This window comes from Micromonospora sp. DT31, assembly GCF_049841795.1.
In the GTDB taxonomy this organism is placed as follows: domain Bacteria; phylum Actinomycetota; class Actinomycetes; order Mycobacteriales; family Micromonosporaceae; genus Micromonospora.
This window is the reverse complement of record NZ_JBNCKZ010000001.1, coordinates 230,686-338,626: the sequence shown is the minus strand read 5'-3', so window position 1 is coordinate 338,626 and position 107,941 is coordinate 230,686. Positions and strand designations below refer to the sequence as shown.

Sequence of the window (107,941 nt, the reverse complement as noted above, 5' to 3'; positions counted from 1 at the left end):
ACTGTGGAGCGACCCAGGGGCAGGGTGCGCCGCCGGCCGCTGATGTCGCGGGTGCCGCCGTGGGGGGGCCCCCCCCCCCCGGCCGCCCCCGGGGCCGCCGGCCCCCCCGGGGCGGGGCGCCGGCCCCCCGGGCCCCGGCCGTCCGGCGACACGGTGATCTCAGGCGGTCGGCACCGCCTCCGCCGGCGGGGCGGTCGGCGGCTCGGTGAACTCGGTGACCGCACCGTCGCCGTCGTCGGTGGTGTACGCCGGGCCGAAGTACTCCTGCACGCCGCGGCTCACCTTGGTCAGCCGCACCCCGCCGTAACCGGCGTGCACTCCGTCGGCGTACCGGAAGGGGACGAGGCCGGGCCCGCGGAAGCCGCCCTTGCGCACGGCCTCGACCAGCTTCTCCCGGGTCGGGTCCGGCCCGGCGGCGAGCATCGCCTGCACGAACGTGTACGCCATCGAGTAGCCGTAGATGGCGTTGCCGTCGATCGGGTTGCCCGCGTTGTAGCGCTGGTGGATCTTGGTGTATTCCTGGATCCACGGGTTGGCGGTGTCGCTGATGTTCGGCAGGTAGTTGTCGGCGACCATGCCTTCGAGGATGACCTTCTTGTCGCCGAGCTGCGCGGCCAGCGTGGTGTAGTCGGCGCCCACGTTGGACACCACCCACTGCGCCTTGAAGCCCTGCCCGGCGGCCTGGCCCATGGCCAGCGCGGTGAAGCCGGGGATGGTCGCCGAGATCACCACCTGGCAGCCGGCCGCCCGCAGCGCACCGATGGCCGGTCCGACCTGCTGGTTGGTGGTGGTGTAGGTCTGCTTGGCCGCGACCGGGCCGAGGACCTGCTCCACCCCGACCAGCGAGTCCCGCCCGAAGTCGTCGTTCTGCCCGAAGTGGCAGACCTTCTTGCCGGCGAACTCCCGCTTGACGTAACTGGCGAGGATCTTGCCCTCGACCGTGTAGTCGGGCTGCCAGCCGAACGTGGTCGGGTACTTGTCCGGCTGGTTCCAGTTGCGGCTGCCGGAGGCGACGAACAGGTCCGGCACCTTCTGCGCCTTGACGAACTCCAGCACGTTCGTGTGCGTCGGCGTGCCCAGACCGCCGAGCAGCGCGAAGACCTTGTCGTCGAGCACCAGCTTGCGGACCACGTTCTCGGTGTTGGCCGGGTTGTAGCCGTCGTCCATGACCTTGTAGACGATCTTCCGGCCGTGCACCCCGCCCTTGCTGTTGACGTGCTCGAAGTACGCCTTGGTGGCGGCGGATATCTTCGCGTAGCCGGGCGCGGCCGGCCCGGTGAGCGGTTGGTGGGTGCCGATGACGACCTCGGCGTCGGTGACGCCGGGGACGTTCTCGGCGGCCTGTTTCTCGTCGTCGGCGCAGGCCGGCAACGTGGCCAGCAGGGCCAGGCCGGCGACGGCCGCGAGAACGCGGCGGGTGGTGGGGCGCATGGTTCTCCAATCCGGTGCGACAGTGCGAACGGTGGGTGGAACCGGTGAGGTCAGCGGTCCGGCGAGCGGCGCCCGGCGCCGGAGCGGCGGCGGGCGAGCGCGCGGGCCCGGGCAGCGACGGCGCGCACGCCGCCCTGCACCCCGCCCGGCGCGGCGAGCATGACGACGATGAGGACCAGGCCGAACACGGCGAGCGCGAGGTTGCCCTCCAGCCGCTGGGCCAGCCCCGCGGAGAGGCTGAGGTGCTCGGTGAGCAGGCCCGGCAGGTCCTGGAGCGCGACCAGCAGCAACGCGCCCCAGACCGCCCCGGCCAGGCTCCCCAGGCCACCGATCACGATCGCCATGAGCAGGAACAGCGACAGGTCCAGCGGGAACTTGCCCGGCGCGACGGTCGCGGTGAGCACCGCGTACACCCCGCCGCCGAGGCCGGCGCAGCCGGCGCTGACCACGAACGCGAGCACCTGGGTGCGGGCCACCGGGATGCCGGCGAGCCGGGCGGCGACCTCGTCGTCGCGGACCGCCCGCAGTGACCGGCCGAAGCGGCTGCGGACCAGGTTGGCCAGCAGCAGCATGGTGAGCAGGGCGGCGGCCAACGCGATCCAGGCCAGCCAGCGTTCCGGCTGGAAGTAGGCGCCGAGCCCGGCCGGCGGGAGCTGCGTCGGGAAGCGCAGCCCCTGCTCGCCGTTGAACACGCTGGTGAAGATCGTGGTGACCGCCGGGACCAGCGTCGCCACCGCCAGGGTGACACCGGCCAGGTAGGGCCCGCGCAGCCGGGCCGCGGCCAGCCCGACCACCAGTCCGGCAAGCGCGGTCACCGCCACGGCGGCCAGCAGCGACACCGGCAGGGTCCACCAGCCGCGTACCGCCCGCTCGTCGAACCCCTGCAACGTCAGGGCCACGGTGTACGCCCCGGTGGCCATCAGCGCCCCGTGCCCGAGCGAGAGCTGACCGTTGAGCCCGACCAGCACGGTGTGTCCCGCGGTGACGCAGAGGAACGCGCACACCCGGGCCACCTGGAGGTTCTGGTACGGCGGGAGCTGGTTGGTCAGCAGCACGACGAGCGTGCCGACGACCACCGCCACGGCCAGGTGCCGCAGCAGCGTCGAGGAGCGCGGCCCGCCGCCGGCCGGTGCGCCGGGCAGCAGCCGGCGCAGCGTGGACGGCGGGGCCGGTTCGGTGCGGATGGTGGTCACACGTGCCTCGCTCTCGCCGCGGAGAAGAGCCCGCCGGGGCGGACCAGCAGGACGGCCAGCAGCAGCACCAGCACGGCCAGCGGGGTGGTGTCCGGGCCCAGGTAGCCGGTGACGTAGGACAGGATCAGCCCGACCAGCAGCCCGCCGACCACCGCGCCGACCGGGCTGTCCAGACCGCCGACGACGGCGGCGGTGAACGCCACCACGAAGACCAGGTCCATGGCGTGCGGGTGCAGGCCCAGGCCGGTGGGGACGACGAGCATCCCGGCGAGCGCGCCGACCCCGGCGGCAAGCGCCCAACCCAGCGTGAGCATCCGGCCGACGCTGACGCCGAGCAGCCGGGACACCTCCGGGGCGAACGCGGCGGCCCGCATCCGCAGCCCCACCGGGGTGCGGGTGAACAGCAGCGCCAGCAGGACAACCACGGTCAGCGCCGCGCCGAGCACCCACAGGTCGTACGGGGACAGCGCCGCCACCCCGCCGATGGTGAGCGCGTCGGTGTCGAACGGTGTTTCGGCCGGCCGGTAACCGTTGCCGAAGATCATGCCGAGCACCGCCTGGATCACCAGCACGAGGCCGAGCGCCACAATCACCTGGTTGAGTGGCCCGCCGGGGCCGGCGAAGCGCATCAGCACCCGTTCCACGAGCGCGCCCAGGGCCAGCCCGGACAGCACCGCCGCGGCCAGTCCCAGCCAGTACGAGCCGGTGGCGCCGACCACCGCGTAGCCGACGTAGGCGGTGGCCACGGCCATCGCGCCCTGGGCGAAGTTGACCACCCGGGCGGCCCGCCAGATGAGCACCAGCGCGAGCGCGAACGCGGCGTAGACCGCCCCGGCGGCGAGCCCGTCGAAGGTGAGGAACCAGAACCGCTGCATCCGCGACCTCTCCGTCCGCCGTCAGAATCCGAGGTACACGTGTCGGAGCTGGTCGTCGTCGCGCAGCCGGGCGGCCGGCGCGGCGATCACCACGCGGCCCAGCGACATGACGATGCCCTGGTCGGCGACGGACAGGGCGCTACGCACGTTCTGCTCGACCAGCAGCACGGTCATCCCCCGCTCGTCGCGCAGCCGGCGCAGCAGCGCCATGATCTGCGCGGTCACCTTCGGGGCCAACCCGAGCGACGGCTCGTCCAACAGCAGCAGCCGGGGCCGGGCGATCAGCGCGCGGCCGATGGCCAGCATCTGCCGTTCCCCGCCGGAGAGCTGGTGGCCGGCGTGGTCGCGGCGGCGGGCCAGCGCCGGGAACAACTCGTACACCTCGTCCTGGGCGCGTCGCGCATCGGCCCGGTCGCGCCGCCACAGCCCGCCCAGGCGCAGGTTCTCCGCCACGGTCAGCTCGGTCACCACGCCGCGCCCCTCCGGCACGTGCGCCAGGCCGCGCCGGACCAGGTGTTCCACCCGGACACCGCGCAGGTCCTCCCCCGCGTACCGGATCCGGCCGCCGGTGGGCCGCAGCAGACCCGACAGCGTACGCAGCAGCGTCGTCTTCCCGGCGCCGTTGGCGCCGAGCACGGCGGTGACGGTGCCGGCCGGCACCGCGAACGCGACCTCCCGCAGCACCGGCACCGGGCCGTAGCCGCAGCTGAGCGCCTCGACCTCCAGCACGGCGGTCACGACGCGCTCCCGGCGGTCGGCACGTCGGCGCCGAGGTATGCCTCGGTCACCAGGGGGTCGTCGCGCACCTGGTCCGGGGTGCCGGCGGCGATGACCTTGCCGAAGTCGAGCACCACCAGCTCGTGGCAGACCGCCATGACCAGGTCCATGTGGTGCTCGACGAGCAGCACGGCGCAGCCGTCGCCCCGCTGCGGCAGCGACCGGACCAGGTCGGCGAGTTCGTCGACGTCGTCGGCGCCGAGCCCGCCGGCCGGCTCGTCGAGCAGCAGCAGGCGGGGCCGGGCGATCAGGGCGCGGGCCAGGGCGACCCGCTTGCTCACCGCGTAGGGCAGGGTGGTCGGGGCGGCGTCGGCGTACCTGTCGATGCCCAGCTCGGTGAGCAGGTCGCGGGCCTGGGCGCGCAGCCGCCGTTCGTCGCGGTCACCGGAGGGCAGGCCGAACAGCGCGGTGGCGAACCCGGCCCGGGCGGCGTGGCTGGCGCCGGCCACCACGTTCTCCAGCACGGTCAGCCCGCCGAACAGGCCGACGCCCTGCAGGGTGCGGGCGATGCCGAGGCCGGTGAGCCGGTGCGGTTGGGGGCGGAACGGCCGACCGTCGAGGGTGAGCGAGCCGTCGGTCGGCCGGACGAACCCGCAGACCACGTTGAACAGGGTGGTCTTGCCGGCGCCGTTGGGGCCGATCACGCCGACCACGCGGCCGGGTGGGACCCGCAGCGACACGTCGTCGAGGGCGACCAGGCCGCCGAAGCGGACGCCGACATGGTGCAGCGCCAGGCCGGTGTCGCCGGCGGGGGTGGCCGGTGGGCTCATCGTCACCTCGGACGGTCGCCGGAGCAGGGAAAACTAATTACACCGGGAGTGTAGTTTTTTCTGCCGCCCCGTCAATGCCCACCGGTCCACCATGTTCGGTCATCCCGGCAACCGGTCCCGGGCACGGCCGAGGAATGCCTGCTCCGCGACGTTGCCGGTGCCGGCGATCGCCGCGTCGTAGGCGGCGCGCGCCGCCCCCGGCCGGTCGAGGCGGCGCAGCAGGTCGGCCCGGACCGCGTGCCACACGTGGTAGCCGGCCAGCCCGAGACGGTCCACCTCGGCCAGTGCCACCGCCGGTCCGCGTACCTCGGCCAGCGCGACCGCCCGGTTCAGCGCGACCACCGGGCCCGGCACGCGCACCGCCAACTGGTCGTAGAGGGCGAGGATCTGCCGCCAGTCGGTGTCGGCGGCGGTAGGCGCGTCGGCGTGCACCGCGCCGATCGCGGCCTGGATCTGGTACGGGCCGGGCCGGCCGCGACGCAGGCACCGGCGGACCAGCTCCTGCCCCTCGGCGACCAACGCCCGGTCCCACCGGCCACGGTCCTGCTCGGCCAGCGACACCGGCACCCCGTCCGGGCCGGTGCGGGCGTCCCGCCGCGCCTCGGTGAGCAGCATCAACGCGAGCAGTCCGCACGCCTCCGGCTCGTCCGGCATCAGCGCCACCAGCAGCCGGCCCAGCCGGATCGCCTCGCCGCCCAACTCCGCGCGGCCCAGCTGCCGTCCCGCGCTCGCCGTGTGCCCCTCGTTGAAGATCAGATAGGCCACCGCCAGCACACCGTCGAGCCGGTCCGGCAGGTCCGCGTCGCGTGGCACCCGGTACGGGATGCCGGCATCGCGGATCTTGGCCTTGGCCCGGACCAGGCGTTGCGCCATCGTCGGCTCGGGCACCAGAAAGGCCCGGGCGATCTCGGCGGTGCTCAGCCCGCCGAGCAGCCGCAGGGTCAACGCCACCCGGGCGCCGACGCCGAGCGCCGGGTGGCAGCAGGTGAAGATCAGACGCAGGCGGTCGTCGGGCACGGGCCCCTCCTCGGCGGGCGGGTCGGCGGCGTGCACCAGGGCGGCCTCGGCGTGCCGGGCGGCCCGGGTCGACTCGCGGCGCAGCCGGTCGATCGCCCGGTTGCGGGCGGTGGTGATGATCCAGCCGGCCGGGCTGGGCGGCGCTCCCTCGACCGCCCAGCGCCGCACCGCGACCGCGAACGCCTCCTGGACCGCCTCCTCGGCGAGGTCGATGTCGCCGAGGAGACGGACCAGGACGGCCACCGCACGGCCGTACTCGGCCCGGAAGACCCGTTCGACCTCGATCATCCCTCGCCCTGGAACGGGCGGACCTCGATCGGCAGGGTGGTGGCCCGGGCGTAGCGGCGGCCCCAGTCCAGCGCGGCGTCCAGGTCGGGCACCCGGATGACGGTGACGCCGCCGAGGTACTCCTTGCCCTCGGCGAACGGCCCGTCGGTGACCAGGACGTCGTCGCCGCGGGCGCGCAGCACGGTGGCGGTCCCCGGGTCGTGCAGGCCGTCGCCGAAGACCCAGGACCCCGACTCGCGCAGCTCCCGGCCGATCGCCTCGACCTCGCGCATCACCCCGGCCAGGAACTCCGGCTCCGGTCGGGGGGCGTCGGTCGGCTGGAACATGCTGATCAGGTACTGCTTCACGGGCTTCTCCTCACCACGGCGGGCGACCCGGCGCCGCCCTCCTCACCCTTTACACGAACGGCGGTCGCCGGTTTCGACACCGGGCCGAAGCACCTCCATACAAAGAAAATCTTCGATGCCTGTATTGAAAACTTTCTCCGCTATGTGACCTAATGTGGATAGTTCCTTTCGTCGCACTCCCGCCGCCGGTCTGGCGGCAACCCCCAGGGAGGAAAGATGCACCGCTCGATGCGATCGGCGCTGCGCGCGGCCGGAGCCGCACTGCTCGCCGCCGCCACCGCCACCGCCGCGGCACTGTTCGGGGCGGCACCCGCCACCGCCGCCCCGGCCGGACTGCCCGGCATGGACGTTTCCAGCTACCAGGGCAACGTCAACTGGTCCGGCGCCTGGGCCAACGGCGCCCGGTTCGCCTACGTCAAGGCCACCGAGGGCACCTACTACACCAACCCGTACTTCGCCCAGCAGTACAACGGGTCGTACAACGTCGGGATGATCCGCGGCTCGTACCACTTCGCCCGCCCGGACACCACGAGCGGCGCCACCCAGGCCAACTACTTCGTCGACCACGGCGGCGGCTGGTCCAGGGACGGCAGGACACTGCCCGGCGCGCTGGACATCGAGTACAACCCGTACGGCGCCACCTGCTACGGACTGAGCCAGGCGTCCATGCGCGGTTGGATCGCCTCGTTCGTCAACCAGTACTACGCCCGCACCGGCCGGTGGGCCACCATCTACACCACCACCGACTGGTGGAGCACCTGCACCGGCAACACGTCGCAGTTCGCCGCGAACAACCCACTGTGGATCGCCCGGTACGCCAGCACCGTCGGCGCGCTGCCGGCCGGCTGGGGCACGTACTCGTTCTGGCAGTGGTCCTCCTCCGGCGTCTTCCCCGGCGACCAGAACGTCTGGAACGGCTCCCTGGACCGACTCCGGGTGCTGGCCTGCAACGGCCCCTGCTGACCCGCCACCGACGAGGAGGCTCCGATGTCTGTTCCTGTCCCCCGCCGGGCCGTGCTGCGCGGCGCGGTCCTGCTCGGCGCCGCCGCCGGCGCCGGCGCGCTGACCCAGCTCGACCGCGGCCCCGGGGCGCGGGCCGCCGCGACCCGCGTCGACCAGCCGACCATCGCCAACTGCGCGACCTGGAGCGCCCGCCCGCCCTCCTCGCCGGTGAGCGTGGTGGCGAGCCGCCCCAACAAGATCATCGTGCATCACACGGCGTTCCCCAACACCACCGACTACAGCCTCGCGCAGGCGTACCGGAACTCCCGCACCATCCAGAACCTGCACATGGACACCAACGGCTGGCTCGACTCCGGCCAGCACTTCACCAACAGCCGGGGCGGCTACCTCACCGAAGGCCGGCACGGCAGCCTCTACGGGCTGCTGCACGGGCAGAGCATGGTGCAGGGCGCGCACTGCGTGGGGCAGAACAGCCAGGCCATCGGCATCGAGAACGACGGCATCTACCTGGACGTGCAGCCGCCGCAGGCGCTCTGGAACAGCCTCATCTGGTTCTGCGCGTTCACCTGCCAGCAGTACGGCATTCCGGCCACCGAGATCTACGGGCACAAGGACTTCAACAACACCCAGTGCCCGGGGCTGCTGCACGACCGGCTGCCCGAGCTGCGCCGCGCCGTCGCCACCCGTCTCGGCGGCTGACGCGACGATCCCACTCGTCACCATCCCTCGCTTATATAAGCTCGTCCTGATATAACTGGGTCGTGCACGCCTTCGACGTCCTCGGCGACCCGGTGCGCCGCCGCCTGCTGGAACTGCTCGCCACCGGCGAGCAGCCGGCCGGCGCGCTCACCGAAACCGTCCGGCGCGAGTTCGGCATCAGCCAACCCGCCGTCTCACAGCACCTCAGGGTGCTGCGCGACCACGGCTTCACCACCGTGCGCGCCGAAGGCACCCGCCGGCTCTACGCGGTAGACCCCGGCCCGCTGCGCGAGATCGACGCGTGGCTGGCCGGGTTCCGCCGCTTCTGGACGCCGCCACTGGCGGCGCTCGGCACCGAGCTGGCCCGGGGCCGCCGTGAACGGCGGCTGCGCGAGGACGACCCCGACGACGAGAGGACCCACAGATGATCGACGTGACCGGGCAGATCAGCGGCGTCGAGCGCCGCATCGGCGACCGTACGCTCCCCGCCGGCCAGGCGCGGGTGCTCACCATCGCCCAGACCTACGACGCCCCGGTGGCGGACGTCTTCGACGCCTGCACCAACCCGCAACGGATTCCCCGCTGGTTCCTGCCGGTCTCCGGGGACCTGACCCTCGGCGGCCGCTACCAGTTGGAGGGCAACGCCGGCGGCACCGTCGAGCGCTGCGACCCGCCGCACGGCTTCGCCGCCACCTGGGAGATGGGCGACGAGGTCAGCTGGATCGAGGTGCGGCTGAGCGAGGCCGGCCCCGACCGCACCCGCTTCGAGTTGGACCACGTCGCGCACGTCGACGACAATCGCTGGGCGGAATACGGCCCGGGCGCGGTCGGCATCGGCTGGGACCTCGCGCTGCTCGGCCTGGCCTCCCACTTCGCCGCCGACGGCGTCGGGTTGGAGCCGTCGGCGGCGGCCGAATGGCTGGCATCGCCGCAGGCCCGCCAGTTCATCACCGACTCCGGCGAGCGGTGGACGGCCGCCAGCGTCGCCGCCGGCACCCCGGCCGACGAGGCGCACGCCGCCGGCGAACGGGTCATCGCCTTCTACACCGGCACACCGGCCTCCTGACCCCGCCGCCCGGGTCGCGGCCGTCGCACGCGGCGCGGACGGCTCGTCGCGTGAGCGCCGACGCCGAGCACAGGACCATGCACTTCGGCGACCGGGCTGGGCGGGATGAACGCCGACCGGCTGGTGCGGGTAACGTGCTGCGGCGTGACCGCGTACTCGCACTGCTCCTTCTGCGGCGCGGCCTACCCGGCCGACGCCGGGTGGCCCCGGGTCTGCACGGCCTGCGGGGAGACGGTGTGGCGCAACCCGCTGCCGGTGGCGGTGGCGGTGCTGCCGGTCCGCACCCCCCGGGGCGTGGGGGTGGTCGTCGTCCGCCGCGACATCGAACCGGCCCGCGGGCAGCTCGCACTGCCCGGCGGCTTCGTCGAGCACGGCGAGGAGTGGTCCGAGGCGCTGGTCCGCGAGTTGCGTGAGGAGACCGGGCTGGTGGCCGAGGCCGACCAGGCGCGGCTGTTCGCGGTGCACGGAGCACCGGCCGGCGGCACCATGATGGTCTTCGGGGTGCTGCCCGAGCGGTCGGCCGCCGACCTGCCGCCGTCGGCGCCGACCGAGGAGGCCACCGAGTGGCTGGTGCTCACCGACCCGGTGGAGTTGGCCTTCTCCACGCACACCCGGGTGCTCGCCGACTTCCTCGCCGGCCGACGCTGACCGGCCGGGCAGCGCGACCCCGTCCGGTCAGCGGCCGGCGGGGACCGGCTGGGGTGAGAACGGCACGCTCGCCGGAGCCCCGGCGACCGGCTCGCCGGCCGGGTGCCGCCACAGGCCACGGCGGCGCAGGATCGGCAGGACCCCCTCGCCGAACCAGTAGGCCTCCTCCAGGTGCGGGTGCCCGGAGAGGATGAACTCGTCGAGCCCGAGCGCGTGGTATTCGGCGATCCGGTCGGCGACCTCGGTGTGGCTGCCGACCAGCGCGGTGCCCGCGCCGCCGCGGACCAGCCCGAAGCCGGCCCACAGGTTGGGTGCGATCTCCAGCCGGTCCCGGGAGCCACCGTGCAGGTCCAGCATCCGCCGCTGCCCCTCGGACTCGCTTCGCCGCAGCCCTTCCTGCACGGCCCGCACGTCGGCCTCGGGAATGCCGTCGAGCAACCTGCGGGCCTGCGCCCACGCCTCCTCGGCGGTGTCCCGGCTGATCACGTGCAACCGGATGCCGTAGCGCAGCTGCCGGCCGGCCTCGGCGGCCAGCCCACGGATCCGGTCCAGCTTGTCGGCCACCTGCGCGGGCGGCTCGCCCCAGGTGAGGTACACGTCGCTGTGCCGTGCCGCCACCGGACCGGCGGCGCCGGAGGACCCGCCGAAGTAGATCGGCGGCACCGGGTCGGGCACCCGGGCGAGTCGGGCCCCCTCGACCCGCACGTGCGCGCCGTCGTGGTCGACCGTCTCGCCGCGCCACAGCGCCCGCACCACGTGCAGGAACTCGTCGGTGCGCGCGTACCGGGCGTCCTTGTCGAGGAAGTCGCCGTACGCGCGCTGCTCGGTGGACTCACCGCCGGTGACCACGTTGAGCAGCAACCGCCCGCCGGACAGGCGCTGGAACGTGGACGCCATCTGCGCGGCGAGGGTGGGTGAGAGCAGGCCGGGCCGGAACGCCACCAGGAACGTCAGCCGCTCGGTCACCTCGGCGAGCATGGCGGTGGTCAGCCAGGCGTCCTCGCACCAGGCGCCGGTGGGGGTGAGCGCGCCGGCGAATCCGAGCTGTTCGGCGCTGCGGGCGATCTGTCCCAGGTAGGCCACACTGGCCGGTCGGGCTCCCCCGGCTGTTCCGACCGGTACGCCGTGGCCGCCGCCCACGATGTCGCGGCTGTCGCCGTAGGTCGGCAGGAACCAGTGGAACGTGAGGGACATGGTGGCCTCCGGTGCGGGTTCGACGGGCCGCCTCCTGAGTGGTGGGACGGCCGCGTCGACAGACTACCCACAAAACCTATCGGGTTGGTAGGTTGCTGCCCACCGACGACCCGGCACATCCCCTCCCCGAGGAGCCGCCATGCGTACCCCGTCACGACCGCGCCGCCGGACGGCCGCGCTGCTCACCACCCTCGCGCTGCTCGCCGCGACCACACTGACCGGCTGCGGCGGCGAGGCCGCCGGCGACGGGCCACTGCGCATCGGCTACCAGCGATTCGGTGGCCTCAGCCTGGTCAAGGCGCGCGGCGACGCGAAGAACGTCACCTGGTCGCTGTTCGAGAGCGGCCCGGCGCTCACCGAGGCACTCAAGGCCGGATCGATCGACATCGGGCAGGTCGGTGAGGCGCCGCCGGTGTTCGCCGCCGCCGGGAAGATCTCCTTCTCCGTGATCGGCACGTCGCAGCCGATCCCCCAGGGCGAGGCGGTGCTGGTCAAGGCGGACAGCCCCTACCGCGGCTTCGCCGACCTGCGCGGGCGGACCGTCGCGCTGAACAAGGGCTCCAACGTGCACTGGCTACTGGTGAAGCTGCTGGAGGCCAACAAGATGACGCTCGCCGACATCAACGTCAAATACCTGAAGCCGGCCGAGGGCCGGCCCGCGTTCGACAACGGGCAGGTCGACGCGTGGATCATCTGGGATCCGTACTTCGCGCTGGCCGAGCGGCCCGGCGTGCGGGTACTCGCCGACGCCACCGGACTGGCCGGCAACCGCGAGTACGTGCTGGCCGCGCCGGACACGGTGCGCGACCGCACCGACGACGTACGCGCCTTCCTGGAAACCTACCGGCAGACCACCGACTGGGGCATCGCCCACCCCACCGAGCGGGCCGCCACCCTCGCCCCGGAGCTGAAGATCCCGCTCGACGTGACCACTCGGGCACTGGCCCGCAGCGCCACGCCGCTCGCCCCGGTCACCCCGGAGATCGGTGCCGAGTTGCAGGCCATCGCGGACAGCTTCGTGACGTTGAAACTGGTCCCCGGGCCGGTCGACATCGCCGGCCGGGTCGACGGCCGGTTCAGCGAGGCGTTCCGGTGAGCGGCCCGGCACTGGCCGAGGCGACCGCGCCCGTCGTACCGGACCGGGCGACACCCCGACCGCGTCGGGCCCGCACACCCCGACGGTGGCTGCGGCTGATCAGCCCGGTCGTGCTGGTGCTGGCCTGGGAGACCGCCGCGCGGGTCGGGCTGCTCGCCCCGGAGAAGCTGCCCGCGCCGAGCACGGTGCTGGCCACCGGCGCCCGGCTGGCCGGCGACGGCACCCTCGGCGTCCACCTGCTCGACTCGCTGACCCGGGCGGCGCTCGGCCTGCTCATCGGCGGCGGGCTGGCCCTGGTGCTCGGCGCGACCGCCGGACTGCTGCGCCTCGGCGACGAGCTGGTCGACCCGCCGGTGCAGATGGCCCGGATGCTGCCGCACCTGGGCCTGGTGCCGCTGCTGATCATCTGGGTCGGCATCGGCGAGTCGCTGAAGATCACGCTGGTCGCGCTGGGCGCGTTCTTCCCGATCTACTTCAACACGTACGCCGGCATCCGCGACATCGACGAACGGCTGGTGGAGACGGCCCGGACCTGCGCCCTCGGCCCGGCGGCCCGGCTGCGGCACGTGGTGCTGCCCGGCGCGCTGCCGGCGCTGTTCCTCGGGCTGCGGCTGGCCATCGGCGCGGCCTGGCTCAGCCTGGTCGTCGGCGAGCAGGTGAACGCACAGACCGGCATCGGCTTCCTGATGATGGAGGCGCGCGAGTTCAGCCAGACCGACGTGGTCGTGCTCGGACTGCTCATCTACGCGCTACTGGGCCTGCTGTCCGACCTCGCCCTGCGATACGTGGAGAGGAGGACGTTGACGTGGCGACGCGGACTGCGCGCGACCTGACCGGCCCGGTGCTCACCGCGCACGGGGTCACCCGCGCCTTCGGCCCGACCGTGGTGCTGGCCGGGGTCGACCTGACCATCGCCGCCGGGGAGACGGTCGCGCTGCTGGGCGGCAGCGGCTCCGGCAAGAGCACGCTGCTGCGGGTCCTCGCCGGGCTCGACGACGACGCCGGTGGCACGCACGTGCCGCACGGCACCGCGGCCGTGGTGTTCCAGGAACACCGGCTGCTGCCGTGGAAGCGGGTGGCCGGCAACGTCGCGCTGGGCCTGTCCGGCCCGGACGTCGCCGGCCGGGTCGAGCGCGCGCTGGCCGAGGTCGGGCTCGCCGACCGGGGCCGGGCCTGGCCCGCCGAGCTGTCCGGCGGGCAGGCACAGCGGGTGGCGGTGGCCCGCGCGCTGGTACGCGAACCGGACCTGCTCCTGCTCGACGAGCCGTTCGGCGCGCTCGACGCGCTGACCCGGCTGCGGATGCAGGGACTACTGCGCCGGCTGCGCGCCCAGCACGGCTTCGCCGCGCTGCTGGTCACCCACGACGTGGAGGAGGCGCTGCTGCTCGCCGACCGGGTCCTGCTGCTCGACGACGGGATCATCGCCGAGGAGCTCCCGGTGCGCCTCGGCCCCGCGCCCAGCCCCGACGACCCGGCGCTGGGTGCGCTGCGCCGACGGCTGCTCGACCGCCTCGGCGTACCCACCGCCTGACCGTTACCTGGGTAAACCCTCCGGAAAGTCCCACTGGTTGAATAGGAAAGGCAGCGTCGCCCAGCCCGGAGGTCACCCGTGCGTCAGTCCCCGTCCACCACCGAAGCCGCCCACGACGCCGGCCGGAGCCGCCAGTGGCTCACCGGTCAGGCCCACGGGCCGGGCGTCGACCGCGACCGGCTGCTGGAGGTCGGCGCGGCGATGGCCGCGGTGACCGCCGCCGCCGCCGAACGCGAACCGGTCGCCGTGTCGTCCGCGCCGGTCGGCGTCGACCCGGGCACCCCGATCGTCAAGCCGCTGCCCCCGGCGCTGCTGCGCCCCCTGGACACCAACGCCGAGATGCACTGGTCGGCGATGGCCGGGCAGGGGCACGTCGTGCCGAACGACCGCTTCTTCGTCCGCAACCACACGGTCACCCCGCACCTCGACGCGACCACGTGGCGACTACGCCTGTTCGGCGACGGGCTGCGCGGCGCGCCCACCCGGGACAACCCGGTCGAGTTCGACCTGCAGGAGCTGCGCCGGCTGCCCGCCGAGGAGCACACCGCGCTGCTGGAGTGCGCCGGCAACGGGCGACGCTACTTCGCCGAGCAGCAGGGCGAGCCGACCCCGGGCGTGGACTGGGGGCTGGGCAGCGTGGGTGTGGCCCGGTGGCGGGGTGTGCCGCTGGGCACGGTGCTGCGGCTGGCCGGGCTGCGCGACGACGCGGTCGACGTGATGCCCGAAGGGCTCGACCCGGACTACGTCACCGGCGGGGTCAACCTCGGCCGGGTACGCCGTCCGCTGCCCGTGGCCAAGGCGCTCGACGACGTGCTGCTGGCGTACGAGATGAACGGCGAGCCGCTGCCCGCCGACCACGGCTTCCCGGTGCGGGTGGTGGTGCCCGGCTGGGTCGGCATCTCCTCGATCAAGTGGGTGGGCCCGATCGAGGTCGCCACCACCGCGCTGTTCTCGCCGTGGAACACCCGGTTCTACCGGATGTTCGGCCCCGGCCACCCGGCCGACGGCACGGTGCTGACCACCCAGCCGGTGCGCAGCGCGTTCGAACTGGCCTGGGACGCCCGGGTGCCGGCCGGTGCGGAGGTGCTGCTGACCGGCCGTTCCTGGTCCGGCAACGGCCCGATCGAGCGGGTCGAGGTGGACACCGGCGACGGGTGGCGCCCCGCCGACCTGGTCGCCGAGGACCGGGGCGGCGCCTGGCAGCGGTGGACCGTCCGTTGGCGTCCGCCGACCACCGGCCGGCACACGCTGCGCGCCCGCGCCACCGACCGTACCGGCGCCGGCCAACCCGACCGGGCCGCCCCGAACGATCTCGCGTACCTGTTCGACGCCGTGGTGGCGCATCCGGTGACCGCCTGCTGACGTCGCTCAGGTGGTGGTCAGATATTGCGGTGGCACGGTGTCGGTGAGCCACACCCCGTTGGCCGAGCAGTAGAACAGGTGTCCGGCCTGCGTCATCGCCGCCGCGTCGACAGTCAACACCACCACCGCGCCGCCCCGGCGCGCGCCGACCCGCCGGGCGGTCGCCACGTCCGGCGACAGGTGTACGTGGTGCCGGCCGCCCCGGCGCAGCCCTTCGGCCAGGATCGCGGCGAGGGCGTCCCGGCCGGTGCCGTGGAACAGCCGGGGCGGCGGGTCGGCCGGGGTCAGGCCGAGGTCGACGGGGACCGAGTGCCCCTGGTTGGCCCGGATGCGGTCGACCCCGTCCGGCCCGTGTTCGACGGCGAAACGTTGCTTGTCGTTGCCCGCGACCACGGCGTCCATCTCGGCGCGGCTGATCCGCAGACCGGCCAGCAGGTCGTCGACCGGCACCCAGCCGGCCCCGTCGAGCCGCAGCCCGAACGCCCCGGGCCGGTGCCGCAACGCCAGCGACAGGCGCTTGCTCACCCGCACCAGGTCCCGGTTCTCCACCCGCACAGTGTGAATCCGCACCACTCCCTTGTCGACGCGGTTTCCCACCCCGCCCCGCCCTTGCCCGCGCCCTCGCTCGCCGATCTTGCAGTTTCCGGTCCCGTGATGCCCCATTCGCACGCTTGCCGGGGCGGAAACTGCAAGATCGACGGGGCTGGGGGAACGGGGAGGGGGTGGGGGGTCATACGGCGGCTCGTTCCGGAAGAGGGCGGCGGCGCCGGGCCGGGTCGGTCAGGGCGGGCGGGGACCAGGCGCCGTCGGGCTGGTAGAGGTTCGTGCCGGGCGGGACGATCTCGTCGATCCGGTCCAGCGCCGCGTCGTCAAGCGTCAGCGCCGCCCCCGCGAGCAGCGCGTCCAACTGCGTCATGGTGCGCGGGCCGATGATCGTCGAGGTGACCGCGGGGTGCGCCGCGGTGAACGCCACGGCGAGCTGCGGCAGCGTGCACCCCATCTCGTCGGCGAGCGCCACCAGGTCCTCGACGGCGGCGTACTTCGCGGCGTTGCCGGGCCGCGCCGGGTCGAACCGGGCCGGGGTGAGCGCCGGCCGCCCGCCGGTGAGGTCGACCGGGCGGCCCTGCCGGTACCGGCCGGACAGGAACCCGGAGGCCAGTGGGCTCCACACCAGCACGCCCATCCGGTAGCGCTGGCACACCGGCAGCACCGACGTCTCGATCCCGCGCGCCAGGATCGAGTACGGCGGCTGCTCGGTACGGAACCGGCCGAGCGCGCGCCGCTCGGCGACGTGCTGCGCCTCCACGATCTCCTCGGCCGGGAACGTCGAGCAGCCGAACGCCCGGATCTTGCCGGCACGGACCAGGTCGGTGAGCGCGCCGAGCGTCTCCTCGACGTCTGTGGTGTGGTCGGGGCGGTGCACCTGGTAGAGGTCGATCCAGTCGGTGCCCAGCCGGCGCAGGCTGTCCTCCACCGCCCGGACGATCCAGCGCCGCGAGTTGCCGCCCCGGTTCGGCCCCTCCCCCATCGGGAAGTGCACCTTGGTGGCGAGCACCACGTCGTCGCGCCGACCGCGCAGCGCCTTGCCGACGATCACCTCCGACTCGCCGGCCGAGTACATGTCGGCGGTGTCCACGACGTTGATCCCGCGGTCCAGGGCGGCGTGCACGATCCGTACACAGTCGTCGTGGTCCGGGTTGCCGACCGCGCCGAACATCATGGTGCCGAGGCAGTGGACGCTGGCCTCGATGCCGGTGCCGCCGAGGACGCGATGACGCATGTGCACTCCATGGGGTGACGCCGCGCTGACCGGGCGGCGGCCGGTCAGGTGACGGTAGGAGTTCGAGCGCGCTGGAGGTCAACCCCGGCAGCCGCCCGCCGTAAGGCGGGTCGCGGCCGGGTCGCGTCGCGCGGACCCCGTCCGGGTGGCAGGCTGGTGGGGTCACCGGCGCAGGCCGGCCGACCGCCCGTCGCGAAGGAGAAGATCGACCCGATGGCTGTGGACGTCACCACCACCGACGAATGGCAGGCACTGCGCAGGCACGCCGAGGCGATGCGCGGCACGCACCTGCGCGAACTCTTCGTCGCCGACGGGCAGCGGGGCGAACGGCTCGTCGGCGACGTCGGCGACCTGCACGTGGACTACAGCAAGAACCTCGTCACCGACGAGACCGTCGCGCTGCTCGGCGCCCTCGCGGAGCGGGTCGGGCTGACCGACCGGATCGCGGCCATGTTCGCCGGACGGCGCATCAACGTCACCGAGGACCGCGCCGTGCTACACACCGCGCTGCGCCTGCCCCGGGACGCCTCGCTGACCGTGGACGGCCAGGACGTGGTCGCCGACGTGCACACGGTGCTGGACCGCATGTCGGCGTTCGCGCAGCGGGTGCGCTCCGGCTCGTGGCGCGGCCACACCGGCGAGCGGATCACCACCGTGGTCAACATCGGCATCGGCGGTTCGGACCTCGGGCCGGTGATGGCGTACGAGGCGTTGAAGGCGTACCGGGACGCGGGGATCAGTTGCCGGTTCGTGTCCAACATCGACCCCACCGACATCCACGACAAGACCGCCGACCTGGACCCGGCGCGCACCCTGTTCGTGGTGGTGTCCAAGACGTTCTCCACGCAGGAGACGCTGGCCAACGCCGACCAGGCGCGCCGCTGGCTGCTGGCCGGGCTGGACGCCGACGACGACGCGGTGGCCCGGCACTTCGTCGCGGTCAGCACCAACGAGCAACGGGTCCGCGACTTCGGCATCGACCCGGAGAACATGTTCGGCTTCTGGGACTGGGTGGGCGGGCGCTACTCGCTGCCGTCCGCGGTCGGCCTGTCGGTGATGCTGGCGATCGGGCCGGACCGGTTCCGCGAGATGCTGGCCGGCTACCACGCGGTCGACGAGCACTTCCGCTCCACGCCTGTCGAGCGCAACGTGCCGGCGCTGCTGGGCCTGCTCAACGTCTGGTACACCGACTTCCTCGGCGCGCAGACCCACGCGGTGCTGCCGTACGCGCAGTATCTGCACCGGTTCCCCGCCTACCTGCAACAGCTCACCATGGAGAGCAACGGCAAGGCGGTACGCGCCGACGGCTCGCCGGTGACGTACCCGACCGGGGAGATCTTCTGGGGTGAGCCGGGCACCAACGGCCAGCACGCGTTCTACCAGCTCATCCACCAGGGCACCCGGCTGATCCCGGCCGACTTCATCGGGTTCAGCGAGCCGAACCACGACCTGGGCGACATGCACGACCTGTTCATGTCGAACTTCTTCGCCCAGACCGCCGCGCTGGCCTTCGGGCGGACCCGCGAGCAGGTGCTGGCCGAGGGCGGCGCGCCCGACGTGGTGGCGCACCGGGTGATGGTGGGCAACCACCCGACCACCACGATCCTCGCGCCGAAGCTCACCCCGGCGACGCTGGGGCAGCTGGTCGCGCTCTACGAACACATCGTGTTCACCGAGGCCGCGGTGTGGGACATCAACGCCTTCGACCAGTGGGGTGTGGAACTGGGCAAGGTGATGGCCAACCAGCTCGCGCCGAAGCTCACCGGAACGGGGGCGGACCTGGCTGACCTGGACACGTCGACCGCCGAGCTGATCCGGCGCTACCGGGCCGAACGCGGCCGCGACTGAACACGGCCCGCCCGACGCGGATGGCCGCGGCCGGGCACGGCGGCGGAAGTTGAGCGCGCCCGTGGCGTCCCGACCATCAGGGACGCCACGGGTCAGCGACGCATCAGGTCGGTGTGCGCGGCGCGCAGCCGGGCCAGCGCCGGATCACCGGCCGGGGCGCGGCGGTCCAGCTCGGCCCACGCCTCGGCCAGCGCGTCGGTCAGGGAACGCAACTCGGCGGCGTGCCGAAGGCCGGACTGCCTGTGCAACTCCTCCAGGCGGCGGGCCCAACCGGCGCTGATCGCGGCGATCCGGTCGGCGTCGGCACGGGCCTGGGCCGCGGTGCGGGCGGCCGGTGCGGGCACGATCGCGGCGATCGGGCGGGGATCGCCGTCGCGGGTGACGAGGGTGACGGTGTCGGTCAGCTCGGCCAGGGAGACGAGCTGGGTGAGCCGGGTGCGGACCTCGCGCAGCGGCAGGGCGCGCGGCTGCGGGGACCGGTCGGCCAATGCGGGGACAGCCATGGACACATGTTGACCCAAGGGTGTGACAGTTTCGCGTATCAGGCCGTCCACTCCGGCGCCAGCACCGACCAGACCTCCATGTCGGCGCGGCCGTCCGGGGTCGGGGCGGCCCCGCGCAGGACGCCGTCGCGGCGCATGCCCAGCCGCCGCGCCACCGCGATGCTCCGGTCGTTGCCGGCCTTCGTGATCCACTCCACCCGGTGGATGCCGCGCTCCCGCACCGCCCAGTCGATGATCACCCGGGCGGCCCGGGTCACCAGGCCCTGCCCTTCGGCGGCCGGTTCCAGCCAGCAGCCCGCCTCGCACACACCACGCGCGGTGCTCAGGGACACGAACAACACGCCGCCGACGAGCGTGCCGCGCTGCCAGATGCCCCAGAGCCCGCCGTCGTCGCGCGCCCACCGGTCGGCGTACGCCTGGAGGACCTTGCGGGCCGACTCGGGGTCGGTGGCGACGAAGGACGCGCCGACCCAGGGGGCGATGTGCTCCCGGCAGCGGTCGAGGTTGGCCAGGAACTCGTCGGCGTGCCAGGGCGACAATGGACGCAGCTCGGCGTCATCGGTGAGGGCGAGGGCGAACATGCACGGACGCTAGCAGCAGGAACGTGTTCCTGTCGGCCGGTGGATCTACGGTGTGCCCCGTGAACGCCGTCCAGACGTACCGCTATCTCCAGCCCTCCGCGTTGCGCCCCGCCGGTCTCGACCTGCAGACCTGCGGCGGCCCGGCGGCCAACCCGCGCTTCTTCGCCGGCTTCCTCACCGCGCCCGTCGCCGCGGCGGCCGGGCTGCTCGCCGTCGCCGAGGTGGCCCGCACCCGTTACCACCGGCCGGTCGACCGGGCCAGCCTGGACCCGGTGGTGACCGGCAGCCGGGGCCGCCTGCGTTTCGAGTCGTTCTCCGGATGCTGCGGGGTGTACGCGCGGATGGACGTGCTGCCGTCCGGCCTGGACGGTGAGGTCGGCGGGCACGGCACGACGAACGTGGACGTCAACCCGCCGCTGCGGGAGGCGCTGGCCCGGGTCGGTGGCATCGAGCCGTTGCACGTGGCGGTCGGGCCGGACGACCTGACCGTCTCCACCCTGGACGGTGCGGTGGTCGAGCGGAAGGTCCCGCTGCCCGATCGCTGGCTGCGCGGCTTCGCCGAGGTGCACGTGCTCACCGCCGGTTTCGAACCCCGCGCGGAGATCCCGGCGACGGAGGCGGCGGCGTTCCTGCGTAGGCTGCCCGCCGCCGGTGACCGCACGGTGCTCTGGGCGGTGCCCGCCGGGCGTACGCTGCGGTTGACGTCCCGGCCGGCGCCCGGCGCGGTCTGCCTGGCCGGCGCGGGCCGGCTGGCGGCCCTGCGGGGCCTGCTGCGGCACGCGCGCACACTGCGGGTGTACGGCCCGACGGTGCGGGCCGGTTCCCCCGCCGTGCCGAGCACCTGGGAGCTGGACACCGGTGCGCTCCGGCTGTCGCTGACCCTCTCCCCCGAGCCCTACCGCGGGTTCTCCGGCGAGGGAGCCGCGCTCGCGGCCCTGGCCGGCGACGACGTGGTCGACGACGCCGAGTTGGTCGGCGCGCTGCTCGACTGGGAGCCGACGATCGACGTGGCCGCGCTCGCCGACGCGACCGCGCTGCCCGACGACCGGGTCCGGGCCGCCCTCGCCCAGCTCGGCACCGCCGGGCGGGTCGGCTACGACGCGGCGGACGGGGGTTACTTCCACCGGGCGATGCCCTACGACGCGGGCCGGGCGGAACGGGACAACCCGCGGCTGGTCGGGGCGCGGGCCCTGGTCGAGCACGGCGCGGTCGAGCGCGACGGCGAGCACGCGACCGTACACGGTGACGCCGGCGTCTACCGGGTCCGGCGGCACCCGGACGGCACCTACTCCTGCACCTGCCGGTGGTGGGCACGGCACCGGGGGCAGCGGGGGCCGTGCCGGCACGCGCTGGCCGTGTCGATGGTCCCGGCGCCGGTGGCGGTCCGGCCGTGACCGACATCGTCGAGGCGGTGGGCCGCGGGCAGGTGTCCGAGGTCCGGTCGGCGCTGGCCGGGCTGGACGAGCCGGCCCGCCGGGCGCTCGGCGACGACCTGCTCGCCGAGGTACGCCGCCGGCAGGGCGCCTGGTGGTCGCGACGCGAGGCGGGGGCGCTGGCGGTGGCCGCGGTGGGCACGCTGAGCACCCCGACGAAGGTGGCGGCGCTGCTCGGCCGCCGCGGGGTCTGGCTGTCCGCCGTGGACGCCGCGCCGGTGGTCGGGGCGGCCCGGGATCGCGGGGTGACCTGGCTGGCCGAGGTGGCGTACAAGCTGACCGACCGGCTGCCCCGGGACCGGATGGTCGCGGGCTGGCGGTTCGTCGCCGGCCTGTTGCTGGCGGAGAAGGCGCCGCCACCGACCGGGGACGACTTCGTGCGTGGCTGGGCCGCGTCGCAGGGTTGGCCGGACCGGCATGGGGCACACCCGTCGGTGGTCGACCGGCTGCGCGCCGACCCGTTCCTGGACGATCTGTTGCCCCGCCTGTTCGAGGTGGACGGCGTGGGCATCGAGCTGTCCCGCGGCGCGGACGCGTTGCCCCGGGCGCTGGCCGGGTTGGTGGCGGAGGGCCGGCTGGACCGGGCGGCGGTGCTCGACGGCGTCGTGGCCCGGCTGCTGCGCGGCGACCGTCCGGTCGCGTTGCGGCCGTTCCTGGCCCTGCACGACCTGCTGGCGCCGACCCGGGACGAGGTGGCCGCCCGGTCCGGCGCCTACCTACGGCTGCTCGCGGACGGGCCGGGGTCGGTGGCCCGCGTCGCACAGCGGACGCTGCGCGAGGCCGGCGACGCCGTCGAACCGGAGGCGCTGTGTGAGGCCGCCCGGACGGTGCTGACCCGACCGGAGAAGGCGCTGGTCCGCGCGCAGCTGTCCTGGCTCGACCGGCTGGCGCGGCAGCAACCGCAGCGGGCCGCGCAGATCGGCGCCGTGCTCGCGGTCGCCGCCGACCATCCCGCCGCCGAGTTGGGTGACCGCGCGCTGGCGCTGGCCCGACGACACGGTCACCACCCCGTTGCGGCCGTCGCGACGGTGGCCGAGCCCGGCGACGACCTGCCGCCCCCGTCGCCGGTCCCGGCCGCGCCGCCGCCGATCGACGACGTGGACGAGATGGTGGAGGAGGTGGCCGCGGCGCTGCGCGACGGCTGGCCCACGGCGGTTCTCGAACGCGTGGTGGACGCCCTGGTGCGCCTGGGCACCCGTCACCGTGACCGGCTCGCGGCGGCGTTGGCGCCGGTGCTGCGCCGGGAGGGGGTGGGCGAGCACGACCACATCTGGGCCAACTTCGACCCCCCGACCCAGGTGAACCGGCTGTTGCTGGCCGGTGCCGGCATCGGGGACGCCACCCGCCGCCGCGACGAGTGGGCCTCGGCGTTGACGGCCGGCCACAGTGGACCGGCGCCGACGGCTTCCGGGCGTCCCGCACCGATGTGGCTCTACCGCCTGCGGCTGGCCGAGATCGGGCAACGGTTGGACGGCCGCGACGATCCCGGGCTGTTGTCCGCGCCGACGTCGAGCACGGGCGCGATCGAACCGGTGGCGCTCTACGAGCGGCTGGTCGCGCTCGGCGACCGCCCGTACTGGCAGTGGGACTACGGCCAGGCGCTGTTGCGCCTGCCGCACGTCGTCGACGAGCCGTTGGCGGCCCGCGCCGAGGCGCTCGGCACGCCGGCCGGGGTGGAGTTGGCGGCCTGGCTGCGCGACGGCATCCTGCCGACACCTTCGCAGGAGGTGGTGACCGTGGGCCGGGACCAGGGGTACGCCCGGTGCAGCTGGTTGCCGGAGCGACGCCGGCTGGTCGCGCTCACCCCGCCGGCCGACGTCGACGACCGGTTCGGGCTGTTCACCGTGACGCCCCCGGCGATCGGTCGCCACATGTTCCCGTGCGCCGACCTGTGGCCCGCCGTCCTGCCCGGGCGTCGGGGCGTGGTCGCCGCGCACGTCCTGCCCGCGCTCGCCGAGGCCACCCAGCAGGACATCGCGGGGCGTGGCGTGGTGCTGCCAGCGTTGGCCGAGTGCACCGGCGCTGGCGGCCCCGCACTGGATCTGGCGCTGGCCTACGGGCTGTGCGCCCGGCACGAGGCCGACCGGGTGGCCGCGCTCGACGCGCTGCTGATCCTGGCCGCCGCCGGTGACCTGGACGCCCCCGGGGTCGGTGGGCACCTGGGCGTGCTGGGGGCGCAGGGGCAGGTGATCCTGACCCGGGCGGTCACCCCGCTGCGGGACGCGATCGCGGCGGGCGCCCGGCTCAGCGTCTGGCGGCTGCTCGCCTCGGCGTTGCCGCCGCTGCTGGCCGCGCCGACGCCGCCGCGGGGCACTCCGGACCTGCTCACGCTGGCGGCGGAGACCGCGACCGGTGTCCGGCTCGACGTGCCCGGCCTGGCCGACGTGGTGGCCCGGGGCGGCGGCAGCCGCCTGGTCACCGAGGCCCGGCGCCTCGCCGGTGCGCTGGGGCGCGCCTGAGCCGGCCCGCACCTCATCCGCGGGGGTGAGGTGCGGGCAGGTGTTCGCCCAGCGCGGTGAACTGCGCCACGGTCAGGTAGGACGGGTTCGCCGCCTGCGGCTGCCGGAACACCTCGGCGTCGGCCAGCCGCGGGTCGGCGCGCAGCAGCTCGCGGCGTACCCGCAGCGGCTCGTCGAGGATCGTCAGGTCCAGCGGCGCGGTCCACGCCTCGCCGGGCGCTCCGGGCTCGGGGGCGGCGGCGATCCGGCCCACACCCCAGACACCGTACGGCGCCCGGCCCTTGCTGCCGCTGGCCCAGAACACCACCGGCTGGCCGGCGCGCATCAGCCGCACCCGGTAGCCGGGGCGGACGCACCATCCGGTCACGCGCGGATCGGCGGCGAACCGGGCCGTCAGGTCCACCGCGTCCGCGTTGCCCTTGACCACCCAGGCGCCGAGGTCGTCGAGGGTCACCCGCCGGTCGCTCATCCGCCCATTCTGCGGCCGGTCCGGCCGGCGCGCCGGACGAGGGGGCCGGTCAGATGATCAGGTGGGTCCAGTAGGTGAGCCAAGCCGCGAACAACGCGCCCTGCAGCAGCGCCAGCCCGGCGGTGAGCCAGCCGTCCAGGCTGGGCCGGCCGGCCCAGCGGGCCAGCACCAGCGCGACCGGGAAGGCGGCCAGCAGGTAGCGCAGCAGGCTCTTGTACACCGGCGGCCCCATCGACAGCGGCACCAGCACCATGACGAGCGTGTAGGCCAGGTACGGCCAGTCGGCCCGACGGCGCAGCCCGACGACCGCCACCGCGAGCGTGGCCACGGCGAGCCAGACCCGCAACGCGTCGGCGGAGTTGCCGCCGGTCAACGCGGACGTGGCGGTCGCGAGCGGGTTCTGCAGCCGGATGCCCCAGCCGGTCTCCTGGGCGCGCTGGTAGGCGAACCAGTCGCCGCTCTGCCAGCGGCAGAACGCCATGAACGTCAACCAACCCGCCGGGACCAGCACCAGCGGCCAGCCCTGCCGCAGCAGGCGCGGCCAGGTGCGCGGGCCGACGCGCCAGCCGTGCTCGCGCAGCAGCACCAACGCCAGCGGGACGACCACGAGGAAGCCGACCGAGCGGCTCATCGCCAGGAAGTAGCCGAGGACGCCGACGAGCAGCCAGCGGCCTCGCTCGGCGTACCAGAAGGCGGCCAGTGCGAGGCAGACGAACAGCGACTCGGTCAGCGCCGCCTGGAACAGGAACGCCGTCGGCAGGAGCAGCAGGTACCGGACCGCGCGCCGGCCGTCGTCCGGTCCGCCGCCACCGAGCAACCGGCCCCCTAGCCGGTACGCGTAGTAGAGCTGGAACACCAGCGCCACGTTGCTGACCAGCAGCAGGGCCCATGCGGTGTGCCCACCGAGCAGCGGCGCGAGCGGCCGGGCCAGGAACGGGTAGAGCAGCGGGAAGCCGAAGTCCGGCCAGGGCCGGTCCAGCGGCAGTCGGGCCAGGTGCTCGTAGAGGAACGAGTCCCAGGCGAACCAGAGCGAGAACCAGCGGTGCGGCGAGATCGCGTCCTGCTGGGCCCGCGTCCCGGTCTCGCCGGGCGGCGGCGCGCCGGGCACCCCGTCCCAGGCGGCCAGCACCAGCACACCGACCAGGCTGAGCACGAGCTTCGAGCCGACGAAGACGGCGAGCACGAACCCCCACGGCTCCGGCAGCCGGCGGGCGACCGCCGCTCCCCGCGACCGCCATCGGGTACGTCCGGCGCGTGTCCCGCCGTCGGTGCCGGGCGTGCGGTCGGGCTCGACGCCGGAACGTGCCCTGACGCCGGGCTCGCGCGCGCCGCCGGGCTCGGCCGTGCCGCCGGGGTCAGCCCGCCGCTCGTCCGCCATCGCGCTCCCACCGTTCGGTCGTCGACCGAACTCGTCCCGGCCGCAAACCCGGTGCGCGTTCCCCGTCCGGGCGGGCTCACACCCGCCGGGCCGGCGGAAAGCGACAGGTGAGGACGCGGCCAGGGCGGGTAAGCGCGCTGCCGCATCGGCAGGCGGGGGGCGCGAAGGCATGGGTGACGGCGACGGAACCGTGATCATCGGGGCGGGGCCGGCAGGGCTGACCGCAGCGTACGAGCTGCTGCGGCACGGCGAGCCGGCGCGGGTCTACGAGGCCGACGACGTGGTCGGCGGGATCAGCCGCACGGTGGAGCGTGACGGCTGGCGGTTCGACATCGGCGGGCACCGGTTCTTCACCAAGGTCTCCCGCGTCGAGGACTTCTGGCACGAGATCCTGCCGGACGAGGACTTCCTGCTGCGGCCCCGGATGAGCCGCATCTACTACCGGGGCGCGCTGTTCGACTACCCGCTCAGCGCCGGCAACGCGCTGCGCAATCTGGGCGTGCGGGAGGCGGTGCGGTGCCTCGGCTCGTACGGTCGGGCCCGGTTGCGCCCGCCGAAGGACCAGTCGCACTTCGAGGGATGGGTGTCGGCCCGCTTCGGCTGGCGGCTGTACTCGATCTTCTTCAAGACGTACACCGAAAAGGTGTGGGGGATGCCGGCGGACCAGTTGCAGGCAGACTGGGCAGCCCAGCGGATCAAGAACCTGTCGCTGGCGACGGCGATCCGCAACGCGTTGCTGCCCCGGCGCAACCGCACGGATGTGACCAGCCTGATCGAGGAGTTCCAGTACCCGAAGCACGGCCCGGGGATGATGTGGGAGCGCTGCGCCGAGCAGGTCGTCGCGCGTGGCGGCACGGTACGCACCGGTGCCTGGGTGACCGAGGTGCACCGGGACCCTGCCGCCCGGCGGGCGACCGGCGTGAGCGTGACCGACGCCGCCGGGGAGCGCACCGAAGCCGCCGACCACGTGATCTCCTCGATGCCGATCTCCGCGCTGGTGCGGGCGATGCGGCCGGAAGCGCCACCCGAGGTGCGGGCCGCCGCCGACGACCTGCGGTACCGGGACTTCCTGACCGTCGCGCTCGTGGTGCCGGAGGAGTTCTCCTTCCCGGACAACTGGATCTACGTGCACGATCCGACGGCCCGGGTGGGCCGCATCCAGAACTTCGGTTCCTGGTCGCCGTACCTGGTCAAGGACGGGCGGACCTGCCTGGGGCTGGAGTACTTCGTCTTCGAGGGCGACGAGATGTGGCGGATGCCCGACCCGGACCTGGTCACGTTCGCCACCGCCGAGCTGGAACGGCTGGGACTGGTCCGGTCGGGGTGTGTGGAGGCGGGGCACGTGGTGCGGATGCCCAAGGCGTATCCGGTCTACGACGAGCGCTACCAGCACAACGTGGACGTGATCCGGCGTTGGCTGGCCGAGGCGGTGCCGAACGTGCACCCGGTCGGGCGCAACGGCATGCACCGGTACAACAACGCCGACCACTCGATGCTCACCGCGATGCTGACCGCGGAGAACATCGCGCACGACGCCGATCACGACGTGTGGACGGTCAACGTCGAACAGGACTACCACGAGCAGCGCAGTCCGTCGCGGCACGGCACCGGCCGGGACGCGCCGGTCGTGCCCGCCCGGCGGTGACGCCCGGCGCGTGACCGTGGTCATAACCACTGGACGGGCCGCGGAGCAGGGCTGCTAGCCTCCTGGGCAGGTCATGAGCGCCAGCGTCAAGCCCCGGCTCGCTGGCCGGCAACCCTCCTCCGCGGTGGGGTGCCCCGGGTGAGGACCAGGCACCGGCAGCCGCCGGTGCAAGCGTGGCCTGGCACCCAGGTCAGCACCAAGACCAGGGAGACCCATGTTCGCACCACCTTCCGCCCCCTCCGGTGACATCGCCGCGTACCCGACCGGCCTCGCGCTGATCAGGCGCCGCCACGTCGACCTGATGCGGGTGTGCAGCGACGGCTGTCGCATCCCCCGCTGAGCGGGCGCCACCGCCCTCCCCGATCCACCTTTCTCCGCTTCACCTTTTCTCCGCTTCACCTTTTCTCCGCTCCGCCCTCCTCCGGCCCGGCCGTCCGCGGCGGGCCTGCGCCGACGCGCCCCGCGCGTCCATCCACTATGGAGAGACATCGTGCGTATCCGTACCGCCCTGACCCGCCTCGTCGCCGTCGGCGCCGCCGCCCTGCTCGCCGCGACCGCGCTGACCGCCTGCGGCGGCGACGACACCACCGCCGCCGACAACCCGTACGGCCTGCTCCAGCCCGGCGTGCTCCGGGCCGGCACGCTCACCGACGCCCCGCCGAACGTCTACCTGAAGGACGGCACGTTCACCGGCTTCGACAACGAACTGCTGCGCGCCGTCGCCGGCCGGATCGGCCTGAAGGTGGAGTTCGTCGGCACCGACTTCTCCGCCCTCCTCGCCCAGGTCAACAGCGGCAAGTTCGACGTCGGCAGCTCCTCGATCACGATCACCGAGGCGCGGAAGAAGACAGTGGACTTCGGCAACGGCTACGACTTCGGCTACTTCGGCCTGGACGTACCCGCCGGCTCCCCGATCACCGACTTCGCGCAGCTGCCCGGCAAGCGGGTCGTGGTCGTCCAGGGCACCGTGCAGGACGACTTCGCCAGCAGGCAGAACCTGAACCCGGTGCGGGTGCCCGACTACAACAGCGCGGTCAACCAGCTCAAGGCCGGCACCGCCGACGCCTGGATCGCTCCGGCCGAGATCGGCGACAAGTCCGCCGCGGACAGCAAGGGCAAGATCAAGGTCGCGGCGAAGCAGCTCAGCCCCACCCCGACCGCGTACGCGGTGGCCAAGGGCAACGACCGGCTGCGCGAGGCGCTGAACAAGGGCCTCGACGAGGTGATCGCCGACGGCACGTGGAGCCGACTGCAGGCCGAGTACTACCCGGGACGGCCGGTGCCGGCGGACTTCGCGCCGGGCAGCGGCTCGGTCGCGGCGCCGTCGCCGTCCGCGGCCTCCTGACCCGGTGACCGAGGACGAGCAGGGCGGACGGAGCTGACATGGAGCCACTGAGCACCCTCTGGGAGACGTTCTTCGACGGCGAGTCGATGCGCGAGGCGCTGCCCGAGATGCTGACCGTCGGGCTGCCCAACACGCTGCTCCTGGCGGTCTCCGCCGCCCTGCTCGGCTCGGTGCTGGGGATGCTGCTGGCGGTCGCCGGCATCTCGCGTACCCGATGGTTGCGCTGGCCGGCCCGGGTCTACACCGACGTGTTCCGGGGCCTGCCGGCGGCGGCGACCATTCTGCTGATCGGCGTCGGCCTGGCGCCGCTCGGGATGCAGGTGTGGGGCCCCAACCCATATCCGCTGGGCGTGCTGGCGTTGTCCCTGATCGCGTCGGCCTACCTCGGCGAGATCTTCCGGGCCGGCATCCTGAGCGTGGAGGCCGCCCAGCTGGAGGGGGCGCGGGCGCTCGGCTTCTCCTGGGGCGAGTCGATGCGACTGGTGATCATTCCGCAGGGTGTGCGCCGGGTGCTGCCCGCCTGGGTCAACCAGCTCATCGCGCTGATCAAGGACTCCAGCCTGGTCTACTTCCTCGGCCTGCTGGCCAGCCAGCGGGAGCTGTTCCGGATCGGGCAGGACTACGCGGCGAACACCGGCAACCAGTCCGCGCTGCTGCTGGCCGGGTTGTTCTACCTGGCGCTGACCGTGCCGCTCACCCACGCGGTCAACCGGCTGGACCGGCGCCTGCGGCAGGGCCGCCCGGCCGCGCCGCCCGACGCCGACCCCGAACCCGATCCGGCGCCCGTCGGCGTCACCCCGTCCGGAAGGGACCCCCGATGACCACGACCACCGCCACCTCGGTCAGCCTCGCCGTACGCGACGTGCACCTGGCCTTCGGCGCGCACCGGGTGTTGCGCGGCGCGGACCTGGACGTGGCCCGGGGCCGCGCGGCCTGCGTGATCGGTCCGTCCGGCTCGGGCAAGTCGACGCTGCTGCGCACCATCAACCGGTTGATCGAGCCGGACCGGGGTGACGTGCTGCTGGACGGGCGCAGCGTGCTGCGCGACGACCCGGACGCGCTGCGCCAACGCATCGGCATGGTCTTCCAGCAGTTCAACCTGTTCCCGCACCTGAGCGTGCTGCGCAACATCACGCTCGCGCTGCGGAAGTTGAAGAAGCTCGACCAGGACGAGGCGGTGGCGCTCGCCCGCGCCCAGCTCGAACTGGTCGGGCTGGCCGGGCGGGCCGACGCCCGGCCGGCTCAGCTCTCCGGCGGCCAACAGCAACGCGTCGCGATCGCCCGGGCGCTGGCGCTGCGCCCACAGGTGATGCTCTTCGACGAGGCCACCAGCGCACTGGACCCGGAGTTGGTCAAGGGCGTGCTGGCGGTGATGGCCGACCTCGCCGCCGGCGGCATGACGATGGTGGTGGTGACGCACGAGATGGGGTTCGCCCGCAGCGTCGCCGACACGGTGGCGTTCATGGACGCCGGCGTGGTGTTGGAGGCCGGGCCGCCGGAGGCGGTATTCGAGGCGCCCGAGCACCCCAGGCTGCGGCGTTTCCTGTCCCAGGTGCTCTGAGCCGGTCAGCCCTTCACCGCGCCGATCAGCACCCCGTTGACGAAGTGCCGCTGGATGAACGGGTAGATCGCGACGATCGGGGCGACGGTCAGCACCACCACCGCCATCTTGATCGACTCGGTGGGTGGCATGGTGACGCCGGAGCTGCCGCCGGAGGTGTGCGGGGCCTGCCCGGCCAGCAGGTAACTCTGCAGAACGCGCTGGATCGGGTACATGTCGTTGCGGTCGATGAACAGCAGCGCGTCGAACCAGACGTTCCAGTAGCTGACCGCGTAGAACAGCCCGACCACGGCGATCACCGCGCGGGACAGCGGCAGCACGATGCGCGCCAGGGTACGGAAGTCACCGGCGCCGTCGATGCGGGCGCTGTCCAGCAGCTCCGACGGGATGCCCTGGAAGAAGCCGCGCACCACGACCAGGTTGAACACGCTTATCGCGGGCGGCAGGACCAGCGCCCAGATGGTGTCCTTCAGCCCGAGCCCGGTGACCACCAGGTAGCGCGGCACCAGCGGTGGGTAGACCAGGAACGGGATCAGGAAGTACGCCAGCAGCCAGCGGTAGCCCAGCGAGCCCGGCCGGGACAGGCCGTACGCGGCCAGCACGGTCACCGTCAACGCGATCGCGGTGCCGAAGACGGTCACCAGCGTGCTGATCCACAGCGCCCGGGTGACCGCGCCACCGGCGAAGATCGTCTCGTAGGCGGAGGTGTCGATGCCCTTGGGCACCACCACCAGCCCGCCGGCTTCGCCGATGGTCTCCCGGGAGGAGAGGCTGGTCACCAGCACCACCCAGAGCGGGAAGAGCACGCCGGCCATCAGCAGGGCGAGCGCGACGGCCTTGAGCCCCTGACCGACCGGGGTGGGCGGTTCCTGCCACACCGGTCGGCGGGGGCGTGCGCCGGACGGCCGGCGGAGGCTCGTGGTCATGACTTGGAATAGATCCCTCGCTCGCCGAGCATGTGCGCCACCCGGTTCGCGGCCAGGATCAGCACGAGGCCGATGGCGGCCTTGAACAGCCCGGCCGCCGCCCCGTAGCCGTAGTTGCCGGTGGCGATGGAGAAGTGGTAGACGAAGGTGTCCAGCACCTCGGCGGCCTGCCGGCCGACGGCGTCGCGTTGCAGCAGGAACTGCTCGAAGCCGACCGAGAGCGCGTCGCCGAGGCGCAGGATGAGCAGCAGCACGATCACCGGGCGCAGGCCGGGCAGGGTGATGTGCCACAGCCGCCGCCACCGGCCGGCGCCGTCGGCGGCGGCGGCCTCGTAGAGGTTCTGGTCGATCGTGGACAGGGCAGCCAGGAAGACGATCGTGCCCCAGCCGACGTCCTTCCACACCGCCTCGACGGTGACCAGGACGATGAACGTGTCCGGGTTCGTCATCACGTTCCACGGTTGCATCCCGGCCTCGCGCATGGTCTGCGCGAGCAGCCCGGCGCCACCCAGCATCGCCACGAAGAACGTGACCACCAGCACCCAGCTGAAGAAGTGCGGCAGGTAGACGATGGTCTGGATGAGACCGCGCAGCCGGGTGGAGAGCAGGTTGTGCAGCGCGACCGCCAGCAGGATCGGCAGCGGGAAGAAGAAGACGAGCTGGAACGCGGTGATCGCCAGCGTGTTGCGGAACGCGTCCCAGAACGCCGGGTCGGAGAAGAGGAGCTGGAACTGCCCGAAGCCGATCCAGTCGCTGTGCACGAACGCCTGCCACGGGTTGTCGCCCAGGTACGGGTTGTAGTCCTGGAACGCGATGATGTTGCCGGCGATCGGCAGATAGCTGAAGATCAGCAGCACCACGAAGCCGGGTGCCACCATGGCCAGCAGTTGCCAGTCCCGGCGCAGCCGGCTGCGCAGCGGCACCCGGCGGCGGGACGGGCGACGGCGGCGGGGCGGGGGCGCGTCCGGCCGGGCCCGCTCGGGCCCGGCCAGGACGGCCGGCTCGTTCACCGGCCCTCCTTGGGCAGCGAGTCGGCGAGCAGCTTGCGGGCCTCCTCGCCGCCGTTCGCCTTCCACTCCCCGACGATGGCGTCGACATCGCTCAGCGGGCGTCGACCGCGCAGCACGTCGGTGAACTTGTCCTCGGTGGGCACCTGGTTGGCCTTGTACGCGGCCGGCATCTCCAGCTTCACCCCCGCCCACGGGTTGGGCTCGATGTGCTTCACCATCTCGTTGGAGTAGGTGAGCACGTCCGGCACGAAGCGCGGGGTGTCCGGGAACGGCCCGATGGTGGGGTTGCGGCCGCTGATGAAGAAGTACTGGTTGGCGATCTCCTTGAACGCCAGCTCGGTCTTCACCGGGCCGTTCGGCGACGGGGTGTGGTGCTTGCCCGCGACGCCGAAGTCCCGCAGCTGCGCCTCCTGGCTGCCGAGCGGGGCGGAGCACCAGTTGATGATCCGCAGCAGCTCCTGGACCCGGTCCTTGCCGAGGCCCTTCTTGACGAACGTGTAGGAGATCGGCTCGTCCTCGCCCCAGACCAGCGGGTCACCGCCGGTGGCGGAGAAGATCGGCACCGGCTGGATGTTCAGCCTGGGATTGGTCTTCTGGTGCTCGGCCTGGGCGCCCTGCCAGAACCCGACGCCGTCCTGGTGGAACACGATCGCGCCGTCCTTGGCGAACAGCTGCTTGGCGTCCGCGCCCTTGCTGGCCACGACGTCCGGGTGGACCAGGCCGTCGGCGTAGATCTTGGCCATGACCTCCAGCGCGCGGCGGAACTCCGGGGTCTCGTACTTGAACTCGGGCGTGCCGTCGGCGGCGACCCGCCACCCGCCCTTGGCGCCCGGCACCCGGTGGAACATCTGGATCATGGCGAACACGTCGTTGAACGCCCACACCTTGCGCGCCGGGTCGGTGACCTGCTTGGCCACGGCGAGCAGGTCGTCCAGATTCGCCGGCACGGCCAGGCCGCGCGCGTCGAGCAGGTCCTTGCGGGTGAACAGCGCCCAGGGGAACGGCCCGTCGGTGGGGTTGGGCACGGACATGACCCGCTCGTTCCAGACCGCGCGCCGCCAGGCCCCGGAGGGGAAGCTCGCCAGCATCGGGTACGCCGCGGCGGCGTCGCCCTTCAGGTGGTCGGTCAGGTCCTCGAACAGCACCTTGATCGCCTCGGCGAAGCGCGGGATCTTCTCCACCTCCCACCCCGGCACGCACAGCAGGTCCGGCACGTCCCGCGCGCCGAGCATCGCGTTGAGCTTGTCGGCGTAGGTGTTGCCGTCCTGGATGGTGAAGTTGACCGGCGTGCCCAGTTCGGCGTTGACGGCCTGGAGGTAGGCGCTCTGCGCCACTCCGGGCGGCGCCGGGCCCCAGGCGGGGGTCATCGCGGTGACCTGCTTGCCGCTGGTGCCGGGCTTGCCGGTGATGGCGTCGACGAGGTTCGACGGGTAGCGGGTGTAGCCGTCGGGCACCGGACGGGTGCCGACGATGTCGGGCTTGACGGCGCCGGGCAGGTCCTTGCGGGTGGGGAGCAGGTCGGAGACGGCGTCGAGGCTTTGGGCGCCACCGGAGGCGGCGGGCTTCTCGGAGCAGCCAGCGACCAGCGGACCGGTGGCGGTGGCGGCCACGCCGAGGCCCACCAGGCTGAGGAAACGACGGCGGGAGGAGCCAGGGGTGGGGTGGTACGCGGTCATCGGTCCCCCTTCGGGACGGGATGCGCGGTGGTTAGTTCGTATGGATGGTCAACAAACTAATCACGACCGTGAGCTTGCACAAGGGCAGACCGGAAGGGACGGTCAGGCCGGGCAGCGGTCGGACAGCGCGTACCGGGTGAGCACCACGTCGCCGATCTGGCGCACCTCCACCACCCGGGCCCGCCGACCCGGGTGCCACGGGAAGTGGCCGTCACCCACGAACCGGGGGGCCCGCCGGTCCCCCACGAAGAACGGCGCCACCACCAGGTGCAGCTCATCGGCGAGACCGGCGGTCAGGAACTGGCGGTGCATCGTGCCACCGCCCTCCACCATCAGCCGGCCGACCCCGCGCCCGGCCAGGTCGGCCACCACCCCCTCCGGGGTCGCCGGATCACCCGCGTCGACCACGGTGGCCACCCCGCCCAGTTGCTCGCGTGCCTTGTCCACCACCCCGCTCGGGCAGTAGACCAGCTTGGCCCCGTCGCCCGTGGTGAAGAACCGCGCGCCGGGATCGAGGTCACCACTGCCGGTCACCGTCACCTTCACCGGCGACGGCGGCAAGCCGCGGGACACCCGCTCGGCCCGCCGCCGCTCGCTGCGCACCATCAGCCGGGGATCGTCACGGCGCACCGTGGCCGCGCCCACCAGGATCGCGTCGCACCCCGCCCGGGTCGCGTCCACCCGGTCCAGGTCGTCGTCGTTCGACAACAACAGCCGCTGCCCGGTCGCGTCGTCGATGTAACCGTCGATCGACATCGCACAGCTCAGCAGCACGTACGGGCGGCTGCTCACGGCACGAACGGCAGGTCGAGGGCGTGGTCGGCGCGGGCCACCTTGGCCGCCAGGTAGTTCGCGTTGGCCGGGGACAGGTGCACACCTGTGGACACCCGGTCGGTCACCGTCACACCCAACCGTTCCAACTGGCTCGCCTTGTCCGGGTTGTTGCTCAGCAGCGCCACCCGGTCCACGCCCAACGCGGTCAGCATCTGCGCGGCCACGGTGTAGTCCCGTTCGTCCGCGCCCCGGCCCAGCGCCAGGTTCGCCTCGTAGGTGTCCAGGCCGTCGTCCTGCAGGGCGTACGCGTCGAGCTTGGCGTACAGGCCGATGCCCCGGCCCTCCTGTCGCAGGTAGAGCAGGTAGCCACCGGCCTCCGCGATGCGCTGCACCGCCTCGCGCAACTGCGGCCCGCAGTCGCAGCGCTGGCTGCCGAAGACGTCACCGGTCAGGCACTCGCTGTGCGGACGAACCAGCGGCGTCTCAGCCGTGCCGTATGCGCCGAGGCCGAACGCCAGGTGCTCCCGGCCGTCGGCCAGACCGTGGAAGGTGTGCACCCGGGCGGTGGTGGTGTACCCGTCAGGAAACCGGAGCGGCACCGTCACCCGGGTCCGGACCGTCGCGGTGGGCAGGGTTTGTTCCATGGTTCTCCTGTCGTCCGGTCGCCGGGCGGAACCCGGCGACGCACACCTCGCACCCGTCAACCGTAGGCGGGATCACCGACAGTTGCCGGTCGGCGGCCTGGGCAGGCGCCGCGCGAGCAGCACCGCGGCCCCGGGCAGGCTGGCCACCAGCACCAGCGCGCCGTACACCGTGCCGGTCGCCACACCCTGCGCGGCGGTCAGCCCGGCCGCCGCGAACGCCCACGCGGCCACCCCCTCGCGGGGGCCGAAACCGCCCACGTTCAGCGGCACCGCCATGGCCAACAGGGCGAGTAACGTCAGCGGCAGCAGACGCGACAGCGGCGCGTCGATGCCGGCGGTGCGGGCGGCCACCACGAAGGTGGCCAGGTGACCGGCGAACACCACTGTCGAGGCGACCACCACGCCGGCCCAGGTGCCCCGGCCCAGCACCCCCGCGCGGACGTCGGCGAGCGCGGCCCGGGCCGCCCGCGCCCAGCGGGACGCCCCGGAACGCGGCACCGCCCGGGCGGCCAGCACCACCGCCAGCGCGGCCACGACCAGGGCGGCGACAAGCGCCGGCAGGTAGGGACGCACCGGCGACGGGAACGCGGCCAGCACCGCCACCGCGATGACCACCTGCACCACCTGCCCGGCCGTGCGCTCCCAGATCACCGCCCGGACACCCCGGGCCACGTCCCCGGCGTCGCGGCCGTGCTGCACCGCCCGGTGCACGTCGCCGAGCACCCCGCCGGGGAGGGTGGAGTTGAGGAACACCGCCCGGTAGCAGTGCGCCACCGCGTCCCGCATCGGCAGCCGCACACCCAGCCCACCGGCGACAAGCGACCAGCGCCAGGCGCAGCAGACGGTGGTGAGCACGCCGATGCCCAGAGCGGCGGCCAGCGCCGGCACGTCGACCAGCCGCAGTCCGGTCAGGAACGGCCCGGTGCCCACGGAGACGACGAGCACGACGAGCACCGCCACCCCGACCAGCGGACGTACCCAGGATCGGCGAGGTCGGACCGGAGCGACCGCCGGTACGGGCCCGGCGACGGCGACGTGTGACAAGCGGTCCTCCCTCGTTCCCCACCGCATGTCACGCAGCGGCGCGCCGAACGGTTCAGCCGGCGAGCAGGTCGGCGTGGTGCAGCACCACCTCGAGCCGGCCGGCGGCGGCCTCGTCGAGGCGCCGTTCGTGATACGTCCCGGCGGCCCTCGCCAGATGCGGTTGTTGCGCAACAGCCGCCTCGATCCATCCGGTCAGCCACTGCACCGCCAGCGGGGCCTGCTCCGGCCCGAGCCGCCACGGGCTGCACCGCACGGCCACCTCGACGCCGTGGCGGCTGAACGCGGCCACGGTCGCGGCCACCGCATCCGGTCCGAGCAGGGTCCGGCCGTGCACGGTGCGCCGCTGGTGGGCGTTGAACGCGGCGGCGAACTCGGCGTCCAGCGGGTCGGCCGGAGTCAGCTCCGCCGCGCCGGACACGGTGAGCGCGAACAGCGTGCGGCGGCCGGTGCAGGCCGCCACCACCCGCTCGACCTCCTCGGCGGTGAGCATGTCCAGCAGCGCCGACGCGGTGACCAGATGGGCGTCGGCCAGGTCGGCGCCGGTCAGCCGGGTCACGTCCGAGTCCAACGCGGTCAGCGTGACGTCGGCGCCGTCGGCGGCGGTGAGCCGGCCGGCCCGGGCCAGCGCCAGCAGTTCCCGGTCCCGCTCGTGCAGCACCCAGTGCTGCGGGCCGGGCAGCCGGGGAGCCAGCCAGCGGGCCATCGAACCGGTGCCGCTGCCCAGGTCGTGCACGACAAGCGGGCGGTCGGCGGGCAGCCCGTCGCGGACCGTGTCGACCAGTTCGACGCGGCGGGCGGCGGCGTCGGCCGGTTCGCGCAGCCGCAGCCAGTCCGCGAAGCCGGGTGGCAGTGAGGTGGTCATGCCGGGGTTGCCTCCTTCAGCGCCGACGCCAGCCGGTGCACCGTGTCCGACCAGCGGGTGAGGGTGGGTCGCCGGTGCCGGGCGGCGCGGCGAAGCCGCTCCCGCAGGCCCGGGTCGGTCAGCCAGCGGCGCAGCGCGGCGGCGGTGGCGCCCGGGTCGTCGGTCGGCACCAGCAGGCCGGGACGGTCGCCGTCGGGAGCCCGGCCCAGGGTGGCCGGCAGGCCGCCGGTGTCGCCGGCCAGCACCGGCACGCCCCGGGCCAACGCCTCGGTCACCACCATGCCGTACGTTTCCCGCCGCGACGGCAGAACCAGCAGGTCGGCGGCGGCGTACGTGGTGGCCAGGTCGGGCCCGACGCGCGGGCCGGTGAGCCGGACCCGGTCGGCGAGGCCGGTCGCGGTCAGCCGCCCGCGCAGCCGTCCGACGAACGCGCGGTCCCGGTCCAGCGGGCCGACCCAGTCGCAGGTCCAGTCCAGGTCGGCGACCTCGGCGAGCGCGGCGGCGAGCACGTCGTGGCCCTTGACCGGGGTGACCGCCGCGACGCACAGCAGCCGGCCCCCGCCGGGCGTGCCGGAGGCGACCGGCGCCGGGTCCACGCCGGGCGGCGCGACGCGCACCCGATCCGGGTCAAGCCGGTAACGGTCGAGCAGCCGGCGGCGGGTCCACTCGCTGGTGGCGACCACCGCGGTCGCCGCCGCCAGCGCACGCGCCTCCGCCTCGCCCTCGATCGGCAGGTGCACCAGCACCACGAGACGCAGCCGCGCGGCGTGCGGGGCGAGCACGTCCGGCACGGTCGAGGCGACCAGGCCGTCGAGCAGCACGGTCGCGTCGTCGGGCAGGCCGGCGAGCAGCGCGGCCACCGCGGCCCGCTCCCCCGCACCCGGGTGCGGCCAGCCGCCCGGCACCGGGTGTTCCCGGACGGTCCAGCCGAGCCCGCCCAGGCCGCGGCAGACCTGCCTGTCGTAGGCGTTGCCGCCGCTGGGCTCCGCCGGGTCGTCGATGTCGCCCGGCAGGACCACGTGGACGGCTGTCATCCGGTCACAGCGACCGCTCGTAGCTCGCCCACGCCACGTGCGACTCGTGCAGGGTGACCGTGATCCCGGCCAGACCCCGCGCGCCCTCCCCCAGCCGGCCGGCGTGCGCCGCGTCGGCGAGCCGGTCGGCGATCGTGCGGGCCAGCACCTCGGTGGTGGTGTTCACCCCGGCGAAGGCCGGCTCGTCGTCCAGGTTGCGGTAGGTCAGCTCGCCGAGGACGGCCTTGAGCTGCTCGGTGGCCAGGCCGATGTCGACCACGATCCCGTCGTCGTCCACGTCCGGCCGGCGGAACGTGGCGTCGACGACGAAGGTGGCGCCGTGCAGCCGCTGGGCCGGGCCGAACACCTCGCCGCGGAAGCTGTGGGCGACCATGATGTGGTCCCGGACGGTCACGCTGAACACGTTCACTCCTCGCCGTAGGTGATGAGATGACAGAGCGCCGGCAGCCGGCCCGAGGCCAGCCGGTCCAGCACGTCGGGCAGGTCCACGAAGGGGGACCGGCCGGTGAGCAACGCGTCGAAAGCCGGGTCGGCCAGCAGGTCCAGGGCGAGCGCCAGCCGGTCGGCGTAGCTGCGGTTCGCCCGCCGCGGCGACACGGTGCCGACCTGGCTGCTGCGGATGCCCAACCGCCGGGAGTGGAACGCGCCGCCGAGCGACAGCGTCACCGGCCGGTCGCCGTACCAGCTCAACTCCAGCACGGTGCCTTCCGGGCGCAGCAGTTCCAGGCCCCGTTGCAAGCCGTCGGCGGTGGCGCTGGCGTGCACCACCAGGTCGCGGTCGCCGCTCGCGTCGGCCGGGGTGGCGAAGTCGACGCCGAGCGCGGCGGCCACCCCGGCGCGGGCCGGGTCGGCGTCGACGAGTTCCACGCGTACGCCTGGGAAACGGGCCAGCAGCGCGGCCACGCCGCAGCCGACCATCCCGCCGCCGATCACGGAGACCCGGTCGCCGACCAGCGGCGCGGCGTCCCAGAGCGCGTTCACCGCGGTCTCCACGGTGCCGGCCAGCACCGCGCGGGCCGCCGGCACCGAGTCCGGCACGACAAGCACCGAGTCGGCCGGGACCACGTACGCCGTCTGGTGCGGATGCAGGCAGAACACGGTGCGGCCGACCAGCTGCGGCACGCCGGCCTCGACGGTGCCGACGCTGAGGTAGCCGTACTTGACCGGTGCCGGGAAGTCGCCCTCCTGGAACGGGGCGCGCATGGTGTCGTACTGGTCGGCGGGGACGCGACCGGTGAACACGAGCGTCTCGGTGCCCCGGCTGACCCCGGAGAAGCGGGTGCGGACCAGCACCTCGCCGGGGCCGGGTGGGGCGAGGCGGACCGGCCGGATCTCGCCCTCGCCGGGGGCGCGCAGCCAGAAGGCGTGGGCGTCGACCGTCACGAACCCTCCTCAATTCCGCATTGCCGACCGAGTTGTCGATCATAGACACGGAGGCGGGGCGTCCGCGGTTCGAACCGCCCGGCGACCGGCTCAGGCGGCGCGACGGCGCTGCGCCCTCACCTGGTCGGCGTTCTCGCCGGTGCGGCGGTCGGCGTCCCCGGCCAGTCGCATGGCCCGGCGGGCGGCGGTGAGCGCCGGGCACGGGGTGGGCTCGCCGTCACAGAGCAGGCTGACGCACCTGCCGTCGGCGTCGCCGTGGTGCGCGGCGGCCACGTCGTACGCGGCGCGCCACAGTAGCGGATCGGTGACTCCCCGTGGCAGTTCGGCGTCCTGACTGGACCTGGTCCGGATCGTGTCGGGCACCGGTGTCCCCCCTTCGCGTCCTCGCTACCGTCCCAGTGACCGCAGGAGCGCTCGTCAAACCTCTCACCTGCACACATGCCACCGCCAGCGGTATGCGTCACGCCTGGTACGCGCGCGTCTCGGCCGCCTTCACCGCAGCCCAGACCGGCTGCCCGGGAGTCAACCCCAGGCGCGCCGCGGCGGCGGGGGTGACGTCGGCGGCGACCTCCACCGGACCGGCCAGCTGCACCCGCAGGTTGTCACCGTGTCGTTGCACTCCCGTGACGGTGGCCGGCCAGACGTTGCGAGGGCTGCCGCCGGGCCGGCTCGGGTGCAGCGCGACGGCGGCCGGCCGGAACGCCACGAACGCCTCGCCGTGCACGCGATCGGCGGCGGTGAGGGTCAGCTCACCGACGGTGACGGCATGCCCGTCGGCCCGACCCCGGTAGAGGTTGAGCCCGACCAGGCGGGCCACGTAGTCGGTGCGCGGACGGGCCGTCACGGTGGCCGCGTCGCCCTCCTGCACCACCTCGCCGTGTTCCACGATGACCAGCCGATCGGCCAGCACCAGCGCGTCCAGCGGGTCATGGGTGACCAGCAGCGTCGCCCCGGGGTGCGCGCCGAGGTGGCGTTGCAGCTCCGCGCGGGTGTCCAGCCGGGTCCGCGCGTCCAGGGCGGCCAGCGGCTCGTCGAGCAGCAACAGGGTCGGCTCGACGGCGAGCGCGCGGGCCAGCGCCACCCGCTGGGCCTGCCCGCCGGAGAGCTGCCGGGGCCGTCGCCGGGCCTGGTCGCCGAGGCCGACCCGCTCCAGCCAGCCCTGCGCCCGGCGGCGGGCCGACCGCCGGTCGGCGCCCCGGTGACGCGGACCGAACGCCACGTTGTCCACGGCGCTCAGGTGCGGGAACAGCAGGTAGTCCTGGAACACCACGCCGACCGGCCGGCGATCCGGCGGGATCCACACCCGCCGGTCGGGCCGGTCGAGGTCGACGCCGTCGAGCGCGAGGTGCCCGGCGGTCAGCGGGTGCAGCCCGGCCAGCACCCGCAGCGCGGTGCTCTTGCCGGCGCCGTTCGGGCCGAGCAGCGCCACCACCTCACCGGCGGCGATGCGCAGCCGCACGTCCAGGTGGAACGCGTCCCGATCGGCGAGCAGGTGCGCGTCGAGCAACGGCGCCGCGCTCACGTGACGCCTACCCAACGGTCACGCAGCGCGGCGAGGATGGCCACGGAGACGACGAGCAGGATCAGGCTGAGCACGATCGCGGCCTGCGGGTCGGTCTCCAGGGCCAGGTAGACGGCCAGCGGCATGGTCTGGGTACGGCCGGGATAGTTGCCGGCGAAGGTGATGGTGGCCCCGAACTCGCCGAGCGCGCGGGCCCAGCAGAGCACCGCCCCGGCCGCCACGCCCGGGGCGACCAACGGCAGGGTGACCCGGGCGAAGGTGGCGAAGCGCCCGGCACCGAGCGTCGCTGCGGCCTCCTCGTAGCGGGGGTCTGCGCCGCGCAGCGCCCCCTCGACCGCGACGACCAGGAACGGCATCGCGACGAACGCCTGGGCCAGCACCACCCCGGCGGTGGTGAACGGCAGCGTCACCCCGAACGTCTCGTCGAGCCACGAGCCGACCAGGCCGCGTCGGCCGAAGACCATCAGCAACGCCACGCCGCCGACCACCGGCGGCAGCACCAGCGGCACCGTGACCAGCGCCCGGACCAGCCGCCGGCCGGGGAACCGGACCCGGGCCAGGAGCCAGGCCAGGGGCACGCCGAGCGCGACGCAGAGCAGCGTGGCGGCGGTGGCGGTCACCAACGACAGCCGCAGCGCGGTGAGCACGCCCGGTTCGGTGAGCCGCCCGGGCAGCGTGGTCCACGGCGCGCGGGCCAGCAGGCCGACAAGCGGCAGGACGAGGAAGGCCAACCCGAGGCCGGCGGGCACGAGCAGGGCCACCGGCACCCGCTGCCGGCGGGCGGCACGGCTCATCGGCCGGCGGGCGGCACGGCTCATCGGCCGGCGGGCGGCTGGAAGCCGGCGGCGGTGAGCACCGCCAGCCCGGCGTCGGAGCGGACGAAGTCGACGAACGCGCGGGCGCCGGCCGGGTTGCCGGCGGTGCGCAGCACCACGATCGGGTAGTCGTTGACCGCGCGGGCGGACTCACCGAACTCGACCGCCGCCAGGCCGGTGGCGGCCCGGACGTCGGTGCGGTAGACCAGCGCGGCGTCGACCTCGCCCAGGCGCAGCTTGGCCAGTGCGCCCCGGACGTCCTGTTCCAGGGTGGCCGGGGTGAGCCGGACGCCGGCCGCGTCCAGCGCGGTGCGCGCGGCGGCGCCGCACGGCACCTGCTCGGCGCAGAGCGCCACCGTCACGCCGGGGCGGGCGAGGTCGGCCAGGCCGGTGATCCGGGCCGGGTTGCCCCGGGGCACGGCGACGACGAGTTGGTTGCGGACCAGCACGGTGGACGGTCCGGCCGCCTCACCGGCGTCGGTGACCGTCTTCATGGTGGCCGGGGACGCGGCGGCGAACACGTCGGCGGGCGCACCCTGGATGATCTGGGCGGCGAGCCCGGAACTGCCACCGAAGTTGAACCGGACCGTACGCCCCGGGTGGGCGGCCGCGTAGTCCTCGCCGAGCCGGGTGAAGGGCTCGGTCAGCGACGCGGCCGCGAACACCGTCACCGGGCCGGCGCCGTCGGGACCGACCGGCTCGGCCGGGCCGCCGCAGCCGGTCGCGCCGAGCGCCACCACGAGCATTCCGGCCAGCGCGGCGCGGACCCGGCGTACGGTCACGGGTTGCTCCTCGCCCGGGGCGCGGCGGCGCGCTCCACCACCACGGTCGTCGACTTGATCACGGCGACGGCGACCGAGCCGACCTGCAGGTCGAGGTCGTCGACCGCCTCGCGGCTCATCAGCGACACCACCCGGAACGGTCCGGCCTGGATGTCGACCTGGGCCATCACGGTGTCCTTGACGACGGCGGTGACGATGCCGCGTAGCCGGTTGCGGGCCGAGGACAGCTCGGGATGGCCGGGGGCGCGGACGAACGCGGCCAGGTCGGCGCCGTCGAGCAGCCGGTGGCCGTGCTCGTCGCGGGTGGCCGGCAGCCGCCCGGCGTCGATCCAGCGGCGGACCGTGTCCGCGCTGACCCCGAGCAGTTCGGCGGCCTCGCCGATCCGGAACACCGTCACCGGCTTACCGTAGCTGGGCGCAGGTGCGGGCGGGAAGGGGCATATCCACTCGCACCCGCGAGGCGCCTGACGGATCGAGCCCCGGAAGTGCGGATCAGTCCGGGCCGAGCCGGACCCGGCGCAGCAGTTGGGCGTTGAGCGCCACCACGATGGTCGAGGCGGACATCAGCACCGCGCCCACGGCCGGGCTGAGCGCGACGCCCGCCCCGGCCAGCACCCCGGCGGCGAGCGGGATCGCGACCACGTTGTAGCCGGCCGCCCAGGCCAGGTTCTGCCGCATCTTCCGGTACGACGCCCGGGACAGCCGGATCACCCCGCCGACCCCGCGCGGGTCCGAGCCGGCCAGCACCACCCCGGCGGACTCGATCGCCACGTCGGTGCCGGCGCCGATGGCCAGCCCCACGTCGGCGCGGGCCAGCGCCGGGGCGTCGTTCACGCCGTCGCCGACCATCGCCACGGTCAGCCCGCGTGCGCGCAGGTCGGTCACCGCCTGGTCCTTGTCGGCCGGCAGCACCTCGGCGAGGACCTCGTCGACGCCGGGGCGGAAACCGAGGTCGGCGGCGACCGCCTCGGCGACCGGCCGGGCGTCCCCGGTGATCATCACGATCTTGCGTACTCCCAGGTCGCGCAGCTCGGCCACCGCGGCCCGGGCCTCCGGGCGGACCTGGTCCTCCAGTGCGAAGGCGGCCGTCACCCCGGGCTCACCGTCCTCGGGCAGCCGCACCAGGTGCAGCACCGCGGCGCCCCGGCCCGACCACTGCCCGGTCGTGCGGAGCAGGTCGTCGGGCACCTGGGCGTCGAGCTCGCGTAGCAGGGCCGGGCCGCCCACCGCCCAGTCGACGCCGTCCACCGTGGCACGCACACCCCGGCCGGCCAGCGCCCGGAATCCGTTCGCGGCCGGACGCCCCGGGTCGCCGCCGCGACCCACCGGACGCTCCGGGTCGGGGACCGGCGCGTCCGGGTCGGCCCGCCGGGCGGCGGCTGCGGCGACGAGCGCCCGGGCCAGCGGGTGTTCGCTGTCGGCCTCCACGGCGCCGGCCAGGGCCAGCGCGGTGGCAGAGTCCGTCGCACCCGTGGTGGCCACCCCGGTCAGGGTGTGCCGGCCGGTGGTGAGGGTGCCGGTCTTGTCGAACAGGACGGTGTCGACGGTGCGCATCCGCTCCAGCGCGAGCCGGTCCTTGACCAGGATGCCGGCCCGGGCGGACAGCGCGGTGGACAGCGCCACCACCAGCGGGATGGCCAGGCCCAGGGCGTGCGGGCAGGCGATCACCAGCACGGTCACCGTTCGCACCACGGCCTGGTCCGGGTCGCCGAGCAGCGTCCAGGCCACGAAGGTGACCAGGCCGGCGGACGCGGCCAGGTAGAACAGCAGCGCGGCGAACCGGTCGGCCAGTGCCTGGGCGCGCCCGCCGGAGGACTGCGCCTGCGCGACGAGCCGCCCGATGCCGGCCAGGGCGGTGTCGGCGCCGACCGCCTCGACGCGTACCCGCAGGGTGGAGTCGGTGGCCACGGTGCCGGCGACCACCTGGTCCCCGGCGGCGCGGGACACCGGTCGCGACTCGCCGGTGATCATCGACTCGTCCACCTCGGCGGCACCCTCGACGATCCGCCCGTCGGCCGGCACCCGGCCACCGGGGCGGACCAGCACCAGGTCGCCCACCCGCAGCTCGGCCACCGGCGTCCGGTGCGGCTGCCCGGCGTCGTCCAGCCGTTCGGCGTCGTCGGGCAGCAGCGCGGCCAGCGCGCCGAGCGCACCCCGCGCCTGCCCCACCGCCCGCATCTCCTGCCAGTGGCCGAACAGCATGATCGTGACCAGCGCGGCCAGCTCCCACCAGAAGTCCAGGTCGAACAGGCCGAGGCTGGTGGCGGCCGAGGCGAGATAGGCGACCACGATCGCCATCGAGATCAGCAGCATCATGCCGGGGGCGCGTTCGCGCACCTCCCGCAGCCCGCCGGTGAGGAACGGCCAGCCGCCGTAGGCGAACACCACCGTGCCGAGCACCGGGCCGACCGCGCGCACGCCGGGAAGGTCGATCGAGTAGCCGAACCAGTCCATCACCATCTGACTGGTGGCGACGATCGGCACGGTCAGGGCCAGGCTCAGCCAGAACCGACGGCGGAACTGCTCCGGGTCGTGACCGGCGTGACCACCGGCGTGCTGGCCGTGACCGGGTCCGTGCTCCATCCGGCCATCATACCCCCTGGGGGTAACGGTCGGCGCCACCTCGGCGAAGGTCAGGACCGGTCGTAGACGGTCACCGAAATCCCGCGCTCACACAACGCCCGCCGAATCAGCGGCTCGATCCGCTGCCACGAGCCCCCGGCCAGCCCGCAGCCGATGCGGGGCATGTGCACCGACGCGGCCCGCTCCTCGGCGTGCACCGCCAAGGCGTCCAGGCACCGCTGCACCGCGTCGTAGCGGATCGGCGGCCCGGAACTGCCCCGGCGCATCCCGCGTTGGCCGACCATGTTGGCCACCCACACCTCCGGCGCGACCCGCACCAGCCGGGTGGCGCCCAGCCCGAAGTCGTTGCCGGCCCGCTGCCGGTGCCACTGCCGGTAGTCGCGTTCCGGCTCCGGCCACCGCCGTGAGACGGCGAGGACGAAGCCCTTGCCCCAGCCGCCCAGGTCGTTGCAGACATGGGCGATGATCTTCGGCCCTTTCGCCTGTGGACTGGTGGCGTCACCGCGCACGATCCGGAAGTCCCCCATGCCGACATCCTGCCGGCCGGGTACGACGACTCAGCCCCGCGGTTGGGCCCCCACCGCCGGCTCCGACGACGACCGGCTCTGCCAGGGCCACCGGCCGTCCAGTTCCACCTCCAGCGAGAAGCTCAGGAACGTGCGGACCAGCACGATGAGCGCCAGCACCCCGACGCTGGTGAAGGTGGGCGACACCGCGACCGTCCGGATGATGTCCCCACCGACGAGGAACTCCAGGCCGAGCAGGATGGCCCGCCCGACCCCCTGCCGGTACGCCCGGTAGTGCGCCACCACCGCCCGGGTCCGGGCGCAGCGCACCGCGAACACCGCCGTGGCGACCAGGACGCCGACCGCGATGACCAGCACCCCGGCCAGGTCCAACAGCGTCCCGACGTGCTGGACGATCTGATTGGTCGCCACCCGCGCACCCCCGGAACCAGCCTGGCGCACCCCTTGCCACGGGAGGCGGTTTCCGCTCTCCCGCCACCCGGGCGGGAGCGCGCCGATCGCCTCAGTCCCGGGCCTGCCAGCGGTAGAAGACGGTGGCCAGCGAGTCCTGCGGCCCGTGCCACTTCTCCGGCCGGTACGGCTCGATGTACGGCCCCAGGTCCTGCATCACCTTGCCGAAGGCCGGCTCCTCGCCGTGCCGGTCCCGGGTGGCCTCGGCCGCCGACGCCTCCTGCTCCAGCAGGTGGACGTAGACGTCGTCGATCGAGTAGAGCCAGCGCCCGGTGACCCCCAGGTCGCGCGGCAGCGACCCGGCGTCGGACTCGGCGAACACGCGGGCCACGTCCGGCTCGGCGCCCGGCTTGATCCGCCCGACGATGACGGTGAGCGTGGTGTCGGCGGGCGGCTCGCCCTCGGGCGCCCAGTGGTAGAACTCCTTGGCCACCGAGTCCGACGGGTTCTTCCAGTAGCGCGGGTACGGCGTCACGTACGGGCCGATCTCCTCGGCGATCTTCTGGAAGGCGGGCAGCCCCCGGGTCTGCCCGGAGATCCTCGGATCCTGCTCGCGCTCGATCACGTGCAGGTACAGGTCGTGGTGCGACAGCAGGATCCGGCCGATGACACCCAGGTCCTGGGGTCGGGTGGCCTGGTCGTAGTGGCCGAAGACGTCGCCGACGACCTGCTCGCTGCCGGGGACCATGTGACAGACGATCACGTTGCGGAAGACCATGACTGCTCCTTCGTGGGTGGGGTTCGGACGGACGACGCCTCAGGCGGCTCAGGCGGCTCAGGCGGAGAAGGCCACCGGCAGTTCCAGCAGGCCGCGGAACGGCGAGGCGGCGGGCAGCCGGCGCACCTCGGTGACCGGGACACCGAGACGCAGCCCGGGCAGGCGGCGCAGCAGCGCGCCGAGCGCGAGTTCGGCCTCCATCCGGGCCAGCGAGACACCCAGGCAGTAGTGCACCCCGTGGCCGAAACCGAGGTGCGGCCCGCGGACCCGGCGCAGGTCCAGCCGGTCCGGGTCGGTGAAGTGGGCCGGGTCGTGGTTCGCCGCGTTGATCGCCACCCCGACGATGGCACCGCTCGGGATGCGTACCCCCTGGTAGTCGACGTCCTCGGTGGCCACGCGCGGGCTGGCCACCGGCAGCGGACCGTCGAAGCGCAGCAGTTCCTCGATCGCCGCCGGCAGCAGCCGGGGCGTGGCCCGCAGCAGGTCGAGCTGGTCGGGGTGGGTGAGCAGGGCCAGTACGGCGTTGCCCAGGAAGTCGGCGGTGGTCTGGTGACCGGCGAACAGCAGCAGGAACGTGGTGGTGACCAGTTCCGCCTCGGACAGCGTGCCATCGGTGTCGACGGCCCGGATCAGCGCGCCGATCAGGTCGTCGGCGGCGTCACCGCGCTTGGCCCGGACCAGGTCGGCCAGGTAGTGGTGCAGCCGCAGCTGGGCCTCCTGCACCGCGGCCCGTTCCTCGGCCGGCGGCCGGCTCGTCGAGCCGGAGGTGCGGATGACCTGGGTCCAGTCGAGCACCCGGTCGTGATCGGCCGGGGGCACGCCGAGCAGCTCGCAGATGACGGTCATCGGCAGCGGGATGGCGAAGTCGTGCATGAGGTCCGCCTCGCCGCGCGGAATCATCTTGTCGACGAGTTGGTCGACGATCACGGCCACCCGGGGGCGCAGCGCCTCGACCCGCCGGGGCGCGAACGCCTGCGACACGACCCGGCGCAGCCGGGTGTGCTCGGGCGGGTCGGAGTTGAGCATGTTGCGGTTCAACCCCTCCGAGTTCGGGCCGAAGATCCGCAGGTAGTGCTGACCGGGGCCGTACAGGTCCTTGGACAGCCGCGGGTCCGTCAGCGCGGTGCGGGCGTCGTCGAAGCGGGTGATCAGCCAGGAGTCGAAGCGCGGCGACCCGACCGGGCAGACCGGCCGCTGCGCCCGCAGCCGGGCCAGGGCCGGGTACGGGTCGGCCGCGAACGCGTCGGTGTACAGCTCGCTCGCCGGCACCACGTCCCCGGTCATCGCCCCTCCCCCGGCTCGCCGGCCACGCTGTGCAGCACCTGGTAGGTGTGCCGGTCGGCGGATTCCCGCAGCTCTCGGACGACGCTCAGCAGGCGGTCCCGGTGGCTGCTGCGACCGAACGCGTCCAGCCGTTCCCGGTCCACCCAGTCGCTTATGACCAGATAGCTGCGCGGGTCGTCGGCGTCGCGCACCAGGTCCTGGTGCAGGCAGCCGTCGAGGGTGCGGATCTCCTCGGCGGCGGTGAGCCACTCGGCCTCGAAACGCTCCTCGCAGCCCTCCCGGGTCCGCATCGCCAGCACCGTCCGGACCCGGCTCACCGGGCACCGCCGAACACCAGGTGCAGGTGCTTGCGCAGCGCGTCGGCGTCGACAGGCGCGCCCCGGAACCCGACGTGCCCGTCGGGGCGGATCAGGTACAGCCCGGTGCCGGCCAGCCCGTACCCGGCCCGGAACCGCCGGTCGGCGTCGCGCACCACAGGCGGGTCGGACAGTCGCGGCTCGTCGACGTCCGGATCGAGGAGCAGGTACGCGTCGAGTTCCCCGCCGGCCAGCCGGCGCGCGTCGGCGCACAGGCCGGTGAACGCGGCCAGCTGCGCCGGGTCGGCCGCGGCGTCGGCGTAGAGCAGGAGCGTGTGGCGGGTGCCCCGGGTCAGGTCGCGCAGTCGCAGCCGGTGGCCCACCCCACGCCGGCGCAGACCGTCGACGTCGGGGGCGAGGTCACCGGGGCGGGGCGCGTCGCCGAGCGCGGCCGGGTCGGCGACCGTCTCGCCGACGAGCGGGCTGTCGGCGTAACTGAGCAGCATGCCCATCTCCTGACGGAACTGCCGTTCCAGGTCGGCGCGGTCCAGTTCCTCGGTGCCCGCCATCCGCACCGCGCGGCCGACGATCTCCTCGCCCTCCGGGCGCCGCTCGGTCTCGTAGCTGTCCAGCAGCCCGGGCGCGGCGAACCCGCGTACCGCCAGGGCCAGCTTCCAGGCCAGGTTCCAGGCGTCCTGGATGCCGGTGTTCATGCCCTGCCCGCCGGCCGGCGGGTGCAGGTGGGCGGCGTCCCCGGCCACGAACACCCGGCCGTCGCGGTAGCGATCGACGATGCCGTGGCTGATCCGGAACACCGAGGACCAGCGCAGGTTGGTGGCCCGGGTGCCGGGCGGCGCGAGACGGTCAAGCGCGGCCTGCACGTCGTCGAGCGTCGGTTCGGCCAGTTCCTCGCTGAACCCCGGTGGCGCGTCCTGCCCGCCGGTCTGGGCGAAGAACCGGGGCGGGGCCAGGGTGGCGATGCGGTAGCGGTGCTCGCCGCGCAGCGGGACGCAGACCAGCATCCCGTCCATCTTCCCGTCGGTGGTGTGCAGGAACCGCAGCAGGTGTCCGTCGGGCATGTCCCAGTCCACGTCGACGTCGACGAGCATGAACAGTTGCGGGAAGCGGCCCAGCCCGCCGGTGAAGGTGAGACCGAGGGCCTGCCGCACCCGGCTGTGCGCGCCGTCGCAGCCGACCAGGTAGGCGGCGCGTACCGTCTCGGTGCCGCCGTCGGCGGTGCGGACGGTGGCGGTGACGCCGTCGGCGTCCTGGGTCAGGTCGGTCAGCTCGGCGCCGCGCCGCGGGCGCACCCCGAGGGTGGCCAGGCGGGCGGTGAGGATGCGTTCGGTCTCGTACTGGGGCAGCCCGAGGTGGGCGTAGGGCAGGTCGGGCAGTTCCCAGCTCATCCGGTGGGTCTGCGCGCCGTTGACGAAGACCGTGTTGCCGGTGAGCCAGATGCCGGCGTCCATCGCCTCCCGGACGACGCCCTGCTCCTCCCAGAGTTCCATGGTGCGGCAGTGCACCCCGATCGCCTTGTCGGCGTGGCCGGGCGGGGTGGCCAGCCGGTCGACGACGAGGCAATCGACACCCCGCCGGGCCAGTTCGACGGCGGCGGTCAGCCCGGTGGGTCCCGCTCCGACCACGAGTACGTCGGTTGTCCTGTGCACGTCGGCCTCCCTGCCGGTGGTGGGGTCTCGGCGGCCGTCCGGGTGGAGCACGACGTGGAACAGGCGGCGCCGGATGTCGAGAAGGAACGGTGCGATCGGCCCGGCCTGCGCCGAGGCGTGGGCCGGGTCGCCGATCCAGGCGAGGAACTGCGCGGCCCCGTCCCACTCGGCGAAGATGTGGTGGGTGTCCGAGCCGGGTTCGCGCAGCAGCTGCTCGCGGCGGTAGCCGGGTATCGCGGCCATCCGGCGCACCACCTCCGGGTAGCCGCGGTGGAACTCGGCGAGCCGGGCCGGCGGTACGGTCAGTTCCACGTCCACGTAGACCGGACCCTCGCCGTCGTCGTGCTCGCGCAGCAGCGGATAGCCGCCGTCGGCGTCGGGTTCGGTCAACGGCTGGAGCAGGTCGGCCAGGCGCGCCGCCACCGCGGAGTCCCGGTAGGCACGCAGCGCCGCCTCGTCGGCCCACTCGGTGACCACGATGAAGCCGCGCGGGTCGAGGGCGTCGCGCAGCAGTTCGTGCCGGAGGTTTCCGGCCAGTGCGCCGAGTTGGCCGGCAACCGTCTCGAAGGCGGGCCCGACGGCGGGTTCGCACCCCGGACGCGCGCGCAGCCGGAGCATCGTCCTGATCATGCCGCCCCCTCGGACCGTGCCGTCGTCGTGCCGCGACCCTGCCGCAGCGCGCGTCACCCGGTCGTCACCGTGGACCCGCCGCGCGTCCGCCCCCGGTGACGCCGGCGGGACGGACACTTATTGCAAAAGGTTGGCAACAAGCCTCGACAGGCTCCCCCGCGGTAACTATCGTCAGCCGTATGACTCCTTACGATCTGGATGCGCGCGCCTGGCAGGAGAGCTGGGACCGGCAGCAGGAGACATTCATGCCGGACCGGGAGCACCGCTTCGACGCGATGCTCGACGCCGTCGAGGCGGTCGTCGGTGACCGGCCGCCACGGGTGCTCGACCTGGCCGGCGGCACCGGCTCGATCAGCCTGCGGACGCTGGCCCGCCGGCCCGACGCCGAGGTCACCGTGCTGGACCTCGATCCGGTGCTGCTCACCCTCGCCACGGCCACGCTGGCCGGACGGGCCACAGTGGTGACCGCCGACTTCAACCGGTCCGACTGGGCGGCCGTGCTGCCGCACCGGGACTACGACGCGGTGCTCACCGCCACCGCCCTGCACTGGGTGGACGGTCCGCGTCTGACCGAGCTGTATCGCGAGATCCGCGACGTGCTGCGGCCCGGCGGCGTCTTCGTCAACGCCGACCACATGCCCGACGACACGACGCCGGCGCTCACCACCCTTCTCGGCGCACGGGCGAAGGCGCGGCGCGACGCCCGGCAGCGGGCCGGCGCGGCGCTGTCCTGGCCGGACTGGTGGGCGCAGGCGGCCGACGACCCGCTGCTCGGGCCGCTTGTGGAGAAGCGGCGGCAGATCTACCCGACCGGGCACAGCCCGGAGTGGAGCCCGCCCGCGGCGTGGCACCTGGACGCGTTGCGCGCGGCGGGGTTCACCGAGGCCGGCATGCTCTGGCGGGGCGGGGCGGGGCGGCGCGGACGCCGCGGTGGCCGCACTGCGCTGACGTCGGCGTGCCGCGCCCGGCCGCGGCCGATGCCACGGGCCGGTGCCCGGCGGTCAGGCCAGCAGGCGGGCCAGTTCGGTACGCGAGCGCACGCCCAGCCGGTGGAAGACGTTGCGCAGGTGGTGGTCGACGGTCCGGGTGGACAGGGACATCCGGGTGGCGATCTCCCGGTTGGTCGCCCCCTGCGCGACGAGCCGGGCGATGTGCAACTGCTGGCCGGTGAGCAACTGCTCCGGCCCACCCCGTACCGGCTCCACCGACTCCCCCGCCGCGCGCAGCTCCTCACCCGCCCGGTCGGCCCAGACGGTCGCGCCGAGCAGGGTGAACGCCTCCCGGGCCCGGTGCAGGTGGGCCCGGGCGTCGCGGGGGCGACGGCGGCGGCGCAGCTCCCGGCCGAACAGCAGCTCGGTGCGGGCCCGCTCGAACCGGTCGGTGTCGGCGGGGTGCAGCCGCAGCGCGATGTGGAACTCCCGTTCGGCCTCCGCGCCACCCCGGGGCGCGAGCAGGGCGCGGCAGCGGGCGGCCAGCGCCCGCCGGGCCGGGCTGGCCGTGCTGGCGGCCCAGTGGTCGAAGACGGCGAGCGCGGCGGTGGGCCGGCCGTCGTCCTGGACGGCGGCCTCCACCAGGTGCGGCGTGGCCATCACCTGCACCAGCACCTGCCCCCGGCCGGTGCCGGTACGGGCCAGCGCGGACAGCCGGGCGGTGGCGTCGGCGTACCGGCCGTCGATCAGGTCCAGCACGCCGAGCGCCCACCTGGCGTACGCGTCCGGACGGCTGCCCGGCGGCGCGTCGTCGCCGATCTCGGCGATCCGGGCCAGCGCCCCGGCCCGGTCGGCGCGCACCGCGGCCAGCACCGCGAGGATGCCGAGGTGCACCTGGGCGCAGGCGTGCTGGCCGGTGGCGCGCGCGGTCCGCACACCCTCCCGGGCGGTCCGGGCCGCCGCCTCGTGCCGGCCCAGCCAGTACTCGGCGACGGCGCGCAACTCCAGCGCCCTCGGCAACAAGGGCAGTTCACCGCGCGCCCGGGCGGCCTCCACGGCCTGGCCGGCGAGCCGGTGCGCGGGCCCGTCCACGGCCACCAGCAGCGCGGCGGCTGCGGCACACACGAGCGCGGCCGGGGTGAGCGCGGGTCCGGTCAGCCGGCCGCCGAGGACGACGACCCGGCGCAGCGCCGGGCCTCCGCGCGCGTGGTCGCCGCGCAGGGTCGCTCCGACACCCACCGCGAACGTGGCCAGCAGGTCGACCTCGGGCGGGTCGTCGGGGCGGCGCAACACCTCAGCCCGACGGGCCACCTCGGCATAGCGGTAGTGGTCGCCGCTGACGCAGATCGCCTCGCCGGCCCGGGCCAGCGCGAGCAGGGCGGTACGCCGGTCGGCGGGGGCGAGCGCGTCGGCGGCGGCCAGCAGGGTGGACACCGCCGCGGCCGGCGCGTCGCAGCGCAGCTGGATGTCGCCGCGCAGCAGTTCGGCCGGGCCGGACCCGGCGGGCAGCCGGTGCAGCAGCGCGCGGGCCTGTCCCGGGTCCCCGGCGGTCCACGCGCAGCGGGCGGCCGTGACGGTCAGTTCAGCCGCGCGTGCCGGGTCGACCGTCAACTCGGCGGCCCGGCGCAGGGCCACTGCCGCGGCGGCGCGGTCCGGCGCCCCGTCCACCGCCACCACGTCGGTGGCGGGCCCGCCGGTGGGGCAGTCGACCGCGGTGTGGCGCAGCGGGTCGCCGCCGAGCGTGCCGGCCAGCAGCAGATGCGCGGCGCGCAGGTCGGCGAGTGGCGCGACCGCCTCGATCATCGTGCGGGCGAGCGGGTCGGGGAAGGTGACCCCGCCGGGACCGGTCCGCAGCAGGCCGGCGGCCTCGGCGGGGGCGAGCGCCTCGACGGTCAGCCCGGCGGCCCATCCCGCCCGGACCAGGGTGCCCGGCTCGTCGGTGGGGTCGAGCGCGGCGAGCAGCACCATCCGCCGGGTGGGGGCGGGCAGCCGGTCGAGGCGGGCCCGGTAGGCCGCGGCGAGCGCCCCGTCGACCGGCAGGATGCGGGGCAGCGGCTCCTCGCCCCGCCACTGCGCCGGGGTGAGCGCGTCGGCCAGGTCGGCGAGCGCCGCCGGGCTGCCGCGGCTGAGCGCGGCCAGGCCGACGGCCACCGGTTCCGGCGGCGCGGTCCGCCGGTCGGCGAGCGCCGCGCGGCACTCGGGCGGGTCCAGCGGGCGCAGCCGGTGGGCGGGGATGCCGTCGACGCTCGCCGGTGAGGTCGCGGTGAGCAGCATCGCCACCGGCAGCCGGCGCAGCCGGCGGGCCACCACGGCCAGGGTCCAGGCGCTCTGCCGGTCGCCGAGGTCGAGGTCGTCCACGGTGCACAACAGCGGCCGCGCGGTGGCGACGGCGGCGAGCAGGGAGCGTACCGCCGCGGCCAGGGCCAGCCGCTGGTCGGTCGGGCAGCCGCCGCCGGTGAGCGTGCGTCGTAGCAGTCGCCGCTGCCGGGCCGGCAACGCGGCATCGGCGTCCAGCACCGGGTCGAGCAGGCGGTGCAGCCCGGCGTACGGCAGGGTCGCCTCGTCGGCCAGGCCGCCGCCGCTGAGCAGGGCGCGTTGCGGTGCCTGCCGGTGGGCGTACGCCAACAGGGCGCTGCGCCCGGAGCCGGGTGGGCCGTGCAGCAGCAGTGCGCCCCCCTCGACCCGGTCCAGCAGCCGGCGGACGGCGCCGCACTCCTCGTCCCGGCCCCACAGGTTTATATGCACTGGTGATGCAGAAACCATGTGTGCAGTGTCACTCATCCGCAACCGGTCGGCAACGACGAGAACACACCGGTGGGGTGGCCGACAGCTCGGCCACCCCACCGGTGTCGCCCTCAGGCGCTGGGACAGGTGTTGCGGTACTCGTCGATCGCCGACCCGCTCGGGCCGGGGCAGAGGAACTGCTCGTAGCGGGTGTCGTCATCGACGAACCGCTTCAACCAGGCCACCATCTGCTTCGCCGTGGGCGTGTTCACGGTCTGCGGGAAGAAGTGGCTGGCGCCGTTCAGCTCCAGGTAGGCCTTCTCCGACGATGCCGGGATGCTCGTGTAGAACGGGATCGAGTGGCTCGACACCGGGGCGACGCTGTCGCTCTCACCGCCGATGATGAGCGTCGGCACCCGCACCTCCGACCAGCTCTTGTCCAGGTTCCACGGCGCGAGCGGGACGGCGGCCTGCAGTGACGGCCGGGCCGCGGCGGCCTCCAGGCTGCCACCGCCACCCATCGAGTGCCCGGCCACGGCGAGCCGGGAGGCGTCGATGCGGCCCCGGACCGAGCTGCGCTGCGTGAGGTAGTCCAGCGCGGCCAGGAGCTGCCGGCCGCGACTGTCCGGCTGGTCCAGCCGCGTGTTGGTCTCGATGCCGATCACCACGAAGCCGTGCGAGGCGATCCTCGGCCCGAGCCAGCTCAGGCTGGACCAGGCGGCGGTGTAGCCGGGCGAGATGGCGATCGCCCCGAAGGTGCCCTCGGCGGTGCTGGTCGGGTAGTAGACGACGCCGCCGCCGAAGCCGGTGACGCTCAGCGACGAGACGTCGAACGACGTGGTGGCGAACGGGCCGCGGCTGGCCTCCAGGATGGCGCTGGTCGGCGCCGGGCCGCGCTCGTAGGGACTGGCGGCGCTGGCCGCGGTCGGCACAGCCAGGGCGCCGCCCGCGGCGAGCACGGCCGCCACGGCGAGCCGGGCCAGGCCACGGAGGGGGGTACGGGAACGGAGGGTGGTGGGCACGTCGGTCACTCCTTGCCAGAGGCGGAATTACATCGACATGCGTCAGCATCGGCGGCTTGTCCGGTCCGCGCATCGGTGAAATCACCGGTCCCCGCCGTGACCGGGCCGGGCAGCGCGCCCCGCGACCGGGTCAGACCCCGGTGCGCGGTCGCATCGACGGCGACCAGGTCACCTCGTAGCGCTCGTCGGCGACCGACTCGGCGAACGCCGCCGCCGCGGCGGGCGTGTCGGTGATCCGCCAGTCCTTCTCCTTGTCCACCTCGAACCAGATCAGCCCGATCAGGTCCGGGTAACGGGGCAGCGAGCGGAACGCCTGACGGATCCAATTCGGCTTGTCCGCGCCGGTGTCACCGGCCACCCCGGTCTCGGTCACCACGAGCGGCTTGCGGCTGACCGCGCGGATCTCGGCGATGGTCGGGCCGAAGATCTGGTCGAAGGACGTGTACCTGGTCCAGGCGCCGTGACCGAAGTAGCCGGTGATGCCAACCCAGTCGACATAGTCGTCACCCGGGTAGAGCGTGGCCAGGCCGGTGCTCTTGTTCCACCTGGCGTTCGGACTCCAGACCCAGACCGCGTTGGTGACCCCGGCGGCCGAGAACACGTCGTGCACGTGCCGCCAGGCCCGCACGTACTCCCCGGGCCGGTTGCCGTTGGCTTTCTCCCCCCACGGGTACCACCCACCGTTCATCTCGTGGGCGAACCGGATGGCGACCGGGTAGTCCAGTGACTTCACCCCCTCGGCCCACGACCGCAGGTAGCCGTCGAAGTCACCGGCGATGATCCGGGCCAGCCGGTACTGCGGCTGGCCCGACCGGACCTTGTCGATCTGGCGGGGGGTGAGTCCGCTGCGCCGGGCTGCCCGGTCCACCGCGTGGTCCCACGGCTCCCAGCCGAGCATCGGCATCATGCCCCGGTCGGCGATCCGGTCGAACAGGCTCCGGTCGAACGCGGCGGACGCCCAGTCCGCGCCGAAGAGCATCACCTGCGGTGCCCGTCCCGCGGCCGCGGTGAACCGGTCGACGGGCGCGAAGTCGTACGGCCCCGCGTCGGTCATCAGACCCACGAACGCCCGGCCGGCCGGCGGGAACGGGACCGCCGGGCCGGTGGTGGGCGTCGCCGAGGCGCCGGGTGTCGCCGACGCCTGCGGGCCGCGTGCCGCGACCTCGGTGCCCGGGTCCCGCCCCACGCCCGGCGCCACCACGAAGGCGTACCCGAGCAGCAGCACGCCGGCCAACGCCAGGCCGACCCGGGGAACGGTCGGCCTCAGCACGGCACACCGCCGTCGGCCACCGCCCGCGCGGCGGACGGTCGGTCCGCCACCGGCACGACCTGCCGCCGGCGTCGGGTCCGTAGGTTGTCCAGCGCGGCGATCAGCGGGGGCGTGAGCCCGGTGAGCAACGTCAGCACCGGCCAGACCCGCAGCAGCGGGTGGTCGGTGCCCACCGCGAAGCTCACGCCGAGCAGGCCGGCGGCGGCCACCGCCCAGCACAGGTGCAGCCGGAAGGTGCGCAGCGACTCCACCGTGCGCAACGCGCCCTTGGCGGTGACCACGAAGCCGAGCCGGCGGCGCAGCAGCGCGCCCGCCGCCGCGGCCACGTAGACCGGGCCGGCGAACAGGGCGAGCGCCATGCCGGCCAGGCCCACCTCCTCCCGCTCGTGCGGGGCGATGTTGAAGCGGCGCAGCCACAGCCAGAGCAGGAACCAGGTGCCGATGGTGGTGGCCCACAGCGTGGCCCAGACGCGCGGGTCGAGTCGCCCCGCCTCGACGCCGGTGAGCAGGTAGAGCGCGGTGGCGGCGTTGCCCAGCAGCAGGCTCACCGCGACGCTCGGGTAGTAGAACTGGAGCAGGCGGTACTGCCAGCGGCGGCGGGCCGGCAGCGTACGCGGGGTGCGTAGCTCCGGCCGGAGCAGGATCTCGCAGATGCCGGCCGCCCAGCGCCGCTGCTGGTTGAAGTAGTCCGCCCAGGAGGTCGGGCCCTCGCCCAGCGCCACCACGTCGGGGGTGTAGACGCCCTTCCAGTGGCGGCCGGTGGCCGGGTTGACGGCGGCGTGGATCCGGATGCTGGTCAGGTGGTCCTCGATGATCGAGTCCTGGTAGCCACCGATGGCCTGCCAGGCGGCCGGCCGGTAGAGGTGCCCGGTGCCGGTGAGCAGTGGCGCGTCCAGGCCGTTGCCACCGCGGGCGATCAGGCCGTTGTAGAGGTACTGCTGCACCGAGGCGCCGTGGGCCACGAAGTTCTGGTGCATGTTGCCGTAGACCTGGGGGGTCACCACGAACGCGACGTCCGGGTCGCGGAAGTAGCCGAGCGTGCGTTCCAGGAGGTTGGGCAGCGGCACGTGGTCCGGGTCGACGTTGGCCACCACGTCGTAACGGTGCTCGTGCTCGGCCCGCCAGGCGTTGTGGTTGCCGGATTTGGTGCGGGCGCGGAACTGCCCGCCGGGCTGGTTGTACTCCGGCCGTCCCTTGCGGGTGAAGTGGCGTACGCCCAGCCGCGCCGCCATGGCCCGCACCGCCGGGTCGTCGCCCTCGTCGAGGATCCACACGTCGACCTGTCCGCAGTAGACGATCTCGCGCAGCCGGCGCAGGGTCCGCTCCGCGACATCGAGTGGTTCCTTGCTCGGCACGATCGTGGTGAGCAGGGCGACCCGCATTCCGACCGGCGGGTCGACCGGCACGGGGTCCTTGGCGTGGAAGGCGAAGACCCACACCACCGCGTTCTGGGCCAGGCGGATCAGCTCGACGCCGACCACCACGCAGAACGCCAGCCGCGCGGCGGTGGTCTGCCAGCCGCCGAGCCCGACGACGCCGGGGCCGGGCACGTGCCGGGGCAGCAGCAGCCAGCCGACGAAGAGCAGCCCGGCCGCGCTGTTGACCAGCACGAGCAGCGTCAGCACCAGCCGCGCGGGAACCGAGGCTGCGGGGCGGAACCGGACCGTCGCGTCCGGGCCGCGCGGCGGGCGCAGCGGCCCGGCGGTGGCCCCGCACCTGGCGTACGCCAGGCGGGCCCGGACGTTGCGCTGCCGCCGGTCCGCGTCGGCGCCGGTGGGCGGGCCGGTCGGCGGGACGGCCGCCGGACGGCGGTCGCCCGGTCGGGTCACCGGTTCGGCGCGGGACAGGCGTGTATCGGCGGCGACGGCCACGTTTCCCCCAGGGTCTGCATCCGGCTCACCCGGACGACGGAATGCTAATCCGGTTATTACTCGCAAAAGGTGCGAATGAGGCAGATATCCACCAGTCGACTGGCCGTCGGCGCCACCTCGCCGGAGATCCCCAGCAGGGCGACCAGGACCAGCCCCGCCACCGCCCACGGCGGGCGGGCCCGGGACAGCGCCGCCGCGCCGAGCACCGCCCAGGCCGGCAGGGTGAACACCAGCGCCGCCGGGGACCAGACCGCGGCGACCTGCGCCACGGCCAGCAACCCCAGCGCCGGCACCAGCGCCCAGGCGGTGCAGACCGCGGCGGCGTACCGCAGGGGAAGGCTGAACAGGGCCAACCCGAGCAGGACCGCGCCGATCGCGGCGACCCCGAACAGCTCCCGGGGCGTGGCCGCCAGCACCGCCGGGTCGGCGCGCACGCCGGGGGCCACGCGTCCGCCACCGCGCACTCCGGCACCGAGCAGCGCGGCGAGCGCGAACACGCCCGGCGCCACCGCGGCCAGCCACCGCACGGCGACCCGGCGCCGGAAGGCGAGCACCACCCAGCCGTGGGCGGCGAGCAGCAGGAGCGCCACCGGTTGGCAGAGGCCGAGCAGGAGCACCGCGCCGGCGTACGGCACGAGCCGGCGGGCGCGCGGCCGGTCCAGGGCCGGCACCAGCAGCCAGGTGGCGAGCACGGCGGCGAACACGGCCAGCGCGTACGGCTGGGCCTGCTGCGCGTACCCGGTGGTGGTGGGCAGCGCGGCGAACAGCGCGCCGGCCAGCACCCCCGTGCCGGGGGTGAACATCCGGGCGGCCAGCGCCCCGACCAGTGCCGCGGCCCCGACCATCGCCAGCAGGGACAGCACGCGCAGGGCCGGCGCCCCCGCGCCGAACAGTTCGGCCCAGCCGCGGGCAAGCAGGTGGTACGGCCCGAGCGTGACCTCGGCACCGCTCAGCGCGGACCCGGGGCCGGACCAGGGCGACCCGGCGGCGCGCACGGTGGGCAGCTCACCGGCCCGCAGGCCGGCGCCGATCCCGACAACGCCGAGCGCGCCGGTCAGCAGCGCCGGTAGCAACCAGGCGGCGATCCGCCACCGGGTGGCATCGGCCACCGGGCGGGCGGGGCCGCGGCGCGGCCGATCCTCGCCCCACGGATCCTCGACGCCGACGTCCGCCGGCCCGAGCCGGGGCAGGACCATGGTGTCCGCGTCCATCATCGTGACTCACGCATCCCTGTGGGTGCCGGCGACGGGGGGTCCAGCCGACCGGATCACGGCCGGACGACACCCCGGAGCCTACTGAGTCAAAAAGGGCAAAGACGCTGATATGGGACTAAACGGTCCACCGGTCGCCCCCGAGGGCGACCGGTGGACAGCTCAGCTGATCGCGGTCGTCGTCCAGCGCGGCGCCGCGGCGGTGACCTCGACGGTCGAGCCGGTCAACGTGGTCCGTGCCTGGGCGTCGCGGCGCGCGCTCGCGCCGACCCACACCTCGACGTCCCCGGGCTCCACCACCCGGGTCAGCGTCCGGTCGGTGAACGCCAGACGGGTGGTGGGCACGGTGAACTCGACAGTCGCCGACGCGCCCGGCTCCAGGCGCACCCGCCGGTAGCCGAGCAACTGCGCCACCGGCCGGGTCACCGAGGCCACCAGGTCACGGCCGTAGAGCTGCACCACCTCGGCACCGGCCACCGGGCCGGTGTTCGTCACCCGCACCGAGACGCGCAGCGCCCCGTCCGTAGCCACCGCCACCGGCACCGTCAGGTCCGCGTACCCGAACGTGGTGTAGGACAGCCCGTGCCCGAACGGCGCCACCGGCGTCGCCGGCAGGTTGGTGCCGTTCATCCCCTCCCCCAGCTCCGGGTGCAGGTACGAGTACGGCTGCGCGCCGGCCGAGGCGGGCAGGGTGACCGGCAGCCGGCCGGACGGGTTGACCCGCCCGGAGAGCACACCCGCGATCGCCCCGGCGCCCTCCTCACCCGGGAAGAACGTCTGCACCACCGCGGCGCACCGGGACAGCGCCCAGCCCAGCGCGTACGGGCGGCCGGTGAGCAGCACCAGGACGACCGGGGTGCCGGTGTCCAGCACCGCCTCGACGAGCTGGCGCTGCACGCCGGGCAGCTCCAGGTCGTCCCGGTCGCAGCCCTCGCCCACGGTGCCGCGGCCGAACAGGCTGGCGTGGTCGCCTACCACGAGGACGGCCACGTCGGCGGCGGACGCGGCGGCGACCGCCTCGTCGAACCCGGACCGGTCCGCGGAGTCCACCTCGCAGCCGGCAGCGAAGGTGACCCGGTCGGCGCCGAACTCGGCGCGCACCGCTTCGAGGACGGTCGGCACCTCGATGCCGGTCTCCACGCCCGGGTGGTGGGCCAGCACGTGGTTGAGGAACGAGTAGCAGCCGAACAGCGCGCCCTGCCGGTCGGCGTTCGGGCCGACCACCGCCACCCGGCGGCCCGCCGGCAGCGGGAGCACGCCCTCGTTGGCGACCAGGACGACCGACTCCTCGGCGAGCCGGCGCGCGATCGACCGGTGCTCCGGCGAGTCGAGGTCGACAGCGCCCGGCGGCTCGTCGTCGAACGTGGCGTCGAGCAGTCCGAGTTCCTGCTTCTGGCGCAGGACGCGCAGCACCGCCCGGTCGACCAGCGCCTCGTCGACAGTGCCGGCCCGCACCGACTCGGTCAGGGTCAGGAAGGCGTCGCCGGTGGGCAGTTCGATGTCCAGGCCCGCGGCCAGCGCCTGCGCCGCCGCGTCCGCGTTGTCGGCCGCGACGTGGTGCAGCAGGTTGAGGAAGGCGACGCCGTAGTAGTCGGCCACCACGGTGCCGTCGAAGCCCCACCGCTCCCGCAGCAGGTCGGTGAGCATGGTCGGGTCGGCGGCGACCGGCACGCCGTCGATCTCGGCGTACGAGTGCATGACGCTGCGTGCGTCGCCGTCGCGGATCGCCATCTCGAACGGCGGCAGCAGCACGTCGGCGAGTTCCCGGGGACCGGCGTGCACCGGGCCGAAGTTGCGCCCGGCCCGGGAGGCGGAGTAGCCGGCGAAGTGCTTCAGCGTCGCGAGCACGCCCTGCGACTGGAGTCCTCGCACGTACGAGGTGCCGATGGTGCCGACGAGGTACGGGTCCTCGGCGATGCACTCGTCCACCCGACCCCAGCGGGGGTCGCGGATCACGTCGAGCACCGGGGACAGGCCCTGGTGGATGCCGAGCGCCCGCATCGACGCCCCGATCGCCGCCGCCATCTCGGTGACCAGGTCGGGGTCGAACGCCGCACCCCAGGCCAGCGGCGTCGGGAAGGTGGCGGCCTTCCACGCCGACAGGCCGGTGAGGCACTCCTCGTGCACGATCGCCGGGATGCCCAGGCGGGTGCCGGTGACCAGGCCCCGCTGGAACTTCCACAGCCAGGCCGCGCGCGACTCGGTGTCGACCGGGCGGGTGCCGTAGACGCGGGTCAGGTGGCCCAGCCCGTGCCGGGAGAAGTCTTCGAGCCGGCCGCTGTCGGCGAACTCGCCCTGCAGGGGCGCGACCGCCTCACCGTCCTCCTTCTCCCAGAAGCCGATGATCTGCGCGACCTTCTCCTCGATCGTCATCCGGCCGAGAAGTTCCCGTGCGCGTGCCTCGCCGGCGTCGCCGCCCGGTCGGCCGTGATCCGAACCCGCCGCCGCCGGCGCCGGTCCGTCCACCACCGCGTGGACCTCAGTCATGGTGTGCCTTTCCACTGGTTGTGCTGGTACCGCTCAGCCCTTTACCGCGCCCTGGAGGCCACCGACGATCTGCTTCTCCGCCAGGGTGAAGAACAGCAGCGCGGGCAACATGGCCAGCGAGGTGAAGGCGAGAACACCTGCGGTGTCGGTGCTGTACTGGCTGGAGAAGTTCTGCACGCCCAGTGGCAGGGTGTGCAGGTTGACGTCCCCGAGGACGAGCAGCGGCAGGAGGAACGCGTTCCAACTCGCCACGAACGCGAGGATGCCGACGGTGACGATCGCGGGCCGCGACAGCGGCAGCACGATCCGCCAGAGGAAACCGAGCCGCCCGGCCCCGTCGATCGCCGCCGCGTCCTCCAACTCCCGGGGGATGGCCGACAGGAACGGCCGCAGGATGACGATGGTCAGCGGCAACGAGAACGCCACCTGCGGCAGGATCACCGCGTAGTAGGAGTTGATCAGGTTCAGGTCGCGCAACATCAGGTAGAGCGGCAGGATCGCCGCCCCGGCCGGGAAGAGCAGGCCGAGCGTGAAGAAGGTGTAGAGCGTCTCCCGGCCCCGGAAGCGGTACCGGGCGAGCACGAAGGCGGCGGCCATGCCGAGCACCACCACGCCGAGCGTGGTGCCCAGCGCGACCACCGCGCTGTTGAATGCCTGCCGCCAGAAGCCGCTCTGCGTCAACACCCGGGCGTAGTTCTCCCAGACCCACGGATCCGGCAGCCCGGCCGGGTCGTCAACGATCTGCGGCGTGGTCCGGAAACCGCCGACGACGACGTACACGACGGGGGCGATCGACACGGCCGCGACCGCGAGCGCCAACGCGTACGTCAGCGGCGTGCCCCACTGCACCGGCCGGCGCCCGGCCGGCCGGGCGGCAACGGTGTTCACGGCCACGGTCACTTCCCCCTTCGGGTGATGGCACCCTCGATGTCACGGCTGAGCAGGAACCGCTGGAACAGCAGCGCCGCGACGAACGAGATCGCGAACAGGATGACGGCCACCGCGTTGCCGTAGCCCCAGAGCCGGGCGAAGAACCCGTTGTCCACCATGTACGTGGCCATGGTGGCCGAGGCGCCCAGCGACCGCACCGCGGGCACCGAGGTCACCCAGACCATGTCGAACACCTGCAACGAGCCGATCATGGACAGGAACATCCAGATCCGGATCGTCGGACCCAGCAGCGGCAGCGTGACGTGGCGCTGGATCTGCCACCAGCTCGCGCCGTCGATGGCCGCGGCCTCGTTCAGCTCCGGTGGCACGTTGGACAGACCGGCGAGCAGGAGGATGATGGCGAAACCGACGTACTTCCAGGTGAGGACGAACAGCAGCGTCCAGATGACCACGTCGAGGTCGGCCAGCCACGGCTGCACCAGCCCGCCGAGCCCCACCGAGCGCAGCAGCGCGTCGAGCGTGCCGTTGTCGGTCAGGAGCAGCTTCCACATGATGCCGACCGTGACCTCGGCCAGCACGTACGGCACGAACGCCAGCAGGCGGAACGCCCCGCGCCCGCGGAAGCTGCGGTTGAGCAGCAGAGCGACGGCCAGGGCGACCGGCCCCTGGATGAGCAGCGATCCGAAGACGATGATCGCGTTGTTGCGCAACGCGTCGAGGAAGATCGGGTCCTGGAAGGCCAGGGTGTAGTTCTTGAAGCCGACGAAGTCGGTGGGCGGGCCCACCCCACGCCAGCGGAACAGGCTGTAGTAGAACGCGAAGCCCATCGGCACGAGCACGAACGTCACGTAGATGATGACGGCCGGGGTGGTCAACCCGATGATCTCGTACCACTTGCGGCGGGTCTCGGCGCGGCGGGAGGCGGCGCGGGCGCCGGACCGGAGGCCCGCCGGCGGCGCTTGCGCGCCGTCGGCGGGCGTACGGGTCTGGGATGCGGACGTCACTTGCTTGCGGCCGCCTTCATGGCCGAGACGACCTTCTCAGGTGTCCCGTTGCCGGCGAAGATCGCGACGATCGCGTCGTTCATCGCGCTGCCGACCGTGCTGCCGAAGGCGGTGTCCAGCCAGAGCTGCACGTAGGTGGCCTCGGAGGTGGCCTGGAGGATGGACTTGAGGGCGGGGTCGCTGACCCCGTCCGCCGCGCCCTTGGCCACCGGCAGACCGGTGCCGGTCGCGGCGTAGCCCTTCTGCACCTCGGGGCTCACCAGGTACTTGAGGAACTCGACGCACTCGGCCGGGGCGTTCTTGGCGCAGGCGAACCCGTCGCCACCGCCGAGCGCCGCCTTCGGGTCACCGGCGGAGCCGGAGATCGCCGGCACCGGGAACCAGCCGATGAACTTGCCCAGGGCCGCCTTGTCCGTGGCGACGGTGTCCAGGGTGCCCCGGTTCCAGTCGCCCATCAGCTCCATCGCCGCCTTGCCGTTGGCCAGCAGGCCGTTGGCGCTGGTCGGGTCGTTCTGACCCGGCGTGGCGATGAAGTTGTTCTGGAACGGCTTGGTGTCGATGAAGGTCTTCAGGTCCTGGCCGGCCTTGACGAAGCACGGGTCGTCGAAGGTGCGGTCGGTGGAGGCCTTCTTCAGCGTGTCCACCGAGCAGGCCCGCAGCGCGAAGTTGTACCACCAGTGCGCGGCCGGCCACTTGTCGCCGGCGCCCAGGGCGATCGGCACGACGTTGATGGCCTTGAGCTTGGTGACCGCGGCGCTGAGTTCCTCGAGGGTGGTCGGCGGCGCGGTGATGCCCGCCTTGGCGAACAGGTCCTTGTTGTACCAGACGCCCTCGATGCCCATCCGGTACGGCAGGCCGTACTGCTTGCCGTCGACCTGCCAGATCTCCGCGGCGTTGCCGATGTCGGCCACCTCGGTCTTCACCTGGTCGGTGATGTCCTTGAGGTAGTCGGCCTCGACCTGCTCACGCATCTCCCCGCCACCCCAGGCCTGGAAGACGTCCGGCGGGTCGTTGCTCAGCAGCGCGGCGGGCAGCCGGGTGCGCTGGAGCTGGTTCGTCTCGATCGCCTCGATCTCGATCTTGACGGTCGGGTGGGCCGCGGAGAAGTCCTTGGCGACCTTCTCCCAGTAGGTCTTGCCGGGGCCCGCCTGGGAGGCGTTGTGCCACCAGGTCAGCGTCACCGGGTTCTTGTACAGCTCGCTCTGGGACGCCTCTTCCTCGTCACCGCCGCCGCTGCAGCCGGCGGCCAGCAGGACGCTTGTCATAAACAGTGCCATCACGGCACCAGCACGACGCTTCATCGCCATAGATGTCTCCTCGACCACTTAGTCGGGTTACCTGCCGGCGAGTTTTACAGGGCCGTAACGTGAAGTCAATCGGTATCGATAACGTTTTCGACATCGTCATCGAACCCGTCCGGGCGGACCTCTATCATCGTCGGCGTGGTGTTCCCGCAGCGCGTCAAGATGTCGGACGTGGCACGTACCGCTGGCGTCTCGGTGGCGACCGTATCAAAGGTTGTCAATGGAAGGTACGGCGTCGCTCAGGCCACCGTGGAGCGGGTGCAACAGGTCATCCACGACCTGGGGTACGAGGCCAGCCTGGGGGCGCAGAGCCTGCGCAGCCACCGGACCAACGTGCTGGGCATCCTGGTCGCCGAGTTCGAGCCGTTCTCCACCGAGCTGCTCAAGGGCGCGTCCCGGGAGGTCGCCGGCAGCGGCTACCAACTGCTCGCGTACTCCAGCGGGGACGGCGAGGGCGCGGCCATAGGGTGGGAGCGGCGGTCGCTGGCCCGGCTGTCCGGCACCCTCATCGACGGCGCGGTGATCGTCACCCCGACCGTGGTCGAGACCAAACACGGGTTCCACGTGGTGGCCGTCGACCCGCACACCGGCCCCTCCGGCCTGCCCACCGTCGACTCGGACAACTTCGCCGGAGCGGTGCTGGCCACCAACTACCTGCTCTCGCTCGGCCACCGCCGCATCGGGCACATCAGCGGCCGCACCGACCTGGAGTCGGCCCGCCTGCGCGAGGCCGGGTTCCGCAGGGCGATGGCCGACGCCGGGGTGGCCGTGGACGAACAGCTCGTCCGGGTGGGCGGCTTCCGCACCGAGAGTGCCGCCAGCACCGCCGCCGCGCTGCTCGCCCTGCCGGACCGACCGACCGCCATCTTCGCCGGCAACGACCTCTCCGCCATCTCCACGCTTGACGTCGCCCGCGGCATCGGGCTGACCGTGCCGGACGACCTGTCGGTGATCGGCTTCGACAACGTGCCGGAGTCGGCGCTCGTCGACCCGCCGTTGACCACCATCCGGCAGCCGCTGCAGCGGATGGGCGCCGAAGCCCTGCGCCTGCTGATCGACCTGATCGCCGGCGTGGCCCGCGAAACCCACATCCAGCTCCCCACCGAACTCGTCATCCGGGCCTCCTGCCGTCCCCTGCGCTGAGCCCGGCACTCTCCGCCACCTTCCGTCCGCCGGTGATTGACGGGCGGCTATCCGCGTCCGTAATGTTCCGGGCTGATTCCGGAAACCTCCCCGGAATTTTCGGCACACCGCACGTCCTCCCGGGCGCCGGCCGGTCCGTTCCACGCCGCGGCGCCTCCTCTCGGAAGGAACGACCATGAAGCTGAGACGCTGGATCGCCGCCGGCGCCGTCGCGGTCGCGACCGCCGCCGCCCTCAACGTCGTGCCCGCAACCGCCGGCCGACCGTACGACCCCGCCACCCAGTCCCTGCGTGAGCTGGCCAAACGCCACGGCCTGTACGTCGGCACCGCGGTGGACATGGACGCCCTCAACGACGCCGCCGACCCCCGCTACCGGCAGCTGGCCGCGTCCGAGTTCAACACGGTCACCGCCGAGAACGTGATGAAGTGGGAGAGCCTGGAGCCCACCCGTGGCAACTACAACTGGGCGCCGGCCGACGAGCTGATGGCGTTCGCCCGCAAGAACAACCAGCGGGTCCGGGGCCACGTGCTGGTCTGGCACAACCAGTTGCCGACCTGGCTGACCAGCGGCGTCGCCGACGGCTCGATCAGCAAGGCCGAGCTGCGCCGCATCCTGCGCGACCACATCACGGCCGTGGTCACCCACTTCAAGGGCAAGATCTGGCAGTGGGACGTGGTGAACGAGGCGGTCAGCGACCCCTGGGACACCCCGTCCACGCTGCACTACAAGGGCTTCTGGGCGCAGAACCTGGGGCCGGGCTACCTGGCCGACGCGTTCCGCTGGGCCCGGGCCGCCGACCCGAAGGCCCTGCTGTTCTACAACGACTACAACATCGAGGCGTTCGGCTCCGGCAACCCGGCCGACGACAAGACCCAGTTCGTCTACAACATGGCCCGTGACCTGCGTGCCCAGGGCGTCCCGATCGACGGCGTCGGCAGCCAGGGCCACCTGGGCACGCAGTACGGCAACTACGACACGCTCCAGGTGACCGCCGCCCTGCGCAAGTTCGCCGGGCTCGGGCTGGCCACCGCGTTCACCGAGGTGGACGTGCGCAGCCAGATCACCGACGGGGTGGAGGCGGGCGACTCCGCGGAGATCAACCCGCGGTTGCAGGCGTCCGCGGCGAACTTCAGCACGCTGCTGCGGGCCTGCCTGGCCGAGCGGCACTGCCTGTCGTTCACCCTCTGGGGCTTCACCGACAAGCACTCCTGGGTGCCCGGCGCGTTCTCCGACCCGCCGGAGGGCCTGGCCACCGTGTACGACGAGAACTACCAGCCCAAGCGTTCCTACCAGGAGTTGAAGGCCGACCTGATCTTCTCCGGGCCGCCCTACGTCCTACCGCGCGTCCCGCAGCACCCCCGCCGCTAGGCACCCCGCCTGACCGGCGGCGACGACGGGTCGTGGAACGGCTCCGGCCGCTCCACGACCCGCGGTCGTCGGTCCGGCCGGTCGGGTCGCTCCGGTCGGACCGGCGCAGGGTCACGCCGCCCGGCGCCTGCCCAGTTCCGACTCCAGCCGGCCGATCAGCGTCTTGCGGGCCCGGCCGCGGCGCTCCCGGCGCAACGCCTCGTCGAGCTGGCGGGTGTCGAGGCCCCGGACGAGCGTGACCGCCTGCCGCACCGGCAACCCGCTCAGCTCCTCGGCGGCCGTCGCTTCCCGACGCGCCCGCTTCGCCGGGCCGGTGTTCGGCACGTACTGGCGGCCGGAGCGCGACCCGCGCCGCTTGCGGGCGTCGGTGGCCTGCCGCTCCTTGTCCGACAACTCCTCCCAGGCCTGTTTGGGCAGGTAACGACGGGTTTCCCCGGCGCGCCGCGCGCGCGTGTCGCCACTGCGGGTCTGCCACTGCTCACCACCCCAGCGTTGCAGGGCACGCTGCCGTGCGTCCTTCGGCCCCTCGAAACCCCCGCCGCGCCTGGTGTACTCGTTCGTCAACAGCTGGGACTTGCGGGCCGACCACTGCCCCGGCCGGCCGCCCCGGTCGGAGGCCCGGATCTCCTCCTTGAGGCGTTCGCGCAGTTGCGGCTCGGTGTACTTCGCCATGGCGCAGCGTTACCCGCACCGGTCACCGCCATGCCGGCCCGGCGGACGGGGCAGGCGGGCAGGTGCCGGTGTTCCGGCGGGAGTTTGGCCGACGACCGGGGCGGAAAGAGTGCCGGGATGAGCTGGGCCAGAAGAGCCGTACCCGCCGCCGTCGCCGCCCTCGTCGCCGTCGCCGCCCGGGACCTGCTGCAACGTGACCACGCGCTGCGCCGCAACTTCCCCGTCCTGGGCCGCGCCCGCTACCTGATCGAGTCGATCGGGCCGGAGTTGCGGCAGTACGTGGTGGCCGCCAACGACGAGGAGCGGCCCTTCACCCGGGACCAGCGACGCTGGGTGTACGCCTCGGCGAAGCAGGAGAACAACTACTTCGGGTTCGGCACCGACAACGACATCGAACACACCTCCGGATATCCGATCATCAAGCACCGCACGTTCGGCCGCACCGTGCCGCCGTCCACACCGGCCGCCGGGCACGACGTGGTGCTGCCCTGCGCCAAGGTCCTCGGCGCGGCCCGGGGCCGGGCGCACGCGTTCCGCCCGCAGTCGGTGGTCAACATCTCCGGGATGAGCTTCGGCTCGCTGTCCGGCAACGCGGTGACGGCGCTCAACCGGGGCGCCGCGCTGGCCGGCTGCCTGCAGAACACCGGCGAGGGCGGGCTGTCGCCGTACCACCGCCACGGCGGTGAGCTGGTCTTCCAGCTCGGCACCGCGTACTTCGGCTGCCGGGACGACCGCGGCCGGTTCAGCCTGGGCCGGCTCCGGGACCTGGTCCAGGCCGAACCGGTACGGGCGTTGGAGATCAAGCTCAGCCAGGGGGCCAAGCCGAGCCTCGGCGGGCTGCTGCCCGGCGCCAAGGTCTCCGCCGAGATCGCCGCCACCCGGGGCATCCCGGTCGGCATCGACTGCGTCAGCCCGTCCCGGCACGCCGAGTTCACCGACTGCGACAGCCTGCTGGACTGGGTGGAGCTGCTCGCCACCGAGACCGGCCTGCCGGTCGGCATCAAGTCCGCCGTCGGCGACCTCGGGTTCTGGGAGGAACTGACCACGTTGATGCGCGACACGGGCCGCGGGGTGGATTTCGTGACGATCGACGGCGGCGAGGGCGGTACCGGCGCCGCACCGCTCATCTTCAGCGACGCCGTGTCCATGCCGTTCCAGCACGGCTTCTCCCGGGTCTACCGCACCTTCGCCGAACGCGACCTGCACGAGCAGGTGGTGTTCGCCGGCAGCGGCAAACTGGGCCTGCCGGACAACGCGGTGGTGGCGTTCGCGCTCGGCGTCGACATGGTCAACGTGGGTCGGGAGGCGATGCTGGCGATCGGCTGCATCCAGGCGCAGAAGTGCCACACCGACACCTGCCCGACCGGCGTCGCGACCCAGAACCCCTGGCTGGCCCGGGGTCTGGACCCGGCCCGCAAGGCGGTGCGGGCCGCGAACTACATCCGTACACTGCGCCGCGACCTGGTCAAGGTCGCCGAGGCGTGCGGCGTGGAGCATCCCGGCCTGATCGGCACCGACGCGGTGGAGATCCTCGACGGACGCACCACCGCCACCCCTCTGGACCGGGTGTACGGCTACCGGCCGGAGTGGGGGATGCCGTCGAAGGCCGACCAGGCGGAGATCGCCAGCTTGATGACCCCGGAGGCGCCGCAGGGCGGCAGCGCGCCCCCCTCCCCCACCGCCGTCGGGTAGCGCCCGCCGCCTGGGCGCCGGGGTATCGGAGGGCGCCGGGGCATCGAGGGCGAGCGCGTCGGCGCGGGGCGTGGGCGCCGCAGTGGAACCGTCGGCGGTGCGGCGCCGCTTGCGGCGTCGCCTACCACGGCATCGCCACCGGTGCGCCGAGCATCGCGGTCCTGCTGGTCGCGCAGCCGGTCAACGCGTTGTTCATCGCCGCGGCCTCCGGGGTCGGCACTTCCTACGCGCAGGACCTGTTGCCCGGCCAGCCGGGGCGCGCCACCACGCTGTTCGCCAACACGTTCCCGATCGGTGCCATGCTCGCCGGTCCCCTGCTCGGCGTCGCCACTGGTGTCGGCCACCGCTGGGCGTACGGCATCAGTGCCGCGCTGTGCGCCGGCGGCCTGCTGGTGCTGCTGCTCCTGCGTCCGTCCCGCAGGTCGGTGCCGGCGGTGGCCTGACGTCCCCGGCGCGACGTGGATCAGCGGCGGCGCACCAGCACCACGTGGTCGACCAATTCCCCGGTCTGGCCGTCCGGCCCGGTGGCGGTGCGGTACGCCGCGCCGACCCGTTCGGTCACCCAGCCGTCCGGGTCGAGGTCCAGCGCGGCCAGGATCTCCTCCGGGCTGGCGAACCGGTGGCCCTGGGCGTCGGGCCCGGCCCAGGGCGGTGCGGCTCCGTGCTCGACGACGAGCAGCCGGCCACCGGGGGCGACCGCCCCGGCCGCCGGGCGCAACACCTTCTCCCGGGGAAGGTCCAGTGGGGACTGGAGGAACTGCGCCGACACCAGGTCGAAACGGCCGGCCGGGAAGTCGCGGGTGAGGTCCTGGCTGACGGTGGTGATCCGGGCGGCCACGCCGGCCCGCCCGGCCTCGGCGGTGAGCCGCTCCAGCGCGGTGGCGGAGATGTCCACGGCGGTCACCTGCCAGCCGTGCGACGCCAGCCAGACCGCGTCACCGCCCTCCCCGCAGCCAAGGTCGAGCACGGTGCCGGGCGGCAGGTCCTCGGCCACCTCGGCCAGCACCGGGTTCACCCGGCCGCTCCAGATCCGGTCCCGCTGCCCGTACCGCTCGTCCCAGAACCGGGCCGGGTCGGTGTCCGCCGCCGGGTGCTGGTGGTGGTGGTCCGTCATGTCCGCCTCCTCGCCGCCGGGCGATCGCCGTCCGCGCCCCGCCATCGTGCGCCGCCCTCGACCAACCAGCAAGATTCTTTGCCGTTCCGGCAAACCGCCGCGTTCGGACCCGGCGGGTGCGCCGCCTTCGCAGAGGGACACATTGTGGCGGGCGGCAGCCGCGCACCGGGACCGATCCGCTTCCGAACCGCCGATCGTGTCGTCACCTTCGTCTCCCCCACCCGCCCGCCGAGCCACCGCCCCCGCCACCCGCCGCCGGCCAGCGAACACCGCTCCCCGGAAGGCCGCCCCCGGGCCAGCCGGGCGCCAGGTCGCCGGACCGGGCGCCGCCGTCAGCCGTGGCGCCATGGGTCGTGGCGCCGGACAACCGACCCGACGGGCGGGCGGGGCGGGCCGGCTGCGGGGTGGTTCTTGGCCGGCGAGCTGGCGGGTGGCTGACCAGCGGCGAGTTGGCAGGCGGCGAGTTGGCGGGGGAACGTATGGGCTAGGACTGATATACCCCTGAGTCATAAATATGACCGAGAGGTATATCGCTTTCGGGTGATGGCTTCTTGGCCGGTCACGCCGCCACCGAGCCCACCCCACCGAGCCCACCCCACCGGGCCCGCAGCCACCACCAAAGCGCAGCCACCGCGACCCACGCCGGCGCTGTCGGCCGCCGTCCGCGGCACGCCGACGGCCCGGTGTCCCGGCGGGCGGCCGCGAGTCGACGGGCGAGGGCAGGATTAGCGCGGACCGCGCAGGGGCAGACATGAGTCATCGACCACGGACCGCAAGGGAGATGACGGCATGGCCAAGGGCGATATCGACACCTACCAGGAAGACGGGCAGTGGAAGAACCGCCCGGAGGGTAACGAGCGGGCGACCAGCCTGCACGACACCAAGGCCGAGGCGGAGGCGGCGGGCCGGGACACGGCGGCCGAGCGCGGCACCGAGCACGTCATCAAGAAGCAGGACGGCACGATCGGCGAGAAGAACACGTACCCGCGCAGCCGCGACCCCCGGGACATCCCGGGCTGAGTCACCGTCGCGTCAGTCGGCGCCGGACCCCGGACGGGGGCCGGCGCCGTCCGCGTCTGTAGACCTCCCCGCAGTGGCCTGGCTAAAAAGTCTTGTGCGGTTCCTACAACTGTCCCCGCTCAGGCTTCGCCGGTTACGACATGGCGCCGCCCGCGCACAGACGGAAGGGTGGGGCAAGCCGGAGGCATCGCCGCCACCCGGCGCACACCGTGGGTCTACCGAAGGGGACGGTCACGTGTTCACCCGTGTCGCCATCGTCAACCGTGGTGAGGCCGCCATGCGGCTCATCCACGCGGTCCGGGAACTGGCCGCGGAGACCGGCAGCCGGATCGAGACCGTCGCGCTGCACACCGACGTCGACCGTAGCGCCACCTTCGTCCGCGAGGCGGACGTCGCCTACGACCTGGGACCCGCGTCCGCGCGCCCGTACCTCGACCTGAAGGTACTCGAACGCGCGCTGGTGGAGACCGGCGCGGACGCCGCGTGGGTGGGTTGGGGTTTCGTGGCCGAGGACCCGGCGTTCGCCGAACTGTGCGAGAAGGTCGGTGTCACGTTCGTCGGCCCCAGCCCGGACGCCATGCGCAAGCTCGGCGACAAGATCGGCGCGAAGCTGATCGCCGAGGAGGTCGGCGTGCCGGTCGCGCCGTGGAGCCGCGGCCCGGTCGAGAGCCTGGACGCCGCGTTGGACGCGGCGGGCCGCATCGGCTATCCGCTGATGCTCAAGGCGACCGCGGGCGGCGGCGGGCGCGGCATCCGCGTGGTCCGCAGCGACGCCGAACTGGCCGACGCGTACGAACGCACCAGCCAGGAGGCGGCGCGGGCGTTCGGCAGCGGCGTGGTGTTCCTGGAGCGCCTGGTCACCGGCGCGCGCCACGTCGAGGTGCAGGTCATCGCCGACGGGCAGGGCACGGCGTGGGCGCTCGGGGTGCGGGACTGTTCCGTGCAGCGGCGCAACCAGAAGGTGATCGAGGAGTCGGCGTCACCGGTGCTCGGCCCGGAGCAGACCGCCGAGTTGAAGACCTCGGCGGAGCGCCTCGCGGTGGCGGTCGGCTACCGGGGCGCGGCGACGGTCGAGTTCCTCTACCACCCGGGCGACCGGATCTTCGCGTTCCTGGAGGTCAACACCCGGCTTCAGGTCGAGCATCCGATCACCGAGGCGACCACCGGGTTCGACCTGGTCAAGGCGCAGTTGCACGTGGCCGGTGGGGGCCGGCTCACCGGTGAGCCGCCGGCCGAGCGGGGGCACGCGATCGAGGCGCGGCTCAACGCCGAGGACCCGGACCGCGACTTCGCCCCGTCCCCCGGACGGATCACCCGGTTGGACCTGCCCGCCGGACCGGGCATCCGGGTGGACACCGGGGTCAGCGAGGGTGACACCATCCCGGCCGACTTCGACTCCATGATCGCCAAGATCATCGCGTACGGCCGGGATCGGGACGAGGCGCTGGGCCGGTTGCGCCGGGCGATGGCGAACACCACAGTGGTCATCGCCGGCGGCGCCACGAACAAGGGCTTCGTGCTCGACCTGCTCGACCAGCCCGAGGTGATCGACGCCAGCGCGGACACCGGCTGGATCGACCGGGTACGCGGCGAGGGTCGGCTGGTCGCACACCGGCACTCCACGGTCGCGCTTGCCGCTGCCGCGATCGAGGCGTACGAGGAGGACGAGACCGCCGAACGGCAGCGGCTGCTGTCCACCGCCGCCGGCGGGCGACCGCAGGTGCAGCACCGCAGCGGTCGGCCGCTGGACCTGAAGTTGCGGGGCGTGACCTACCGGATGCGGGTGGCCCGGGTCGGCGCGCACCGGTTCCGGGTCGGCGTCGAGGTCGGCGCCGACGCGCGTACCGCCGACGTCGAACTGGCCCGCCACGACCGGCACACCGGCCAGATCGCGGTCAACGGCGTCCGTTTCCGCCTGCTCACCGACACCCACGGACCGGTGCACCTGGTCGAGGTGGACGGCGTCACCCACCGGATCAGCCGCGACGAGGGTGGCGTGCTGCGCTCACCCATGCCGGCGCTCGTGGTCGCCACGCCGCTTCCGGTCGGCGCCGAGGTGGAGGCCGGAGCGCCGGTGCTGGTGCTGGAGGCGATGAAGATGGAGACGGTGCTGCGGGCACCGTTCGCCGCCCGCCTGAAGGAGTGCGCCGTCGCGGTGGGCACCCAGGTGGAGGCCGGCGCGCCGCTGCTGCGCCTGGAGCCCATCGCCGAGGAGGGCGACGAGGCCACCCACAGCCCCGCCGGCCCGGCCGTCGAACTGGACCTGCCGACCGCCCCGGCGGACGTGCCGGCGCGGTCCCGGGCCGAGCGCGGCCAGGAGGACCTGTGTGCCCTGCTGCTGGGCTACGACGTCGACCCGCACGACGACCGTCGGGTGCTCGACGACTACCTGGACGCGCGCCGCGCCGCCACCAACGCCGGACACCGGCCGCTGATCGAGGAACTGGCGCTGGTGAACGTGTTCGCCGACCTGGCCGAGTTGAGCCGCAACCGGCCCGGCGGGGACGACGGTCCGGTCGGCCACGTGCACAGCGCCCGCGAGTACTTCCACACCTACCTGCAGAGCCTCGACGTCGACCGGGCCGGGTCGCCGGAGCCGTTCCGGGCCCGGCTGGCCAAGGCACTGGCCCACTACGGCGTCACCGAGCTGGACCGCTCCCCCGCCCTTGAGGCCGCCGTGTTCCGGATCTTCCTGGCCCAGCAGCGGGCCACCGCCGACGCCGCGGTCGTCGCCGCGCTGATGCGCGCGTGGCTGCGCGAGCCGCCGCCGGACGAGGCGCTGCGCGAGCCCGCCGGCCTCGCCCTGGAACGGCTGGTGGCGGCCACCCAGGTCCGCTTCCCGGTGGTCGCCGACCTGGCCCGGGGCGTGGTGTTCGCCTGGTTCGCCCAGCCGCTGCTGCGTCGCAACCGGGCCCGGGTGTACGCCCGGGTACGCAAGCACCTGGCGCACCTGGACGCGCACCCGGACGCGTCGGACCGCACCGAGCGGGTCGCCGAGATGGTCCGCAGCACCGAGCCGCTGGTCCGGCTGCTCGGCCAGCGGCTGGTCCGCGACGACATGGACAACGCCGTGATGCTGGAGGTGCTGACCCGCCGCTACTACGGCAACCGGACGCTCACCGGCGTGCGGACCCGTACCGCCGAGGACTGCACGTTCGTGGTGGCCGGCCGGACCGCCGGGTCCGACGTGGTCTCCGCCGCGGTGCGTCACGACGCGCTCGGCGACGCGCTGCGTGGGCTGGCCGAGGTGGCCGGGGAGTGCGAGACGGTCGACGCGGACATCTACCTGGCCTGGGAGAACCAGCCCGAGGACCTCGACGCCACCGCCGCCGCGCTGCTCGACCTGATCAATGCACACCCGCTGCCGGATCGGGTACGCCGCCTCACGACCACGATCGCCGGGCGCGGCGGCGCGGTGATGCACCACCACGTCACGTTCCGCCCCACCGGCGCGGGGATGGCCGAGGAGCGCCTGATCCGCGGCCTGCACCCGTACATCGCGCAGCGGATGCAGTTGGAGCGGCTACGCCGGTTCGACCTGACCCGGCTGCCGTCGCTGGACGAGGAGGTCTACCTCTTCCAGGCGGTCGCCCAGGAGAACCCGTCCGACCAGCGGCTGGTCGCGTTCGCGCAGGTGCGCGACCTGACCGACCTACGGGAGCAGGACGGCCGCCTGGTCGCGCTGCCGACCACCGAGGACACGGTGGCGGCCTGCATCGACTCGATCCGCCGGGCGCAGTCGCGGCGGCCGTCGAAGTCGCGGTTCCCGACCAACCGGATCGTCATCTACGTGTGGCCGCCCATTGAGCTGACCCGCGAGGAGATGGAGCTGATCGCCCGGCGGGTTCGGCCCACCACGGTCGGCGCGGAGCTGGAGGAGATCCTGTTCATCGCGCGGCGGCGCGACCACCGTACCGGCGAGCTGACCAGGATCGGCGTGCGGATCACGTTCGACGTGACCGGGCACGCCCGCCTCACCGTGGGCGAGCCGCCGAGCGAGCCGATCGAGCCGCTGGACGAGTACCGCCTGAAGGTGCTGCGCGCGGCCAGCCGCAACACCGCCTACCCGTACGAGCTGACCGGACTGCTCGGCGACTTCGTCGAGCACGACCTGGACGACGCGCACGCGCTGGTGCCGGTGGACCGGCCGAAGGGCCGCAACAGCGCGGCGATCGTGGCCGGTGTGGTCACCACGGTCACGTCCCGGCACCCGCAGGGCGTGACGCGGGTGGTGCTGCTCGGCGATCCCACGAAGTCCCTCGGCGCGCTGTCCGAGCCGGAGTGCCGCCGGGTGATCGCCGCGCTGGACCTGGCCCAGCGGCTGGGCGTACCGCTGGAGTGGTACGCGCTGTCCGCCGGCGCCCGGATCTCGATGACCTCGGGCACCGAGAACATGGACTGGGTGGCCGCCGCGCTCAAGCGGATCGTCGAGTTCACCCAGGCCGGCGGCGAGATCAACATCGTGGTGGCGGGCATCAACGTGGGCGCCCAGCCGTACTGGAACGCCGAGGCGACGATGCTCATGCACACCAAGGGCGTCCTGGTCATGACGCCGGACTCGGCGATGGTGCTGACCGGCAAGCAGTCGCTGGACTTCTCCGGCGGCGTCTCCGCCGAGGACAACTTCGGCATCGGCGGTTACGACCGGGTGATGGGCCCGAACGGGCAGGCGCAGTACTGGGCGCCGGACCTGCCGGCCGCGCGGGATGTGCTGATGGCGCACTACGACCACACGTACGTGGTGCCGGGCGAGGACGCGCCGCGCCGGGCCGTCACCACCGACCCGGTGGACCGGGACGTCTCCGGCTACCCGCACGCGGTGGCGGACAGTGACTTCGCCACGGTCGGCGAGATCTTCTCCGCCACCGCGAACCCGGACCGCAAGAAGCCGTTCGACATCCGTACCGTGATGCGCGCGCTCGCCGACCAGGACCACCCGGTGCTGGAGCGGTGGGCGGGGATGGCCGACGCGGAGACGGCGGTGGTGCAGGACGCGCACCTCGGTGGCATCCCGGTGTGCCTGCTGGGCATCGAGTCGCGGTCGGTACCCCGGCGTGGTTTTCCGCCCACCGACGGGCCGGACACCTACACCGCCGGCACGCTGTTCCCGCGCTCGTCGAAGAAGGCCGCGCGGGCGATCAACGCGGCCAGCGGCAACCGGCCGCTCGTGGTGCTGGCCAACCTGTCCGGCTTCGACGGTTCACCGGAGTCGATGCGCAAGCTGCAGCTGGAGTACGGCGCGGAGATCGGCCGGGCGATCGTCAACTTCCGCGGTCCGATCGTGTTCTGTGTGATCTCCCGCTATCACGGTGGGGCGTTCGTGGTGTTCTCCAAGGCGCTCAACCCGGCCATGACGGTGCTGGCGCTCGAGGGGTCGTTCGCCTCGGTGCTGGGCGGCGCGCCCGCCGCCGCCGTGGTGTTCGCCGGCGAGGTCGCCGCCCGCACCGCGGCCGATCCCCGGGTACGCGAGTTGGAGGGGCGGGTCGCCACCGCCACCGGCACCGGCCGCGCGACGCTCACCGCGGAACTGGACGAGCTGCGCGGTTCGGTGCGGGCCGAGAAGCTGGGCGAGGTGGCCGCGGAGTTCGACCGGGTGCACAGCATCCAGCGTGCCGTCGAGGTCGGGTCGGTGGATGCGGTGATCCGCGCCGCCGAGCTGCGCCCACGGATCATCGAGGCCATCGAGGCCCGGCTGGGCTGAGAGCTCCGGTGCCGGCGGGCGGGCCTTCCGGGCTCGCCCGCCGGTTCAGTCGGCGCAGCGGGCGCAGGTGCCGAAGATCTCCAGGGTGTGCCCGACGTCGGTGAAGCCGTGTTCGCTGGCGACCTGGTCGGCCCAGCGCTCCACGGCCGGGCCGGCCACCTCGACCGCCCGGCCGCAGCGCCGGCAGACCAGGTGGTGGTGGTGCCGGCTCTGGCTGCACCGCCGGTAGAGGTGTTCGCCGCCGGGCAGCCGCGCGGAGTCGATCTCGCCGTTGTCCACCAGCAGCTGCAGCGTCCGGTAGACGGTGGTCAGGCCGACCTTGGCCTGACGCTGCACGAGCATCTGGTGCAGTTGCTGCGCGCTGTGGAAGCCGTCCAGTTCGCGCAGCAGCGCCAGCACCTCGGCACGCTGCCGGGTGTTGCGCGTCCCCCCGGTCGTCGCCTGGGCCACCGGCCGCCTTACCCTTCCGGGCGCCCCGGCGCCCTGTCCGCCACGGCCCGCCGCGCGCGCCATGTGACATCCGCAGCCATTATGCCCACGCCCCGGGGGCAGCGGGCGGACCGGCGCTCGCGACCACACGCCACGTCCCGCCCGGCGGAGCCGGACACGGCGGAGCCGGCCGGTCGAGGTCCCGACCGGCCGGCTCCGTGGCGCGCAGGCGACGCCGTTACCTGAGGAAGCGGTCCAACGCCGCCTCGAGGGAACCAGCGTCCGGCGAAGCGTACGACTTCAGCGTCACCTTGTTGTAGGTGATGACGCTCGGGCACTGGGCGGCCGGGGCGGTGACGGTGCCACCGTCACCGACCTTCTCTCCGGTCTTCGCCGCGTGGAACGCCAGCGTGTACCGCGAGGAGATGTAGTCGATGGTGACGGCCTTGCCGTCACTGGCCTTGTACCGGCACTTCTTCGGCGCGCCCTCGCTGCCCGGGACCATCGTCAGGCAACCGATCACGGACGCGGTGGCGAAGTCCGCCGACCTGGTGTAGTACGGCTTGGACGAGCTGATGATCTTCTGCGACCAGCTCGACGGCTGGGCCGGGGAGTTGGAGAAGACGAGCGCCTTCGCGCCAGTCGGCCCGGTGTACGGGGCGGCGTTGAGAATCGAGCCGCCGTCGCAGACCGCGGACATCTCGCTGGAGTAGCGCGCGGTCAACGCGTTGTTGTTGTCGGACGACCCGCCCGGCTCGGGCGACTCCGAAGGGCTCTCGCTGGGGCTCGCGCTCGCCTCCGGGCTCGCGCTGGCCGACGCCGCCGGCGGAGTCGGCTCGTCCTCGTCCTGGTTGAGCGCGAAGTAGGCGGCCCCGCCGCCGCAGCAGAGCAGCGTCAGGGTGACCCCACCGGCGACGAGGCCGATGATCAGCCCCTTCTTCTTCTTGCCACCCTCGGGCGGGTTCGGCGAGTACGGCGTGGACTGCCCCGGGTAACCGGCCTGGCCGGGGTACGACACCGCCGGCTGGGTGCCGTAGGGGGCAGTCGGGTCCGGCTGGCCGTACGGGGCCCCCGACGCGGGCTGGCTGCCGTAGGGCACGCCGGAGGCCGGCTGGCTGCCGTACGGCGCACCCGAGGCCGGCTGGCTGCCGTACGGCGCACCCGACGCCGGCTGGCTACCGAACGGCGCCGTCGGGTCGGACTGACCGCCGTAGGGCGCGCCCGACGCCGGCTGCCCACCGTACGGGGCGTTCGGGTCCGGCTGGTTGCTCCACGATCCCGCGTTCGGGTCCGGATAGCCTCCGTAAGGAGGGTGATTGTCACTCATCTGAGGTTCTTCCACCTGTCGTCCGTGGTTCCGGCGATCGACCACCCCGCAGCGTAATGACGCCCGCAATTCCACGATCGCCGGAGCCTGCTCCGTCCTTCACCACCCGTGCCGGGCCCGCTTCGTTGCGTGTACGCATGGCCCTGGTGCCCGTCCACCCGGCAAGCATCGCCCGGCCGGATACCGTTGTGCCGCAACGGATCGCTTGCTCGACACCTCATTCGTACCCCACCCGCGCAAGCCCCAAAAGTGTGATGCACTCGACACCTTCCGGGCCAGCGGTGAAGGGCCTGACGGTGGTGCGACGGCCCTGCTCACGGTTCAGATGCGGGTGATCCGCACCGCGTCGGCGACGACGTAGCCGGTGCCCGCGCTCCAGCGGCTCACCCCGACCTTGTCCCCGGTGCCGCCGGCCAGCGTGAAGGTGCCCAGGGACACCCAGCGGCCACCACCGGTCCGCTGGTCGACCGTGACCGTGCGGTTACCGCTGGTCGTGGCCACCAGGAACGGGGTGCGGCTGTTGTAGCCGGGGTCGGCCGGGTACCACACCGCGACCTCGTAGCTGCCGGTCGTCGGCAGGGTGGCCCGGTACCAGGCCACGTCGCTGGCCGCCACCGGCGCGGCGAAGCGGTAGTCGGCACCGTAGCGCTGCCCGGAGTACGCCGAGGTGCCCCAGGCGGCGCCCGCGGTGAACCCGCCCGCCGTGGCGTTGTCGACGGTCACGGCCCACGGTGCGGGTGACGTCCCGCCGGCCCGTACGTCGAGGTAGTTGCGGTCGATCTTCATGGTGACGCCGCCCCAGGTCTCGGTGACGTCACCGGAGTACTGGTGCAGGCGCTGGTGGTCGGCGTAGCGGTCGTCGGCGCAGTAGCTGCCGCCGTCGGTGTCCGCGACACCGTTCCACCAGGCGATCCAGATCTGGTCCAGGCGCAGGTACCGCGAGTCGTGGTAGGCGTCGCAGACGTCCTTGATCCCGGACGACCCGCTGGAGTACATCCCGGCGAGGTAACCGCGGGTGTGCAGGCGCTCGACCCAGCCGGAGAGGAAGGAGAGCACCGCCGCCCGGCAGCTGGTGTTCGACGGGTACTGCTCGATGTCGTTGTAGAGGGTGCTGCCGGCGCCGATGCCGAGGGCCTGGGCGGCGCCGACCGCGCTGTCCGCCGCGATCGCTCCCTGGCCGCGGGCGGTGGTCGGGTCGGCAGACATCTTCGGCGCGCGGGTGCCGCAGGGGGCCTGGTAACCCAGCTCGATGGGGATCAGCCGCCAGCCCTTCTGGGTCTGGTTGGTCACCCAGCTGGCGGTGAGGTTGGGTTGCGCGCAGGACCGGCTGCCGCCGCTGATGTAGACGCCGACCGCCCGGTACGGCGAGCTGGCCAGCCAGGCGTCCATCGCGGTCTGGGACGGGGCGGTGCAGGTGTCGAAGCCGCGGCCGGTGAAGGTGCCGGGCTGCGGGCCGACCGCGACCGCGGCGGCGGCGGCGTCACGCGGCTGCGCTGTCGTCGGGGCGGCGAGCCCGAGGGTGACGGTGAGGACCGTCAGGACCGCGGCGATGGTTCTCATCGACACCTCCGGGTGAAGGAATCCTTGCTCGACGGCGAGGCTTGGGGAGGATTTCTACCACGTATCGAACAGCGGCAATAGAGCTGGCAGAAGTTTTCACCTGGGGATGCCCCGATGAAGGGTATCGACAAAGTGGGTGGCGCCGGGATAGCGTCCCCGCACTCACACCCGTCGATCGGCAGGACGCCGAGCGCCGACGCCCGAGGAGCGCCATGCCCACGTCACGATCCCCCCGACTGCGCCGCCGAGGCCTGCTCGGCGTCCCGGCCCTGGCGGCCGCCGCGCTGACCGTGGCCGCCCGCCCCGGCGCGGCCGTCGCCGCGCCCGTCGCCGCGCCCAAGGCCGAGTGCCTCGCCGACCTCCTCCAGGAGCGGTGATGGCGACCATTCCCTGGCTGGTGGACGTGCTGCGCGCCGCGGGCGTGCAGGTCGTGGTCGAAGGTGACTGGCTCAACCGGATGCGCTCCGGATCCTTCGACCCGATCGGGGTGCTCTGGCACCACACCGCCGCCACCTCCAGCGCCAGCAACCCGCACCCGGCGCTCAACGTCTGCATCAACGGCCGTTCCGACCTGCCCGGACCGCTCTGCCAGGCGCTCGTCGACTACAACGGCGTCTTCCACGTCATCTCCGCCGGCCGGTGCAACCACGCCGGCACCAGCGGCGGCAGCGGGCCGATCCCGGCCGGCGACGGGAACACCCTGATGATCGGGTGGGAGATCGACTACAACGGCGTCGACCAGCGGATGACGACCGCCCAGTACAACGCCAGCATCGCCGCCACCGCGGCCGTGCTGAAGCGCCTGGGCAAGGACTCCAGCTATGCCCGCGGGCACCGGGAGACCAGCACCAGCGGCAAGATCGACCCCTCGTTCATCGACCTGAACACGATGCGCGCCGACGTGGCCGCCAAGATGGCCGGCGGCGGCACCGGCTGGTCGTCGATCGTGGACAACGCCACCGCAGGTCGTTTCACCGCCAGCGCCAACTGGGGCACCTCCACCTATTCCGGGCAGCGCTACGGGGCCGACTACCGCTACGCCGACCCGGTGGCGGCAAGCGACGCCGCCTGGTACAAGTTCAACGTCCCCCGCACCGGCAACTACCGGGTCGACGCCTGGTGGCCGGCGAACGCAGGCTACAACGCCGCCACGCCGTACATCGTCGCCACCACCACCGGGAACCGGACGGTCACCGTCGACCAGCGGGCGACCGGCGGTCAGTGGCGCGTACTGGGCACCTTCACCCTCGCGGCCGGCGACGCCAACCGGGTGGCGGTGAGCCGGTGGAGTTCCTCCGCCGGCCTGATCATCGCCGACGCGGTCCGGCTCACCCAGGTCTGACCGGTTCGCGGCGCGGCCGGTGGCCGCGCCGCGAACATGGGCATCCCGCATCGCCGGGGTGGCGGCATCGCGGTCGCGGTGACCCCGCCATCCCGGCGCGGGGATCGGTCGCGCCGCGGTCCCGACTCCGGTCGCCGCGCCTCACCCCGACGGGCGGTCCGACTCGAACCGCTCCCGGGTCAGGAACGCCAGCCGGGCTCGCTTGCCGGGCATGTCGATCTCGTCGCCGAACGTGAAGCCCTCGATCCGCAGCCGGCGCAGCATGGCCTCGTTGCGCACATCCGGCTCGGCCACGACGCGGCGCGCTGCCGGATCGCGCAGCAGGAAGCGGACCAGCGCCGGGAAGACCGCGCCGGTCAGGGAGCCCGGGTACCGCCTGGGCGGGTCGAGCAGCAGGTGCATCCCCACGTCGCCCGGACCGACCGGATAGCGCTCCCCCACCGGGTCCGCCTCCGGCTGGTAGGTCTGGAACAGCCCGACCGGCTCGCCGTCCAGCATGACCAGGTACGCGTGGTGGGTGTCCAGCCCGTCGAGGAACGCGTAGATCTCGCGTACCTGGTCGAGGGTGTGCGAGCCCATCCCCCAGAACACGTTGCGGGGCCGGGTGACCCAGTCGTGCAGCAACCCGGCGTGCTCGTCGGGGCGTACCGGCGCCAACGCCAGCTCGCCGAGGTCGGGAATCCGCTCCAGGTGGGTCACTGTCGTCCCGTCTCTCGTGGATGCTGCGGCGGGCAGCGGGATCAGCGTCCCGGCGGCCCAGTGGCTCAGTTGGTCGGCGAAGTGCGGGTCCGCCGGCTGCCCGGAGGCGCCGAACGGGACGATCCAGCCACCGGCCGCCCGGTCGGTCAGGTCCCACACGTAGCGGGCCACCGGGCCGCGCCAGCAGGCGTCGGAGACGCCGGGGACGCTGGCGGTGGCCAACACGCAGTCGGTGTCCCCGGCCAGCGCCACCCGTGCCCGCATCGCGGCGACCTCGGCGGAGATCTCGGTCGCGACGTCCAGGTGCACCGGGTGCAGGACGTGCCGGCGGCCCCAGGGCTCGGGCGCCGGCCCGGCCGCGACCTCGGCCAGCGCCCGTTCCGCGGCCGGCGCGACGTCCGCGCCGAGGTGGACGACCAGGTGGTCCAGGGCCAGGCCGATCCGGGCCGCCGCGCCGGTCCACGCAGCGAACAACTCGTCGTACCCGGACGGTCCGTCGAGGGCTCGCAGCCGCGGGTGTACGCGCAGCCGCCGGGCCAGCGCCGCCCGCCACGCCGCGTACGCACCGGCCTCGGTCGAGCCGGCCGCCATCGTGCGGTCCCAGGCACGCAACCGTTCCCGCAGCGTACGCGCGGGCGGGTCGAGCCGGTCCGGGTCGAGGCGGTCCAGCAGCCGGTGCACCGGGCCGGCCGGGAGCCGGTCGTCGGTGTGCACGGCGGTGGGTGCGACGCCCTGGGCCAGCAGTGCCCGGATGCGCCCGGCCCGGTGCGGCGGGGCGAAGTCCACGCCGTGCGCGGCGACGTCGGCGCGGCGGTCGTTGGCGCACACCGTCACGCCGTCGACCGGTTCGTCGACCGGCGGCAGGTAGTCGCCCCGCCAGTGGTAGCGCGCCGCCCAGCCGGGCACCGGCTCCCGGCGGCACCGCTCGTCGCGTATTGGGACCAGGCCGGCGACCAGGCGGCGCACCGACCCGGCGGTGTCCGCGGTGAGCACGCTGTTGACCGGCTCGACCCAGTGGCGCAGCGCGTCCGCCACGTCACCGGCGTGCTTGGCGCGCAGCAGCGGCAGCAGCGCCTCGAAGCCGAGGCGGGCCTCCACCCGGCTCGGGGTGCGCAGGCTGATCGCCTCACCGGTGATCCGGTCGTGGTCGACGACCGGGCCGCGCGGCGTCTCGATGATCTCCACCGGTTCCGGGTCGCCGCCGCGGACGGTGATCTGCTCGACGTGCCGGTCGGCCGGCACCCAGCCGCCGGTGTCCCGCACGAACACCCGGTCCCCGTCGCGGCGCAGGTGCTCGCGGTAGAGGTCCTGGTAGTCGGCCATCGCGTTGGTGACCGCCCAGGCGACGTGGCCGGCGTGGCCGAAGTGCGGCAGGCCGGGTACGCCGGGGAAGGCGAGACCGACCACGTCGAACTCCGGGCACGCCAGCCGGACCTGCTGGTAGACGCCGGGCAGTTCGAGCACCCGGTGCGGGTCGCCGGCGATGACCGGCCCCCGCCCGGTGACCGGGTCGCCGGGCAGCGCCCAGGCGTTGCTGCCGGCGCACGCCGGTCCCTCCACGGCGAACAGTCCGACCGCGTCCGGGCCGAGCGTACGGGCCACGTGCGCGTGCCAGAGCTTGTTCGGGAAGGTGGCGAAGAGCACGTGCTGGACGAGGAAGACGCCGAGTGGTGACCAGGGCTGCCAGGGCTCCGGCGCGCCGCCGGTCGCGGCGAACTCCGGTGCGGCGGCGGCGCCCTCGGCGAGTCCGGCGTTGACGCCGTCGACGTACGCCTCGACCCACCGCCGGGTGGCCGGGTCGAGGCGTTCGTGGCAGCGCCGGGCGGTGTCGTCCAGCCTGGCGCGTCGGGCGAAGCGGTCCCAGGCCACTTCGGACCGGCCCACCCGGGCGGCCAACCGGCCTTGCGCGCGCCACCGTTCGACGCTCATCTGCCAGGCCCGGTCGTGTGCGGTGACCCGACCCTGAAGGCGCGCGAGCGCGTCCACGTCGTCGGCCCACAGGTGCGGCACCCCCCACGGGTCGCGATCGACGCGCATCAGCGGCCTCTTCCGTCGCGGCGGGTCGGGTCGACGCTCCACAGTGACATCAACGTAAGCTAACCTCTCCTCACCGGCCGGCTTCGGCCGGTGGCTCTCAGTGGGCGATGGGCAAGCGTTCGCAGGGATATTCCGGGTGAAACCCGGGTAACCTGCTTGATACTTAGGTGAGCCTAACCTAATCTGATCCCCGCGGCGCCCGCCGCCACGCCTGCCCGAACGACCGCTGGGACATCGCATGAGTTCGATCGGTAGCCCCTCCGGCACCGTGTCCACCGACGCCGCCCGCAAGGCCGCCGACGCACGGGCCCACCTGTTCCACGCCGGCACGCTCGGGGCCTACCGGGACGCGCTGGCGCGCGGCGTCGACCGGGTCACCCGGCGGGTCGGCGAGACCGAGCGGCCGTTCACCGGCGTCACGCCGGAGGCGCTGGCCCCCGTGGTCGCCGGCATCGACCTGGACCGTCCGCTGGGTGACACCGACGCCGCCCTGGACGAGTTGCACGACGTCTGGCTGCGCGACGCGGTGTGGTTCCACCACCCGCGCTACCTGGCCCACCTGAACTGCCCGGTGGTCATCCCGGCGCTGCTCGGCGAGGCGGTGCTCAGCGCGGTCAACGCCTCGTTGGACACCTGGGACCAGAGCGCGGGGGCGACACTCGTGGAACGCCGCCTGATCGACTGGACAGCCGGGCGGATCGGATTCGGCGACACCGCCGACGGCGTGTTCACCAGCGGCGGCACCCAGTCGAACCTCCAGGCGATGCTGCTGGCCCGGGAGGAGACGTACCGTCGGGTGGTGGGCGGCGCCGCCACCCGCCCGGACCGGCCGCAGGTGGTGTCCCGGCTGCGGGTCGTCACCTCCGCGGCGGGCCACTTCAGCGTGCAGAAGGCCGCCAAGCTGCTCGGCCTGGCCGCCGACGCGGTGCTCACCGTCCCCACCGACGCCGACCGACAGATGCGCACCGACGAGTTGGCCCGCGTCCTGGACCGCTGCCACCGGGACGGGCAGGTGGTGATGGCGGTCGTGGCCACCGCCGGCACCACCGACTTCGGCTCCGTCGACCCGCTGCCGGAGATCGCCGACATCTGCGCCGCCGCCGGCATCTGGATGCACGTCGACGCCGCGTACGGCTGCGGGTTGCTGGTCTCCCCCACCCGCCGGCACCTGCTCGACGGCATCGCGCGGGCCACCTCGGTGACCGTCGACTACCACAAGTCGTTCTTCCAACCGGTCAGCTCCAGCGCGCTGCTGGTCCGCGACGGCCGGGTGCTGCGCCACGCCACCTGGCACGCCGACTACCTCAACCCCGCCCGGGCGGTCGAGCAGGGCATCCCGAACCAGGTCGACAAGAGCATCCAGACGACCCGCCGGTTCGACGCGTGCAAACTCTGGCTGACGCTGCGGATCATGGGGCCGGACGGGATCGGCGCGCTCTTCGACCAGGTGGTCGACCTGGCCGGCGAGGCGTGGCGGCGGCTGGATGCCGACAGCCGTTTCGAGGTGGCCGCCCCGCCGAGGCTGAGCACCGTGGTCTTCCGCTACCGGCCGCCCGCCGCCCGCCCCGACCTGGTGGACGAGGCCAACCTGCACGCCCGCGAGGCGCTGGCCGCCTCCGGTGCCGCCCTGGTCGCCGGCACCAAGGTCGACGGCGCCCACTGGCTCAAGCTGACCCTGCTCAACCCGGAGACCACTGTGGACGACGTCGTCGCGGTCCTCGACCTCGTCGCCGGACACGCCGCGTGGTACACCGCCGCCGCCGACCTGTCCTGCCCGGTCGGCTGACCCCGTCGCGTCAGGAGCACCGGACATGTCGACCCACGACTTCATCGCCGTCGGGCTGGGCCCCTACAACCTCGGCCTGGCCTGCCTCACCGCACCGCTCGACGACCTGGACGGGCTGTTCCTGGAAGCCCGCGACAGCTTCGACTGGCATCCCGGGATGCTGCTCGAATCGACCCGGTTGCAGACGCCGTTCATCGCCGACCTGGTCACCCTCGCCGACCCCACCTCGCCGTACTCGTTCCTCAGCTATCTCAAGGAGAGCGGCCGGCTCTACCCGTTCTACATCCGGGAGAGCTTCTTCCCACTGCGCGCCGAGTACAACGACTACTGCCGCTGGGCCGCCGGCAAGCTGTCCACCCTGCGGTTCCGGCACACGGTCACCGCCGTCGGGTACGACGAGAGCGACGGCCACTACGTGGTCCACGCCGACACCCCCGACGGGCCGGTCACCCACCGGGCCCGACACCTGGTGCTCGGCACCGGCACGCCGCCGTACCTGCCGCCGCCCTGCACCGGCCTGGGCGGCGACCTGATCCACAACTCCCGCTACCGGGAACACCGGGAGGCGCTGCGGGCCAAGCGCAGCATCACCGTGGTCGGCAGCGGGCAGAGCGCCGCGGAGATCTACCACGACCTGCTCGGTGACATCGACACGTACGGCTACCAGCTCACCTGGGTCACCCGGTCGCCCCGGTTCTTCCCGCTGGAGTACACCAAGCTGACGCTGGAGATGACCTCACCGGACTACGTGGACTACTTCCACGCGCTGCCCGAGCCGACCCGCTATCGCCTCGAAGCGGCGCAGAAACCGCTGTTCAAGGGCATCAACGCCGACCTGATCAACGAAATCTACGACCTGCTGTACGCCAAGAGCCTGCACGGACCGGCACCGACCCGGCTGCTGACCAACACCGAGCTGGTCGAGGCCGCGTACGCCGACGGCCGCTACCGGCTCGGCCTGCGGCACACCGAACAGGACCGGGCGTTCACCCTGGACACCGAGGGGCTGGTGCTGGCCACCGGCTACCACTACCGGGTGCCGGAGTTCCTCGCCCCGGTGCGCGACCGGCTCCGCTGGGACGCACACGGCCGCTTCGACGTGGCCCGCAACTACAGCGTCGACCACACCGGGCGGGGCGTGTTCCTGCAGAACGCCGGCACGCACACGCACAGCATCACCTCACCCGACCTGGGCATGGGCCCCTACCGCAACTCGTGGATCATCCGGGAGATGACCGGCCGGGAGCACTACCCGGTGGAGAAGGCGATCGCGTTCCAGGAGTTCGGCGTGCCGGCCGGAGCGCTGGCATGACCGCGTTCACCCACGCCGACCCGCGGCTCGGCGAGTTCGCGCTGCGGCCGCTGGACCCGGACGCCGACGCCGCGCTGCTGCACCGCTGGGTCACCCACCCGAAGGCGGCGTTCTGGCTGATGCGCGACGCCGACGTGGCGGAGGTCGCCGAGGAGTACCGGCGCATCGCCGCCCACCCGCACCACGACGCCTACCTGGGTCTCTGGCGGGGACGGCCGGCGTTCCTGGCCGAACGGTACGACCCCGCGCAGGTCGAACTGGTCGGGCTGTACGACCCGGAGCCCGGCGATGTAGGCATGCACTTCCTCTGCGCGCCCACCGACGCGCCGGTGCACGGCTTCACCCGGGCCGTCATCACCACGGTGCTGGCCTGGCTGTTCGCCGACCCGGCCACCCGTCGGGTGGTGGTCGAACCGGACGTGCGCAACACCGCCGTGCACGCGCTCAACGCCGCCGTCGGGTTCGCCGTCGTCGGCCCGATCCGCAAGCCCGAGAAGGAGGCCCTGCTGAGCGTCTGCACCCGGGAGCGGTTCCGGGCCCCCACCGTCGAGGAAGAGGTGCCCGCGTGAACGCCGGCTCGTCCGTGGACCACCTGACCCCCGAGGCCTGGGCGACCGCCAACCGGCTACTGGTGCGCAAGGCGCTGGCCGAGTTCGCCCACGAACGCCTGCTCACCCCCGAGCCGGCCGACCCCGGGTGGTGGGTCGTACGGGGCGACGACACCACGGTGGAGTACCGGTTCGCCGCCCGGCGGCTGGCGCTGGAGCACTGGGAGATCGACGCGGGCAGCATCAGCCGGCACCGCGACGGCGTGCGGCTGCCCCTGGACGCCGTCGAACTGTGCCTGGAACTGCGCGGCGCGCTCGGCCTCACCGACGCGATCCTGCCGGTCTACCTGGAGGAGATCACCGCCACGCTGGCCGGCACCGCGTACAAGTGGGGCAAGCCCGCGGTGAGCGCCGCCGAACTGGCCGCCGCCGACTTCCAGGCGATCGAGACCGGCATGACCGAGGGGCATCCGTGCTTCGTGGCGAACAACGGCCGCATCGGCTTCGGGGTGCACGAATACCACGCGTACGCCCCGGAGGCCGCCGCGCCGGTCCGGCTGCTCTGGCTCGCCGCGCACCGCGACCACACCACGTTCACCTGCGCCGCCGACCTGGACTACGACACGCTGCTCCGCGCCGAACTGGGCGAGCCGACCCTCGCCGGGTTCGCCGCCACGCTCACCGGGCTGGGCCTGGACCCGGCCGACTACCTGCTCATCCCGGTGCACCCGTGGCAGTGGTGGAACAAGCTGGCGGTCACGTTCGCCGGTGAGGTGGCCCGGCGCCGACTGGTCTGCCTCGGCGAGGGGCCGGACGAGTACCTGGCGCAGCAGTCCATCCGCACTTTCTTCAACATCAGCGACCCGACCAGGCACTACGTGAAGACCGCCCTGTCGGTGCTGAACATGGGCTTCATGCGCGGCCTGTCCGCCGCGTACATGGAGGCCACGCCGGCGATCAACGACTGGCTCGCCGGGCTGATCGAGGACGACCCGGTGCTCAGGCGGACCGGCCTGTCGATCATCCGGGAGCGGGCCGCGATCGGCTACCGGCACCGGCAGTACGAGGCGGCGACGGACCGCTACTCGCCGTACCGCAAGATGCTCGCCGCGCTGTGGCGGGAGAGCCCGGTGCCCGGCCTGGAGCCGGGACGGCGGCTGGCGACGATGGCCTCGCTGCTGCACCTGGACCGCGACGGGCGGTCGCTGGCCGGGGCGCTGATCGCGCAGTCGGGGCTGCCGGCGGCCGACTGGCTGCGCCGCTACCTCGACGCGTACCTGGTGCCGCTGCTGCACAGCCTGTACGCGTACGACCTGGCGTTCATGCCGCACGGCGAGAACGTCATCCTGGTGCTGCACGGCGCCGTGGTGGAGCGGGTCGTGTTCAAGGACATCGCCGAGGAGATCGTGGTGATGGACCCGGACGCGGACCTGCCCGAACGGGTCCGGCGGGTGCGCGCCGCGATCCCGGAGGACGAGAAGATCCTGTCCATCTTCACCGACGTCTTCGACTGTTTCCTGCGGCACCTGAGCGCCACCCTGCACGGTTCGGGCGTGCTGGACCAGGACGACTTCTGGCGCACGGTCGCCGGGTGCGCCACCGACTACGCCGCGAGCGTGCCGCACCTGGCCGACCGGATGAGCCGGCACGACCTGTTCGCGCCGGAGTTCACGCTGTCCTGCCTGAACCGTCTCCAGCTGCGCGACAACCAGCAGATGGTGGACCTCGCCGACCCGTCCGCCGCGTTGCAGTTCGCCGGCACCCTGGTCAATCCGCTGGCCCGCCACGCGCCGGCGCGATGAGCACCGCCCCCGCCGTGCGCGGGGCGCGGCGGGGGCGGTGCGGGCGGCGACCCGGAGGAGGCGCCGTGGTCAGCACTCGGCGCGGCCGGCCCGCCAGTAGCCCATGAACGCCACCGCGCGGCGGTCCAGGCCCCGCTCGGTGACCAGGTGCCGGCGCAGGCCTCGGATCATCGCCGCCTCGCCGGCCAGCCAGGCGTAGAGCGGGGCGCGGTCGGGCCGCTCCGGCACCTCCCAGAGGATCTCCCGGTCCACGTCCACCTCGGCCAGCGGCTGGTCGGCGAGCGGCGCGGCCGGTGCCGGCAGCAGGCGGCCGGCGAGGCTCGTCACGGCCGAGGTGAGCCGGCTGCCGTGCGCGGCGCCGGCGCGGGGCAGCCAGGTCACCGTGACCCCGGCGGGTGCCCGGTACGGCGTTTCGTCGCCCGGCTCCGGCACCTCGACCAGGGCGTGCCCCCGGGCGTCGGCGGGCAGCCGGTCCAGGATCGCGCAGATCGCCGGTGCGGCGGTCTCGTCGCCGGCCAGCAGCAGCGTCGCCCCGGCCGGCGGCTGGAACTCGACGCCGCCGTGTCCGCCGGGCCAGCCGGCGTCCGGGCCGACGACGGCGAGCCGGTCGCCGGGCCGGGCCCGCCGCGCCCACCGGGTGGCCGGGCCGCCGTCGCCGTGCAGGGCCATGTCCAGGTCCACCTCGTACGCCTCCGGCCGGACCGCCCGGACCGTGTAGGTGCGGATCGGGCTGCGCAGCCCGGCCGGCAGTTCACGCCAGCGGGCGTACCAGTCGGGCCCGTCGGGCAGTTCCCCCGCCGCACCGTCGACCACCGGCAGGGCCAGCTTGATCCGCTGGTCGTAGCCGTTGTCGGCGAACCGGTCCAGGTCCGGCCCGGTGAGTGTGACGCGCAGGAAGGACGGGCCGAGCCGGCGCAGCGCGCGGACCTCGACGGTGAACACTCGCCAGGGCGCGACGGCCAGGGTGCTCGTCATGCTGACTTCCTCTCACGGCCGCCGGGCGGCGCGGTCGATGGGCGGGTTAGCGGGTGCCGGCCGCGACGCGGGAGCGCCACAGCAACCAGACGAAGTACGGGGTGCCGATCAGCGCGGTGACCAGACCGGCGGGGATCTGCGCGGGTGCGATCACGCTGCGGCCCAGCGTGTCGGCGAGGCTGACCAGGGTGGCGCCGAGCAGCACCGCCACCGGCAGGACGCGGGTGTGCCGGCCGCCGACCAGCGCGCGGGCGGCGTGCGGGGCGACCAGGCCGACGAACCCGATCACCCCGACGGCCGACACGGCGGTGGCGGTGAGCAGCGCCGCCACGCCGAGGGCGACCAGCCGGGCCGGTTCCAGCCGGACGCCGAGCACCCGGGGGGTGTCGTCGTCGAGGGCGAGCAGGTCCAGTTCGCGGCGCACCGCCGCGACCGCGGGCAGGGCCAGCAGCAACGCGATCGCCACCGGGAGCACCTGCGGACCGGTGCGCCCGTAGGTGGAACCGGACAGCCAGGTCAACGCCTTGCCGGTGTTCCACGGGTCGGAGGAGACCACGATGAACGTGATGATCGCGGTGCCGCCCTGCCAGACCGCGAAGCCGATCAGCACGAGCCGGTCGGAGTTGAGCCCGCGCCGGCGGGCCAGGCCGTAGACGAGCGCGAACGCGGTGACGGCGCCGAGGCCGGCGGCGCCGGAGAGCGCGGCCACCCCGGCCATCGGCGCGAAGGTCAGCAGCGACACCGCGCCGATGCCGGCACCGCCGGTGATGCCGAGGATGCCCGGTTCGGCCAGCGGGTTGCGGCAGACCGCCTGCACGGTGGCACCGGCCAGCGCGAGCGCGGCGCCGGCCAGCAGCGCCGCGGCGACCCGCGGCCACCTGGCGTCCAGCACGAAGGTGTACGCCGGACCGGTGCGGCCCTGCACCCAGTTGACGATGTCGCCGAGCAGCACCCAGGTGTCCCCGGCCAGCATGCCGAGCACCAACGCGGCGGCGGCGGCGACCGCGCAGACCGCGACGACGGCGGCGACGAAGCCGCGGGAGCGCACCGCGGCGTGGCCGCCGGGCGCCTGCCGGGTGGGTCCGGCGTCGCGGTGCCGGCGGGCCAGCCAGACCAGCAGCACCGCGCCGAAGAGCGTGGTGACCACGCCGGTCGGCACGTCCACCCCGGCCTGCCCGCCGAGTACGACGCGCAGCAGCACGTCGGAGCCGAGCACGATGACCACGCCGACGATGCCGGACAGGGGCAACAGGACTCGGTGCCGGTGGACCTCGGGCACCCACCGGCCGAGCAGCCGGACGATCACCGGCGCGCCGAGCCCGACGAAGCCGATCGGCCCGGCGAGGGTGACCGCGGCGGCGGAGAGCAGCACGGCCAGCAGCACCACGCTGAGCCGGGTGCGGCGCACGTCCAGCCCGAGCACGGTGGCGGTGTCGTCGCCGAGGGCGAGCAGGTCCAGCCGGTGCCCGAGCGCCACGAGCAGCAGCGCGGCCAGGCCGATCAGCGGGGCGAGTTGGGTGAACGCGGCCAGGTCGCCCTGCACGAGGGAGCCGTTGCCCCAGGCGAACAGGCCGATCGTGGACTGCTCGAACAGCAGCATCAGCAGCATGGTCAGCGAGGCCAGCGCCATCGCGGTGGCCGAGCCGGCGAGGATCAGCCGGGTGGTCGCGGCCTGGCCGCCGGCGGAGAGCAGCATGACCAGGGCGGCGGCGACGAGCCCGCCGCAGAACGCCAGCCCGCCGGCGGGCAGCGCCGGCAGCGCGATGCCGAACGCGGCGGTGGCGACGATGGCCAGGTGCGCACCGGCGTTGACCGCGAGCGTGTCCGGCGAGGCGAGCGGGTTGCGGGTTGTCGACTGCAACGCCGCGCCGGCGAAGCCGAGCGCGACGCCGACGGCCAGGCCGGTGAGCAGGCGCGGCAGGCGGGAGGCGACGAGCACCCGGGCGGCCTCGTCGTCACCGCCGGTGAGCAGCCGGAGCAGGTCCGGCGCCCCCACCGAGGACGTGCCCTGGGTCAGGTGCACCGTGGTGATCGCCGCGAGCAGCGCGACGGCGAGGACGAACGCGCCGACGACCCGGCTGCGGGCGGGCGGCGGCGCCACCGGGGCCGGCCGGGTGGCCGGCTCCGGTGGGGCGGGAGCGGTGAGCTGGCTCAAGCCGCGTAGACCTTCACGAACTGGTCGACGTACTGCTTTCCGGACAGCGGGCCGCCGAAGGTCCAGATGCCGTTCGGCATCTTGTGCAGCTTGTTCTGCTGGACGAAGGGCAGGGCCCGCCAGATCGCGTTGCCGGCGAGACCGTCGGCGAAGACGTCCTCGCCGTCCGAGGCGTTGTAGAAGAAGTGCAGGTCCTGGCCCTTGAGGACGCTCAGCCCTTCGACGTCGGTCTGGCCCAGCCCCCACATCTCGTCGGTCTTGCCGGTCCAGGCGTTCTTGAGGCCGAGCTGGATGCCGAGCTGGGAGACCAACGCCCCCTGGCCGAACATCCGGATCGAGACGGTGCTGCCCTGCTTCCAGCCGTCGGCGATGGCGAACTGCCGGCCGGCGGCGCCCGCGTCGGCGATCTTCCTGCGGCCGTCGGCGAGGGCGGTGTCGAAATCGGCCAGGAGCTTGTCCGCCTGCGCGGTGCGGCCGGTGGCGGTGGCGATCATGGTGAGGTCCGACCGCATCCGCTTGATGTTGTCGGTGGCGTCGCTGCCCTTGGTGACCAGCACCGGGACGTACTTCTCCAGCTGGGTGACGACGGTCGAGCCGCGCTCGGCAGCCATCACCACCAGGTCCGGCTGGAGGGCGACGATGGCGTCGACGCTCGGCTCGCCCCGGGTGCCGACGTCCTTGACGCCCGGGTCCAGCGGGGCGGCGGTGACCCAGGTGGCGTACCCCTTGGGGTCGGCCGCGCCCACCGGCATCACGCCGAGGCCGACGAGCATCTCCACCTCGCCCCACTCCAGTCCGACGACCTTGCGGGCCGGGCTCTTGAGGGTGATGGTCTTGCCGCGGCTGTCGGTGACGGTGACCGGGCCGGTGGCGGCGGCGTCCGGCGTCGGAGCGGTGGCGGCGGGCGCCTCGGTGGTGCCGCAGCCGGCGATCAGCAACGCGGTCGCGGCGGCGGCGAGCAGGGTCAGACGGTTACGCAACATCGTTTCTCTTCTGTGGGGCAGGGGTCGGTCAGGCGGGGACGCGTGTCGTGTGCCGGCCGACGGGACGTGTGGAGAGCAGGTGGGTGAACGGGTCGACGGTCACCTCGACGCGGATGCCGTAGGCCTCGGTGAGCGCCGCCTCGGTGAGCACCTCGTGCGGCGTGCCGGTGCCGCGCACCCGGCCGTCGTGCAGGAGCACGACCTCGTCGGCGACGGCGGCGGCCTGGTTGAGGTCGTGCAGCACCACCCCGACGGCGACGCCCGCGGTGTCGGCGAGTTCACGCATCAGGTCGAGGATCTCCACCTGGTAGCGCAGGTCGAGGAACGTCGTCGGCTCGTCCAGCAGCAACACCGCGGTGTCCTGGGCCAGGCAGGTGGCCAGCCAGACCCGTTGCAGCTCGCCGCCGGACAGCTCGTCGACCGGTCGGGTGGCCATGGCGTCGACGCCCGTCACCCCCATGGCGCGGTCGATCGCGGCGGGACCGTCCGGGTCGCCGGAGCGCCAGCGCTGCCGGTACGGGTGCCGGCCGTAGCCGACCACGTCGCGGACGGTGACCCCGCTCGGGGTGGGTCGGCTCTGCGCGAGCAGCGTGACCCGGCGGGCGAAGTCGCGGGCGGTGAGCGCCCGGGCGGGCGTGCCGTCGGCGAGCACGACCTCGCCGTGTTCCAGCGGGTGCAGGCGGGCCAGCCCGCGCAGCAGCGTGGACTTGCCGCTGCCGTTCGGGCCGACAAGCGCGGTCACCGCCGCCGGTCGCAGCGTGATGGCCGCGTCGTGCACCACCGTGGTGCCGTGGTAGCCCAGCCGCAGTCCGCTGCCGCGCAGGCCGTCGGCCCGCATCGTTCCGCTCGTCACGCAGGTTAGGCTAACCTAACCAGTGATCATCTTGTCAAGCACTCCCCGGGCATCGTTCGAATCACCCGTCCGGGGTCGTCGATCATGAGGTTGACGGCGTGACCGGCGGTCGACACCACCGCCAACCTCATGATCGAAAGGCTGGGGCTCAGAGGGAGACGGGGCGGCCGCCGAGGGTTATCTGTAGGCGCCCGTCGGAGGCGAAGGACCAGCCCAGGGCACCCGAGTGGGCGGCGCAGCGGGAGCCGTTGGCGCCAGAGAAGAACTGGTTCGAACCGTCCACGTTGCCCACGGTCTTGTCGTTGGACCCACTGCCGCTGCGGCAGGACGTGTTGTTGCGGAAGACCGAGGTGCCGGCGTCGAACGAGAAGTTGCGTTCGGTGTTGTCGATGCTCAGGTTGTTGGAGATCGTCATCGTGCCCGGGTTCCGGTTGTAGGTGAAGCCGTGCTTGCCGTTGCGGTACGCGATGGTGCGCCGCACCGTGTGGTTGACCGCGATGTCCTCACCGCCGAGCTTGAAGCCGTTGCGGTCGCCGTTGCCGTTCTGGGTGCCGTTGCTGAGCGTGCCGTTGCTGTAGGCCAGGGAGTCCTCGATGGTTACCGGCCCGATCGCCCCGGTGTCGGTCTTGGTGTACAGGTCCCAGCCGTCGTCGATGTTGTGGTGCGACACCGCGTACCGGAAGACGTTGCCGCCGCCGACGGTGAGTTTCGCCGCGAACCCGTCGGCGTCCTCGCCGTCGGAGTCGGCGTTGTCGTGCGACTCGACGCTGAGCATGAGGTTGTTCGCCGGCCACTGGTCGCGCGGCGTGGTGGAGGCGATCCGGGACAGTTGCAGCCCGGTGTCGCGGTTGAAGCGGGTCACCGTCCGCTCGATGACGTTGTTGCTGCCGCCGACGAAGATGCCGTTGTCCCCGGCGCGCTCGACCACGATCCCCCGCACGTGCCAGTACGAGGCGTTCAGCGCCAGCCCCCGGTTGGCCGGGTCCTCGCTCATCGCGGAGAAGTTCAGGATCGGGGTCTCGCCCGGGTAGGCGTACAGGTTCTTGCGGGCGGTGGCGGCGCCGTCGTTACCGGCGGCGACGGTGACCGTCTGGGCCAGGTTGTAGGTCCCCCCACGCAGGTAGACGGTGCCGCCCGCGCCGACGCGGGTGAGCGCGGCGGCGACGGTGGTGGGGTTGGCCTGGGTGCCCGCCGCCCCGGCCGTGCCGTTCGGCGCGGCGTAGACCGCGCCGCTGGTGGGGGGCGGCGTGGTGGTCGGCGGGGGCGTGGTCGGGGGCGGCGTGGTGGGTGGTGGCGTGGTGGGCGGCGGGGCGCTGGTCGGCGGCGTGCCGGTGGTGGGCGTGACCCCGCCGGTGCAGGCGACCCCGTTGACCGCGAAGCTGGTCGGGGACGGGTTGCTGCCGTTGTTCCACGCGCCGTTGAACCCGAACGACGTGCTCGCGTTGGTGGCGAGGTTGCCGTTGTAGCTGACGTTCGCGGCCCGGACCGAGGCGCCGCTCTGCGCGATGTCCGCGCCCCAGCTCTGGCTGACGGACTGTCCGGCGCCGAAGGACCAGGTGACGGCCCAGGAGGCCAGCGGGTCGCCGAGGTTGGTGAGGGTGAGGTTGGCGGTGAAGCCGCCGGACCACTGCGCGGTCACCGCGTAGTCGACGCGGCAGCCGGCCGCCGCCTGGGCGGCGGTCGCGCCGACGGCCAGGCCGGACGCGGCGAGTGCCGCCGCCGCGGTGGCGGCGGCGGTCCACAACGCCGTACGACGCTGTCGGTTGGTCATGGTGTTCTCCTGCGGGTGTGGTGTGGCGCCCGCAGCGGTGCACACCGATGCCCGGTCGGTGTGGGTGCGGGCCTTCCTACCCGGACGTGGCGCCCGCGCCGGCGGCGGTACCCGCCACCCGTGCAGTAAGCGCTTTCAGCGCAGCCTAACGATGGACGTCGATATGGTCAAACCCGGTCCGGACCGGTGGTCAGAGCGGCCCGAACACGTCGGCCGGGTCGGCGTCCAACGACAGCGTCTCCAGCACGGCGAGCAGTTGCCGCTCCTCGTACCGGAAGTGCGACTCCATCACCGCCGACACCCCGGCCAGGTGCCCGCCCACCTCCTCGGGTGGGGCGTCACGGGCCACCGCGGCGGCGAGTCCGGCCAGCAGGTGCCCGATCATCGAATGGTCCTGCCGCAGCCGGTGCAGCGTGTCGCGCAACTCGGGATGCCGCCGCCCGATGGCCGGGAACAGATCCCGGTCCTCGCCCTCGTGGTGGGCGTTCAACGCGGCGCAGAACCCGTGGCAGAACAACAGCAGATCCCGCGTCGCCGGCACCGCCGGCTCACCGGCGTCCACCGCATCCCGGGTCACCCGCAACGCGGCGCGCAACCGATCGTGCACGGCGCGCATCTCTCGACTCCAGGCCACCAGCCTGGTCTGTTCGCCCTCAGTCACGCGAGGAGGGCGAAGGGGCGGCGACGGTCATCTCCGCGCTCCCTCCGGTCCGGCGCCTCCATGCCTGACACGGCCTGCCACCGACACGCGACGCTGTCCGCATCCTACGTCACGACACGCGCCGACGCGGGTAGCGCCTGCGCTACCCGCGATCGGGCAGCAGGCGGGATGGAGGACGGGGCCCGGCTCGCCGAGGCTGGAGTCGTACCCGTCGACCGTCCCCTGAGGAGTATCGATGACCCGCCGAACCTTTCCGGTGGCCGCCGCCGCGGTGGCCCTGCTGACCGCCACGGCCCTGGGCGTGCCCGCCGCGTCCGCCGCCCCCGCCAACCCGGACACCCACCGCAGCGACGCCGTCCAACAGCGACTCGACCGCCTGGTCGCCGAGCACGGCTTCCCGGGGGCGCTGGCCTCGGTACGGGCCGACGGACGGGTGCGCGACTACACCGCGGGCGTCGGGGACCTCCGCACCGGCGCCGGGATCCCCCGCGACGCCCGGGTGCGGATCGGCAGCAACACGAAGACCTTCACCGCCGTGGCCGTGCTCCAACTCGTCGGCGAGGGCCGCGTCGACCTCGACGCCACCGTCGAGCGCTACCTGCCCGGGGTGGTGCGCGGCAACGGCAACGACGGGCGGCGGATCACCGTACGGCAGCTGTTGCAGCAGACCAGCGGACTGCCCGACTACGACGACGTGCTGTTCACCCAGCCGCAGGACCTGGTGGACCGCGCGCACGCGTACCTCGACCCGCACCGGCTGGTGGCGGCGGCGCTCACCCGGTCCCGGAGTTTCCCACCGGGCGACAGGTGGGAGTACAGCAACACCAACTACGTGCTGGCCGGCCTGATCGTCGAGCGGGTCACCGAACGGCCGATCGGCGAGGAGATCACCCGGCGGGTCATCGAGCCGCTGCGGCTGCACGACACGTACTGGCCGCACGCCGGCGAGCAGGACCTGCCCGGTCGGCTCCCCCGCGGCTACGTGGCGGTCGCGCCCGGCGCGCCGTGGGTGGACGTGACCCGGATGGACCCGTCGCTGGGCTGGGCCGCCGGTCAGCTCGTCTCCACCCCGGGCGACCTGCGGACGTTCTTCGAGTCGCTGCTGGCCGGCAAGCTGCTCAAGCCCGCCCAGCAGGCGGCCATGACGCGCACGGTGGCCGCACCCGGGTTCGAGCCGAGCGGGGTCTGGGAGTACGGCCTGGGCATCGCCCGGCACCGGCTGCCCTGCGGTGGGGACGCCTGGGGGCACGGCGGCGACATCCAGGGCTTCGAGACGCGCAACCTGTCCACCACGGACGGGCGCAGCGCCGTGGTCGCGGTGACCGCGCTGCCGACCGGACTGGACATGCTCGAAGCGGTTACCAGCACCGTCGACGCCGCGCTGTGCGGCACGCGCCGCTGACCGGCAACCGTGCGCGCGCCGCCTCCCGCGGGAGGCGGCGCGCGTGTCGGTCTACCGCCGGGCGTCGTGCAGGTAGCGCAGCACCGCCGTGACCCGGCGGTCGGCCCGGTCGTCCGGTGCCAGGCCGAGCTTGGCGAAGATGCTGCGGATGTGCTTGTGCACCGCGCCCTCGGTGACGAACAGCCGCTGGGCGATCGCGCCGTTGCCGAGCCCTTCGGCCATCAGCGCCAGCACCTCCTGCTCCCGGGGGGACAGCTCGGCCAGCGCGGTGTCCGGCCGGCGGTTGCGGGCCAGCAGTTGCCCGACCACCTCCGGGTCGATCACGCTGCCGCCGTCCGCGACGCGGTGCAGGGCGGCGAGGAACTCCTCCACCCGCCCGACCCGCTCCTTGAGCAGGTAGCCCAGGCCGGACGCGCCGGCCGAGAACAGTTCGGTGGCGAACGCCTGCTCGACGTACGCGGACAGGACCAGCACGGCGAGGCCGGGTCGGCGGCGGCGGGCCTCGACCGCGGCGACGATGCCCTCGTCGGTGTGCGTCGGCGGCATCCGCACGTCCACGATGGCCACGTCCGGATGGTGCGTGTCGACCGCCTCCAGGAACTCCTCCGGGGTGCCGGCGGCGGCGACCACGTCCAGGTCCTCGGCCCGCAGCAGCAGGGCCAGCCCCTCGCGCAGCAGCGCGTCGTCCTCGGCGATCACGATCCGCATGGCAGCTCCACGTGCATCCTCGTCGGTCCTCCCGGTGGACTGGTCACCGTCATCCGCCCGTCGTACGCCTCGACCCGCCGCCGGATGCCGGTCAGGCCGGAGCCGCGTGTCTCGTCGGCGTCGCCGCGCCCGTCGTCCCGCACGGTCACGAGCAGCCGGTCGGCCTCCCGGCGCACCGCGACGTCCACCGCGTCCGCGCCGGCGTGCCGGACCACGTTCGTCAGCGCCTCGGCCACCACGAAGTACGCGGTGGCCTCGACCGCCGCCGCGCAGCGCACGTCCACGTCGACTCGCAGGCGGCACGGCACCGCGCACTCCGCGGCGAGCCCGGCCAGCGCCCCGGCGAGTCCCCGGTCGTCGAGCACCGGCGGCAGGATGCCGCGCACCACGGTACGCAGCTCGCCGAGCGCCTGTTCGGCCGCGCTCTGCGCCCGTTCCAGGATCTCGTCGGCGCGGGCCGGGTCGCGCCGCAGCGCCCGCCGCGCGGCACCCAGCAGCACGTTCACCGCGACCAGCCGGTTCTGGGTGCCGTCGTGCAGCGACCGCTCGATGCGGCGCAGCTCCACCGCGTGCGCGTCGAGCGCGGCGGCCCTGGTGGCGGTCAGCTCGGCGACCCGAAGCGACAGGTCGACCCCGGGCGGCAGGGGCAGCAGCCGGCGACCCGGCCAGGCCTGGAGGCGGGCCAGCCGCGGGCCGATGGTGAGGGCGAGGGCCAGCCATCCCACCCCGAGCAGCCCGACCGCGAGCGCGTCGGGCAGTCCGTCGATCCGCCACCAGACGATGCCGGGGGCGCCGGCCCCGGGCGGCAGCAGCCGGTACCACAGCGGGAACGTGGTGTCCTGCACGGCGTAGAGCGGCAGCACGAGGGCGAGCAGTCCGGTGGCGAAGCCCAGCAGCCCGTGCGCGACCACCCACCGCAGTTCCCGCCGTACGACCGGGTCGCGCAGCGCCGGACGCAGCCCCTGCGGCACCGGCCCGGGCGTCGGCACGGGCGGCCCCCAGTGGGACAGCCGAGCCCGCTCCCGGTCGGCCACGGTCCGCACCGCCTGCAACAGCCCGGGTACGAGCAGCAGGCCGACGCCACCGAGGCAGGCCGCCGCGACGACGAGCGCCCCGAGCAGCGCGCCGAGGGCCAGCACGGCGGTGCCCAGCCCGCCGACCAGGTGCTCCAGCGCGTCCACCGAGGCGCGGACCCGCCCGCGCACGTGTTCCATGTCCGGCCCACCCCCGGGCGTCACCATAGGTCACCGGTTGCGCGGCGGGGCAGCCCCGGGCGGGGAAGGTACAGCCTGCTGTACCTCTGTCGTCGCGTTGGCGGGATCGTGGCCGCGAAGCCGTCCGCCTAGCGTCGTCGGTAAGGAAACACCGACGAGGAGGCAGTCATGAACGAGTCGTACCGCACCGCCGAGAATCCCGCGCCGCGGGCGGTCACCCGGATGCGTCCGCTGCTCTGGCTGGCGCTCGTCGTCGCCGTGGTGGGCAACGTGGCGCTCTCCGCCATCATGGACAACCCGGTGGCCGGCTCGGCCTTCGGCACGGTGGCGCTGCTCTGCGGGGTGACGCTGGGGGTGGATCGCTACCGCAACCGCTGACCAACCGACGCTCACATCGCCGTCGATAGATGGGTCAGGGGCACTGGCGAAGGCCAGGGCGTTGACAGCCGCCGATATGAACGCCACGCTAAGAGCAATTGTTAGCGTTAACGCGGCCGTCATCTCCCGCAGCGAAAGGCACCACCGTGCCCCTGACCCGACGCGCCTTCACCCTCGGCGCCCTCTCCACCGCAGCCGCCGCCACAGGCGTCCTCGGCGTGGGCCGGGCGGCGCTCGCCGCGTCCAACACCGCGTACGCGATGGCCTACTTCACCGAGACGCCAAGCGGCGTCGGCGCCGACTACGGCCTGCACCTGGCCGTCAGTCGGGACGCGCTGAACTGGACCCCGTTGAACCGGAACAACCCGGTGGTCACCCCGACCGCCGGGCAGCTCGGCCTGCGCGACCCGTACGTGCTGCGCCGGCAGGACGGCACCTTCGTGGTCCTGGCCACCGACCTCAAGGGCACCAACTTCGGGTCGACCAGCCAGTACCTGCACGTCTGGGACTCCACCGACCTCACCGCGTTCACCGGCTACCGGCGCATCCGGATGCACACCCTGGACACCCACACCTGGGCGCCCGCCGCGTTCTGGGACGCCGCCCGCGGCCAGTACGCCATCGTCTACTCCGCGAACAACGGCCGGGACGTGTTCCTGGTCAACCACACCAGCGACTTCCGCACCGTGAGCGCACCGCAGGTCTACTTCAGCCCCGGCTTCGGCGTGCTCGACGGGGACGTGGTCGTCGACGGCGGCACCACGTACCTCTACTACAAGAACCTCGCCGACGGATACCTCTACGGCGCCCGCTCCAGCACCGGCGCGCCGAACAGCTTCACCACGTACACCAGCGGGCTACGGCAGGGCAACGCCGTCGAGGCGCCCCTGCTGCTGCGGACCAACGAGGGCGGCTGGCGGCTGTGGGGCGACTCGTTCAGCCCGGTCAACAACGACTACTACGCCTGGTCCACCAGCAGCATCGCGGGCAACTCCTGGGCACCGCTGAACCAGCGCGACTACACCCCGCCACTGAACGCCAAGCACGGCTCGATGATAGGCGTCACCGACGCCGAGTACACCGGCCTGGTCAACCGCTGGGGCACCCCCGACTGGGTTCGCCTGAAGTCGTCGAACCTGCCCGACCGCTACGTGCGGCACGCCAACCGGCTGGGCCGCGTCGACCCCTACCCGTTCGACCCGTACCAGGACCAGATGTGGCGGCTGGTGCCCGGCCTCGCCGACCCGGCCGGGGTGTCCTTCGAGTCGGTCAACCTGCCCGGCAACTACCTGCGGCACTACGACTACGCGATCCGGCTGGACCCGGACGACGGCACCGCCACGTTCCGCGCCGACGCCACGTTCCACCGCACCGCCGGCCTCGCCGACGCCGCCTGGTCGTCGTTCCGCTCGCACAACTTCCCCACCCGCTACCTGCGGCACTACGACTACCGGCTGCGCATCGACCCGCTCGACGCCGGCTCCGCCGCGATCGACCGCCAGGACGCCACCTTCCGGATTACCGCGTAACCGCAGCCACACCCATCCACCCGTCCCCCGCCTCGGAGGCCGCCATGCCCGCTCCCCGGGTGAACCGCCGACTGCTTCTGCGCGCCACCGGCGCCACCGCCGTCGCCACCACCGCCGTCGCCACCACGGCCGGCGTCACGCTCACCGGCGGCGGCCCGGCGCACGCCGCGCTGCCACCGGCCCGACCCGACATCGGCGTCTCCGCGTACGCGTTCGACCCCGGCCAGGTGCGGCTGACCGCCGGCCGGTGGCTGGACAACCAGGACCGCACGCTTGCCTACCTGCGCTTCGTCGACGTCAACCGGCTGCTGTACAACTTCCGGGCCAACCACCGCCTCTCCACCGCGGGCGCGGCCGCCCCGGGCGGCTGGGACGCGCCGAACTTCCCCTTCCGCACCCACATCCAGGGCCACTTCCTCACCGCCTGGTCACACGCGTGGGCGGTCCGCGGCGACACCACATGCCGGGACAAGGCCCTCACCATGGTCGCCGAACTGGCCCGCTGCCAGGCCAACAACGCCGCCGCCGGGTTCAACGCCGGCTACCTGTCCGGCTTCCCCGAGTCGGACTTCACGGCGCTGGAGGCGCGCACGTTGACCAACGGCAACGTGCCCTACTACTGCCTGCACAAGACGCTCGCCGGCCTGCTCGACGTCTGGCGGCTGATCGGCGGCACCCAGGCCCGCGACGTGCTGCTGGCGCTCGCCGGCTGGGTCGAGTGGCGCACCGGCCGGCTCACCACCGCGCAGACGCAGGCCATGCTGGGCACCGAGTTCGGCGGCATGAACGCGGTGCTGACCGACCTCTACCAGCAGACCGGCGACGCCCGCTGGCTGACCGTCGCCCGACGGTTCGACCACGCGGCCGTGTTCGACCCGCTCGCCGCCGGCCAGGACCGGCTCGACGGGCTGCACGCCAACACCCAGGTGCCCAAGTGGATCGGCGCCGCCCGGGAGTACAAGGCCACCGGCGACACCCGCTACCGGACCATCGCCACCAACGCCTGGACCATCACCGTCGGCGCGCACACGTACGCCATCGGCGGCAACAGCCAGGCCGAGCACTTCCGCGCGCCGAACGCCATCGCCGGCTACCTGCGTACCGACACCTGCGAGGCGTGCAACACCTACAACATGCTCAGGCTGACCCGGGAACTGTGGCAGCTCGACCCGGACCGGGTCGCCTACGTCGACTACTACGAACGCGCGCTGCTCAACCACCTGATCGGCCAGCAGAACCCGGCCGACGCCCACGGCCACGTCACCTACTTCACCCCGCTCAACCCCGGCGGCCGGCGCGGCGTCGGACCGGCGTGGGGCGGCGGCACCTGGAGCACCGACTACAACTCCTTCTGGTGCTGCCAGGGCACCGGACTGGAGACCAACACCACGCTCACCGACTCGATCTACTTCCACAACGACACCACGCTGACGGTGAACCTGTTCGTGCCCTCGGTGCTCACCTGGAGCCAACGCGGCATCACCGTCACCCAGACCACCTCGTACCCGGTCGGTGACACCACCACGCTCACCGTCACCGGCGCGGCTAGCGGATCGTGGACCATGCGGATCCGGATCCCGGGCTGGACCAGCGGGGCGACGGTAGGCGTCAACGGCGTCACGCAGGCCGTGACCGCCGACCCCGGCGGCTACGCCGTCCTGACCCGCGCGTGGACCGCCGGGGACACGGTCACCGTCCGGCTGCCGATGCGGGTGGCCACGGTGGCGGCCAACGACGACGCCGCGGTCGGCGCCGTCACGTACGGGCCGGTGGTGCTCTCCGGCAACTACGGCAACACCACGTTGAGCGCGCTGCCGGCGATCGACCCCGGCTCGGTCACCCGCACCGGCACCGGGAACCTGGCGTTCACCGCCGTGGCCGACGGCGCCACCGTCAACCTCGGCCCCTTCCACGACGCCCACGGGCACAACTACACCGTCTACTGGCGGCTGCGGCCGGGCGGTGGCGGCGCGACGGCAAGCTTCCGCCTGGCCAACGCCGCCAGCGGGCTCGTGCTTGGTGTGCAGAACATGTCCACCGCCGACGGCGGGCCCGCGCTGCAGTGGGGCGACACCGGCACCGCCGACCACGACTGGCAGCTGCTGGTCGACGGCGACTCGCTGCGGTTGCGCAACGTCAACAGCGGCAAGGTGCTCGGTGTGGAGAACATGTCCACCGCCGACGGCGCGCGCATCCTGCAGTGGGCGGACAACGGCACCGCCGACCACCGGTGGGCCCTGGTCGACGTCGGCGACGGCACCCACAAGCTGCGCAACGCACACACCGGCAAGCTGCTCGGCATCGCCGGCGGGTCGACCGCCCAGGGGGCGTTCGCCGCGCAGGACCCGGACAACGGCAGCCCGGACAACCTGTGGCGGTTCCTGCCGAACGGGGCGCGCCGGTTGCAGAACCTCGGCACCGGGCTGGTGCTCGGCGTGCGGGACATGTCCACCGCCGACGGTGGGCCGGTCATCGTGTGGGGGGACACCGGCACCGCCGACCACCTCTGGAGCGCGCTCGTGGACACCGGCGGCTATCTGCGGCTGCGCAACACGCACAGCGCGAAGGTGCTCGGTGTCGAGGGCGGGTCCGGCGCGGCCGGGGCCCGGATCGTCCAGTGGGCGGACAACGGCACCGCCGACCACAGGTGGCGGCTGCGCCACGGCGGCGCCGGCTGGTTCCGCCTCCAGTGCGCCGCCGGCGGCCGCGTGCTCGGCCTCGCCGGCAGCGGTCAGGGCGCACAGGCCGTGCTCGGCGACGACACCGGGGCCGCCCACCAGCGGTGGCGATTTCTGTGACGGCGACCGGCCGGTAGGGTCGGCGGCGTGGATACGGACGATCTCGCCGCCCGACTCGGGGTGCCGGCCGAGGAGGTCGACCGGGTGCGCCGCCTCGCCGGGGACCGACCGTCGGTGCCGCTGCCCGCCCGCGCCGACGCCCCCGCGCTGCTGGACCGGCTCGCAGTACCCCCGGACGACGCCGCGGAGATCATCGCCGGCTGGCCCGACCCCGACTCGCCGGCCTGGACGGCGGAGCTGCGCTGGCTGCTCGACCGGTCGATCGCCCTGGTCCGCGCCGACCTCGGCGGACACGGCTGGCTGCCACCCGGCCCGGCCATGCCGCGCGACCGGGGTCCCGCCTGGCGGCACCTCTACGTGTACGCGTACCTGGCCCTGGTCGACGACGCGCGGGCCTACCACCGAGCGCACGGGATCAGCGACGACGTGTCCTGGGCGACGCTCGCCGACCTGGGGCGCAACCTGGCCGTGGACAGGCGGATGCGCGGCGAGGGCTGGCCGGTGATGCAGAGCTGGCTGACGCTGCACACCCGCGGTGGGCTCTACGAGCTGGGCCGGTTGCAGCACCAGCGCGGCGACACCATCGGCCTGCACATCCCCGACGCGGGGCCGTTGACCCCGGAGGCGGTCGACGCGTCACTCGACCGGGCCCGCGTGTTCTTCCCCCGGCACTTCCCCGACGAGCACCACACGGAGTTCTCCTGCGGCTCCTGGCTGCTCGACCCGCAGCTACGCGAATACCTGCCTGCGGACTCCAACATCGTCGCGTTCCAGCGCCGCTTCACCCTCGACCCCTACCAGGAGCCGGACGGGCTGGACGCCGACGTGGAGGTGCGCCGGTTCGTCTTCCGTACGCTGAGCACCCCGCTGGACCGGCTGCCGCGCCGTACCGTGCTGCAGCGCGCGGTCATCGACCACCTGGCGGCGGGGCGGCACTGGCAGTGGCGTCAGGGCCGGTTCCCGGTGTAGCGCCCGGCCCCGCCGACGAGGGCGGGGCCACGGCGACCGGTCAGCGCGCGGGCGGCGGGCCGACGCTGCGCCGGGAGACGAGCGTCGGCGCGACGGTCCGCCGCAGCGGTCCGGCGGTGGCCGACTCGATCTGCGCCAGCAGCATCTCCAGGCTCGCCCCGGCCACCGCGGTGAAGTCGGGCCGCACGGTGGTCAGCGGCGGGATGAAGTAGGCCGCCTCGGGTACGTCGTCGAACCCGACCACACTGATGTCGTCCGGCACCCGCCGGCCGTGCTCGTGCAGCGCGCGCAGCACGCCGAGGGCCAGGTGGTCGTTGGCCGTGAACACCGCGGTGACCTCCGGCATCCGGGCCAGCATCTGCCCGCACCGGTAGCCCGCCGCCGCCGACCAGT

The 107,941-nt window shown here is 73.6% G+C and carries 94 protein-coding genes, 2 pseudogenes and 1 riboswitch (1 of these 97 cut by a window edge); of the genes and pseudogenes, 35 read left to right on the top strand and 61 right to left on the bottom strand.

Features of this window, described 5'->3' with window-relative positions; genetic code table 11:
* Positions 1 to 159: 159 nt before the first annotated feature.
* From ACLQ2X_RS01400 to ACLQ2X_RS01370, 7 genes are all read right to left on the bottom strand, one after another.
* Entirely contained in the window at positions 160 to 1,431 is a 1,272-nt protein-coding gene (locus tag ACLQ2X_RS01400) for an ABC transporter substrate-binding protein (RefSeq protein ID WP_425679048.1), read from the bottom strand.
* A 50-nt stretch (positions 1,432 to 1,481) separates the two neighbouring features.
* Positions 1,482 to 2,624 carry a branched-chain amino acid ABC transporter permease gene (locus tag ACLQ2X_RS01395; protein ID WP_425679047.1) on the bottom strand — a complete coding sequence of 381 codons (1,143 nt, stop codon included), beginning with the start codon at positions 2,622 to 2,624 and terminating at the stop codon, positions 1,482 to 1,484.
* Positions 2,621 to 3,499, bottom strand: a complete 879-nt coding sequence (locus ACLQ2X_RS01390) for a branched-chain amino acid ABC transporter permease (RefSeq protein WP_425679046.1) — start codon at positions 3,497 to 3,499, stop codon at positions 2,621 to 2,623. The genes ACLQ2X_RS01395 and ACLQ2X_RS01390 overlap by 4 nt, the downstream gene beginning before the upstream one ends.
* 21 nt (positions 3,500 to 3,520) lie before the next feature.
* Positions 3,521 to 4,237, bottom strand: coding sequence for an ABC transporter ATP-binding protein (locus ACLQ2X_RS01385; RefSeq protein WP_425679045.1), 717 nt, complete (start codon positions 4,235 to 4,237; stop codon positions 3,521 to 3,523).
* Positions 4,234 to 5,046: an ABC transporter ATP-binding protein gene (locus ACLQ2X_RS01380; protein WP_425679044.1), complete on the bottom strand. Its 813-nt coding sequence runs from the start codon at positions 5,044 to 5,046 to the stop codon at positions 4,234 to 4,236. The genes ACLQ2X_RS01385 and ACLQ2X_RS01380 overlap by 4 nt, the downstream gene beginning before the upstream one ends.
* Positions 5,047 to 5,145: 99 nt before the next feature.
* Positions 5,146 to 6,351, bottom strand: a complete 1,206-nt coding sequence (locus ACLQ2X_RS01375) for an RNA polymerase sigma factor (protein WP_425679043.1) — start codon at positions 6,349 to 6,351, stop codon at positions 5,146 to 5,148.
* A complete protein-coding gene (locus tag ACLQ2X_RS01370) occupies positions 6,348 to 6,698 on the bottom strand; it encodes a YciI family protein (protein ID WP_425679042.1) in 351 nt (116 codons plus the stop codon). Before ACLQ2X_RS01370 ends, ACLQ2X_RS01375 begins: the two co-directional genes overlap by 4 nt.
* A gap of 216 nt (positions 6,699 to 6,914) precedes the next feature.
* On the opposite strand from ACLQ2X_RS01370, the gene ACLQ2X_RS01365 reads away from it, so the two are divergent.
* From ACLQ2X_RS01365 to ACLQ2X_RS01345, 5 genes are all read left to right on the top strand, one after another.
* Complete coding sequence (locus ACLQ2X_RS01365; protein ID WP_425679041.1) at positions 6,915 to 7,661, top strand: lysozyme; 747 nt, start codon at positions 6,915 to 6,917, stop codon at positions 7,659 to 7,661.
* 24 nt (positions 7,662 to 7,685) lie between these two features.
* Positions 7,686 to 8,360 (top strand): peptidoglycan recognition protein family protein, encoded by a 675-nt coding sequence (locus tag ACLQ2X_RS01360; protein WP_425679040.1) that lies wholly within the window; start codon positions 7,686 to 7,688, stop codon positions 8,358 to 8,360.
* A gap of 62 nt (positions 8,361 to 8,422) precedes the next feature.
* The gene (locus ACLQ2X_RS01355) at positions 8,423 to 8,788 is read left to right on the top strand and encodes an ArsR/SmtB family transcription factor (RefSeq protein WP_425679039.1); all 366 of its coding nucleotides are present in this window, start codon (positions 8,423 to 8,425) and stop codon (positions 8,786 to 8,788) included.
* Positions 8,785 to 9,426, top strand: a complete 642-nt coding sequence (locus ACLQ2X_RS01350; protein ID WP_425679038.1) for an SRPBCC family protein — start codon at positions 8,785 to 8,787, stop codon at positions 9,424 to 9,426. The genes ACLQ2X_RS01355 and ACLQ2X_RS01350 overlap by 4 nt, the downstream gene beginning before the upstream one ends.
* A gap of 144 nt (positions 9,427 to 9,570) precedes the next feature.
* Positions 9,571 to 10,074, top strand: a complete 504-nt coding sequence (locus tag ACLQ2X_RS01345; protein WP_425679526.1) for an NUDIX domain-containing protein — start codon at positions 9,571 to 9,573, stop codon at positions 10,072 to 10,074.
* A 27-nt stretch (positions 10,075 to 10,101) separates the two neighbouring features.
* On the opposite strand, the gene ACLQ2X_RS01340 is transcribed toward ACLQ2X_RS01345, so the two are convergent.
* Positions 10,102 to 11,268, bottom strand: coding sequence for an LLM class flavin-dependent oxidoreductase (locus tag ACLQ2X_RS01340; protein WP_425679037.1), 1,167 nt, complete (start codon positions 11,266 to 11,268; stop codon positions 10,102 to 10,104).
* 139 nt (positions 11,269 to 11,407) lie between these two features.
* Between ACLQ2X_RS01340 and ACLQ2X_RS01335 the strand changes: the two genes are divergently transcribed.
* The 4 genes from ACLQ2X_RS01335 to ACLQ2X_RS01320 all read left to right on the top strand — a co-directional run bounded on the left by ACLQ2X_RS01335 (position 11,408) and on the right by ACLQ2X_RS01320 (position 15,257).
* Positions 11,408 to 12,364: a sulfonate ABC transporter substrate-binding protein gene (locus ACLQ2X_RS01335; RefSeq protein WP_425679036.1), complete on the top strand. Its 957-nt coding sequence runs from the start codon at positions 11,408 to 11,410 to the stop codon at positions 12,362 to 12,364.
* A complete protein-coding gene (locus ACLQ2X_RS01330) occupies positions 12,361 to 13,197 on the top strand; it encodes an ABC transporter permease (protein WP_425679035.1) in 837 nt (278 codons plus the stop codon). Before ACLQ2X_RS01335 ends, ACLQ2X_RS01330 begins: the two co-directional genes overlap by 4 nt.
* Positions 13,170 to 13,895, top strand: coding sequence for an ABC transporter ATP-binding protein (locus ACLQ2X_RS01325; protein ID WP_425679034.1), 726 nt, complete (start codon positions 13,170 to 13,172; stop codon positions 13,893 to 13,895). Before ACLQ2X_RS01330 ends, ACLQ2X_RS01325 begins: the two co-directional genes overlap by 28 nt.
* A 78-nt stretch (positions 13,896 to 13,973) precedes the next feature.
* The gene (locus ACLQ2X_RS01320; RefSeq protein WP_425679033.1) at positions 13,974 to 15,257 is read left to right on the top strand and encodes a sulfite oxidase; all 1,284 of its coding nucleotides are present in this window, start codon (positions 13,974 to 13,976) and stop codon (positions 15,255 to 15,257) included.
* A 6-nt stretch (positions 15,258 to 15,263) separates the two neighbouring features.
* Here the strand turns inward: ACLQ2X_RS01320 and ACLQ2X_RS01315 are convergent, their stop codons facing one another.
* Together ACLQ2X_RS01315 and ACLQ2X_RS01310 are read right to left on the bottom strand one after the other, a co-directional pair.
* Positions 15,264 to 15,806 carry an RNA 2'-phosphotransferase gene (locus ACLQ2X_RS01315; RefSeq protein WP_425679032.1) on the bottom strand — a complete coding sequence of 181 codons (543 nt, stop codon included), beginning with the start codon at positions 15,804 to 15,806 and terminating at the stop codon, positions 15,264 to 15,266.
* A gap of 181 nt (positions 15,807 to 15,987) precedes the next feature.
* Positions 15,988 to 17,037, bottom strand: coding sequence for an aldo/keto reductase (locus ACLQ2X_RS01310; protein ID WP_425679031.1), 1,050 nt, complete (start codon positions 17,035 to 17,037; stop codon positions 15,988 to 15,990).
* 213 nt (positions 17,038 to 17,250) lie between these two features.
* Between ACLQ2X_RS01310 and pgi the strand changes: the two genes are divergently transcribed.
* Positions 17,251 to 18,885 (top strand): glucose-6-phosphate isomerase, encoded by a 1,635-nt coding sequence (gene pgi, locus ACLQ2X_RS01305; protein ID WP_425679030.1) that lies wholly within the window; start codon positions 17,251 to 17,253, stop codon positions 18,883 to 18,885.
* A 92-nt stretch (positions 18,886 to 18,977) separates the two neighbouring features.
* On the opposite strand, the gene ACLQ2X_RS01300 is transcribed toward pgi, so the two are convergent.
* Together ACLQ2X_RS01300 and ACLQ2X_RS01295 are read right to left on the bottom strand one after the other, a co-directional pair.
* The gene (locus ACLQ2X_RS01300; RefSeq protein ID WP_425679029.1) at positions 18,978 to 19,388 is read right to left on the bottom strand and encodes a type II toxin-antitoxin system Phd/YefM family antitoxin; all 411 of its coding nucleotides are present in this window, start codon (positions 19,386 to 19,388) and stop codon (positions 18,978 to 18,980) included.
* 38 nt (positions 19,389 to 19,426) lie between these two features.
* Positions 19,427 to 19,969 (bottom strand): GNAT family N-acetyltransferase, encoded by a 543-nt coding sequence (locus tag ACLQ2X_RS01295; protein ID WP_425679028.1) that lies wholly within the window; start codon positions 19,967 to 19,969, stop codon positions 19,427 to 19,429.
* 59 nt (positions 19,970 to 20,028) lie between these two features.
* On the opposite strand from ACLQ2X_RS01295, the gene ACLQ2X_RS01290 reads away from it, so the two are divergent.
* Positions 20,029 to 21,363 (top strand): SWIM zinc finger family protein, encoded by a 1,335-nt coding sequence (locus ACLQ2X_RS01290; RefSeq protein WP_425679027.1) that lies wholly within the window; start codon positions 20,029 to 20,031, stop codon positions 21,361 to 21,363.
* Positions 21,360 to 23,861 (top strand): hypothetical protein, encoded by a 2,502-nt coding sequence (locus tag ACLQ2X_RS01285; RefSeq protein WP_425679026.1) that lies wholly within the window; start codon positions 21,360 to 21,362, stop codon positions 23,859 to 23,861. The genes ACLQ2X_RS01290 and ACLQ2X_RS01285 overlap by 4 nt, the downstream gene beginning before the upstream one ends.
* Positions 23,862 to 23,874: 13 nt before the next feature.
* Here the strand turns inward: ACLQ2X_RS01285 and ACLQ2X_RS01280 are convergent, their stop codons facing one another.
* Both ACLQ2X_RS01280 and ACLQ2X_RS01275 read right to left on the bottom strand, forming a co-directional pair.
* Complete coding sequence (locus ACLQ2X_RS01280) at positions 23,875 to 24,330, bottom strand: hypothetical protein (protein WP_425679025.1); 456 nt, start codon at positions 24,328 to 24,330, stop codon at positions 23,875 to 23,877.
* Positions 24,331 to 24,379: 49 nt separating this feature from the next.
* On the bottom strand, positions 24,380 to 25,708 hold the full coding sequence (locus tag ACLQ2X_RS01275; RefSeq protein WP_425679024.1) for a hypothetical protein: 1,329 nt from the start codon (positions 25,706 to 25,708) through the stop codon (positions 24,380 to 24,382).
* A 169-nt stretch (positions 25,709 to 25,877) separates the two neighbouring features.
* Here ACLQ2X_RS01275 and ACLQ2X_RS01270 point away from each other — a divergent pair, with 169 nt between their 5' ends.
* From ACLQ2X_RS01270 to ACLQ2X_RS01250, 5 genes are all read left to right on the top strand, one after another.
* Positions 25,878 to 27,353: an NAD(P)/FAD-dependent oxidoreductase gene (locus tag ACLQ2X_RS01270; protein ID WP_425679023.1), complete on the top strand. Its 1,476-nt coding sequence runs from the start codon at positions 25,878 to 25,880 to the stop codon at positions 27,351 to 27,353.
* A gap of 69 nt (positions 27,354 to 27,422) precedes the next feature.
* A riboswitch (SAM riboswitch) is annotated at positions 27,423 to 27,533 on the top strand.
* A gap of 34 nt (positions 27,534 to 27,567) precedes the next feature.
* Positions 27,568 to 27,693 (top strand): hypothetical protein, encoded by a 126-nt coding sequence (locus ACLQ2X_RS01265; protein ID WP_425679022.1) that lies wholly within the window; start codon positions 27,568 to 27,570, stop codon positions 27,691 to 27,693.
* A gap of 150 nt (positions 27,694 to 27,843) precedes the next feature.
* The gene (locus ACLQ2X_RS01260) at positions 27,844 to 28,698 is read left to right on the top strand and encodes an ABC transporter substrate-binding protein (RefSeq protein ID WP_425679021.1); all 855 of its coding nucleotides are present in this window, start codon (positions 27,844 to 27,846) and stop codon (positions 28,696 to 28,698) included.
* A gap of 38 nt (positions 28,699 to 28,736) precedes the next feature.
* Entirely contained in the window at positions 28,737 to 29,519 is a 783-nt protein-coding gene (locus ACLQ2X_RS01255) for an amino acid ABC transporter permease (RefSeq protein ID WP_425679020.1), read from the top strand.
* Positions 29,516 to 30,259, top strand: coding sequence for an amino acid ABC transporter ATP-binding protein (locus ACLQ2X_RS01250; RefSeq protein WP_425679019.1), 744 nt, complete (start codon positions 29,516 to 29,518; stop codon positions 30,257 to 30,259). Before ACLQ2X_RS01255 ends, ACLQ2X_RS01250 begins: the two co-directional genes overlap by 4 nt.
* A gap of 5 nt (positions 30,260 to 30,264) precedes the next feature.
* Here ACLQ2X_RS01250 and ACLQ2X_RS01245 read toward each other — a convergent pair whose 3' ends face one another.
* From ACLQ2X_RS01245 to ACLQ2X_RS01140, 22 genes are all read right to left on the bottom strand, one after another.
* Positions 30,265 to 31,185 carry a carbohydrate ABC transporter permease gene (locus ACLQ2X_RS01245; RefSeq protein WP_425679018.1) on the bottom strand — a complete coding sequence of 307 codons (921 nt, stop codon included), beginning with the start codon at positions 31,183 to 31,185 and terminating at the stop codon, positions 30,265 to 30,267.
* The gene (locus tag ACLQ2X_RS01240) at positions 31,182 to 32,195 is read right to left on the bottom strand and encodes an ABC transporter permease (protein WP_425679017.1); all 1,014 of its coding nucleotides are present in this window, start codon (positions 32,193 to 32,195) and stop codon (positions 31,182 to 31,184) included. Before ACLQ2X_RS01240 ends, ACLQ2X_RS01245 begins: the two co-directional genes overlap by 4 nt.
* The gene (locus ACLQ2X_RS01235) at positions 32,192 to 33,871 is read right to left on the bottom strand and encodes an extracellular solute-binding protein (protein WP_425679016.1); all 1,680 of its coding nucleotides are present in this window, start codon (positions 33,869 to 33,871) and stop codon (positions 32,192 to 32,194) included. The genes ACLQ2X_RS01240 and ACLQ2X_RS01235 overlap by 4 nt, the downstream gene beginning before the upstream one ends.
* 102 nt (positions 33,872 to 33,973) lie before the next feature.
* On the bottom strand, positions 33,974 to 34,663 hold the full coding sequence (locus ACLQ2X_RS01230; RefSeq protein WP_425679015.1) for a RibD family protein: 690 nt from the start codon (positions 34,661 to 34,663) through the stop codon (positions 33,974 to 33,976).
* Complete coding sequence (locus ACLQ2X_RS01225; RefSeq protein ID WP_425679014.1) at positions 34,660 to 35,289, bottom strand: GTP cyclohydrolase II; 630 nt, start codon at positions 35,287 to 35,289, stop codon at positions 34,660 to 34,662. The genes ACLQ2X_RS01230 and ACLQ2X_RS01225 overlap by 4 nt, the downstream gene beginning before the upstream one ends.
* 72 nt (positions 35,290 to 35,361) lie before the next feature.
* On the bottom strand, positions 35,362 to 36,333 hold the full coding sequence (locus ACLQ2X_RS01220) for a lysylphosphatidylglycerol synthase domain-containing protein (protein WP_425679013.1): 972 nt from the start codon (positions 36,331 to 36,333) through the stop codon (positions 35,362 to 35,364).
* A gap of 52 nt (positions 36,334 to 36,385) precedes the next feature.
* On the bottom strand, positions 36,386 to 37,195 hold the full coding sequence (locus ACLQ2X_RS01215; RefSeq protein ID WP_425679012.1) for an SAM-dependent methyltransferase: 810 nt from the start codon (positions 37,193 to 37,195) through the stop codon (positions 36,386 to 36,388).
* Complete coding sequence (locus ACLQ2X_RS01210; protein WP_425679011.1) at positions 37,192 to 38,229, bottom strand: glycosyltransferase family 4 protein; 1,038 nt, start codon at positions 38,227 to 38,229, stop codon at positions 37,192 to 37,194. Before ACLQ2X_RS01210 ends, ACLQ2X_RS01215 begins: the two co-directional genes overlap by 4 nt.
* Positions 38,230 to 38,233: 4 nt before the next feature.
* The gene (locus ACLQ2X_RS01205; protein WP_425679010.1) at positions 38,234 to 38,632 is read right to left on the bottom strand and encodes a 6-pyruvoyl trahydropterin synthase family protein; all 399 of its coding nucleotides are present in this window, start codon (positions 38,630 to 38,632) and stop codon (positions 38,234 to 38,236) included.
* 2 nt (positions 38,633 to 38,634) lie between these two features.
* On the bottom strand, positions 38,635 to 39,612 hold the full coding sequence (locus ACLQ2X_RS01200) for a zinc-dependent alcohol dehydrogenase (RefSeq protein ID WP_425679009.1): 978 nt from the start codon (positions 39,610 to 39,612) through the stop codon (positions 38,635 to 38,637).
* Between the two features lie 90 nt (positions 39,613 to 39,702).
* A complete protein-coding gene (locus ACLQ2X_RS01195) occupies positions 39,703 to 39,975 on the bottom strand; it encodes a hypothetical protein (protein WP_425679008.1) in 273 nt (90 codons plus the stop codon).
* A 97-nt stretch (positions 39,976 to 40,072) separates the two neighbouring features.
* A complete protein-coding gene (locus tag ACLQ2X_RS01190; RefSeq protein ID WP_425679007.1) occupies positions 40,073 to 41,134 on the bottom strand; it encodes an ABC transporter ATP-binding protein in 1,062 nt (353 codons plus the stop codon).
* Positions 41,131 to 41,928, bottom strand: coding sequence for an ABC transporter permease (locus ACLQ2X_RS01185; protein WP_425679525.1), 798 nt, complete (start codon positions 41,926 to 41,928; stop codon positions 41,131 to 41,133). The genes ACLQ2X_RS01190 and ACLQ2X_RS01185 overlap by 4 nt, the downstream gene beginning before the upstream one ends.
* A 20-nt stretch (positions 41,929 to 41,948) precedes the next feature.
* Positions 41,949 to 42,731, bottom strand: a complete 783-nt coding sequence (modA, locus tag ACLQ2X_RS01180) for a molybdate ABC transporter substrate-binding protein (protein ID WP_425679006.1) — start codon at positions 42,729 to 42,731, stop codon at positions 41,949 to 41,951.
* On the bottom strand, positions 42,728 to 43,129 hold the full coding sequence (locus ACLQ2X_RS01175; RefSeq protein WP_425679005.1) for a TOBE domain-containing protein: 402 nt from the start codon (positions 43,127 to 43,129) through the stop codon (positions 42,728 to 42,730). The genes modA and ACLQ2X_RS01175 overlap by 4 nt, the downstream gene beginning before the upstream one ends.
* 94 nt (positions 43,130 to 43,223) lie before the next feature.
* Positions 43,224 to 45,314, bottom strand: a complete 2,091-nt coding sequence (locus tag ACLQ2X_RS01170; protein WP_425679004.1) for a heavy metal translocating P-type ATPase — start codon at positions 45,312 to 45,314, stop codon at positions 43,224 to 43,226.
* Positions 45,315 to 45,364: 50 nt separating this feature from the next.
* Positions 45,365 to 45,841: a macro domain-containing protein gene (locus ACLQ2X_RS01165; RefSeq protein WP_425679003.1), complete on the bottom strand. Its 477-nt coding sequence runs from the start codon at positions 45,839 to 45,841 to the stop codon at positions 45,365 to 45,367.
* Positions 45,842 to 45,871: 30 nt separating this feature from the next.
* Positions 45,872 to 46,252, bottom strand: coding sequence for a DUF1622 domain-containing protein (locus ACLQ2X_RS01160; RefSeq protein WP_425679002.1), 381 nt, complete (start codon positions 46,250 to 46,252; stop codon positions 45,872 to 45,874).
* Positions 46,253 to 46,343: 91 nt separating this feature from the next.
* Entirely contained in the window at positions 46,344 to 47,009 is a 666-nt protein-coding gene (locus ACLQ2X_RS01155; RefSeq protein ID WP_425679001.1) for a TcmI family type II polyketide cyclase, read from the bottom strand.
* 57 nt (positions 47,010 to 47,066) lie between these two features.
* A complete protein-coding gene (locus ACLQ2X_RS01150) occupies positions 47,067 to 48,293 on the bottom strand; it encodes a cytochrome P450 family protein (protein WP_425679000.1) in 1,227 nt (408 codons plus the stop codon).
* Positions 48,290 to 48,610 (bottom strand): putative quinol monooxygenase, encoded by a 321-nt coding sequence (locus ACLQ2X_RS01145; protein WP_425678999.1) that lies wholly within the window; start codon positions 48,608 to 48,610, stop codon positions 48,290 to 48,292. The genes ACLQ2X_RS01150 and ACLQ2X_RS01145 overlap by 4 nt, the downstream gene beginning before the upstream one ends.
* Entirely contained in the window at positions 48,607 to 50,874 is a 2,268-nt protein-coding gene (locus ACLQ2X_RS01140; protein ID WP_425678998.1) for an FAD-dependent oxidoreductase, read from the bottom strand. The genes ACLQ2X_RS01145 and ACLQ2X_RS01140 overlap by 4 nt, the downstream gene beginning before the upstream one ends.
* Before the next feature lie 191 nt (positions 50,875 to 51,065).
* Between ACLQ2X_RS01140 and ACLQ2X_RS01135 the strand changes: the two are divergent.
* A pseudogene (locus tag ACLQ2X_RS01135) lies at positions 51,066 to 51,545 on the top strand (class I SAM-dependent methyltransferase); the annotation flags it as partial.
* Between the two features lie 342 nt (positions 51,546 to 51,887).
* On the opposite strand, the gene ACLQ2X_RS01130 reads toward ACLQ2X_RS01135, so the two are convergent.
* The 9 genes from ACLQ2X_RS01130 to ACLQ2X_RS01090 form a co-directional block, all read right to left on the bottom strand.
* Positions 51,888 to 54,578, bottom strand: coding sequence for a LuxR C-terminal-related transcriptional regulator (locus ACLQ2X_RS01130; protein ID WP_425678997.1), 2,691 nt, complete (start codon positions 54,576 to 54,578; stop codon positions 51,888 to 51,890).
* Between the two features lie 92 nt (positions 54,579 to 54,670).
* Positions 54,671 to 55,561: an alpha/beta hydrolase family protein gene (locus ACLQ2X_RS01125; protein WP_425678996.1), complete on the bottom strand. Its 891-nt coding sequence runs from the start codon at positions 55,559 to 55,561 to the stop codon at positions 54,671 to 54,673.
* 130 nt (positions 55,562 to 55,691) lie between these two features.
* A complete protein-coding gene (locus tag ACLQ2X_RS01120; protein ID WP_425678995.1) occupies positions 55,692 to 56,831 on the bottom strand; it encodes a glycoside hydrolase family 26 protein in 1,140 nt (379 codons plus the stop codon).
* On the bottom strand, positions 56,825 to 58,702 hold the full coding sequence (locus ACLQ2X_RS01115) for a glycosyltransferase family 2 protein (RefSeq protein WP_425678994.1): 1,878 nt from the start codon (positions 58,700 to 58,702) through the stop codon (positions 56,825 to 56,827). Before ACLQ2X_RS01115 ends, ACLQ2X_RS01120 begins: the two co-directional genes overlap by 7 nt.
* 56 nt (positions 58,703 to 58,758) lie before the next feature.
* Positions 58,759 to 59,916 carry a glycosyltransferase family 39 protein gene (locus tag ACLQ2X_RS01110; RefSeq protein ID WP_425678993.1) on the bottom strand — a complete coding sequence of 386 codons (1,158 nt, stop codon included), beginning with the start codon at positions 59,914 to 59,916 and terminating at the stop codon, positions 58,759 to 58,761.
* A gap of 159 nt (positions 59,917 to 60,075) precedes the next feature.
* Positions 60,076 to 62,400: a glycoside hydrolase family 3 N-terminal domain-containing protein gene (locus ACLQ2X_RS01105; protein ID WP_425678992.1), complete on the bottom strand. Its 2,325-nt coding sequence runs from the start codon at positions 62,398 to 62,400 to the stop codon at positions 60,076 to 60,078.
* 33 nt (positions 62,401 to 62,433) lie between these two features.
* Positions 62,434 to 63,300, bottom strand: coding sequence for a carbohydrate ABC transporter permease (locus ACLQ2X_RS01100; protein ID WP_425678991.1), 867 nt, complete (start codon positions 63,298 to 63,300; stop codon positions 62,434 to 62,436).
* The gene (locus ACLQ2X_RS01095; RefSeq protein ID WP_425678990.1) at positions 63,297 to 64,295 is read right to left on the bottom strand and encodes a carbohydrate ABC transporter permease; all 999 of its coding nucleotides are present in this window, start codon (positions 64,293 to 64,295) and stop codon (positions 63,297 to 63,299) included. Before ACLQ2X_RS01095 ends, ACLQ2X_RS01100 begins: the two co-directional genes overlap by 4 nt.
* Positions 64,292 to 65,572 carry an extracellular solute-binding protein gene (locus ACLQ2X_RS01090; protein ID WP_425678989.1) on the bottom strand — a complete coding sequence of 427 codons (1,281 nt, stop codon included), beginning with the start codon at positions 65,570 to 65,572 and terminating at the stop codon, positions 64,292 to 64,294. The genes ACLQ2X_RS01095 and ACLQ2X_RS01090 overlap by 4 nt, the downstream gene beginning before the upstream one ends.
* A 165-nt stretch (positions 65,573 to 65,737) precedes the next feature.
* On the opposite strand from ACLQ2X_RS01090, the gene ACLQ2X_RS01085 reads away from it, so the two are divergent.
* Both ACLQ2X_RS01085 and ACLQ2X_RS01080 read left to right on the top strand, forming a co-directional pair.
* Positions 65,738 to 66,742, top strand: a complete 1,005-nt coding sequence (locus tag ACLQ2X_RS01085) for a LacI family DNA-binding transcriptional regulator (protein ID WP_425678988.1) — start codon at positions 65,738 to 65,740, stop codon at positions 66,740 to 66,742.
* 175 nt (positions 66,743 to 66,917) lie between these two features.
* Complete coding sequence (locus tag ACLQ2X_RS01080) at positions 66,918 to 68,111, top strand: endo-1,4-beta-xylanase (RefSeq protein ID WP_425678987.1); 1,194 nt, start codon at positions 66,918 to 66,920, stop codon at positions 68,109 to 68,111.
* A 111-nt stretch (positions 68,112 to 68,222) separates the two neighbouring features.
* Here the strand turns inward: ACLQ2X_RS01080 and ACLQ2X_RS01075 are convergent, their stop codons facing one another.
* Positions 68,223 to 68,783 (bottom strand): hypothetical protein, encoded by a 561-nt coding sequence (locus tag ACLQ2X_RS01075; protein ID WP_425678986.1) that lies wholly within the window; start codon positions 68,781 to 68,783, stop codon positions 68,223 to 68,225.
* Positions 68,784 to 68,900: 117 nt separating this feature from the next.
* Here ACLQ2X_RS01075 and ACLQ2X_RS01070 point away from each other — a divergent pair, with 117 nt between their 5' ends.
* Positions 68,901 to 70,475, top strand: a complete 1,575-nt coding sequence (locus ACLQ2X_RS01070) for an FMN-binding glutamate synthase family protein (protein ID WP_425678985.1) — start codon at positions 68,901 to 68,903, stop codon at positions 70,473 to 70,475.
* A gap of 188 nt (positions 70,476 to 70,663) precedes the next feature.
* Positions 70,664 to 70,918 carry a hypothetical protein gene (locus ACLQ2X_RS01065; RefSeq protein ID WP_425678984.1) on the top strand — a complete coding sequence of 85 codons (255 nt, stop codon included), beginning with the start codon at positions 70,664 to 70,666 and terminating at the stop codon, positions 70,916 to 70,918.
* Positions 70,919 to 70,938: 20 nt separating this feature from the next.
* Here ACLQ2X_RS01065 and ACLQ2X_RS01060 read toward each other — a convergent pair whose 3' ends face one another.
* Positions 70,939 to 71,589, bottom strand: coding sequence for a class I SAM-dependent methyltransferase (locus ACLQ2X_RS01060; RefSeq protein ID WP_425678983.1), 651 nt, complete (start codon positions 71,587 to 71,589; stop codon positions 70,939 to 70,941).
* Between the two features lie 789 nt (positions 71,590 to 72,378).
* Here ACLQ2X_RS01060 and ACLQ2X_RS01055 point away from each other — a divergent pair.
* The gene (locus ACLQ2X_RS01055) at positions 72,379 to 72,609 is read left to right on the top strand and encodes a DUF2188 domain-containing protein (RefSeq protein WP_425678982.1); all 231 of its coding nucleotides are present in this window, start codon (positions 72,379 to 72,381) and stop codon (positions 72,607 to 72,609) included.
* 235 nt (positions 72,610 to 72,844) lie between these two features.
* Entirely contained in the window at positions 72,845 to 78,310 is a 5,466-nt protein-coding gene (locus ACLQ2X_RS01050; RefSeq protein WP_425678981.1) for a carboxyl transferase domain-containing protein, read from the top strand.
* Positions 78,311 to 78,355: 45 nt separating this feature from the next.
* On the opposite strand, the gene ACLQ2X_RS01045 is transcribed toward ACLQ2X_RS01050, so the two are convergent.
* From ACLQ2X_RS01045 to ACLQ2X_RS01035, 3 genes are all read right to left on the bottom strand, one after another.
* Positions 78,356 to 78,760, bottom strand: a complete 405-nt coding sequence (locus tag ACLQ2X_RS01045; protein ID WP_425678980.1) for a Fur family transcriptional regulator — start codon at positions 78,758 to 78,760, stop codon at positions 78,356 to 78,358.
* A 217-nt stretch (positions 78,761 to 78,977) separates the two neighbouring features.
* Positions 78,978 to 80,066 (bottom strand): hypothetical protein, encoded by a 1,089-nt coding sequence (locus ACLQ2X_RS01040; protein WP_425678979.1) that lies wholly within the window; start codon positions 80,064 to 80,066, stop codon positions 78,978 to 78,980.
* A gap of 321 nt (positions 80,067 to 80,387) precedes the next feature.
* Positions 80,388 to 81,626: a glycoside hydrolase domain-containing protein gene (locus ACLQ2X_RS01035; RefSeq protein WP_425678978.1), complete on the bottom strand. Its 1,239-nt coding sequence runs from the start codon at positions 81,624 to 81,626 to the stop codon at positions 80,388 to 80,390.
* Between the two features lie 212 nt (positions 81,627 to 81,838).
* On the opposite strand from ACLQ2X_RS01035, the gene ACLQ2X_RS01030 reads away from it, so the two are divergent.
* Both ACLQ2X_RS01030 and ACLQ2X_RS01025 read left to right on the top strand, forming a co-directional pair.
* Positions 81,839 to 82,003, top strand: coding sequence for a hypothetical protein (locus ACLQ2X_RS01030; protein ID WP_425678977.1), 165 nt, complete (start codon positions 81,839 to 81,841; stop codon positions 82,001 to 82,003).
* Positions 82,003 to 82,968 carry an N-acetylmuramoyl-L-alanine amidase gene (locus ACLQ2X_RS01025; protein ID WP_425678976.1) on the top strand — a complete coding sequence of 322 codons (966 nt, stop codon included), beginning with the start codon at positions 82,003 to 82,005 and terminating at the stop codon, positions 82,966 to 82,968. The genes ACLQ2X_RS01030 and ACLQ2X_RS01025 overlap by 1 nt, the downstream gene beginning before the upstream one ends.
* 141 nt (positions 82,969 to 83,109) lie before the next feature.
* Here the strand turns inward: ACLQ2X_RS01025 and ACLQ2X_RS01020 are convergent, their stop codons facing one another.
* Positions 83,110 to 83,667, bottom strand: coding sequence for a GNAT family N-acetyltransferase (locus tag ACLQ2X_RS01020; protein WP_425679524.1), 558 nt, complete (start codon positions 83,665 to 83,667; stop codon positions 83,110 to 83,112).
* A gap of 33 nt (positions 83,668 to 83,700) precedes the next feature.
* Positions 83,701 to 85,704 (bottom strand): annotated as a pseudogene (locus tag ACLQ2X_RS01015) (penicillin acylase family protein); the annotation flags it as partial.
* Between the two features lie 238 nt (positions 85,705 to 85,942).
* Here ACLQ2X_RS01015 and ACLQ2X_RS01010 point away from each other — a divergent pair.
* From ACLQ2X_RS01010 to ACLQ2X_RS00995, 4 genes are read left to right on the top strand one after another with little or no spacing between them, the layout of a single operon-like run.
* Positions 85,943 to 87,490 carry a pyridoxal phosphate-dependent decarboxylase family protein gene (locus ACLQ2X_RS01010; RefSeq protein WP_425678975.1) on the top strand — a complete coding sequence of 516 codons (1,548 nt, stop codon included), beginning with the start codon at positions 85,943 to 85,945 and terminating at the stop codon, positions 87,488 to 87,490.
* 25 nt (positions 87,491 to 87,515) lie between these two features.
* Positions 87,516 to 88,802, top strand: coding sequence for a lysine N(6)-hydroxylase/L-ornithine N(5)-oxygenase family protein (locus tag ACLQ2X_RS01005; protein WP_425678974.1), 1,287 nt, complete (start codon positions 87,516 to 87,518; stop codon positions 88,800 to 88,802).
* Entirely contained in the window at positions 88,799 to 89,371 is a 573-nt protein-coding gene (locus ACLQ2X_RS01000) for a GNAT family N-acetyltransferase (RefSeq protein ID WP_425678973.1), read from the top strand. The genes ACLQ2X_RS01005 and ACLQ2X_RS01000 overlap by 4 nt, the downstream gene beginning before the upstream one ends.
* Complete coding sequence (locus tag ACLQ2X_RS00995) at positions 89,368 to 91,152, top strand: IucA/IucC family protein (RefSeq protein ID WP_425678972.1); 1,785 nt, start codon at positions 89,368 to 89,370, stop codon at positions 91,150 to 91,152. The genes ACLQ2X_RS01000 and ACLQ2X_RS00995 overlap by 4 nt, the downstream gene beginning before the upstream one ends.
* A 69-nt stretch (positions 91,153 to 91,221) precedes the next feature.
* On the opposite strand, the gene ACLQ2X_RS00990 is transcribed toward ACLQ2X_RS00995, so the two are convergent.
* The 6 genes from ACLQ2X_RS00990 to ACLQ2X_RS00965 all read right to left on the bottom strand — a co-directional run bounded on the left by ACLQ2X_RS00990 (position 91,222) and on the right by ACLQ2X_RS00965 (position 98,550).
* Entirely contained in the window at positions 91,222 to 92,127 is a 906-nt protein-coding gene (locus tag ACLQ2X_RS00990; RefSeq protein ID WP_425678971.1) for a siderophore-interacting protein, read from the bottom strand.
* A gap of 46 nt (positions 92,128 to 92,173) precedes the next feature.
* On the bottom strand, positions 92,174 to 94,282 hold the full coding sequence (locus tag ACLQ2X_RS00985; protein WP_425678970.1) for an iron ABC transporter permease: 2,109 nt from the start codon (positions 94,280 to 94,282) through the stop codon (positions 92,174 to 92,176).
* Complete coding sequence (locus tag ACLQ2X_RS00980; RefSeq protein WP_425678969.1) at positions 94,279 to 95,265, bottom strand: ABC transporter substrate-binding protein; 987 nt, start codon at positions 95,263 to 95,265, stop codon at positions 94,279 to 94,281. The genes ACLQ2X_RS00985 and ACLQ2X_RS00980 overlap by 4 nt, the downstream gene beginning before the upstream one ends.
* Before the next feature lie 28 nt (positions 95,266 to 95,293).
* Positions 95,294 to 96,103 carry an ABC transporter ATP-binding protein gene (locus tag ACLQ2X_RS00975; RefSeq protein WP_425679523.1) on the bottom strand — a complete coding sequence of 270 codons (810 nt, stop codon included), beginning with the start codon at positions 96,101 to 96,103 and terminating at the stop codon, positions 95,294 to 95,296.
* A gap of 163 nt (positions 96,104 to 96,266) precedes the next feature.
* Entirely contained in the window at positions 96,267 to 97,889 is a 1,623-nt protein-coding gene (locus ACLQ2X_RS00970; RefSeq protein WP_425678968.1) for a cellulose-binding domain-containing protein, read from the bottom strand.
* A 190-nt stretch (positions 97,890 to 98,079) separates the two neighbouring features.
* The gene (locus ACLQ2X_RS00965; RefSeq protein ID WP_425678967.1) at positions 98,080 to 98,550 is read right to left on the bottom strand and encodes a hemerythrin domain-containing protein; all 471 of its coding nucleotides are present in this window, start codon (positions 98,548 to 98,550) and stop codon (positions 98,080 to 98,082) included.
* A gap of 235 nt (positions 98,551 to 98,785) precedes the next feature.
* Here ACLQ2X_RS00965 and ACLQ2X_RS00960 point away from each other — a divergent pair, with 235 nt between their 5' ends.
* On the top strand, positions 98,786 to 99,952 hold the full coding sequence (locus ACLQ2X_RS00960) for a serine hydrolase domain-containing protein (RefSeq protein WP_425678966.1): 1,167 nt from the start codon (positions 98,786 to 98,788) through the stop codon (positions 99,950 to 99,952).
* Between the two features lie 51 nt (positions 99,953 to 100,003).
* On the opposite strand, the gene ACLQ2X_RS00955 is transcribed toward ACLQ2X_RS00960, so the two are convergent.
* Both ACLQ2X_RS00955 and ACLQ2X_RS00950 read right to left on the bottom strand, forming a co-directional pair.
* A complete protein-coding gene (locus ACLQ2X_RS00955) occupies positions 100,004 to 100,660 on the bottom strand; it encodes a response regulator (RefSeq protein WP_425678965.1) in 657 nt (218 codons plus the stop codon).
* Complete coding sequence (locus ACLQ2X_RS00950; protein WP_425678964.1) at positions 100,648 to 101,874, bottom strand: sensor histidine kinase; 1,227 nt, start codon at positions 101,872 to 101,874, stop codon at positions 100,648 to 100,650. Before ACLQ2X_RS00950 ends, ACLQ2X_RS00955 begins: the two co-directional genes overlap by 13 nt.
* Positions 101,875 to 102,042: 168 nt before the next feature.
* Between ACLQ2X_RS00950 and ACLQ2X_RS00945 the strand changes: the two genes are divergently transcribed.
* The 4 genes from ACLQ2X_RS00945 to ACLQ2X_RS00930 all read left to right on the top strand — a co-directional run bounded on the left by ACLQ2X_RS00945 (position 102,043) and on the right by ACLQ2X_RS00930 (position 107,548).
* A complete protein-coding gene (locus ACLQ2X_RS00945; RefSeq protein WP_425678963.1) occupies positions 102,043 to 102,252 on the top strand; it encodes a hypothetical protein in 210 nt (69 codons plus the stop codon).
* A gap of 146 nt (positions 102,253 to 102,398) precedes the next feature.
* Positions 102,399 to 103,781, top strand: a complete 1,383-nt coding sequence (locus ACLQ2X_RS00940) for a glycoside hydrolase family 43 protein (RefSeq protein ID WP_425678962.1) — start codon at positions 102,399 to 102,401, stop codon at positions 103,779 to 103,781.
* 44 nt (positions 103,782 to 103,825) lie between these two features.
* Positions 103,826 to 106,579, top strand: a complete 2,754-nt coding sequence (locus ACLQ2X_RS00935) for a beta-L-arabinofuranosidase domain-containing protein (RefSeq protein ID WP_425678961.1) — start codon at positions 103,826 to 103,828, stop codon at positions 106,577 to 106,579.
* 27 nt (positions 106,580 to 106,606) lie between these two features.
* Entirely contained in the window at positions 106,607 to 107,548 is a 942-nt protein-coding gene (locus ACLQ2X_RS00930) for an acyltransferase domain-containing protein (protein ID WP_425678960.1), read from the top strand.
* 40 nt (positions 107,549 to 107,588) lie between these two features.
* Here the strand turns inward: ACLQ2X_RS00930 and ACLQ2X_RS00925 are convergent, their stop codons facing one another.
* Positions 107,589 to 107,941: the final stretch of a LacI family DNA-binding transcriptional regulator gene (locus ACLQ2X_RS00925; protein ID WP_425678959.1), read on the bottom strand. It continues 637 nt past the right edge of the window; only the last 353 of its 990 coding nucleotides appear in the window; its start codon lies beyond the right edge, outside the window; the stop codon is at positions 107,589 to 107,591.

Coding starts and splice junctions, on each gene's coding strand:
- ACLQ2X_RS01225 (WP_425679014.1), bottom strand. CDS start 35,289: ATGGAACAAACCCTGCCCACCGCGACGGTCCGGACCCGGGTGACGGTG.
- ACLQ2X_RS01340 (WP_425679037.1), bottom strand. CDS start 11,268: ATGTCCCTCACGTTCCACTGGTTCCTGCCGACCTACGGCGACAGCCGC.
- ACLQ2X_RS01185 (WP_425679525.1), bottom strand. CDS start 41,928: ATGAGCCGTGCCGCCCGCCGGCAGCGGGTGCCGGTGGCCCTGCTCGTG.
- ACLQ2X_RS00950 (WP_425678964.1), bottom strand. CDS start 101,874: ATGGAACACGTGCGCGGGCGGGTCCGCGCCTCGGTGGACGCGCTGGAG.
- ACLQ2X_RS01130 (WP_425678997.1), bottom strand. CDS start 54,578: ATGGTTTCTGCATCACCAGTGCATATAAACCTGTGGGGCCGGGACGAG.
- ACLQ2X_RS01275 (WP_425679024.1), bottom strand. CDS start 25,708: ATGGCGGACGAGCGGCGGGCTGACCCCGGCGGCACGGCCGAGCCCGGC.
- ACLQ2X_RS01025 (WP_425678976.1), top strand. CDS start 82,003: ATGGCGACCATTCCCTGGCTGGTGGACGTGCTGCGCGCCGCGGGCGTG.
- ACLQ2X_RS01255 (WP_425679020.1), top strand. CDS start 28,737: ATGGAGCCACTGAGCACCCTCTGGGAGACGTTCTTCGACGGCGAGTCG.
- ACLQ2X_RS01010 (WP_425678975.1), top strand. CDS start 85,943: ATGAGTTCGATCGGTAGCCCCTCCGGCACCGTGTCCACCGACGCCGCC.
- ACLQ2X_RS01140 (WP_425678998.1), bottom strand. CDS start 50,874: ATGCTCCGGCTGCGCGCGCGTCCGGGGTGCGAACCCGCCGTCGGGCCC.
- ACLQ2X_RS01105 (WP_425678992.1), bottom strand. CDS start 62,400: ATGACTGAGGTCCACGCGGTGGTGGACGGACCGGCGCCGGCGGCGGCG.
- ACLQ2X_RS01090 (WP_425678989.1), bottom strand. CDS start 65,572: ATGGCACTGTTTATGACAAGCGTCCTGCTGGCCGCCGGCTGCAGCGGC.
- ACLQ2X_RS01170 (WP_425679004.1), bottom strand. CDS start 45,314: ATGGAGCACGGACCCGGTCACGGCCAGCACGCCGGTGGTCACGCCGGT.
- ACLQ2X_RS01165 (WP_425679003.1), bottom strand. CDS start 45,841: ATGGGGGACTTCCGGATCGTGCGCGGTGACGCCACCAGTCCACAGGCG.
- ACLQ2X_RS01400 (WP_425679048.1), bottom strand. CDS start 1,431: ATGCGCCCCACCACCCGCCGCGTTCTCGCGGCCGTCGCCGGCCTGGCC.
- ACLQ2X_RS01280 (WP_425679025.1), bottom strand. CDS start 24,330: ATGAGCGACCGGCGGGTGACCCTCGACGACCTCGGCGCCTGGGTGGTC.
- ACLQ2X_RS01035 (WP_425678978.1), bottom strand. CDS start 81,626: ATGAGAACCATCGCCGCGGTCCTGACGGTCCTCACCGTCACCCTCGGG.
- ACLQ2X_RS01390 (WP_425679046.1), bottom strand. CDS start 3,499: ATGCAGCGGTTCTGGTTCCTCACCTTCGACGGGCTCGCCGCCGGGGCG.
- ACLQ2X_RS00960 (WP_425678966.1), top strand. CDS start 98,786: ATGACCCGCCGAACCTTTCCGGTGGCCGCCGCCGCGGTGGCCCTGCTG.
- ACLQ2X_RS01070 (WP_425678985.1), top strand. CDS start 68,901: ATGAGCTGGGCCAGAAGAGCCGTACCCGCCGCCGTCGCCGCCCTCGTC.
- ACLQ2X_RS01350 (WP_425679038.1), top strand. CDS start 8,785: ATGATCGACGTGACCGGGCAGATCAGCGGCGTCGAGCGCCGCATCGGC.
- ACLQ2X_RS01210 (WP_425679011.1), bottom strand. CDS start 38,229: ATGACAGCCGTCCACGTGGTCCTGCCGGGCGACATCGACGACCCGGCG.
- ACLQ2X_RS01270 (WP_425679023.1), top strand. CDS start 25,878: ATGGGTGACGGCGACGGAACCGTGATCATCGGGGCGGGGCCGGCAGGG.
- ACLQ2X_RS01040 (WP_425678979.1), bottom strand. CDS start 80,066: ATGAGTGACAATCACCCTCCTTACGGAGGCTATCCGGACCCGAACGCG.
- ACLQ2X_RS01250 (WP_425679019.1), top strand. CDS start 29,516: ATGACCACGACCACCGCCACCTCGGTCAGCCTCGCCGTACGCGACGTG.
- ACLQ2X_RS01150 (WP_425679000.1), bottom strand. CDS start 48,293: ATGACCGGGGACGTGGTGCCGGCGAGCGAGCTGTACACCGACGCGTTC.
- ACLQ2X_RS00945 (WP_425678963.1), top strand. CDS start 102,043: ATGAACGAGTCGTACCGCACCGCCGAGAATCCCGCGCCGCGGGCGGTC.
- ACLQ2X_RS00970 (WP_425678968.1), bottom strand. CDS start 97,889: ATGACCAACCGACAGCGTCGTACGGCGTTGTGGACCGCCGCCGCCACC.
- ACLQ2X_RS01380 (WP_425679044.1), bottom strand. CDS start 5,046: ATGAGCCCACCGGCCACCCCCGCCGGCGACACCGGCCTGGCGCTGCAC.
- ACLQ2X_RS01215 (WP_425679012.1), bottom strand. CDS start 37,195: ATGACCACCTCACTGCCACCCGGCTTCGCGGACTGGCTGCGGCTGCGC.
- ACLQ2X_RS01335 (WP_425679036.1), top strand. CDS start 11,408: ATGCGTACCCCGTCACGACCGCGCCGCCGGACGGCCGCGCTGCTCACC.
- ACLQ2X_RS01375 (WP_425679043.1), bottom strand. CDS start 6,351: ATGATCGAGGTCGAACGGGTCTTCCGGGCCGAGTACGGCCGTGCGGTG.
- ACLQ2X_RS00975 (WP_425679523.1), bottom strand. CDS start 96,103: ATGCGGGCCGACGGCCTGCGCGGCAGCGGACTGCGGCTGGGCTACCAC.
- ACLQ2X_RS01030 (WP_425678977.1), top strand. CDS start 81,839: ATGCCCACGTCACGATCCCCCCGACTGCGCCGCCGAGGCCTGCTCGGC.
- ACLQ2X_RS01055 (WP_425678982.1), top strand. CDS start 72,379: ATGGCCAAGGGCGATATCGACACCTACCAGGAAGACGGGCAGTGGAAG.
- ACLQ2X_RS01245 (WP_425679018.1), bottom strand. CDS start 31,185: ATGACCACGAGCCTCCGCCGGCCGTCCGGCGCACGCCCCCGCCGACCG.
- ACLQ2X_RS01005 (WP_425678974.1), top strand. CDS start 87,516: ATGTCGACCCACGACTTCATCGCCGTCGGGCTGGGCCCCTACAACCTC.
- ACLQ2X_RS01295 (WP_425679028.1), bottom strand. CDS start 19,969: ATGTTCGCCCTCGCCCTCACCGATGACGCCGAGCTGCGTCCATTGTCG.
- ACLQ2X_RS01110 (WP_425678993.1), bottom strand. CDS start 59,916: ATGATGGACGCGGACACCATGGTCCTGCCCCGGCTCGGGCCGGCGGAC.
- ACLQ2X_RS01365 (WP_425679041.1), top strand. CDS start 6,915: ATGCACCGCTCGATGCGATCGGCGCTGCGCGCGGCCGGAGCCGCACTG.
- ACLQ2X_RS01300 (WP_425679029.1), bottom strand. CDS start 19,388: ATGGCTGTCCCCGCATTGGCCGACCGGTCCCCGCAGCCGCGCGCCCTG.
- ACLQ2X_RS01060 (WP_425678983.1), bottom strand. CDS start 71,589: ATGACGGACCACCACCACCAGCACCCGGCGGCGGACACCGACCCGGCC.
- ACLQ2X_RS01265 (WP_425679022.1), top strand. CDS start 27,568: ATGTTCGCACCACCTTCCGCCCCCTCCGGTGACATCGCCGCGTACCCG.
- ACLQ2X_RS01310 (WP_425679031.1), bottom strand. CDS start 17,037: ATGCGTCATCGCGTCCTCGGCGGCACCGGCATCGAGGCCAGCGTCCAC.
- ACLQ2X_RS01235 (WP_425679016.1), bottom strand. CDS start 33,871: ATGACCGCGTACCACCCCACCCCTGGCTCCTCCCGCCGTCGTTTCCTC.
- ACLQ2X_RS00935 (WP_425678961.1), top strand. CDS start 103,826: ATGCCCGCTCCCCGGGTGAACCGCCGACTGCTTCTGCGCGCCACCGGC.
- ACLQ2X_RS01075 (WP_425678986.1), bottom strand. CDS start 68,783: ATGGCGAAGTACACCGAGCCGCAACTGCGCGAACGCCTCAAGGAGGAG.
- ACLQ2X_RS00955 (WP_425678965.1), bottom strand. CDS start 100,660: ATGCGGATCGTGATCGCCGAGGACGACGCGCTGCTGCGCGAGGGGCTG.
- ACLQ2X_RS01080 (WP_425678987.1), top strand. CDS start 66,918: ATGAAGCTGAGACGCTGGATCGCCGCCGGCGCCGTCGCGGTCGCGACC.
- ACLQ2X_RS01155 (WP_425679001.1), bottom strand. CDS start 47,009: ATGGTCTTCCGCAACGTGATCGTCTGTCACATGGTCCCCGGCAGCGAG.
- pgi (WP_425679030.1), top strand. CDS start 17,251: ATGGCTGTGGACGTCACCACCACCGACGAATGGCAGGCACTGCGCAGG.
- ACLQ2X_RS01360 (WP_425679040.1), top strand. CDS start 7,686: ATGTCTGTTCCTGTCCCCCGCCGGGCCGTGCTGCGCGGCGCGGTCCTG.
- ACLQ2X_RS00990 (WP_425678971.1), bottom strand. CDS start 92,127: ATGACGAGCACCCTGGCCGTCGCGCCCTGGCGAGTGTTCACCGTCGAG.
- ACLQ2X_RS00980 (WP_425678969.1), bottom strand. CDS start 95,265: ATGTTGCGTAACCGTCTGACCCTGCTCGCCGCCGCCGCGACCGCGTTG.
- ACLQ2X_RS01000 (WP_425678973.1), top strand. CDS start 88,799: ATGACCGCGTTCACCCACGCCGACCCGCGGCTCGGCGAGTTCGCGCTG.